The 81,202-nt window shown below is 50.9% G+C and carries 63 protein-coding genes (1 of these 63 running past the window's edge); 29 read left to right on the plus strand and 34 right to left on the minus strand.

Annotation, left to right across the window (positions count from 1 at the left end; all coding sequences use genetic code 11):
* From BUB73_RS09755 to BUB73_RS09805, 12 genes are all read left to right on the plus strand, one after another.
* A protein-coding gene (locus tag BUB73_RS09755; protein WP_073158837.1) for a class I SAM-dependent RNA methyltransferase crosses the window boundary here: on the plus strand, positions 1-903 show its 3' portion. 258 nt of this gene lie to the left of the window's left edge; 903 of the gene's 1,161 nt are visible here — the last part of the coding sequence; its start codon lies beyond the left edge, outside the window; it ends in the stop codon at positions 901-903.
* Positions 904-1,000: 97 nt separating this feature from the next.
* Positions 1,001-2,218 carry an MFS transporter gene (locus BUB73_RS09760; RefSeq protein WP_073285347.1) on the plus strand — a complete coding sequence of 406 codons (1,218 nt, stop codon included), beginning with the start codon at positions 1,001-1,003 and terminating at the stop codon, positions 2,216-2,218.
* A gap of 182 nt (positions 2,219-2,400) precedes the next feature.
* Positions 2,401-3,315, plus strand: a complete 915-nt coding sequence (locus tag BUB73_RS09765) for an MBL fold metallo-hydrolase (protein WP_073285350.1) — start codon at positions 2,401-2,403, stop codon at positions 3,313-3,315.
* 8 nt (positions 3,316-3,323) lie between these two features.
* Positions 3,324-3,878: an NUDIX hydrolase gene (locus tag BUB73_RS09770; RefSeq protein WP_073285353.1), complete on the plus strand. Its 555-nt coding sequence runs from the start codon at positions 3,324-3,326 to the stop codon at positions 3,876-3,878.
* Positions 3,875-4,978: an SDR family oxidoreductase gene (locus BUB73_RS09775; protein ID WP_249269384.1), complete on the plus strand. Its 1,104-nt coding sequence runs from the start codon at positions 3,875-3,877 to the stop codon at positions 4,976-4,978. The genes BUB73_RS09770 and BUB73_RS09775 overlap by 4 nt, the downstream gene beginning before the upstream one ends.
* A gap of 126 nt (positions 4,979-5,104) precedes the next feature.
* Positions 5,105-5,401 carry an STAS domain-containing protein gene (locus BUB73_RS09780; protein WP_073158829.1) on the plus strand — a complete coding sequence of 99 codons (297 nt, stop codon included), beginning with the start codon at positions 5,105-5,107 and terminating at the stop codon, positions 5,399-5,401.
* Positions 5,402-5,438: 37 nt separating this feature from the next.
* The gene (locus tag BUB73_RS09785) at positions 5,439-5,840 is read left to right on the plus strand and encodes an ATP-binding protein (protein WP_073158827.1); all 402 of its coding nucleotides are present in this window, start codon (positions 5,439-5,441) and stop codon (positions 5,838-5,840) included.
* 30 nt (positions 5,841-5,870) lie between these two features.
* On the plus strand, positions 5,871-6,047 hold the full coding sequence (locus BUB73_RS16930; protein WP_139259175.1) for a bacteriocin: 177 nt from the start codon (positions 5,871-5,873) through the stop codon (positions 6,045-6,047).
* Positions 6,048-6,557 carry a hypothetical protein gene (locus BUB73_RS09790; protein WP_073285356.1) on the plus strand — a complete coding sequence of 170 codons (510 nt, stop codon included), beginning with the start codon at positions 6,048-6,050 and terminating at the stop codon, positions 6,555-6,557. It abuts the gene before it with no gap.
* The gene (locus BUB73_RS09795) at positions 6,557-8,695 is read left to right on the plus strand and encodes an NHLP family bacteriocin export ABC transporter peptidase/permease/ATPase subunit (protein ID WP_073285359.1); all 2,139 of its coding nucleotides are present in this window, start codon (positions 6,557-6,559) and stop codon (positions 8,693-8,695) included. The genes BUB73_RS09790 and BUB73_RS09795 overlap by 1 nt, the downstream gene beginning before the upstream one ends.
* The gene (locus BUB73_RS09800) at positions 8,696-11,242 is read left to right on the plus strand and encodes an NHLP bacteriocin export ABC transporter permease/ATPase subunit (RefSeq protein WP_073285361.1); all 2,547 of its coding nucleotides are present in this window, start codon (positions 8,696-8,698) and stop codon (positions 11,240-11,242) included.
* Between the two features lie 116 nt (positions 11,243-11,358).
* A complete protein-coding gene (locus tag BUB73_RS09805) occupies positions 11,359-12,186 on the plus strand; it encodes a tyrosine-protein phosphatase (protein ID WP_175547649.1) in 828 nt (275 codons plus the stop codon).
* Here the strand turns inward: BUB73_RS09805 and tsaA are convergent.
* Positions 12,178-13,008 carry a tRNA (N6-threonylcarbamoyladenosine(37)-N6)-methyltransferase TrmO gene (gene tsaA, locus BUB73_RS09810; protein ID WP_249269385.1) on the minus strand — a complete coding sequence of 277 codons (831 nt, stop codon included), beginning with the start codon at positions 13,006-13,008 and terminating at the stop codon, positions 12,178-12,180. The genes BUB73_RS09805 and tsaA overlap by 9 nt on opposite strands.
* Positions 13,009-13,066: 58 nt before the next feature.
* On the opposite strand from tsaA, the gene BUB73_RS09815 reads away from it, so the two are divergent.
* The 4 genes from BUB73_RS09815 to prmC all read left to right on the plus strand — a co-directional run bounded on the left by BUB73_RS09815 (position 13,067) and on the right by prmC (position 17,378).
* The gene (locus BUB73_RS09815) at positions 13,067-14,029 is read left to right on the plus strand and encodes a TAXI family TRAP transporter solute-binding subunit (protein ID WP_073285364.1); all 963 of its coding nucleotides are present in this window, start codon (positions 13,067-13,069) and stop codon (positions 14,027-14,029) included.
* 9 nt (positions 14,030-14,038) lie between these two features.
* A complete protein-coding gene (gene gltS, locus BUB73_RS09820; RefSeq protein ID WP_073285367.1) occupies positions 14,039-15,229 on the plus strand; it encodes a sodium/glutamate symporter in 1,191 nt (396 codons plus the stop codon).
* A 136-nt stretch (positions 15,230-15,365) separates the two neighbouring features.
* A complete protein-coding gene (gene prfA, locus BUB73_RS09825) occupies positions 15,366-16,433 on the plus strand; it encodes a peptide chain release factor 1 (RefSeq protein WP_073158814.1) in 1,068 nt (355 codons plus the stop codon).
* A 27-nt stretch (positions 16,434-16,460) separates the two neighbouring features.
* Positions 16,461-17,378, plus strand: coding sequence for a peptide chain release factor N(5)-glutamine methyltransferase (prmC, locus tag BUB73_RS09830; protein WP_073285370.1), 918 nt, complete (start codon positions 16,461-16,463; stop codon positions 17,376-17,378).
* 70 nt (positions 17,379-17,448) lie between these two features.
* Here the strand turns inward: prmC and BUB73_RS09835 are convergent, their stop codons facing one another.
* The 8 genes from BUB73_RS09835 to BUB73_RS09870 all read right to left on the minus strand — a co-directional run bounded on the left by BUB73_RS09835 (position 17,449) and on the right by BUB73_RS09870 (position 25,754).
* Positions 17,449-17,697, minus strand: coding sequence for an RNA-binding protein (locus BUB73_RS09835; protein WP_073158810.1), 249 nt, complete (start codon positions 17,695-17,697; stop codon positions 17,449-17,451).
* 132 nt (positions 17,698-17,829) lie between these two features.
* On the minus strand, positions 17,830-18,276 hold the full coding sequence (locus BUB73_RS09840) for a septal ring lytic transglycosylase RlpA family protein (protein WP_073285373.1): 447 nt from the start codon (positions 18,274-18,276) through the stop codon (positions 17,830-17,832).
* A gap of 9 nt (positions 18,277-18,285) precedes the next feature.
* Positions 18,286-20,196, minus strand: a complete 1,911-nt coding sequence (locus BUB73_RS09845) for a tetratricopeptide repeat protein (protein WP_073158806.1) — start codon at positions 20,194-20,196, stop codon at positions 18,286-18,288.
* Between the two features lie 46 nt (positions 20,197-20,242).
* Positions 20,243-21,970, minus strand: a complete 1,728-nt coding sequence (locus BUB73_RS09850) for a tetratricopeptide repeat protein (protein ID WP_073285382.1) — start codon at positions 21,968-21,970, stop codon at positions 20,243-20,245.
* A 17-nt stretch (positions 21,971-21,987) separates the two neighbouring features.
* The gene (locus BUB73_RS09855; RefSeq protein ID WP_083538097.1) at positions 21,988-22,839 is read right to left on the minus strand and encodes a sigma-70 family RNA polymerase sigma factor; all 852 of its coding nucleotides are present in this window, start codon (positions 22,837-22,839) and stop codon (positions 21,988-21,990) included.
* Positions 22,840-22,908: 69 nt separating this feature from the next.
* Positions 22,909-23,220, minus strand: a complete 312-nt coding sequence (locus BUB73_RS09860; RefSeq protein WP_073158799.1) for a DUF971 domain-containing protein — start codon at positions 23,218-23,220, stop codon at positions 22,909-22,911.
* 10 nt (positions 23,221-23,230) lie between these two features.
* The gene (locus BUB73_RS09865; protein ID WP_073285385.1) at positions 23,231-24,355 is read right to left on the minus strand and encodes an Mrp/NBP35 family ATP-binding protein; all 1,125 of its coding nucleotides are present in this window, start codon (positions 24,353-24,355) and stop codon (positions 23,231-23,233) included.
* A 1-nt stretch (position 24,356) separates the two neighbouring features.
* The gene (locus BUB73_RS09870; protein WP_073158794.1) at positions 24,357-25,754 is read right to left on the minus strand and encodes an ATP-binding cassette domain-containing protein; all 1,398 of its coding nucleotides are present in this window, start codon (positions 25,752-25,754) and stop codon (positions 24,357-24,359) included.
* Between the two features lie 226 nt (positions 25,755-25,980).
* Between BUB73_RS09870 and BUB73_RS17280 the strand changes: the two genes are divergently transcribed.
* Positions 25,981-27,612: an FISUMP domain-containing protein gene (locus BUB73_RS17280; RefSeq protein ID WP_175552204.1), complete on the plus strand. Its 1,632-nt coding sequence runs from the start codon at positions 25,981-25,983 to the stop codon at positions 27,610-27,612.
* A 78-nt stretch (positions 27,613-27,690) separates the two neighbouring features.
* Here BUB73_RS17280 and BUB73_RS09885 read toward each other — a convergent pair whose 3' ends face one another.
* Entirely contained in the window at positions 27,691-29,130 is a 1,440-nt protein-coding gene (locus tag BUB73_RS09885; RefSeq protein ID WP_073285388.1) for an esterase, read from the minus strand.
* A gap of 137 nt (positions 29,131-29,267) precedes the next feature.
* Here BUB73_RS09885 and BUB73_RS09890 point away from each other — a divergent pair, with 137 nt between their 5' ends.
* The 3 genes from BUB73_RS09890 (at position 29,268) to BUB73_RS09900 (ending at position 33,048) form a co-directional block, all read left to right on the plus strand.
* Positions 29,268-30,341, plus strand: a complete 1,074-nt coding sequence (locus tag BUB73_RS09890; RefSeq protein ID WP_073234466.1) for a CofH family radical SAM protein — start codon at positions 29,268-29,270, stop codon at positions 30,339-30,341.
* Positions 30,342-30,414: 73 nt separating this feature from the next.
* Positions 30,415-32,238, plus strand: a complete 1,824-nt coding sequence (locus tag BUB73_RS09895) for a BatD family protein (protein WP_073285391.1) — start codon at positions 30,415-30,417, stop codon at positions 32,236-32,238.
* Between the two features lie 21 nt (positions 32,239-32,259).
* A complete protein-coding gene (locus BUB73_RS09900; RefSeq protein WP_073158784.1) occupies positions 32,260-33,048 on the plus strand; it encodes a tetratricopeptide repeat protein in 789 nt (262 codons plus the stop codon).
* Positions 33,049-33,108: 60 nt separating this feature from the next.
* Here BUB73_RS09900 and mnmA read toward each other — a convergent pair whose 3' ends face one another.
* The 3 genes from mnmA to BUB73_RS09915 form a co-directional block, all read right to left on the minus strand.
* On the minus strand, positions 33,109-34,185 hold the full coding sequence (gene mnmA / locus BUB73_RS09905) for a tRNA 2-thiouridine(34) synthase MnmA (protein WP_073285394.1): 1,077 nt from the start codon (positions 34,183-34,185) through the stop codon (positions 33,109-33,111).
* A 51-nt stretch (positions 34,186-34,236) separates the two neighbouring features.
* Complete coding sequence (gene sprA / locus BUB73_RS09910; RefSeq protein ID WP_254795020.1) at positions 34,237-41,127, minus strand: T9SS outer membrane translocon Sov/SprA; 6,891 nt, start codon at positions 41,125-41,127, stop codon at positions 34,237-34,239.
* A 306-nt stretch (positions 41,128-41,433) separates the two neighbouring features.
* Positions 41,434-43,056 (minus strand): acyl-CoA carboxylase subunit beta, encoded by a 1,623-nt coding sequence (locus tag BUB73_RS09915; RefSeq protein WP_073158779.1) that lies wholly within the window; start codon positions 43,054-43,056, stop codon positions 41,434-41,436.
* Positions 43,057-43,359: 303 nt separating this feature from the next.
* Between BUB73_RS09915 and BUB73_RS09920 the strand changes: the two genes are divergently transcribed.
* Positions 43,360-44,415, plus strand: coding sequence for a PD-(D/E)XK nuclease family transposase (locus tag BUB73_RS09920; RefSeq protein WP_073285397.1), 1,056 nt, complete (start codon positions 43,360-43,362; stop codon positions 44,413-44,415).
* A gap of 212 nt (positions 44,416-44,627) precedes the next feature.
* Here the strand turns inward: BUB73_RS09920 and BUB73_RS17285 are convergent, their stop codons facing one another.
* On the minus strand, positions 44,628-45,818 hold the full coding sequence (locus BUB73_RS17285; protein ID WP_073285399.1) for a fibrobacter succinogenes major paralogous domain-containing protein: 1,191 nt from the start codon (positions 45,816-45,818) through the stop codon (positions 44,628-44,630).
* A 236-nt stretch (positions 45,819-46,054) separates the two neighbouring features.
* Complete coding sequence (locus tag BUB73_RS09930) at positions 46,055-47,947, minus strand: AIPR family protein (RefSeq protein WP_073158767.1); 1,893 nt, start codon at positions 47,945-47,947, stop codon at positions 46,055-46,057.
* Positions 47,948-48,249: 302 nt separating this feature from the next.
* Here BUB73_RS09930 and BUB73_RS09935 point away from each other — a divergent pair, with 302 nt between their 5' ends.
* From BUB73_RS09935 to BUB73_RS09945, 3 genes are read left to right on the plus strand one after another with little or no spacing between them, the layout of a single operon-like run.
* On the plus strand, positions 48,250-49,002 hold the full coding sequence (locus BUB73_RS09935) for a leucine-rich repeat domain-containing protein (RefSeq protein ID WP_073158764.1): 753 nt from the start codon (positions 48,250-48,252) through the stop codon (positions 49,000-49,002).
* Positions 49,003-49,041: 39 nt separating this feature from the next.
* A complete protein-coding gene (locus BUB73_RS09940) occupies positions 49,042-50,373 on the plus strand; it encodes a S41 family peptidase (RefSeq protein WP_073285402.1) in 1,332 nt (443 codons plus the stop codon).
* 41 nt (positions 50,374-50,414) lie between these two features.
* Complete coding sequence (locus tag BUB73_RS09945) at positions 50,415-51,833, plus strand: S41 family peptidase (protein ID WP_073285405.1); 1,419 nt, start codon at positions 50,415-50,417, stop codon at positions 51,831-51,833.
* Positions 51,834-51,839: 6 nt separating this feature from the next.
* On the opposite strand, the gene BUB73_RS09950 is transcribed toward BUB73_RS09945, so the two are convergent.
* Positions 51,840-53,153 carry a M23 family metallopeptidase gene (locus BUB73_RS09950; protein ID WP_073285407.1) on the minus strand — a complete coding sequence of 438 codons (1,314 nt, stop codon included), beginning with the start codon at positions 53,151-53,153 and terminating at the stop codon, positions 51,840-51,842.
* A 155-nt stretch (positions 53,154-53,308) separates the two neighbouring features.
* Entirely contained in the window at positions 53,309-54,250 is a 942-nt protein-coding gene (locus BUB73_RS09955; RefSeq protein WP_083538093.1) for an FKBP-type peptidyl-prolyl cis-trans isomerase, read from the minus strand.
* A 127-nt stretch (positions 54,251-54,377) separates the two neighbouring features.
* On the opposite strand from BUB73_RS09955, the gene glmS reads away from it, so the two are divergent.
* On the plus strand, positions 54,378-56,204 hold the full coding sequence (gene glmS / locus BUB73_RS09960; protein WP_073158752.1) for a glutamine--fructose-6-phosphate transaminase (isomerizing): 1,827 nt from the start codon (positions 54,378-54,380) through the stop codon (positions 56,202-56,204).
* 73 nt (positions 56,205-56,277) lie between these two features.
* Here the strand turns inward: glmS and BUB73_RS09965 are convergent, their stop codons facing one another.
* On the minus strand, positions 56,278-56,850 hold the full coding sequence (locus tag BUB73_RS09965; RefSeq protein ID WP_083539732.1) for an FISUMP domain-containing protein: 573 nt from the start codon (positions 56,848-56,850) through the stop codon (positions 56,278-56,280).
* 90 nt (positions 56,851-56,940) lie between these two features.
* On the opposite strand from BUB73_RS09965, the gene BUB73_RS09970 reads away from it, so the two are divergent.
* Entirely contained in the window at positions 56,941-58,701 is a 1,761-nt protein-coding gene (locus BUB73_RS09970) for a segregation/condensation protein A (protein WP_073285413.1), read from the plus strand.
* 320 nt (positions 58,702-59,021) lie between these two features.
* On the opposite strand, the gene BUB73_RS09975 is transcribed toward BUB73_RS09970, so the two are convergent.
* The 14 genes from BUB73_RS09975 to BUB73_RS10040 all read right to left on the minus strand — a co-directional run bounded on the left by BUB73_RS09975 (position 59,022) and on the right by BUB73_RS10040 (position 75,765).
* On the minus strand, positions 59,022-59,738 hold the full coding sequence (locus BUB73_RS09975; RefSeq protein ID WP_083539733.1) for a zinc metallopeptidase: 717 nt from the start codon (positions 59,736-59,738) through the stop codon (positions 59,022-59,024).
* A gap of 77 nt (positions 59,739-59,815) precedes the next feature.
* A complete protein-coding gene (locus tag BUB73_RS09980) occupies positions 59,816-61,006 on the minus strand; it encodes an ABC transporter permease (protein WP_254793661.1) in 1,191 nt (396 codons plus the stop codon).
* Positions 61,007-62,185: an ABC transporter permease gene (locus BUB73_RS09985; RefSeq protein ID WP_139259178.1), complete on the minus strand. Its 1,179-nt coding sequence runs from the start codon at positions 62,183-62,185 to the stop codon at positions 61,007-61,009. It lies immediately after the preceding gene.
* A gap of 18 nt (positions 62,186-62,203) precedes the next feature.
* Positions 62,204-63,202, minus strand: a complete 999-nt coding sequence (locus BUB73_RS09990) for an HlyD family secretion protein (protein WP_073285418.1) — start codon at positions 63,200-63,202, stop codon at positions 62,204-62,206.
* Between the two features lie 37 nt (positions 63,203-63,239).
* On the minus strand, positions 63,240-65,063 hold the full coding sequence (locus tag BUB73_RS09995) for a TolC family protein (RefSeq protein ID WP_083539737.1): 1,824 nt from the start codon (positions 65,061-65,063) through the stop codon (positions 63,240-63,242).
* 175 nt (positions 65,064-65,238) lie between these two features.
* Complete coding sequence (locus tag BUB73_RS10000) at positions 65,239-66,888, minus strand: lamin tail domain-containing protein (RefSeq protein WP_073285439.1); 1,650 nt, start codon at positions 66,886-66,888, stop codon at positions 65,239-65,241.
* Positions 66,889-66,926: 38 nt separating this feature from the next.
* The gene (locus BUB73_RS10005; RefSeq protein ID WP_073285421.1) at positions 66,927-67,757 is read right to left on the minus strand and encodes a polyphosphate polymerase domain-containing protein; all 831 of its coding nucleotides are present in this window, start codon (positions 67,755-67,757) and stop codon (positions 66,927-66,929) included.
* A 1-nt stretch (position 67,758) separates the two neighbouring features.
* Positions 67,759-69,138: a hypothetical protein gene (locus BUB73_RS10010; protein WP_073158730.1), complete on the minus strand. Its 1,380-nt coding sequence runs from the start codon at positions 69,136-69,138 to the stop codon at positions 67,759-67,761.
* A 42-nt stretch (positions 69,139-69,180) separates the two neighbouring features.
* Entirely contained in the window at positions 69,181-70,245 is a 1,065-nt protein-coding gene (locus BUB73_RS10015; protein WP_073158728.1) for an HlyD family secretion protein, read from the minus strand.
* A 10-nt stretch (positions 70,246-70,255) separates the two neighbouring features.
* Positions 70,256-70,939, minus strand: a complete 684-nt coding sequence (locus BUB73_RS10020; RefSeq protein WP_073158725.1) for a DUF4956 domain-containing protein — start codon at positions 70,937-70,939, stop codon at positions 70,256-70,258.
* A 178-nt stretch (positions 70,940-71,117) separates the two neighbouring features.
* Positions 71,118-72,146 carry a VWA domain-containing protein gene (locus BUB73_RS10025; RefSeq protein WP_073158723.1) on the minus strand — a complete coding sequence of 343 codons (1,029 nt, stop codon included), beginning with the start codon at positions 72,144-72,146 and terminating at the stop codon, positions 71,118-71,120.
* 167 nt (positions 72,147-72,313) lie between these two features.
* A complete protein-coding gene (locus tag BUB73_RS10030; RefSeq protein WP_073285424.1) occupies positions 72,314-73,417 on the minus strand; it encodes a vWA domain-containing protein in 1,104 nt (367 codons plus the stop codon).
* 111 nt (positions 73,418-73,528) lie between these two features.
* Complete coding sequence (locus tag BUB73_RS10035) at positions 73,529-74,860, minus strand: fibronectin type III domain-containing protein (protein WP_073158717.1); 1,332 nt, start codon at positions 74,858-74,860, stop codon at positions 73,529-73,531.
* A gap of 98 nt (positions 74,861-74,958) precedes the next feature.
* Positions 74,959-75,765 (minus strand): alpha/beta fold hydrolase, encoded by an 807-nt coding sequence (locus BUB73_RS10040; RefSeq protein ID WP_073285427.1) that lies wholly within the window; start codon positions 75,763-75,765, stop codon positions 74,959-74,961.
* 66 nt (positions 75,766-75,831) lie between these two features.
* Between BUB73_RS10040 and BUB73_RS10045 the strand changes: the two genes are divergently transcribed.
* The gene (locus BUB73_RS10045) at positions 75,832-76,497 is read left to right on the plus strand and encodes an MBL fold metallo-hydrolase (RefSeq protein WP_073234425.1); all 666 of its coding nucleotides are present in this window, start codon (positions 75,832-75,834) and stop codon (positions 76,495-76,497) included.
* 197 nt (positions 76,498-76,694) lie between these two features.
* On the opposite strand, the gene BUB73_RS10050 is transcribed toward BUB73_RS10045, so the two are convergent.
* Positions 76,695-78,020: a GntR family transcriptional regulator gene (locus BUB73_RS10050; protein ID WP_073285430.1), complete on the minus strand. Its 1,326-nt coding sequence runs from the start codon at positions 78,018-78,020 to the stop codon at positions 76,695-76,697.
* Positions 78,021-78,065: 45 nt separating this feature from the next.
* On the opposite strand from BUB73_RS10050, the gene BUB73_RS10055 reads away from it, so the two are divergent.
* A complete protein-coding gene (locus BUB73_RS10055; RefSeq protein WP_073285433.1) occupies positions 78,066-79,199 on the plus strand; it encodes an acyltransferase family protein in 1,134 nt (377 codons plus the stop codon).
* Positions 79,200-79,228: 29 nt separating this feature from the next.
* Here the strand turns inward: BUB73_RS10055 and BUB73_RS10060 are convergent, their stop codons facing one another.
* Entirely contained in the window at positions 79,229-79,861 is a 633-nt protein-coding gene (locus tag BUB73_RS10060; protein WP_073158694.1) for a hypothetical protein, read from the minus strand.
* A 1,120-nt stretch (positions 79,862-80,981) separates the two neighbouring features.
* Between BUB73_RS10060 and BUB73_RS10065 the strand changes: the two genes are divergently transcribed.
* The coding region (locus tag BUB73_RS10065; RefSeq protein ID WP_305774337.1) for an FISUMP domain-containing protein at positions 80,982-81,202 on the plus strand (221 nt) is incomplete at its 3' end.

The following is an 81,202-nucleotide window of genomic DNA, read 5'->3' on the forward strand; positions in this document are numbered from 1 at the left end:
CAGGAATCCATGCTGGAACCGGAAGAACACAACAAGATTTACGACCTGCTTTTCGAAAAGCTGATCACTCCGGCTTACAAGCCCCTGGCCTATGCCTTGAACTGGATTATCATCCGTGGTACTTACCGCTACCGCGTGGTCATTTTTAACATCAAGAAAATCGACGCCACCATCGTCCGCAAACTGAAGCAGATTTCCGAAGTGCTGCAGAAGAGCGAACTGAATGTAACCGCCGCCCACGCCTATGTAGACACCACGGAATCCGACTACTATCTGGAAGCCAAGCGCCCCACGGAAGGTCTGAATTTCAAGCAGCTTTACGGACCCCGCGAGCTGGCTCTGAACCTAGGTCATTTCAGCCTGAAGTACCCTGTCACCGGATTCAGCCAGATTAACGAAAGCCAGATCCACAACTTGATCAAGGCCGCCAGCCGAATGCTGAGCCTTACCAAGGAAGACAAGTTCCTGGATTTGTACTGCGGCTACGGTCTGTTCAGTTTCGCCCTGGGCGAAGCCGCCAAGTCTGTGCTGGGCGTCGAATGGGAAGGTCCTTCCATCGAAACCGCCAAGGCCAGCGCCCGCTACCTGAAGAAGAACTACAAGTTTATCGCAGGCAAGATCGACGAAGATTTCGTGCAGTTGCGCCTGCCCCGCGTTGTGCCCGGTGAACCGGAAAAGATTCTGCTGGACCCGCCCCGCAAGGGTTGCGAACCGGGCGTCATTCACGCTCTCGCCATGCGTAAGCCCATCCGCGTGTGCCACGTTTTCTGCGGCACCGACGAAATCCCCGCCGCCCTCAAGGAATGGGAACGTTACGGCTACCGCGTCCGCGAAGTGCAGCCCCTGGACTTGTTCCCGGGAACTCCCCATCTCGAAACTATCGTGATGCTGGAGAAGAAGTAGTTAGTGGTTAGTAGGAAGTAGACAGTAGACGGTTGACGGTGGGTTGTGGGCTGTTGCTGACGGTTCAGTTGAACAATAAAAAAGTGATGCGCGAAAAATGACGGATAATGAACAGAAACCAGCTCTTTGGACGCGCCCATTTGTAACGTGTTCCGCAGCCAACTTTCTTCTATTCTTCAGCTTTTACCAGCTGTTGCCGGTTCTGCCGTTGTACATCTTTGAAAAATTCCAGACGGACAATTCTACCGCAGGAATCATCATTTCGCTGTACACTATCGGCGCCCTCTGCTGTAGGCCCTTCGCGGGCTTCCTGGTAGATAGCCTCAATCGCAAGCCGCTGTATTTCTGGACTTTCTTTGCATTCACCTTGTGCTTTGTGGGCTACTGGGCTCTGGGACTTTTGCCCCTGCTTGCAGTGGTCCGTTTCATGCACGGCGTGTTCTTCGGAATTTCTACCACGGCAAGTAACACCGTCGCCATTGACGCACTTCCTAGCAGCCGCCGCGGTGAAGGCATCGGCTACTTCGGCATTAGCGTGAACCTGGCTTTTGCCACAGGTCCCATGACCGGCATGTTCCTTTACGAAGGTCTCGGAAGCAACGTGGTTTTCGCCATTTCAGTGGCCCTTTGCGTAATAGGCCTCATCCTGGTAAAGACGCTTCCCGTAAAGCCTCGCCCCAAGGTAAAACGTCCGCCCCTTTCCCTGGACCGCTTTTTCTTGACCCGCGCCTTTCCTCAATTCCTGAATTTCATTTTCGTAGGATTCGCCTACGGTCCCGTCACCAACTACATCGCTCTTTATGCAAAGGAACAAGGCATCGGCGGAAGCGGCTGGTTCTACGCCCTGATTGCAGCCGGCCTCATTATAAACCGCGTTCTTACCGGTCGCCTGATTGACAAAGGATGGCTTACCCGCCTGGTGGGCATGGGCATGACCTTGAACGTGGCGGCCTACTTACTGCTTTCCTTCTGCGGCACCTTGGGACCAATGATTCCCGGTGGAACGACCTTGCTGTTCTTTGCATCGGCCTTGATGATTGGTACAAGCCTGGGACTTATTTTTCCGGGATATCAGACTATGTGCGTCAACCTGGCAAGACACGATCAACGAGGTACAGCCAATAGCACATACCTGAGCGCCTGGGATATTGGAATCGGGGCAGGCATTCTAACAGGTGGATCCATGGCACAGCATTTCGGGATGCACCAGCAAGTATTCCTGGCATGCAGCGCCGCGCTAATCGTCGCCGACATCATGTACCTAAGCTACACCAGCAAATACTACACAAGGGAAATGAGCAAGGAGAAAGGTTAAAGGGAGATATGAGTTGTGTGTTAAAGTAAGGCGACTCTGGCGCGATTATCTGGCTCATCGCTCAAGGCTCAAAACTCTCCGCTGAAAGGAGCCGCAGGCTCCGAGCTCACACCTCGTACCTCATACCTATTTTTTCATATCTTATATCTCATAATCTGATATCTATAGTCTAGGGTTCTTTTATGAAAAATCGTCTTTTAAAAATTTCCTTGTCGGCGCTCGCCTTGGCTTTTGCATTCACCGCTTGCAACAAGCAGGAAGTGAAGTCTGAAAACACTTCCGAAGTCAAAGCAACAGAATCCGCAGAAACTTCCGTAGCAAAAGAAAACACAACGGCCCCGGAAGCTCGTGCCGTGACCAAGACCATCACATTGGCAGACGGCTCCACAGTCACCTGGATCCAGGACAACGCAGGCGAAAAGCTGAACCCTCGCGACCTGTTCAGCGATGCCAGCGATTCTCTCTACAACAGTTTGAATCTCCCTAACGGCATTCCCGCCACGGTTAGCACTTACCTCCTGAAGTCCCAAGGGAAATACGTCCTCTTCGACGCAGGTCTGGGAGCATTCGGCGGACAGATGCTGAACCACTTGCAAGAACTGAACATCAGCCCCGATTCCATCACCAAGATTTACCTGACCCACTTGCACGTGGACCACATCAACGGTCTCGTGAACAAGACCGACACCGGTTTTGAAAAAGTCTTCAAGAACGCCGCCGTCTATGTGGGCCAAGTTGAAAAGGACGCCTGGTTCAACGACATCAAGGACAACGGTCTTGCCGTCGGCATTCTGAACACATACAGCGACAGCCTCAAGCTCTTCGCCTTTGGCGACACTCTGCCCCACAACGTCATCGCCATGGACGCCGTGGGTCACACGCCCGGCCACACCGTTTTCCAGAAATCCGACTTGCTGATTATCGGTGACCTGATGCACGGTTACGCTTTGCAGAAGGACCATCCCGAAATCAATTCCAATTACGACATGGACAAGGAAAAGTCCATCGAAGCCCGCAAGCGAATTCTCGCCTACGCCAAGCAGAACAACCTGACCATGGCCGGCATGCACCTTCCCCCGCCGGGATTTGCAAAGTAAGGTTCACGATGAAACCCTGGAAACTTCTTGATACGGAATACCTGGTAAACGCACCCTGGCTAAAAGTGGCCAAGGAAAAATGCGAACTGCCTAACGGAAAAGTCATCGACGATTTCTACACATTGTGGCAGCCCGATTGGGTTTTGATTCTGGCACGTACCGCAGACGGTAAGTGGGTCATGACAGAACAGTACCGCCACGGCACAGGAAAAATCGCATTGGAATTTCCTGCGGGAATCATCGACAAGAATGAAACTCCCGAAGAAGCCGCCCTCCGCGAGCTGCAGGAAGAATGCGGTTACGGAGTCACCAGCGCAGCTAATAAGCAAGTGCCTTTATACCTGGGTTCATATCCGGTGAACCCGGATCGTCACCGTGGAAAGTTCCATGTGGTATTCATCGACGGCGTAATCCGAGCAGGCGAAACCCACTTCGACGAAACCGAAGAAATAGAATCCTCCGAATTTTCTGACGAAGAACTGCAGGCCAAAATGCTTGACGAAACATTCAATCACCCGCTGCAGATGGCGGGTTACCTCAAGTGGAAACTGAGCCAGAAGTGATCGAACTCGCCTCACGAAAACTGCAGTTACCCATTCTCGTTCTCGGTTTGAACGGTGTTCCGGGCTACGCCCTTTTCAGGCACTTCAACAAACTTTTTGGCGGTACCGACGAAAGCGACGGCACCAGCGGAACAATCCATCCGGCCCCCCGTCACCCTGATGCAGCGGCACCACTAATCGGCATCCGGCCCATCAAGCATCCCTGCGTTTTTGGATCCGATGTAGTAGCCATCGACGCCGAAGATACCGCAAGCCTCACCCGCCTTTTCGAAAAGCATCAGTTCAAGACGGTCATTGACGCCAGTGGAAACTGCGCCCTAAAGGCCTGCGAATGCGACACCCCCCGAAGCCATCTGCTGAACTGCGAACAGGGTGTAGATGCCGCCCAGCTGGCCGCCGATTACAACTGCACCTTCGTAAGAATTTCAACGGACATGGTCTGGAGTGGCAGCGAAGAAACTGCCCAACTCCGCCCCTACAAAGACGACGCGCCCAAGGATCCTATCCACAATTACGGCAAACACCAGCTGGAAGCAGAAATCGAAATCCAGCGGATCAAGCCCGATGCCGTAATGCTTCGCGTGCCACTGCCTATGGATTACGCCCCCGGCGGTTGCGCTGGAGCCATCGACTGGATCAGCTACCGTTTTAGACCGGGTCGCCCTGCCACCCTCTATACCGACGAATACCGCAGACCCATCTACGGAAACGACATGTGTCGCGTGGTGCAGTACATTCTGGAACACGAATTCCCTGCAGGGATTTACAACTGTGGCGGCCCCCGCCGAGTCACCCTTTATAACGCAGGCCAGTTGGTCAACGCCATCGGAGGTTACCCCGAAGAACTGCTTCATGGTTGTCCCCGAATTGATGCAGGACCCATGCCCCCGCGCGTAGGCGACCTGGACATCGACAGCAGCAAACTTTACAGTCTTCTTCCAGAAGGCTTTATCCGCCCCTGGCCTTTTGACGACGCCATAGTTCCCACAGGCAGGGATTGGCACAAGACTTTTGGCAGAAACTGCCCCGACAAGCACCGAGTCGGCAGCGAAGAAGCCATTTATAGACTTTTGGTCATTGGTGAAAAATTGGACTTTTAGGGCATTTTTCGTCAAAAATCAGTTTTTTCGTGCTTTCTAAACCAGTTTGTTTGTTTTTGTTTATATTTCCCTTATAAGACTTCCTGTACCAATACAGTGAAATCAACATTAAGAAGGATGCAAACAATGGTTATTAATAAGATTCAAAAAGAAGACTCAATCGTTCTTGCACCGGAAGGATTCCTGGATACCGCAAACGCCCCCGCTTTTGAAACCGAAATGGAAGCCGCTTCCAACGAAACCAAGAATCTCATTGTGGATTTTGCCAAAGTCGAATACATTTCCTCTTCCGGTCTCCGCGTCCTGCTCAAGATTCAGAAAAAGATGAATGGTTGCGGCAGCCAGAAACTCATCAATGTCAGCGACAACGTTAAGGAAGTGTTTGAACTGACCGGTTTCGTCGACATCCTGGACATTGCCTAAAGAAAGCTATATCATATAGTCTGAAGGAAGGCTCAACATGGCTAGCGAGAAAAAAACGTTTCCTGTTCAAAAGGAAAGTCTTTCTGACGTCCAGGAATTCGTATCCCTTTGGGCAGAAAACAATGACATAGGAATGAAGATTTCTACAAAGCTCTCCATTTGTGCAGACGAAGTTGTGAGCAACGTCGTTTTCTATAGCGGCGCAACAGAGCTGGAAATCACTTGCAGCAAGGAAAATGGCATGGTAACCATGTCTCTCCGCGACAACGGCAAGGCCTTTAATCCTCTTACCGAGGTAAAGGAACCTGACACAACAGCCAGCGCCGAAGAACGGGAAATTGGAGGCCTTGGAATTTTCATGGTTAAGAAGATGATGAATTCCGTTTCTTACGAAAGGGTTCAGGAGTCAAACGTCTTGACCATGACAATCGCCATTTAATACAATAGCCAACGTATAAGGAGAAATATTATGAGCACCAACGAAAAAATCAATCAGGAAATCTCCGAAGACGAACTGGATCAGGTTTCCGGAGGCAACGCAGCAAACACCATCGGCGCAGGAACATTCGTTGATGACGCCGTAAAGGCAGCCAAGGCAGCCATTGACCAGCTAAAGAAAAGCCTTCCTGGAATTGACAGATTCTAAATGTCTCTTTTTAGAAAAACAGCTCTAGAAAAAATATCCTCCCCCGAACAGCTAGACAAGATGATCGTGGCAATTTCGCCATCATCCTGGATAGCGATCGTGGGCGGTTTTGTTATTGTATTCTGCGTGGCCCTCTGGTCATTTTTAGGAACGCTCCCCCAAAGCATTACTGCCGAGGGAGTCTTTCTTGATTCCGACGAATCTACCCTGGTCTGCTTTATTCCCGTAAACGAAAGCTACGACATCAAGGCCGGTCAAAAGGCGATCATTTCCACCCAGTTACAACTGCTGAACGGAACAGTACGTCAAGTCAAGCCCTACACCGCATCAGATGAAGAGCTTGTAGAAAATCTCCGAAAAAAAGTTGAAGGCAACTCCAGCACATCCGTCTTCGCACAAGTGGAAATCCAGACCACAGAGGCCAACAAGCTCAAGGGTACTTCCGCAAGAGCCGAAATCATCACTAAGGAAGTGGCCCCCATAGAATTTCTTATTTCCGGGGCAAAATAATGGCAGTCGCCAAAACGCCCACAGTGCTACAAATGGAGGCCACCGAATGCGGCGCGGCCTCGCTTTGCATGATTACCGCCTTTTACGGATTGCACATTCCTCTAGAGCAGATGCGCATCGAGACGGGAGTTTCCCGAGACGGCAGTAAGGCGAGCAACATTCTAAAGGCGGCCCGCAAATTCAATTTCGAGGCCAAGGGATACAAGCGTAGTTTTGAAGGTCTTCTTCAGACAGAAGGCCCCTGCATTATTCACTGGAACTTCAACCACTTTGTAGTTTATGAGGGCACCCGCGGAAAGTTCGCATACATAAACGATCCCGCCATGGGCAAGCGCAAGCTCACCTTGCAAGAGTTAGACGAAAGCTACACGGGAATCGTACTTACCTTTACCCCCACCGAAAATTTTCAGAAGGTCTCCCTCAAAAAAAGTTTCATAGACCTCCTGAAGAAACGTCTGGCAGGCGAAAAAAAATCATTGCTTTCCCTCATTGCAGTGGGCCTTCTGCTGATTTTGCCTGGCGCACTGATTCCAGCATTTTCTGCATTCTTTGTGGACCAGGTTCTTGCGGTCCAGAATAATCAATGGCTTCACTTTTTGCTGGGCGCCATGTTCTGCACTTTGATATTCAGCTCGATACTGAACTATTACAGGGAAAAAATTCTTATTCGTTTGCGGAACAAAAAGAGCCTCCTGTCCACCTACAGCTTTATAAATCATCTGTTCAGACTGCCCATGGGATTCTTCAGTCAGAGGTACTCGGCAGACATCGCCAACCGAATAGACAATAACGAATCCGTAAACAGTTTCCTGTACAACCAGTTTGCAGAAACCATCCTGAATGTTTTCGTAGCCCTGTTCTATTTTATCATCCTCGCAAAGCTTAGCGTGGTGCTGGCCCTGATCGGGCTAGTCAACGTCCTGTTCAATTCCCTGATGATGAAACTGCAGGCAAAATCCGTTTCTAACCTGGCTCAACGTTACCAGCAGGACTTTGGAAAATTGGCAGGTTCCCTGTCTGCAGGAATTTCACTGACCAGTACATTGAAGGCTTCTGGCGCCGAGGCGCGCTACATGGGTATACTGCAAGGCCATTACGCCAAAATGGCCAATGTCGGAAATCAGCTGCAAAAGAAGCAGGAATCCCTTTCTACAATTCCCGAAATTTCAGGAATCGTTTCAAGCATTCTCGTATTGATGATTGGCGCTCTATTTGTTATTGACGGATCCATGACTGCAGGCACACTCCTCGCCTCATCAACGCTTCTAGCCTCATTCATGTCTCCCATGAACGACCTGCTGACTTTCTACAATCAAGTCCAGACCCTTAAGGCCGACTTGAATCGAGTTGACGACATAGAAAGCTACCCCGAAGACGAGACCTTCAAGGAAACCGAAAAGATCCATATGGAAACAAAACTTTCAGGACGTCTGGAGTTGCGAAACATTTCCTACGGTTACAACACCTTGGAGCCAGCCCTTGTGGAGGATTTCTGTTTTAAACTGAGCAGTGGGCAGTCCATTGCATTGGTGGGTTCATCGGGCAGCGGAAAGTCAACCGTCTCAAAAATCGTCAGCGGCCTATTCGCGCCCTGGAATGGCGAAATGCTTTGCGACGACATTCCTGTCAGCAAGATTCCGCAAGACGTTCTTTCGGCAAGTATCTCTACTGTAAGCCAGCAGATTTCCCTTTTCAACGGAACCATTCGCGACAATTTGACCATGTGGAATTCTACAACGCAGGAAAGCGACATTCTGCAAGCCGCCAAGGACGCCTGCATCCACGACATGATTATCTCAAAGCCAGGCGCATACGATTTCAAACTGGCTGAAGGCGGAGCAAATATTTCGGGTGGAGAACGTCAGCGTCTTGAAATTGCACGAGCCCTGGTAAAGAATCCCACCATCCTTATTCTGGATGAGGCCACCAGCGCTCTCGACCCCATTACCGAAAAGAAGATTCTCGACAATATCAAACGACGCGGCTGTACATGTCTAATTGTCGCCCACAGACTTTCCACTATTCGTGATGCCGATGAAATCCTGGTCATGGAGCACGGGAAAATCATTCAAAGGGGCAACCACGAATCACTAGTAAATGCAGAAGGAACCTATCAAACCCTAGTAAGGAGCATGTAAATGGAAATCTCTTTACAGAGCGGCAAATTGTATTTGACTAGCGAGCCTACCATTTTTACCGTGGTAGAAGGGTCTGCCCTTATCTACATCGTCCCAATTGAAGAAAATGCCGCAGGGCGACGAATCCTCCTCTGTGAACTTTCTGCGGGCGAACAGTTCCCATCTTTCTGCATCGATTCCGAATTACTTGGCCACTGGAGTTTTGGCATTTCTACCCTTGAACACGTAAAGCTCGAAGGTAACTCCGCATCCGCCGAAGACATATCCAATGCCAACGCCACATTCGCAAAAAAAATCGGAATCAGATACTTTGATGAAGATTCCTACAACGAAATGGTTGTAGAAAAATACAGGCTGAACCTCATCAAGGAAGAAGGTGCCATTTACGCCACCAGCGAAGAACAGCGCAAGACCACTGCAAAAAGTTTCCAGATTATCTATGACTTTTTCGAAAAGCGCGAAAATCAGAAACTCCTGTCGAGCCGCACGGGCAACAACCTTTACGACGCGATTCACAGTTTGGGAATTCACCAAGGTTTTTCAATTGCTTCTATCGACCGTATTCATGAAAGCTGCGGCAAGCGTTTTGAGCTGAACGACATAACTCGAATAAGCCATGTAACCCTCCGTCCGGTCATTCTGGAAGCGGACTGGTTCAAAAAGGATTGCGGTTCTTTCCTGGGATATTCCTCTGACGGCGAGCCCTTGGCATTTCTGTGTTACGGCCATGGAGTCTACAAAGTATGCAACCCGGCAACAGGTGAAATTTCTGCCGTAACGGAATCAAACGCTCAGCAAATCTTACCTAGTGCATTTGTTTTCTATAGACCGTTCCCCAACAAGAAAATTGGTTTAAGGGACTTGATATTGTTTGGATTGAAAGACATCCAGAAAAGAGACATTTTCACATTCGCATTACTCTCGCTCATATGCACATGCATCGGCATGTTCCTGCCGGCATTAAACCAGATTATCTTCGATAAGGTCATCCCCCTGCAGAACAAGAACGAACTCATTCAAATTTGTTTCGTCGTACTTGTTTTTGCCGTAGGCAGCGCCGCCTTCGCCCTGGTCAAAAATTTTGCCATGCTTCGTAGCATCAACACGATGAAAATCAGCATACAGAGTGCCGTTTTCGATCGACTGTTTTCTTTAAGCGAAAGTTTCATTCAAAAATTCCCTAGCGGAGAATTGACCATCAAGGCACTGCAACCAGTTAGAATTTTCAGTCTTCTTTCTAACGGTTTATTTAGAACGCTCCTTGGCGGAATTTTCTCGGTTTTCTTTTTCTGCCAGATGGTTTCTATATCTTCCTCGCTGGCCCTCATAGGAGTCGGATTGACAGTCCTTATCGCTGTCGTGGCGGTTATCATTTGCCATCGGCAGATTGATGTCGAGCGCATGATCATCAGAAGCGGAAATCAAGGTTCCAGCTGGATGATCCAGGCTATCAACGGCATTTCAAACATCAGGATCGCAAACGCCGGCAACCGCTTCATTCTTGAATATCTGAAGTTCTATGCAGAACAGAAGAAAATGGAACAGAAACAGGAATGGACGCAAAATAAGTTCAACATATTTATTAACGCGCTCCAAATCTTTGAAAGCATCTGCTTTTTCTATCTGGCCAGCCACACAGAAACGTTGTCCACCGGTCAGTTCCTGGCATTCGTTTCTGCATTCGGATTGTTCTCCAACGCCATCATCCTCTGCCTTGTAGAGGCATTCTCTGCCGTAACGGCAATCCCCATGTTTGACGAATGTAAAGTCATTCTAGATGAACTTCCCGAAACTTCTGACGATACCCTACTGCCAGGCAAAATCGCAGGCGACATTGATGTAAACAACGTCAGTTTTTCTTACCCGGGTGCCGAAACCCCGACACTAAAAAATATCAACCTCAACATAAGGGAAGGGGAATACATCGGCATCGTTGGCAGTTCCGGTAGCGGAAAATCTACCCTATTAAAATTACTGCTTGGATTCGAGAAGCCTACCCTTGGAAAAATTTATTACAGCAAGAACGACATCGACAAAATTGACAAGAAGGAACTTCGAAAATATTTTGGTGTGGTCTTGCAAGATGACAAGCTGATTTCAGGATCTATTTTTGAAAACATTACTGTAGCCCATCCAAAGACAACTCTAGATCGAGTTCAAGAAGTAATTAAAAATGTCGGCCTAGAAAAAGACATCCAGGAAATGCCCATGGGCATTCATACTGTTCTTTCGGGAAGCTGTTCTACGATCTCGGGTGGACAACAGCAAAGAATTCAAATTGCCAGAGCCATTGTCGGCAAACCCAAAGTTCTATTCTTTGACGAAGCGACATCAGCCCTGGACAACCAAACTCAGGCCATCGTCGGCGAGACCCTTTCAAAAATGAAATGCACCAAGATTGTCGTAGCCCATCGCCTAAGCACGGTCATTCACTGCGACAGAATCATCGTTGTAAACAAGGGTGAAATTGTTGAATCCGGATCCTACGAAGAGCTTATGGGCAAGAAAGGTTTCTTTTACGATTTATCATCTAGACAGAATTTATGATATTGAAAAATATTGCAAAAATGGTTCTTACGACAATGATCGCGGCGAACATTCTCGCCTGCAACAGCGAAGTAGAACACAAGGAAACAGCGGTCTTAAAACACACGGAAAGAGTTATGAAACTAGAAAACGTGGCTAACGTAAGAGAGCTGGGAGGAATCAAGACTTCCAACGGAAAGCAGGTAAAGTCAAACGTTCTTTTCCGGTCGGCCAACCTGGCTAAAGCCAGCGAAAATGACGTCAAGTTTTTGCAAGGTTTGAACCTCAAACTGATTTGCGATCTCCGCACGGAACAGGAACGCGAAAATAATCTGGACGTTGAAATTTCTGGCGCGCAGAATATATGGTTTAACGTACTGGGGGCGCTTCCCCAAAAAACATCAAGCGTCAAGCAAACCGAGGAAGGCGTTAAAATCGGGAAGGCTATGAACCCCAACACATTCAACGAAGAAGCGGCAGCACATCTCGCCGACTTCGTGCAAACGGGTGTCTTTGACAGCGTCATGGAAAACCTGTACGTAGGTCTAGTCGCCAAGGAGCACGCCCAGCAGGAATACTCAAGAATGTTCGATTCCATTCTCGCCACCCAGGGCGGCACCATTTTGTGGCACTGTTCCCAAGGCAAGGACCGCGCAGGACTGGCTTCAGTTTTCATTCTTTCGGCCCTTGGCGTAGACAGCACATCTATCATGGAAGATTTCGCAAAGTCCAACGAATCCTATCAAACCATGGTTGACGTCGCTCTCAAAGTCGCCCAGGATAAGGGACTTTCCAAGGAGCATCAAGGTGTTATCCAGGCAATGCTCGGCGTGAACCCCTCTTATATGAAACGCGCCCTGGATTATATCAACGCAAACTTCGGTTCCATGGAAGACTATATGGAGCAGAAAATCGGCCTAACCGCAGAAAAGAGAGAACTCCTTCGTTCTTTCTATCTAGAATAGAGTTCGTTGAACGCAGGAAGCTTCTGCAAAGGCAACAAGAAAGTCTCGGTGCAGTTGCTTATCGCCATACTTATCAGGCGAACCTGTTTCAAGATCTTCAGCGGAATAACCGCTGGAAATTTTTTCTAGGGTGACACGCTGCGCAGATTCATCATAGGAAAATGCTATTCGGAATGTGCGGTAGGCAAGCACCCCTGTTTTTGCATTTTCATCCAAAGTCAAACGTCGACGAGTGCCGTCAAAAACACCATCGCTAAAACCGCCTCGGCCCAACTGCACCTGAGAAAAGCTGTACAGGTCAAAGGTACTGCGTTCAGCAATCCACTCGTTCTGTTTAACAAAAAAGTCAGACGCACTCACCTGCCATTTTTCCCCATCCTGTTCGTCAACCCAGCCCGCTTTCGCGTTAGGGAACGCATCGGCCATGGGGATGTAGGGTTTAATGTCCAGCACGGGAGTTTCGTTTAGCAAATCCGCTTCATCCACGTAAAGGGTCAATCCCTCCACTTTCAGCAAGCGAACACAGCTAAGGCCAATGGAATTGGGGCGATAGGGGCTTCGGCTTGCAAAGGTTCCTACGCGGTCCTTGCCCTTGGGCGGTACAGGAGGCCTTGTCGTGGGGCGCCAACCTTCATTTTCGTGAAATTGGAAGATGACCCAGATACGTTCAAAGCCATCCAGGTCCCGCAAGGCCGTTTCAAAATTCTGACCTTTACTCAGTTCAATGCGGCCCGGATGCCCAGCGAAAAGTCGACCCTGTCGGGGAGCCTCGTACTTGTATACAGCATCGCCAAAAAATGTACCAATGGGAGTCACTTCCATGAATACAAAGTTAGAATTTCTATTATTACCTTAGTCCCTATTCCACTGGAGTTATCCAATGAAACCATCGACTTTCTTATCCAAGGTTTTGGCCACTGCCGTTTTAGCAACAGCCTCAGCATTTCTCTTTAACGCCTGCGATTCCGCAAACGCAAATGTTCGTTTTGGTTCAGGCAACAAAGGCGGTCTCTACGACACCTTCGCCACCACCTTCGCCGAAAAAATCAACGGTGCCGACAAGACTTTCAAAATCCAGCCCAAGAACACTGCTGGTTCCCACGCCAACATCCGCCTCATGGAAGAAGGTTTTATTGACCTGGGAATTGTCCAGGCAGACATCCTCAAGGATCACCTGATGAGAAGCCGCAAGGTTTCTGCAATTTCTGCGGTGGCGGGTCTTTACACCGAATCCATCCAGATTGTGGTTTCGGCCGATTCCGAAATCAGGACCGTAGCCGATTTGCAAAACCGTCACGTCTCCGTTGGCGAAGAGGAATCCGGTGTGTTGCGCAATGCAGAAATCATCCTGGAAGCCTACGGCATTACCTTTGAAAAAATCCAGAAGGAAAATCTCAATTTCAAGGACGCCGCAGCAGCACTTCGCGAAGGTCGCATTGACGCCTTCTTCTGCACCGCTGGCATTCCCACGCCCTCTATCAGCGAGCTTTCTGCAAACAAGAACATCCGCATTATTTCTCTGGATTCAGCAGACATGACCCGCATCATGAACCTGCACCCAGAACTCACCGTAAGCGAGATTCCCGCCAACACTTACGCGGGCCAGGATTCTGCGGTGCAGACTCTCGGAGCCAAGGCCGTTCTCGTGGCAAGTCAGCTTTTGGACAGCGCAACCGTCGCAAAAATCACCGAAGAAATTTTCACCGTAGGCGCTCAGCAGACTGTAGGCATTCCTGTGGGATTTCACCCCGGTGCAGCGGCCGTTTACAAGACCAAGAACATGAACGTGGAAATTGCCGCACCTCTGCCCGGCCGCGGCCCCATTCCTTCTACTGGCGACTAAGGAGACCCGATGTACAAACTTTCTTTAGACATGTATCAGACATTGGCCCTTGCCGTAGTAGTTCTTGTATTCGGCGCCAACCTGAAAAAGCAAATCAAGTTGCTGGAGAAATTCTGCATTCCCTCACCCGTTGTGGGCGGTATCGTATTCGCCTTCATTTCCTGCATTCTATACAAATTAAACATCTTGGAATTTTCCTTTGACGAGACTCTTAAATCCATCTGTATGATGGTGTTCTTTACCTCGGTAGGATTTAACGCAAACCTTAAAATCTTAAAAAGTGGAGGCATCAACTTGGTATTGCTTCTGGTTTGCGTCTGCGTCTTGATCGTATTCCAGAATTCCCTGGCAGTCGCCTTGGCCAACCTCTTGAACGTCAGCCCGTTGGTAGGACTTTCTGCTGGATCCATTTCCATGGTTGGCGGCCACGGAACAGCGGGCGCATTCGGCCCCGTTCTCGAGGACTTCGGCATGGAAGGGTCAACAACCCTCTGTACCGCAGCAGCCACATTTGGCCTTGTGGCAGGTTCCCTGATGGGCGGCCCCATTGGTAGAAAGTTGATTATCAAGCACGACTTGCTCAAAACAGTCAAATCTCAAAACCAGGCGGAACTGAAAGAGGAACAGAGCAAGTATCGCCGTTCCGCACAGCGCTATTCTACCGCCGCATTCCAGTTGGCAATCGCCATGGGCCTCGGAACATTGGTTTCCACGCTCCTTTCAAAGACCGGCATGACGTTCCCCTCTTACATTGGCGCCATGATCATCGCCGCCATCATGAGAAACATCTGCGAGTACAGCAGCAAGTACGAAGTCCATATGGGTGAAATCCGCGACGTTGGTGGCATTTGCCTTTCCCTGTTCCTGGGAATCGCCATGATTACCCTGAAGCTTTGGCAGTTGGCCTCCCTGGCATTGCCCCTGGTGATTTTGCTCTGCGCCCAGACACTGCTCATGTTCCTGTTCGCCTATTACGTGGTGTTCAACGTCATGGGTCGCGATTACGATGCCGCAGTGCTTTCGGCAGGTGTGTGCGGTTTCGGCATGGGAGCCACCCCCAACGCCATGGCCAATATGCAGGCACTGACACACCGTTACGCCCCCGCCGTGAAGCCCTACCTGCTTGTGCCCATTATCGGCAGCATGTTCGCCGACTTCATCAACAGCCTCTGCATCACCTTCTTCATCAACCAGTTCTAGGGTCGGCCTTCGGCCTTTGAGGAATGAGGTCGCTTCGCTCTGAGGTATAAGAGCTTACGATTTTCCAACCTCAAAGGGGCCTTGGGCCCCGACCTCATTACCTCACACCTCATACCATTTTCTATCTTTGCTCGCGATGAAAGATAAAGCACGTAAACTCATTGAAAAGTACGAAGAACTGGAATCCGAATTGGGCAATCCCGATGTTTTGGGCGACCAGGCTCGTTACAACAAGATTCACAAGCAATACAAGGGTATTGAAAAGGCCGTAATCAAGGCTCGCGAATACCTGCAGATGCTGAATGACCAGGCAGAATGGAAGACTGCTCTTGGCGATTCTGACCCCGAAATGGTGGCCATGGCCAAATCCGAGCTCTCTACCATCGAAAAGACCATGCCCGGCCTCATTGATGAATTGCAGATTTTGATGGTTCCCAAGGATCCTTGGGACTTCCGTAACGCAACGATTGAAATTCGCGGCGGTACCGGCGGTGACGAATCCGCCCTGTTCGCAGGCGACCTTTTCCGCATGTACCGCGCCTATTGCGAAAAGATGGGCTGGAAGCTGACCATCCAGGACCTCAGCGAAGGTACTGTTGGCGGTTATAAGGAAATCCGTGCCTATATCGAAGGCGATAGCGTTTACGGAACCTTGAAGTTTGAAAGTGGCGTACACCGCGTGCAGCGCGTCCCCGAAACCGAAACTCAGGGCCGTGTGCATACTTCCGCAGCTACCGTGGCAATCCTCCCCGAAGCTGAAGAAGTGGACGTGGAAATCCGCGAAGCAGACATCCACATGGACACCTACCGTTCCAGTGGCGCTGGCGGTCAGTACATCAACAAGACCGACTCCGCCGTCCGCTTGACCCATATTCCCACCGGCGTGGTGGTGAGCTGCCAGACCGAACGTTCCCAGCTCCAGAACCGCTTGCACGCTATGGAAATGCTCCGTTCCCGCATTCTTGACGAAGTCATCGCCAAGAAGGAACGTGAAGAAGCCGCCAGCCGTAAGGCCCTCGTGGGTACCGGCGACCGCTCTGCAAAGATCCGTACCTACAACTATCCCCAGAACCGCGTGACCGACCACCGTATCGGCCTCACCCTGTACAATCTGGATCAGGTAGTGGCAGGCGACCTGCAGGAAGTGATCAACGGCCTCCAGATGGCAAACGCCCAGGAAAAGTTGGGTAAGTTCAACGCCTAATTCGGCGAATTCCAGGGCAGGCACAAGATGGCAAACGCACCCGCAAACCAGGGCCCCATGACGGTGCTCGAAATTCTGAACCGCACCAAGGTCTTCTTCGAAAAGAAGGGCGTTCCCGACGCCTTGCTGGACGCCCAGTACATCATCAGCCATGGGCTGAAGATGAAGAGCCGCATGGACATCTACCTGAACTTCGAAAAGCCGCTGACCCCTTCCGAACTGGATGTTCTCCGCGAGATGGTAGCCCGCCGTGCCAACCGCGAACCTCTGCAGCACATCATCGGCGACACCAGTTTCCGCGGTTTCATTATCAAGTGCGACCGTCGTGCCCTGATTCCCCGCCCCGAAACAGAAAGCCTGGTAGACATGGCCCGCGAACGATTGAAAGGCGTTGAAAACCCCTTCATCGTAGAAATCGGAACCGGTTCCGGCTGCATCTCGATTTCCTGCGCCAAGGAAATCGAAAACGCCAAGGTTCTTGCCTGCGACATTTCTGAAGATGCACTTTCCCTGGCCCGCGAAAACGCCGAAGCCAATGAACTAGCCGCCCCTCAGCTGACTTTCGCCAAGGGAGACCTGCTGAACGCCGCCACCGCAGAAGCTCTGACTGCAGCCGGCCAAGATGCCAATGCCAAGATAGATTGTCTCATCGCAAACCTGCCCTACATTCCCGATTCGGAAAAGGGCAAGCTTCAGCCCGAAGTAGACAAGTTCGACCCGGAACTGGCCCTCTACGGCGGACCCGACGGACTCGACCTGGTTCGCAAGCTTCTGCAGCAGACCCAAGGCCGCCTTAATTCTGGCGCCCCCATCCTGCTGGAAATCGGAAGCGAGCAGGCAGAAGTTCTCAAGGACGAAGCCCAGAACTACCCGTGGCTGGAATTTGCAGGAATCCACAAGGATTATAACGACAACATCCGCTTTGTCAGCTACAAGGCAAAATAAATAACACCTTCAGCAAAAAAAGACAATTGATGCCGCAACATTGTTGCGGCATTTTTCATAGGCCTAAATATTAAAAACAGCCTAACGCACTCAGAACAAAGTTCTCACTTTCGCCCATGCGGTAAAAGGGCAGAAGATCGTCGTCATCGATACATACATCGGCATCCATCAGCTGGAGCTGTTCATCGATGCGACGTTTAAAAGCAACAAATCCCGAATAACGATCGCGATACTCTTCAGATTCCCACATGCTGTTTTCGGGAATCTCGACAATGCGTTTACGACTAACTTTCTTACTTACCTTTTTTTCGTTTTTCATATTCATTCCTTTAAGGCACTCACAGACGTCTAATTCAAAGTGCCTTTACGAGCAGTAAATATAAAAAATAGAGATGTCATATTATGACACCTCGTACCTTTCTAAAAAAATGAGACGTTTCAATCCCGGCGATTAATTCCCTATAACCTCGGCGTTCACCTTTGCGTGTCCTACCTTGTCCAGGCCGATTTTCTTGCCCGCAGCCACGCTCAGATCCAAAATTCTATCACCCACATAGGGGCCACGATCATTCACACGGACAACAACACTTTCGCCGTTATCGATACGAGTCACCTTCAGCACGGTGCCAAAAGGAAATTTTTTGTGCGCGCAGGTTAGATCGTTCTGGTTAAAAATTTCGCCGCTGGCCGTCTTCTTACCATGAAAACCCGGCCCATAGTAACTGGCCTCTCCCGAGATCGTCGTACCAATTTCGGTCTTTTCCTTGGAGGCATAATGTTTACCGGGAAAACGGACATACCCTCTTCGGGCGGCAATACTATCGGAACCGGCACAGCCAACAATAAAGGCAGACGAACAAACAAGCGCCAAAAGCAAACTCAATCCGCCTAAACGCATCCGCCGTTCCTATTCAAAGTCATACATACTATTGTATGTATTCTCGAGGATTTCGTCTTCCTTGCTCTTGACCTCGGCCTTCTTTTCTTCGGGCTTCTGGTTGAGCTGTTCGTAATACTGAGCCGAGAGTTTGTTGATGTGGGCCTCGCTAGTCTGAACACGCTTGCGGAGACGCTTCAAGTCATCATCAGAAATCGTCAGGCGAGAATTCAACTTCCTAGCGGCTTCCTTACCCCAGGGCGTGTCACCATGCTTATCGCGAAGGACCTTGTAAATGGCAAAGACGCTGTCAACGCGTTCCGGGTTCATTCGGAAATAGACGGCCTTCATGTACAGGGCCTGAACACCGGACTGGGTTTCGGGATACTCCTGATAAAGACTGTCAAAGGAATCAAAGGCATGGGCATAAGCAGAATCCACCAGTTCCATCTGATCCAGGGGCATTTCCGATGCGACAGTCCACAAGCTTTCTGCCACCATATATCGATCCCTGGCCAGATCTTCCTGTGTCTTGAGGGTAACACGCATACCGAGGTTTGCCTGGGCCTGCTTTCCATATTCCGTATCCGGATATTTTTCTACGATTTCCTTGTAGATTTCTTCGGCGGCATCCGGGTCATGCAAAAATTCATCGTAGATGAAGGCCTTGGCGTAAGTCGCTTTCAGGACCCTCGCGCTATCCTTGGATTCGTTAATAATGACGTCCAACCTTGCAACAGCGCTATCCGTCTCAGACAGTTTGAAAAGGAACAATTCCGCAATCTGGAATTCCGTTCCGAAGAAATTATCCACATTGGGAATGGAGTCGGCCCGGTCATCGTCATTCTGCTTGCGCATGGCCAGCAAACGTTTTAAAGCATCCCTACGTTCGCGGCTCTTCTGACCCCAATCGCTAATGGTCCTAGAAGTAAAACTGCTATCGTAATAGACAACGGCCTGCTCATAATTCAAGGTTTTGTGCTGTTCGTAATCGCCCAGGTTATAGTAGCTTCTTGCCGCATGCACGGATCTCGGATATTCGGAATTCACCTTCTGGAAAACAATGAACGCATCGGGATAACGCTGAGCCATCATGGTGATTTCGCCAATACGGACCAGATAATCCGGCTGCTTGGTTTCAAATTCAGGTTCCTTGTAGAGTGCCTTATACTCGTCAGCGGCAGGAAGGAACTGTCCAACATTCACCAGACATTCAGCACCCTGTTCTCCGGCGGTCTGACGTTCACGGGAGTTCAGCAGTTTAATCTCTTCGGCCACATAATGTTCACGAGCCTTTTCCCAATTTTCTTTCTTGAAATAAAGACCTGCTAATCTAAAATGGGCCTTGCCACGCATAAAGGGAGTACCCATGGTATCGGCAAGAACTGCTTCTAGAGAGGCGATAGCCTGGTCGGGGAATTCAGCCTGTTCATCAAGAAGCGAAAGAAGGTTCAGCCCCTGGAAGTAATAGGGATGGTCCTTGGAAGCGACAACCGGTTCCAGGGCAAAACGGCTAATATTATATTCATGATTCTTGTAGAGACAGTAGGCACGCTGGTATTCTACCGCCGGCATTGAATCGTAATCAGAGAAATAACGTTCGTACTCGTCGTACTTGGTAATGGCCTTGTCCCATTCCTGCTTATGTCTAAAAGATTCGCCAATCAGGAAGACAGCCTCTGCGGTACGCTTCTTGTTGTTGGGGAAACGTTCCAGCACGCGGGATCCCTTTTCGATCACCTTGTCATACTTCTGACGTTCTTCGGGACTGGGCCTAGATTCCTCGGCATCGGCAACACTATCCTGGCGGGCAGTGCGCATCTCTCCGGCTTCATCATAAAGACGTTCCGCATTGAACATGTGGTTCAAGTAAGCACAGCAGGTACACCCTTCAAGAAAGAAGGCGAGCAGGGCAAAAGCTATAATCTTAAACTTGAACATATCAGGTCAAAAATACAAAAAAGGCAATGGTACTCAATCGCAAATTCTAGTAGCGGTTCAAATAGGAGGCATAATCACAAAGTTTAAGACCTGGCGGCAGGGCAGACTTGTCAAAACGCACCATACGAACCTCGGCAGGTTTACCAACTACACGGGCCAGCATTTCAAAATTATCCTGCGTTTCCCATACAGCGGCATCCAAGACAAGGCCATCGCCACAATCCGTTTCGCCGGTACTGTTTCCAATACCTGAAATTCGGGAATTCTGCTTCAACAGACGCGTAAACACCTCGGGAGCAACCCCCAGGTGGTTAGAGTTTGAAGAAGAATCCACAACAACCACATGAACCTGTCGGAAATGATTCAGGGAATCAAACACAACCGTATAGGTATGCATATAGGGGGCGATGTAGAAAGATTCCTGCCAAACGTTATTTGCAACCGGGCGGAAATTGGAAATCGAATACTTCTTGAAAAATTCACGGGGAGTCGCGCCATAGCGAACAAGATAATGGCCCAACATTGAAGAGAAGTCATGGGTCGTCGCAGGGCCAGATGTTCCGCGGAGGCTGTCGATAGCACGGTTCAAGTTGGCGGCCAGACCGTCGGTCTTCGAAATGGGAGCAGGACGCGTGATACTTGCTTCCTGGATACGAAGCTGGATTTCAGGATATTCGGGATCGGCTTTCTTGATTTCCTGGAACTGCATACGAGCCAGGTCAAACTGACGACCCTTCAGATAGGCACGGCCAAGAGCCTCCCGCAAAGGCAGGTTTTCGGGATACTTTTCTACCAAGGGCAGCAGAATATCGCAGGCAATCTGGGCTCGATCCTGGGGAGACAGAGCAACACCAGTTCCAGAACCCGGAGGAGATTTTTCACCTAGAGTCGCTGCGGCGGCACGAGCCTCGGCGTAATCCGGCTGGAAGGCAAGAATGCGCTGATAGATTTTTTCGGCAGCATCAAAGTGTCCCTGGTATTCCTTCAGGTATCCCTGAAGCAGAAGAAGTTTAGCATCAACCGGGAACTGGGAAAGGGCATATTCCACAACGGCGGAGCAGCTATCCAGCAAGCCACTGTCGTGGTAAACTTCAGCCAACAGTTCATAGGCTCGGGGGGAATCTCCGTTAGAAAGGCTAATGGCGGTTTTCAGTTCGCCGGCCGCCTGGATGCTGCGGGAATTCTTAAGGAGCAATTCACCAAACCAGAGTCGAGCCTGAGTCAGGGAGGGAGCCTTTTCTGTAGCGACACGAGCCAGTTCAAGGGAAGCCGATTCGTTACCGGCCATATACACCACTCGGCTTTCCAGGTAGGCAGCCAGACCCGTTCCAGGATAACGCCCCTGCAACTTACCAGTCAACAGGGCAAGACGGTCCTTCTGATTTTCAGTCAGGGCAACCCCATTGGTCGCCATATCAAAGAGGATGTTCACCCCACCCCAGATAGCATTCAGCAAATCAGGGTAGAGAACAACAACGCCATCGTAGATGTCGTAAGCCGAAGAAAGGGCTCCGGCGCGAGAAAGTTCAGCGGCACGACGCAGTTCAGTCTGAACCTGAACAGGCAGCTTTGTTACCGAGGAGTTAAAATCGGGAGCATCGCCCAACAGAACCGCCGAACCGACAGGCAATCCGTAGGGGACGGCCGGAACAGAAACCTTAGACGGGCCGTAGATCTCGTACACGCGAAAGCCCACAAAAGCAAGAAGGGCTCCACAACACAATGTCAAAAAGAGATAGGCAGCCTTGCGGGCAGCATTATTGGAATTGGACATCTGATTCCAAGCCTCGGTTAGAGTTCCAGGAAGTCAGCCAGCTTTTCCTTATGCTCCTTGCTCTTCTGAAGGCGACGGAGCGTCTTGTTCTTGATCTGGCGGACACGTTCACGAGAGAGTTTCAGGTCTTCGCCAATATCCTTCAAGGTCGTATCTTCTACGGTATCGAGACCGTAGAACATGCGAAGAATTTCTTCTTCACGCTGAGGCAGACTAGACAAGGTTTCCTGGATGAGCTTGCGGCGTTCATCCTTTTCCATGTCCTCATCCTGGTTACCATCGGTACCCAGAACATCCATCAGGGTGCTTACAGATTCGCTAGAACTGGAAACAGTGGAACTGTCACCAATGGGAGCATCCAGAGAGATGTCCACAATCTTTTCCATGACTTCGACAATGTCTTTTTCGAAGGGGGAAAATTCTTCCATGGCGATGGTGCGATCGTAGTCGCCATCGTTCTGCATAAGGGCACGCTTGAAGCGGTTTACAAGAGCGAGCTTGTTAGGCGGAATTCGGACCGCGCCCACCTGTTCAAACAAAGCCTTCTGGATTGACTGGCGAATCCACCACACGGCGTAGCTGATGAACTTGACATCCTTGTCCATATCAAAACGCTTAGCCGCCTTGAAAAGGCCCAGATTGCCTTCGTTAATAAGATCGAGCAGAGAAAGACCACGGCCCTGGTACTTACGGGCCACACTGACCACAAAGCGAAGGTTGCCGCGAATCAGGCGCTGCAGAGCGGACTTGCGAATTTCCTCTGTAGCCCCGGTCTTGATAATCGAAAGCAGAGCCGACTCCTCCTGCGGGGTAAGAGTCGGGAAACGATTCAAGTCCCGGAAATATAGTGCTTCGTTTGCATCACTCATAAGATCACCTATCAATCCATTTTTATTCATCGCGGGCAAAAGCCCTTGAAGTTGAACAAATATGTTTTTTTATACGGATTCTGTCAATTTACCCAAGGTCAAATTACGCAATTTGTCGTACGGATAAATTCCCGAATTATGTCCATCGCTAAAAGTAAGGCTAGCCGCATAGCGTCCTACGGACTGTACCTTCAAAAGAGCGATATCAGCAGGGACAGAAGCGTCATCCAGCGTCTTTACACCCGTATGTTCATCCACACACAGGGCGCAGGGGCAGGCACAACGCAAATCACGGGCAGAGCAAGCCCCACGGGTACCATCATTCCATTCCACGCCCAGTTTTCCATCTGCAGTTCTAAAGAATTTTTTCGGTTGCAACATTTAGCACTCCTTAGACCATCTCTACCGGCAGCTGGTCAAATTCGTAGTTATAGGACTTAAGAGTTCCCTCATCTTCATGGTCAAATACAGAAATCGTACGGACCATGGCATCGGCCACCTGCATAAAGACCTTTGCCGATTCCGAATTAGGGTTACTCAACACGGCAGGAGTTCCCCCATCGCCACAATCGGCAACGGCCGGTTCCAGAGGCACCTTCCCGATCAGGGGGACACCCCACTTCTTAGCGATGGATTCACCACCACCCTGGCGGAAGATGTAGTGAGGCTTATTGCACTGGTCGCAAATAAAGTAACTCATATTTTCTACAACGCCGACCACAGGAACGCCAACATTATCGAACATGGCGATACCCTTGCGGCAGTCAGCCAGGGCCACTTCCTGGGGAGTAGTCACCACGACCGCACCAGACATGGGGCAGTTCTGGGTCAAGGTCAGCTGGATATCGCCTGTTCCCGGAGGAAAGTCCACCAGCAGGTAATCCAACTTACCCCAGCGCACATGGTGAATAAAATGCTGAATCATCTGACTTACCATAGGTCCACGCCAAATGGTAGCCTTATCGGAATCAGCGAACATACACATAGACACAATGCTTACGCCGCCCTTTGCTTCAACAGGGGCGATGGTGTTGTCGTCAAAAACTTCGGGAGCCTTGTCGATACCGAACATAAGACCCATGCTAGGGCCGTAAATGTCAGCATCAAGAATACCCACACGGGCACCGGAAAGGCTCAAGGCCATGGCCAGGTTAGCAGTCACCGTAGACTTACCCACACCGCCCTTGCCACTAGCCACGGCCACCACATGGGCCACTTCGCCAATATGGGAATCCTTAGGAGCCTGGGCAGCGGAATTACCGGCAGAGCCACCTTCCTTCGCGGTAAAGGTCACATTCACTTCGCTTGCGCCAAGAGACTTCACGATGGCAATGCACTGATCCTTGAACTGATCACGGATAGGACAAGTGGGAGTTGTCAAGCGAAGATCAAAGCTAACCTTATCGCCTTCAATCTTAAGATTCTGCACGAAATCCAGTTCCACAATATTCTTGTGAAGGTCCGGATCCTGCACGGCGCTAAGCGCCTTCAAAATGGTCTTTTCGTTTAGAGTCATATTAACCTAGCGAGAATTTCGGCATGCGCAACAAGTGAGTCATGCAAGGAGGCCATTCTTCTTCGTAATGGCTAACCAAAATAAGAGTGGTTTCTGTGGACAGGAGCTGCAACAGATGGAACAGCTTTTCGCGATATTCACCCTTCAACCCCTGGGAAGGTTCATCTAACAGAAGAACCTCGGGAGGGCGAATTGCGGCACGAGCCATGAGCACCAGACGCTTGTCGATGGGCGACAGGGAACGGATATTCTGGTTCACGTCTTCAAATCCCAGATAAGTCAACCATTCACGAGCTTTCGCCTTTTCTTCCCAAGTGGGATTGGCGGCGCGACAAAGGTTAGGGGTAAAGCCGGTGCAGAGCACCTCCAGGAGCGTCAAATCTTCACGGTACTGCAAGGCCAGTTCAGGAGAGAAAAATCCCAGTTTGGCCTTGTGGTCCCAAATGTTGAGACCATGGCCCGGGCGTTCCCCCAACAGTGTAATGTCATTATTGTAAATCTGGGGATGGTCCGCAGTAAGCATGCCCAGCAACGTACTCTTGCCGGCACCATTCTCGCCCATCACGGCCCAGTGTTCACCCTTGCGAACAGTCCAGTTCAAATTCTTCAGGACATCGGTTTCACCAAAGCGGACATTGATATTTTTCAAGTCGAAGAGAATTTCAGCATCCTCGGACTTGGAGTCTGAAGCTTCGGACCTCAATTCCACGATTTCATAATCTTTCAGTTCTGCCTTGGTATACTTGGGCTTCGCCGCTTCCTTGGGCAATTCACCCTCGTACTGCACAAAAGTCTTGTCGGCATAAACAAAGGCGGGAATTTCCGGGAGCAGTTCGTCTTCTCGAGCAAGACGGACAGCGATTTTCAAGCCGGTGCCGCGACTACGGGCAAGTTCTGCCACACAGCCTGCCAGATGGGCGCGATACTCAGGATCCAGCCCGCCAAACAGATCGTTGAAGTAAATCCACTCCGGATTTTCCATCCACATGCGAGCCAGCAAGACTCGACGCAGTTCCCCGTTAGAAAGGCTCAGAAGCTTTCTATCCAGAATACCTTCTGCAAGGTCCGCAATTTTTAACGCTTCATCAAGTTTTTCGGGATCCGTTTCTGGCCAGGCCATGTCCTCGATATAGCGATCCGTCTGCAAGAAGAACTTCTTGTTCAAAAGCAGATTACGCACCAACAGAGCCTCATCATCATGGAGGCTAATAAAGCGCTGCTGAAAGAACGGGGCAAGAGCCTGTTGAATCTTTCGCTGAATAGTTTCCGACATAGTGGAAACCTTTTCTCGCTGACTCAAAAAATGAGTAATGACCCGGTCAAGATCAGCACCTTCGGTACTAAAAATCTGCACCTGCGGGAACTTCTCTATCAAGGCTTCAAAACGTTTGAATTCCATGAGGCCAAAGATAGTATTTAATGGATAAATCGGCCGAAACGGCTCTAGCAAACACGAAGTGTGACGGCCGTCGCACAAAAACAAGATTAAGCGTGATTTAAATCAGACAGCACCTGATTTTTTATTCCAAGACAAAACATCCGTTTCGCACTTTTTTCTCCTCTATTTTCAAGGCAAGCGTATTTTATTAATTGGGAAATTTTAATTCGCTTTTGCGGAGGTTTTTATGAAAAAGTCAGTAGCATTCGTTGCATGTTCGGCATTCCTGCTGGGAGGCTGTCTTGAAGCAGGTACAGAAGCCGTAACATCAGAAACTGGAGCAACTAGCGAAACTGTTTCTGCAGAAATCTCCGGATCTATTGAAGTATCTGGATCAGCCAGCGTTTCTACCACTGCACCTTCGTTGCGTGCAATGGTTCAGTCCATTTATGGACTGGGCCCCTGCAACACAAGCAACGAGGGAGACGCCACCTACGTCATTGACGAAGAAGCCTACTTCCAGTGCACAGGAGGACTGTGGTCGGAACAGAAGCAAGCAACCTCCGTCGGAAATACATGTACCATTTCCGGAAACGGCAACAACAACGTAGTGTTCTGCGGTAATGCCACCATTGGCACTCTGGTCATTGGAGGAAACAGCGCATTGGACACTTCCGTCGCAGCAATTGTCGGTAAAGACGGCAAGGACGGTGTCGATGGTAAAGACGGCGTCGACGGCAAGGACGGCGTTGACGGTAAGGATGGAACATCCTGCACTGTTGCAATTCTTGCAGACAACTCCGGCTATAAAATCCTCTGCGGTGGTGATTCCGTCGGAGTCCTGCTCCACGGTCTAAACGGCGTCGATGGAAAGGACGGCCGCGATGGTGTTGACGGCAAGGACGGTATCGATGGTAAGGACGGCCGCGATGGCGTTGACGGCAAGGATGGCATCGATGGCAAGGATGGCCGCGATGGCGTTGACGGCAAGGATGGCATCGATGGTAAGGATGGCCGCGATGGCGTTGACGGCAAGGATGGTATCGATGGTAAGGATGGCCGCGATGGCGTTGACGGCAAGGATGGCATCGATGGTAAGGATGGCCGCGATGGCGTTGACGGCAAGGATGGCATCGATGGTAAGGACGGCCGCGATGGCGTTGACGGCAAGGATGGTATCGATGGTAAGGACGGCCGCGACGGCGTCGATGGCAAGGACGGCAAAGACTGCAACTGCTGTGACACTGTCGAAATCACCAAGAAGACTTGGGCCAATCTGAACCCCGACATTGACTACTGTCAGTTCCAGGACACCCGCGATGGACAGTGGTACAAGTGCGTTGTCATCGGCAATCAGACCTGGATGGCTGAAAACCTGAACTACGCCGGTACCGCCAGCAAGAGCTGGTGCTATAAGAACCAGGAAGCCAACTGCGATATCTACGGAAGACTGTATTCATGGGCCGCAGCAGCCGACGTTTCTGAAAGCTACAACAGAAGCAGCGCAAGAATCTCCAAAAAACACCAGGGTGCATGCCCCATTGGCTGGCATCTCCCCACAAATTCCGAATGGGACTCTCTCGCTTACGTCGTCAGCAAGAAGAACAGCTATATCGGCAAGGCTCTCCTTGCAAAGACATACGGCGGCACTGATGATTTAGGCTTCTCCGCCATGCTGGCAGGAAACTGGAAAACCGACCTCATCGACCGTTCCGATTACTTCGACAACGTTGATTGGGTCGCAGACTTCTGGAGCGCTACTGAATCTTCTGACTCTGCAATTCGCAGAAACATCGGCTATTACGACAACACCAGTCTCAATACCGAATACGAAGAAAAGTATGAATGGGGCTACTCCGTTCGCTGCGTCAAGGACTAACCATTCTATCATAGAAACAAAAAACGCTCTGGCACATCACAGCCAGGGCGTTTTTTATTAGGCTTTTTTAGACCTTTTCTAGAACTGGGTGAAGAATTCCCAAGTTGTTTCGGGAACCCAGGATTTTGTCGATCCCGGATCCTTATGATCCCAGATGTGCCCGCCGTTCTGAGTACACCACTTTACCGGGAAGCGTTCATCCACAGTCTTGTAGTCATAGCAGAGATGAGGACCAGAGCCCTTGTATTCTTCGGCCTGTTCGCCACTAGCATCCGTAAAGTTAGGTCCATTGTGCTTTAAGGCTGTATTACGGGCTGCACGACCAAGGTCCGGACGGCACAGGTCGTCCTGCAGGCCAAGCACACCCATCCAGGCGATGGACTTGCCGGAATGAGGCGGAACATAGATGTTGATTTCAGCCGTTTCGTAAGCTGCTACACCACGAAGCACATGCTGGTGATTACGGGAAAGCCCATTAGTAAACATGGAACCATAGCTAAATCCTGCAGAGAATACGCGGGAAGAGTCAATGCAGAGATTTCCCTGAAGATCTGCCAGAAGTTCATCAAACAGAGTGTAGTCATCTTGTGCCCAGGGAGCCTGATTGCCGTTTCCTTCGGGAGCCACAAAGATGGTAGTCTTTTCGGTGTCCAGAGGTTTCATGCCATAGTAGCCTTCTTGCTGGACGCCACCAGCCCAACCACCCATGCAGTGCATACCGAAAACAAGGCGATAAGGTTTGGTATTATCGTAGTTGTCAGGGATATCGATTCTGATGGTACGCTTGCCCTTGCTCCACTGGAATTCATAGCTGCCCGACTTTACGCGGCTCCAGGTTTTGCCACAACCACGAGTAGGCACGGGTGCGTTCCCCTTGGCCCATCCAAAGTCATAAACTTCCTCTGCACCCACGGCCTTTTCCAGGGTCAGATCCAAGTTGGTATCGAGATTCGCGAGAGCTACTTTAAGTGTATCAAAACCGTCTGCGGTAACCTGTAGAGTTCCCCCCTCCCCTTCCTTTTTCAGGGTATTTACAGGAGCCACTCCATAAGATGAACCATAGGAACCTCGGGCCGTAAACTTCACACCTTGCAAGGCGTTCCCCATCTTCACTCGGGCATAGTACGTTCCTTCGCTCTTTACAAAGCTACGCATATCAACGGAACCCGAGCCGTTCAATTCCTGATTCACAACTCTAAAACCCATGGCATCAAAAACCTGTACCTGCACAGGAGCCGATGCAGCCTGAGAATAAGAAAGTATTCCGTTATCGACTCTTACGAAGCCAGGATTCACAACAGGCTTAATCGCCGTAGTATTAATCGGCGTATCGCGAATGGTAAAGGAGCCCACCCCGTCCGAAACAGCAGAATACTCTGTGCCGATCAAAGATAGTTCAGCCCCCTTCACCGCCTTTCCCTTGGCATCATGAACGGAACCTGTCAAAACAAAGGCATTTGCCGAAGATACAGACAGCGCTGTGGCCAAACCCAAAGCCAGAACATTCCTGTTTTTCATCTCATTTTTCCTTTTTTTGATAAAAACCACAAGGTAAATTTACCCTTATTTACGATAAACGGCTTATGAACAAAGTGGATTTCCGTGGACGATATATCCATACACAACCGGCATAGACTTTTCTATTTTAGGGGACAATGAATAAGATCCTGCAAAAAGCGATTCTAGGGGCAGAAAACCCGACAAATAATGATTTCCGCCTGACCCCTGCGGAAGGGCTGGAACTCCTGACAGAAACACCCTGGACACAGGTGGTAGAAGCCGCCAACACGGTACGTCAAAAACGCCTTCCCGGCAACCGTGTGGGCTACACCGCATTCCGCATCGTGAACTACACCAACGTATGCGAAGTGACCTGCAGTTTCTGCAGTTTTTGCAGGCCCTACAAGAGCCCCGAAGCCTATGTATTGACTCTCGACGAAATCCGTCAGAAGACCATCGAGGCCAAGGCCAAGGGCGCCGACCACATCTTTTTGCAGGGCGGAGTCAACAAGGAAATCCCCCTGTCCTATTACACCGACGTACTGAAAATGCTGACCCAGGAAATGGGAGTACGAGTCCGCGGATTTTCGCCCGTAGAACTCAAGCGCATGGCCGAGTTCAACAACATGCCTCTCGAAAGTCTGCTGGACATTCTTAAGGATGCAGGTCTTAGTTCTGTTCCGGGTGCAGGCGCAGAAATTCTCAGCGACCGCATGCGTCAAATGCTCAGCCCCAAGAAACTGCAAGCACAGGAATGGTGCGACGTTCTGGCAGCCTGCCACAAGAAGGGTCTCCCCGGCAGCGCCAATATCGTATTCGGCAGTGTCGAAACCCCCGAAGAGATTATCGAGCACCTGGAGTACGTCCGAAAGACCCAGGACCAGGCAGTCACCGCAAACGTCGCCGGATTTAACAGTTTCGTCGTATGGACTTTCCAACCCCAGACAGACAAGTTCCCCATCCGCCATGTTCGCGGAGACGAATACCTAAAGCTTCTGGCCCTCAGCCGCCTCTACCTGGATAACATCCCCCATATCGAAGTTTCTTTGCTGGGGATGGGACTTTCGCTGGGTGAATTGGGACTGCACGCCGGTGCCGACGACATCAACAGCATTGTCATCGAAGAAAACGTCCTTACCAACCACGGATTGACCAGCATCGAAGCCGCAGAAGACTTTATCCGTAAGGCAGGATTCACTCCTTACCGCCGCAGTCTGAATTTCGACTGATATCTTCGTTTTCTGTTCACGAAATCCAGCCGTTTTATACATCTCGCAACCTAAAATTTGGTATTTTTAGGCCATGAAAAAATTGACGCTAGCATGTATGGCCCTTACAGCCATGGCTTTTGCCCGCCCGTCCCTCCAATTTGACAGGGACCGTATTGAGGCTGGCAACACTTTTGGAATTCAGCTTGTGTTCCCCCTGCAGGATTTGCCCGACAACCGAAGCGACCTGCATTTTGAAGCCCAGAATGGATTCAACCTTGTAAAGTTGGACAGTGCCGACCAGGTCATGCGTCCAGAAATGGACCCCTTTGAATCCTTCTTTGGCGGTGGCGGCCGAGCCCGCAGCTACAAGGCACGCGTCTACACCTTTACCTTGAAGGCCCCAAAGAAAACCGGACGGATCAGCGCCGGTGGCATCTTCATGAACATCGATGGCCAGAAACATGGCATCACAGGCGATATTCCAGTCAACATTCAGCGGGCCTTTACCGACGATGCCCTTGCCGTTAGCCTGACCCCCAGCAAGAAATCCGTTTACGAAGGCGAACAGTTCTCTGTTACGTTGGGTTTCCACACCTACGAACATTTCCAGGGGAACCTGCAGGCCACCGACATGAGCACCGGTAACGACTTTATCGTCCACCGCAGTGATCTCGCCAACATGAAATTCGAACCGGTTGAAAACGCCCGCCGAGAACTTCAGGCCAGCGCCAAGTTTGCATGGCTCAGCCCCACCAAGAGCGGCAACTTGCAAATTCCGGCATTCAAGTTCAAATACACCAAGCTGGGTGAACCCAAGGTCGTCGAAGAAAAGAAACAGATGGGCGGCATGTCCTTCTCGAGCAGAAGCGTCAAGCAGGAATCGATCGAGGCCGAAGCCACCTCCCCCACCGTCAACATAACCGTTAAGCCCCTCCCCACCGAAGGCAAGCCCGAAAACTTTAGCGGTATGGTAGGCAACTACAGCTTTAGCGCAGACTTTGACCGCACCAACCTCAAGGTGGGCGAAGCCATGACCCTGTCCATCAACATCAAGGGTGACGGCCTTCCCGGATCCATTACCGATCCCAAGCTTCCCGACTTTAGCGATTTCCGCTCGGTGCCTCCCGAAAATGACATCTCCAAGAAAATCGTCGGAAACAAGGTGGTCACCAGCAAGAGCATAAAAGTCTTCCTTTACCCCAAGAAGAAGGGCGAATTCACCATCCCCGAAATCAAGTACAGCTGGTTCAATCCAAGCAAGAAGAAATACGAAACCGCAGTGGCTGGCCCCTGGAATATCGAAGTAGAAAAGGGCGACGCTTCTGCAGAAGCCATGTTCCAGGCACCTGTAGCCAACGTATCGAACGGTCCCGCCCCAGTTCAGAAGAAAGAGATCGAGGCACTGGGCAGCGACATCCGTTTCATTCATAAAATTAGCGGTACCGCTTCGAGTCAAGCCCCTTACAAGAACGTCCTCTACTGGATTCTCTTTGCAACGGCCCTTCCCTTCTACTTCATTGTCACCTTGGCCATCAAGCGTAAGCGCAAACTCAGCAGCAACCAGGCCCTGGTTCGCAAGGGCAAGGCTAGCAAGCAGCTGAAGGCCCGCTTTGCCAACGCCAATGCCGCACTGCAAAAGGGCGACGCCAAGGCTCTCTACGCCGCTCTAGAAAACGGTCTGGTAGATTACCTTAGCGACTTGACCAACGCAGAATTCAGGGGCATGACCCGTCCCCAGATGAAGCAGGAACTGGAAAGCCGCGGCGTCTCTGCCGAAACCATTTCCGCCATTGACAGTTGGCTTGAAAAATGCGCCTTCGCACGTTTCGCCCCGGTCAGTCCCTCCGCCGAAGAACAGAAGAAAATGCTCGCGGACGTGGAAAAACTTTGCGAAAGTCTGAACGGGCTGAAGTAAGGCCAAAAGAGGTTTTATAAAATGAAGAATATTTTTAAAGTCTGGTTTTTAGCAGCCCTCTGTATCGCAAGTCTGGGAATAGCTAGTGCAGCACCTACCGCCTGCGCCGGCATCGAGGCCGGAACAAAAGCCTACAACGAAGGCGATTTCGAACGAGCCATCGACGAATGGCGCACCTGCAACGACAGCTACGAAGAACAAGGCATCCAGGACGCCGACTTGTTGTACAATCTGGGAAACGCCTATTTCCGTAGCGCAAAGTTGGGTTATGCCATCTATTACTTTAAAAGCGCCCTACGCCTACGTCCCAACGATGCCGACGTCCAGCACAATCTGGCCTATGCCCAGGCTATGACCAAGGACAAGGTTGATGAAGACGACGAAGAGAACCCGCTGTTGGCAGGTCTCTTCAAGGCCCACCATGCCCTTTCCCTGAAAGCTCAGATGTTCGCCCTGTTAGGTATTTTCTGGCTCATTATGCTGGCAGCCATCGTCCGCAAGGTTTCCACCAGCGAAAAGACCAAGAATATCTTTATCGGGTTCATTTTCGTGCTCACCGCCATTTTCAGCATCATCGGAGCAAGCGCTGGCTACAAGATCATTGTTGCCGAAACCGAAATTACCGGAGTCGTTACCGCAGCCGATGCCGACGTCACCAGCGCACCTAACGACAAGGCCCAAACCTTGAATACCCTTTCTGAAGGAACCTCCTTCGAAGTTCTTTCGGAACAAGGCCGTTTCGTAGAAATCCGCCTCGGCGAAAAGGTCAAGGGGTTTGTAAAGCGTAGCGAAATAGGTATCGTCCGCTAGGCATTCGATTCACAAAAAATATCTAAACAGAAAACGCGGGGCATCTCCCGCGTTTTTTAGTTATACGATCCAGCCGCCACCGACGACCATGTCGCCATCATAGAATACGGCACACTGCCCCGGAGTCACGGCAAATAGCGGTTCCATAAAGCGAGCGATAGCTTTCCCGTCTTCAAGGATGCTTACCTCGCAAGACACAGGACGTTGCCTATAACGCACCATGCCCTCGCAGCGGAATACATCACCGGGCTTTACCGCCCCTCCATGCCACACGCAGTTTTCAATCTGCACCATGTCGGCACTTACGGCAGCCTTGTCGGCAGTCACCACAATGTTCCCTGTTTCCGGATTCACGTTCCGCACAAAGGCAGGCACGCCCAAAGCGACTCCAAGCCCTTTACGCTGACCGACCGTATAACGATGGAAACCGTCATGTTTGCGAAGCACCTTGCCCTCTTCCGTAACAAAGTTCCCGCCACGGGTCATTTGGCCATAACGGCCCGTCAAGAAGTTTGTATAGTCCTCGCCATAAATATCAAAGCAGATATCCTGGCTATCGCTGGCACTGGCATTTACGAAACCATGTTGGGAGGCAATTTCACGAACCTGGGACTTAACAAAACCTCCGAGAGGAGTAAGCACACGGGCACGCGACTCGTCGGGAACACCGAAAAGGAAATAGCTTTGGTCCTTACCTACGTCAAGTCCCTTAAAAAGTCTGCGGGCTCCGTCAACGTCCTTCATCTGGACATAATGACCGGTCGCCAAAAAATCAGCACCATGTTCCAGGGCGAAATCCATCATCCAGCCAAACTTGATGTAACGATTGCAATAGCAGCAGGGGTTTGGCGTACGGGCCCTAGAAAAATCATTGTGGCAACGTTTTAACACACGTTCCGTAAAGGCGTCATCACAAACAGCCACATGATGTTCAATTCCCAATCTATCAGCCACGGAGCGAGCCTTCAAAACGCTCTCATCTTTTTCGGGATCATAGGCGCGAGAAGCCTCGGCCAAGGGAGGCAACACTCGCAAGGTCACACCAAAAACTTCGTACCCCTGTTCCTGCAACAAAAGCGCCGCCACCGAGGAATCCACACCTCCGCTCATTCCAACAGCTACTCTTTGCTTTGCCATAATTACATCCTTTAAAACAATGTGCGCCCCCGAAGAGGCGCCTCATATTTTTTAATTGAATCGCAGCATCAGCGCAATTTCAAACTGCAGAATCTGACGCAGGTGAGGAGTTTCGTCATCCAGCTTTTCATGAATCTGGCGGTACTCGACGTAAGAACTCATAGAGGCCATCTTATTGAACTGATAGCTGGCTGCAGGACGCAGGAACCATTCGTGTGTTCTTGAGGGAACCCTACGTTCTTCCAGATGAAGCTTCGGATTATACACCGTCAGAGTCTCTTCAGTTCCTGTCGTGGGAGCCACATAAGACCACTGTCTAAAGACACCATCAGAAGTACCGCTTTCGGGAGCCCACATGTCATAACCTTCGTTGGGAACGTATTCCTTACGAATAGTCTTCTTGTAGTCGTAACCTGCGGTGAACTTCAAGTCGATAGAATTCTTGAACTTGTAGAACCACTTCCAGATCTTAAGAACCTTGTCTAGCTTAAGAGGATAGGTAACGGTAAAGTCATCACCAATATTGAAGGCGAAGTCGTTATACAGGGCCGTATGAATCCAGGGCGTTTCCCAGAAATAGTCCGTCGTATCGCGAGAGCTCCCACCACTGCAATCCTGATTTTCAGGAGCCCAGCTGGTACAGCTGACCACTTCTTCCTTGGGGCGACGATCCGTGCTCTCAATCTTCATGCGGACCGCATTTTCGATACGCATATTGTTCTGGAGCAAGAAGGTAATCTTGACCAGCGGATTGAAGTTAAGCGTCTGACTCCAGGAATCTTCTGCACTCTGGAACGGATGAACCGTCGTTGTGTAGGAGTAGTCGAAACGATGAGATGTAGAAACACTCTTGAAATCATTCAGGAACGAAACTCTCTGGGCGAAGTTGGGAACAGTCACACCGACACCAATCTTCGGCCACAACGTGGTGGTATCGATATACAGCGGGTATTCACGAGACTGGGAGAAATCTTCCTTCCACTGCAAATCGCCCGTCACACCGATATCCCAAATCGGCAAGGTAATTCCCGTACCCACCTGGAACTGGCGGGAAACGGCATGTCTAAAGTTCCCCTGATAAACCAGAGTATCCACTTCATGGTTACGATACTGGGCAAACCTGCGGAAATCATCGCGATGGTCAAGTCCCATGTCGCCAGTTACGATATTGTAGAGTCCGCGGTTCCTATAGCCATTGCCAAGACCGAGACCGTACAGATAATACTGCAGCGGAGTCACACCCTGATCTTCATAAAGCTGAGACAAGGTGAAGTTTTCACCCACGGTGTTTGTGCTTGCAGTCCAGTTGAAACGAATTTCACGCCACTTGATCTTTTCCAGGGCGCTGGCCACGGCATTTTCCTTGCCAAAGCTCTGAGCCAAATCCAAAATCCTGAAGGTGGGAGAAAATTCGAATCGGTTGGTCTGAGAAATAGTCCAGTAGTTCTTTTCGATCATGGTTTCATCCCTAAAGGAGAAATCATCGGGAATCGTTTTCTGCTGGCTAAAGTCAGAGGTGAAATTCGTGGTAAACGGAATGAAGGGAATCAGCCTGGGGTTAAAGCCGATTCTAAACTGCTGACTACGAGCACGTTCGTTACGAAGAATACCATAGGAACGGCCATATTCCCTGTGGCCCACACTATCCACCTTGTAGAAGCGGGTGCTATCATACAGGATTTCATAGGAGTCGGGATTCTGCATATCGACCACCCAGTCCTCACCCAAGGTATCGCCATCGGCAGAAAGCTTCGGTCTAGGAATGGTGTCGTAAGGAATGACAAGCACACTATCAGAAGAAATGTAGACCTTGCGATCAGTATGATCGAAATCAAAGACATAATCGCTGGCAAAGAGGCCGCCGTCTCTTGAAGTAAAGAAGTTCTTCTTTACAAAGGCTTCACGGTCGCCACCACCATACATATCACGCTTGATGTTCAAGGAATAGCTGGTAGTCAAGAACGAGAAAATATTCCAGCGCATGTTCAGCTTGTGGTTCAATTCCGTGGTATAGGTAACCACCTTGTCTACCTGGGGATCCACATAATCCGGATCACGAGCCTGGTTCACATAACGCACATAGTTCAAGTCGAACAGGGTCAAGTCGAAAGTCTGCGGCCAAGGTTCAAATTCAGTCTTGGAAAGTTCCTTGAGCCAGGAGATGTCAGACAGGCCTTCCATCGGCTTAAACTTAAAGAGGCTAAACGTACCCAACTTATATTCAAGAATCGTATGGTACGAATAAGTGGAGTCGGCACTGGTTGTGGAACGGCCTTCAGATTCAGTATAGGAATAACTGAACGCAGGGCGGTCCAGGAAAATCTGGGACATCACTTCACCGAACTTGGATTCGTGAGCCTTGTAGTCCTTGCGGTAGCTGATACCGATGGTCTTTTCGCGAACGTAAGACTGGTAGCCCTTTGATTCACCTTCGTCACGAAGCTGCTGTTCATCACTGGGATCCACTTCGAGCTGCTGCTGGAACATATCGCCTGTCATTTCGACAAAGCTGCTGTGGTTCAGCATCATGTCATCAGTAGGCTTCATGTAGGGGCGCTTCGTAGTGCTATGGTATCCCAAAGAAAGCGGAATATGGAAGCCGGCGCTATCATCCAGGAACTTGTTCAAATTCATGGTAAAGTCACTGGCCACATCCAGCTGAGAAGCGGCTTCAGAAACCTTGGGCTTAGGAGAGCCATTAGAAGTAGAAAGGGTAGCAAAGTTTCCATCCTGATAACGGACCGTTCCAGAAAGGGAGATGAAGTCAGAGAAGTTCACCTGACCGCCAACACGGCCTGCATAACCCCAATCCGTATCCATATCGGAAAGGCGCAAGTCGTCTACCCAGAAGGTACCTTCAAAACTAGAGGCGTCGCTGCTGGAATCCGCAATAATCACAAAGCGCATCCAGTCAATGCTGGTAATAGACGGATTACCCACCAGGCGGATTTTTTCTTCGCGGTCTCTTTCGCCACTCTTCGGCTTCAGCTTCTTTTCGACAGCGGTTACAAACGGCGGAGTACGGCCACGCTTCAAGTCAGAGAAATCAGCCACATTCATAGAGAAGGCGTTGTCGAGCCAGTTGTCATCGTGGCATACGGTAGAGCTACATTCCAGCTTAACCGGCTTGAAGCTCCATTCGTAGTAATCGCTTGAACCTTCCAGCGAGCCTTCACCGAACTGAATGGCAAATCGGACGTCACCCGTATTGTCCTTCGCGGCATAATGGATTTCCATCTTCACCGACTTATAGCTGGAGAAGTCCTTCTTGTCCGTCTCGAAGATGCGGGTCACGCCCACTTCCTGACCCGGCTGCATATTATGGTAATCCAGGACAAGTGCCGTTTCCTTCAAGGGAGCGTTTGTATCGGAATCACGTTCCGTCGCCGTATTGGGAGACTTGGAATACTTGTCGGAGTTTTCGCGGTTATTGATTGTAGAAACCTTGATGTAGGTGGTATCCCTTGCAGAGGTCACTTCGCTCACCTGAGTTTCAACGCCATTGATTTCTACAATCTGGGAATTTTCGTTAGTCGAAGTGCGATACAGGTCGGCAACGGTTGTTTCTTCCCAGGCATTACCCACAACGGCAAGATGAACAATCTGGACCTTGGCTTCGGCCACACCCTTGTTCAAGGAACCCATCCAGAGTCGAGAATACTGAGCGCCCGACAAGATCGACAGATAATCGCTACCTGTAGAAGACACGATGGTATCATACTGGTTCAGCGGGATGCGCCACTTGCGCCAGCCGTTCTTCAATTCCTCGAAATGAGCCTTCAGCGTATCAGAAAGGTCGATACGATAACGAACAAAGCTAATGTCCGTATCCAGGGCGCCGTTCTTGTTAATGTCTTCGGTATCGTAGCTGCGTTCACCGGAGTTGTTTTCGGTACCGTTAATGTTTACCGGAGGATCGCTAAGATCTTCCAGGTCATCATCGTAATCATCGCGAGCGATATCCGTAGAACCGGCATCCGCCTTCACTTCCCTGGATTCACAGCCGGCATTACTGCACTTCCACACATAGCGGACTTCATCGGCGCCAGTAGCGTTGTCCAGACCCTTGTCGTGCAGGGCCGTAGTCGTACCCAGGTCATTTTCACCATCATACTTTTCGTTAGGACGATCACCGTTAATAGACAAGTCTTCGCTAACAAGACCAAGGTCCAGGTAAATAGATCCCACGTTACCACGAGCCACCACTTCGACATACTTCAGGTCACTCATATCCTGATAGTAGGCGCTGTTGGGGCGCATGACACCACCCCAGGAATTTCCCATCAGGTTGTCATTGGGGCGAAGCGTCATCTTCAGCACGGTCAAGTGCTGATTGTCCACATCGGAATTACCCACAGCCGGGTAGATGTTCTTGTACAGTTCCGTATTGTTGCTATGCCAGATGAATTCACCCTGATGTCTGTAATCCAGCTCCGGGATGTATGTAAAGATGGAGCGGTCCGTACCACCAGGAGGAGAAGCCTGATACCAGGAAAGCCTAGACAGCGGGTAAGTCAAGCCAGAGGTGGTGGCTTCAAAGTCTTCCACCAAGGCAGACTGGTTCTCGCTAGTATTTGCATTATGATGGCTTGCGGCAATTTCAGCTTCAAAGCGCCAGGAAGACGGAGCAGTAGCATTGATTCCCGGAATGGCGTCCACCAGTTCAGTCAAGGCGTTTACGGTATCCTGCAAGCGCAGGTTCATACCCAGCAATACGCTGGAGTAAGGTTCGTTACCCAAGGTCGGCACTTCAGCCGTGGTGCTCTGACTCTTGTACAGGGCGGTAATACCCAAAACAGATCCTGCACCCAGGCCATACAAGTCCAAAGGCAGTTCAGCACGGGCACCCAGCAACAGCTTGTTGTCGATTTCAAAGAGCGGTTCGCATTCGTAGCTGACCTTGATTTCCTTATTCGGGTCAAGAGCGCGTTCACTCAAAAGTTCAATCTGCCCCAGTTCGTAGTTTACCTCGTAGTCGGTACCACGGATAAGAGTCGTAGAACCTGCGGTCACCTTTTCGGAGCCCGGAGAAATATCCATACAGGAACTACCATTCACAGAATAGCTGGAGCTGGGATCACGAACGCTAAGCGTTGAACTGCGGCGCTTGCCCACAGTTTCGAAATAGAACTTGCTGGTGTAGCGGGAAAGGTTGTAGACCGGCAAGGAATACATCTGGGCCATAGCCGCCGAGGAGTCCACCCAGCGGAGAGGTTCAAGACAGTTATCCATCAATCTGGATTCAGACTTTACCGTCGTATCAGAAGTGGTCTTACAGGGAAGCCACATTTCACCGGTGTAGGTACCGGATTCATTCTTCTTGAAGATGGTTGCGTCGTTAACCAGAGGGCTTCCGGTCTTATCATCCACAAGGCCCAGGGTCTTAAGATAGTTGCCGGCAATGCCAGACTTATTCTTCATGCGCAGCACATAGCTGGAGGCACTGGCGTCAGAAATACCCACAGAGTACACGTTACGGAGCATCAACTTGTCGATGTCCGTCAGTTCCGGCAGAGCCGCATCCCACTGCACCAAGATTACCTTGGATCCGTTCTTGACGTCAGACGTATTTCCACGGCCAGAACTATCGTCGCTCCAGCTTGCGGCAATCAAGGTATTGCGGCTGACACCGTTAACCTTCAAGATACCGGTCTTGCTATCGTAGGTAAAGTCCGTCTTGGGGTCCAGGGCGATCAGGCGGTCCACCTTCTTCTCGATAACCTTGCCATCGGGAGTCCTATAGACCGCCGTTACATTATCGATTACATCCTTTGTAGAATTGCTGAAAGTGGTGATGTTTCCGCGCTTATAGAGCTGCAAGTTCTTTGCGGCAGGATAGTCAGACGTAGTCTTACCATGAATGGCGTTCTTAACGTAAGCCTTCCTGGCACCATGGTTCAAGAAATAATAACGGTAGGCAATGAACTGCTTATCCAGAATCTGGAATTCAGACGTAGACTCGCTAGCCTTCAAGGTATATTCTTCCTGTTCACCACCATCCTGGGATGCAATGGTAGTCAGGCGCCAGTCGCCCAGCTTCCAGTCCGCCTTGATACCAAAGAGGCCCTGATGGTTTTCCGAATAACCCGTCAGTTCCGTACCGGTCAGGGCCAGGTTCGTGGTACCCGCTTCCACACGCTGCAAGATGTAGTCCTCGAATTCATCCTTATAGGATTCTTCGTACACCACGCGCACCTGGTTCTTGGTACCAAGGCCTTCTTCAACGTTATTGATTTCGACGGTAATGTAAGGGCCGATCTTGCCCTTCACCATAAAGTTGGGAGTATAGTTCAGCGTGGGGCTGGGCCAGAGGCTGGTATAAGTACTACCTTCGGCATCATCCTTTTCACCGTATCCCTTCAGTCGGATATCCATGGTACCCTGAAGCATCAGCTTAGGCTTATCCAGACCAAAATCGCGCATCCAGGCCGGCATAGTCACCGGGACCGTAATGTCGAAAACGGAACCCGTCTCCGGAGTCTCGTACCCTTCGTTAGCTTGCCCCACCAGACCGTTCAACCATAAATTCTTACGGCCTGCCAAATACATGTCGTTCACGTAATCCGTCAATTCCGGATAATGTGCCGACCAGAGCACGGTGGTATCTCGGGAAGCGGCATTCACATGCTTCTCGGAAATGTCCATTTCACGGGTTGCCACATCCACATCGTGGGTGAACACCTGCCCCTTCATGGTATTCATCAAACGGGGAGAAGAACCGATTCCGCCAAAAGGCGTCATACCGCTCAAAGGTGTCACGGACGGGGGCAACTCCATATACTGCATGGTAGGCTGCCACTCGGTTTCTGCAGGATCAACCTCGCCAACCTCGGCATCCGCCGCAGAAACAACAGACATGGAATCACTCTGAGACCAGGCAAAACCCGCCGTCAGAGCAACACCTAAAGCATAAAACCAGTATTTCAAATCAGAAATAGACACAAACAATAAGCCGCGAAAAAATCCTTGTAAGCAACCCCTCGGCCACCCTACCAAAAAAATACTGAATTCCGCCCTGCGGAGACCATTACTTTTATGGACAAAGCACCGAAATTTTTTGGGAAATTAGCATTTTTTTTCGCAGTAGAAGCCGCAAACTTTACAACAAGAGCCCCTAAACCGCATAATCCGCCGAAACAGCCTCAAAACAGCAGATTAGTTTATACAAAAAAAAGTTCCCGGTCATTAACCAGGAACCTTTTAAAAACAGTGAGCATCAAGGACCGATCTTTATCGGCCTTATTTCACTTACAGCGGAATATTAGCGTGCTTCTTCCACAAACGCTTCTGATCCTTAGTCTTCAGAGCGTCGAAGGCACCCACAAGGCGCTTACGTACGTCTTCCGGCTTGATGACTTCGTCAACCACGCCCATGGCAGCGGCAACGTAGGGGTTCATCAATTCGTCTTCGTACTTGGCGATGCAAGCGGCACGTGCGGCAACCGGATCCGGAGCAGCAGTGATTTCCTTCTTGTTGATGATTTCAACAGCACCTTCTGCACCCATCACAGCCACCTGAGCAATAGGCAGAGCGAAGACATAGTCTGCACCCACGTCCTTGGAGTTCATGGCGATGTAAGCACCACCGAAGGCCTTACGGAGAATGAGGGTAACCTTAGGAACGGTTGCTTCGGCAAAGGCGTACAGGAGCTTTGCACCGTGGCGGATAATGCCAGAGTATTCCTGCTTGCTACCAGGCATGTAACCCGGAACGTCTACGAGAGCCAGCAGAGGAATGTTGAAAGCGTCGCAGAAGCGAACGAAGCGGCCAGCCTTGGAGGAGCCGTCAACATCAAGAGAACCAGCGAGAACCTTGGGCTGGTTAGCCACGATACCGATAACTTCACCGTTCAGGCGAGCGAAACCGATCACAACGTTCTTGCCCCAGTCCTTCTGGACTTCGAAGAAGCTGTCAGCGTCAGCGAAAGCGGCAATCACGGCGCTAACGTCGTAAGCCTGCTTGTAGTTATCCGGAACGATGTCCTGGATAGTTGCGCTCTTATCTTCTGCAGTTTCGCAGGTAGCTTCCTGCTTGTTCAGGAACTTCTTGAAGAGCTTCTTGATGCCCTTTTCGTCAGCCTTTTCTTCCAGCTGTTCTGCAGCAGGAACAGGCTTGCACTTGTTGCCCTGAGGCAGGTAAGAAAGGAGCTTGCGAACGCCTTCCAAAGTCTTTACGTCATCTTCGAACATGAAGTGAGCCACACCGGACTTTGCGGTATGCACCGGAGCGCCACCCAGTTCGGCAGCGGTGATGTTTTCGCCCATGACCTGCTTAACCACAGCGGGGCCAGTGAGGAACATCTGGGAAGTGGACTGAGTCATGAAGATGAAGTCAGACAGAGCCGGAGAATAGCAGGCACCACCAGCACAGGGGCCCATAATCACGGCGATCTGGGGAATAACACCAGAAGCCCAAACGTTACGAGCCATGATAGCGCTATAGCCAGCCAGGGAGAACACGCCTTCGTCAATACGAGCTCCACCAGAGTCGTTCATAGCAACGAACGGGCAACCGGCTTCAACAGCCATGTCCATGACGCGGCAAATCTTTTCGGCATGGCACTGACCGAGAGCGCCACCACCAACGGTAAAGTCCTGAGAAGAAGCGAACACCAGACGGCCATTCACCTTGCCGTAACCGGTAACGACGCCATCACCCAGGATGACCTTGCTTTCCTTGAGAACGCGGTTGCTGGACTTGCGGAGAGCGCCAACTTCCACGAAAGTGCCTGCATCGAACAGCATTTCCATGCGTTCGCGAGCAGTATACTTGCCGGACTGGTGCTGCTTATCGATACGGGCAGCGCCACCAGCAGCCTGAGCCTGGCTCAGGTACTCATTCAGTCTGTTAAGATGTTTTTCGTTCCACATATTGTAAGAACTCCTCGTGTAAAATTTTCGCAAACAAAGATAAAAAACGCTGTAAAAGCGGTCAACAAAAAACGCCATCTTTAGAGTATTTTACTATATTCAGCCTATTCTCATCCGGCATTCGTGCGCGGCCATTAACTCTCTGCTTGCTGCTCGCGGCACTTCGCCTTCAACTTGACCGAAGGAAGGACGCCGCAGGGTACCTGGGAAAGCGCTTCCTGAGTGTGTAACGTAGGGCCCCCGATTTCAACGAAAAATTGAGGTCGGCACCATATTGTTAAACTTTTTCTCAAGAGGTATCCCATGATAGCATTGGGATCACGCGCCGACTTCGGCGTCATTTTGAACCAGGACCTTCCGGAACAGGAAATTCCGGAGCTGCTGCGTCAATCCACTTTCCTTTCCGCGAAGGAGAACACCGCCTTCGTCAGGCTTTTCGAGGACAAGGAAATCCTGATGGACTTCCTGAACGCAGTCCTCCGCCGCAACGACGAGGATGCCATTACAGAGGTTGAGCACATGAACCGCGACCTGGCGGTCATCTACCCCAGCGACGACATCGTCGGTGTCGATGTTCACGCCAAGACCAAGAAGGGCGAATACATCGACGTAGAGATGCAGAGATACGGTCACACTCACTTTAAGGATCGCGTCGTTCTGTACGGAGCCGTCATGGCCGCCGAGGCCCACCGCGAAGAACTTCTTTCCCTTCAGAAGCGCCGCCGCGAACTCTCCCTCGCAGAACGTTATCGCATGCCCAAGATATACAGCATCTGGATCTGCGAGAACGCCACCGACGGCAACAAGGACTACCGCGACACCTGGGCAATCTACCGCAAGAGCGACCTGGGAAACAAGGACGCCTTGCCCGTAAGCGATGTTTTGAACTATATTTTCATTAAGTTGCCGAAGCTGGAAGCCGCCAAGGACGTTCCCGAAAGGGAGCGGGAATGGATGGACTTCATCAACAACTGTGGCAGCCGCGACGAAATTCCCAGCACCGCCCAGGGCGCCATCCGCGACGCCTACGAGCGGTTGCGCATCCGTAGAACCCCCAAGGAAGTTCTAGAAAGGCAGGCTTTTTCCATGACTACTCAGTACGACATCGACTGTTGCATCGACGACGCCATCAACGAAGGGCATGCAAAAGGCTTTGAAAAGGGACTTGCCGAAGGACACGCAGAAGGTCGTGCTGAAGGTCGTGCTGAAGGCCGTGCTGAAGGTAAGGACGAAGCTCGGACCGAGGCGGTCATCAAGGCTTTAAAGCGAGGCAAGCTCACCCTGGATGAAATCGCAGAAGACAACGATGTTTCGATTGATCGGGTGCTGGAGATTCAGAAAAACTTATTCCAACAGTAAAATCACAGATAAAGTAACAATCAAAACACCATTCAAAAAAATGCAATGGTGTTTTTTTTGTAAAAAGGGCAATCCTTTGTCGCTTTGATTGTCCTACATTAGCCAACCGCTAGTCCGACTTACGTCGGTCTAGTTAGAGGGCGCTGAAGCGCCTACGCTCAGGTTCGACAAAAAAAGTAAGCAAGCTTACTTTTGCTGTACTCACCATCGCTTTAGTCCCGAAGACAGCGAACAGAGAACGCGCTGCCCTTGTTGCTCCAATAGCTGTTCACGCCGTCGTAGTTGTAGCGGAAGCTCCAACGGCTCGCGTCGTCGCTATCGTCCTCAGTAGAACTCCAGAAGCGCGCGCCGTAGCCCTCGTCGTAGAAATAGCCATTGTCGCCGCGGTAGCCCGCCGGCAGAACAGCGAAGCCAAAGGAATCGTCATTAGTCACACCACTATAGGTGGTCCAAAGGCTGGTGTTGGCCTTCAGCTTCTGACCGGCGATGCCAGTCCCACCCACATAGGTGAACAGAGTGTTCCATTCATCGTAGCTAGGCAAATGCCAGCCGCTTGGGCAAACGCCTTGAACTATGCCACTAGGATTGCAACTATTACCATAAGCGCAGCTTGCGTCACTCATGGCGACCTCCCAAGTGTACAGGCGACCGTACTTGGTGCAGTTTACACTTTTATTATCATAGCAGCCGCTCCATGCGTAACTACCCATACTGGAAACATCGCCCGGGTCGTAGTTCAGGTTCTCAGCCATCCAGGTCTGAGTGCCGATGGTGACGGTCTTGTACACCTGGCCGTCGCGAGTGTCGGTCATGGTGCCGTAGTCAATGTTCGGATTCAAGTAGGCACAGTTTGCCTTGTCAGCAACAGAGCTGCTACTCTTTGCGGAGGAACTACTTGCAACTGACGACGAGGACTTCGCGGAACTTGACGATGCAACGGAGCTGCCAGATTCCGGGGCGGTGCCCGGGATGACACTTGAAGAAGAACTCGGGAAGACAGAAGAAGACGAGCCAGCCGCTTCGCCAACAGCCCCCCAGACACCTTCTACACATTTCAGTTCGCGGTTTTCTTCATAAAGGTAGGCAGTCAGGCCTTCTCTTGACCCCGTGCAGCCAGGCAAGTTTTCATCAACGTCAACAATCATATCGTAATGAAGCCACTTACGGTCCTTACAAACAAAGCCTTCCTTAGTCCCGTCAACAAAGCTAACAGAACCATCCCTACTTTCTGTACAGTTAGGCAAATCATCTTCAGACTCAACGAACGAAGCACTCGAGTCATTATGGCCATTAGACGGTCCATTTGTAGAACCATCATCGCCACAGGCCACAAGACCCATGGCCAGAGCAAAGGCAACAAAGCCGGCCTTAACCGCAACCATTTCAAAAAAATTTATGTTCATCGAATCTACCCCCGAGAACAAGTTTGCATACTCGCTCCATGCGTTAAGTATAACTTAATTTACAGGCCCTTGCCAGAGCCCCTCTCCCCAAACAAGTATTAACGGACTGTACGTCCAAAACCAATCCCACAAACACAAAAAGCCCCCGGCAATCGCCAGGAGCCTTTTACCTAAAAGCACCGAAGGTGCGACCTCATCCCTCAAAGGGACCCTGCAAGGGGACCGGCCTCATTTTCCTAAATAAATGCTTCAATACCTTCGCGGCACTTTTCCCACTGGGGGTTCTTCTTGCACAACAGATCCATCATCTTTTCGTAGGTGGCCGTGTTGGAGAAGCCCTTCCACAGGCGACGTTCCACAGATTCACCGCTATCCTTGTCGATGGTGGTGATGGTGTCGTAGTAGTTGGAGTTATCCTTGAATTCGCTGATGAGGATGCCCTTCAGATCGTCGGTGTAGATCTTGGCGGCATACTTCAGGATAGAATCGTTGAAGTTCAGTTCGTTTTCGACCAGCCATTCGAAGTCCTGGATCGGATCACCGTAGATGAGCCAGTGCTTGAGGGCCAGAGCCACGACCAGGTCCTTGACGGCGCTACGGAAGATGAACTTGTCTTCAAGACGGCCGTTCCAGGTAATGCGGGTCAGCGGATTATCGTCGTTAGCTTCGATAGACACGCCCTTACCCGGGGTCACCTTACGGATCTTGATGGGCAGACGGCTCAGGAGCTGCCATGCCTTGGTGAAGGCGATAGTCTTGCGAACGAAATCGCGTTCCTTTTCGGGAGCCACGCGGACGAAGGCGCCGAAGCAACGCTGGTAAAGAGTTTCCTTGTCGAAGATGCAATCAGAAGAACGGCATTCAGAAAGCTTGCCATCCATCATGAACAGGGTCTTTGCAAGTTCCGGACGCATACGGACTTCCAGCTTACGGGTACGAGCCTTCAGGCGGACGCCATCCTTATAGACATAGGTAAAGCCTTCTTCCTGGTAACGCTGCCAGATGAAGAACTGCAGATCGTCTGCAGCGCGCAGGTGGTAGCTGAATACCGGGTTCTGACGGTTGTTAGCCATGGTCACCTGGTTCAGGAAGCTATCGGCACCGGGATACGGAACCACAACCTTCACGAGAACGTAGGGGTTCACCGGCTTCTTGCTCTTCTTGGCGTACTGTTCGTAGGTGAACAGGGACTGAGCACCGTTAATAATCTTGGGGCGTTCAATGAACAGCACCTTCTTGCCGTCACGATCCTTCAGGCGCAGGTCATCGCCGGTAAGGGTCATACCGTTGTGCAGGAACGGGAAGTCGTCCACGTTCACATTCTGGTCGTCGGCGCGTTCCATGGTCTGGAAGGCATCGATAAGGGCTGCGTTGGTATGAGTGAGGTTACCAAGATAGGTACGGATATTGGAGCTGACGATAGCCATGTTGTGCTTTGTCTTGAGGCGCTTGCCCAATGCAACATGGTAGTCGAAAATGGTACGGATGGGGCAGAAACCGAGGAAGAGTTCACCGTGATCGCTGGTGAGGTGCAGCGGTTCGGATTCCATGACGATTTCGAGCTTGTCGTCGGCGGAGCGGAAGTCGCGGGTCAGGTCATCGTGTTCGGCAACGATTTCCAGCTTGGCCTTGATTTCGTCCTTCCAGAGGGTAAGCTTACGGCGCATGTCCTTAAGGGTACGTTCCAGTTCGGAGTCGGTAATATCGCGGCTGGCGCGGGTGCGGAGCACGGTGATTTCCAGAGTTTCCATGTAGGGGCGGCTTGCCGGTGCATCGGAATCTTCTTCTTCGGCATCATCGGAAATCTTGTTGACAGCCCAGGGGTCGGCTTCTTCACGGAGAGACATGAAGAACGGATTGGAAGGATCGCTGGTACGGAACACGGCGATCTGCAACTGCTTCAGGTCGGCATTCAGGTGAGCCACAACCTTTTCGAGGGGAGTATCTTCATCCAGGAAGATGAAGAATTCCATAAAGCCCTGGGAGTATTGGAATCCATGGAAGCAACCATTTTCATCCAGGTTTAGGTGCCGAAGTGCCTTGATTCGATCAGTAGGATCGTTAGGGTTAAGACTCAAAAGGCTAGCTACAAATGCTAGACGGCGTTCCTGTGATTTGGTCAATTCCATTTTTTTCCTCAGTATGATACACTAAAAAGTCCGGTACTAATGATGTACCTTCCAATTTGTCATATTTATATATAAAAAATAGCTTCAAATCCCCCCCTTTGAGCACAATTTTCAAAAAACTTTTAATTTTTTTTGAAAAAAATTGACGTTTTCATAAACATTTGAGCACTAATTATAGAAAAACACTCAAATCATTACCTCTAACCGTACGAAAAATGTAAGATGGATTTTAGCATTTTTTCGGCCGATGTCGCTCCAACGCAACTTAAAAATACTATGATTAAAGCTATAGGAGATACGTTATGAATTTGCTCGATGTTATTGCCAAGGCCAAAGCCGACAAGTCCAAATCACTGGATCTGTCGCAGCAGAATATTCGTCTGCTCCCTCCGGAACTGTTCGAACTGGATTCCCTCGAGGAACTGGTTCTAGACCGTAATATGCTGGTAGAACTGCCCGATGACATCGGCAAGCTCAAGAACCTTAAAAAGCTTTCCGTCAGCGAAAACGACCTGATGGAACTTCCCGAAACCATTGGCGAATTGACCCAGCTGGAACACCTGTACCTGGGTTACAACAGCCTGTCTGAACTGCCGGATTCCGTAGGTAACCTCAAGAACCTGCAGCAGGTGAACATCGCCAAGAACCAGCTGCTGGACCTGACCGACAAAATCGGCTCCTGGACCAAGGTGACCAAGCTGAGTCTCCACGACAACATGCTGGCCGAAATTCCCGCATCTCTGGGCAAGCTCTCCAAGCTGAAAAAACTCTATCTTGACAATAACGATCTCACCAGCATCCCCGCCACCCTGGGCAAGCTGGAATCCCTGGAAATTCTCATGATCTCCGGCAACAGCCTGGGAGCAATTCCTTCTGAATTCGGCAACCTCAAGAACCTGAAGGAACTGGTCCTGGACGCAAACCAGCTGGAATCCCTGCCCGAAAGCCTGGCCGAATGCGAAAAGCTGGAAACCATCTCCGTCATGGAAAACCCCATGGAAGGCGGCGTTCCTCGCATCCTGTTGGACAAGAAGAACCTGAAAATCGACCAGTAATCATTAGCTTAGCGATTAAAGGTTAAAGACTAAAGGGTTATGCAGAAGCTTTCTACAGAAACCGGTGTGAAGAACATTCCATCGGTTTTTTCTTTTTTTATCGGTATGCTTATTATCGCCAACCTCTGGGGTTGCGGTGATTTTATGCACCCCGTAGAAAGCACCCCCGCCCCCACAGAGTACACCTACAATTACTGGCTCCTGGAACGGACCTACCTCTTCGAAGAGGAACTGGAAAAACTGGAACCGGAAGGGGATTCCGTTCAAACCCTGTATGAAGTCCTGGACGACCCATTCACCCGATACGTGGCCCCGTCCAAGAGCGAGCAGACTTCCATCTCCATCAACACCAGCATCGTCCCCGGTTCTCTAGGCATGGAATACGTGCTCTACGCTAACCAGCCATACCCCTTGCGCATTAAGCGGGTCTACCCCAATGGTCCTGCAGGGCGCGCAGGAATTCGCCGCTGGGGTTACATCATGGAAGTCAACGGCAAGAGCCTTCTGCAAACCGAGACATTTTCTTATAGCGCCGCCTACAACACCTACGATTCCGTCCTGAATTACAACAAGTCCATTGAATTGAAGGTCGCCTACGAAGACGACACCCTTTCTTACAAGATGGAAAAGGAAGACGTTTACGCCCCCACCGTTTTCGTAGATACCACAATCGACGGAACCATCGTGGTTACCATCACCGAGTTCAAACAAACTACCGCCGACAAGGAAAAGGGATCGTATGGCGAACTGAAAGCCTATCTTGATTCCACGCGGAATTACAGCAAGCCCAGAATACTGGACCTGAGAAACAACCCGGGCGGACATGTAACCCAGTGCGTCAACATGGCGGATCTATTCATAAAGTCCGGACCCATTTCTACCCGAAGCTGGAGAACTTTTAACGGCGACGGGACTCCTGTCAAAAAGTCAAATACATCTAACGCCATTTCCGGAGACGCAGGCGAAGAAGGAAAGTTCCTGGCCCTGGTCAACGGAGGAAGCGCCAGCTGCGCGGAAATCTTTACTGCAGCCATCGCCGAGGGCGCTGGCATCCCTGTTGCCGGCGACACTACCTACGGCAAGGGCATCGGGCAGACCACCTGGAACACCATGGCAGGCGGCCTCGCCATTATCACCAACCTGGAATTTTTGACACCCAAGGGGAACTCCTACCACAGAATCGGAATCATTCCCGACTACCCCTGTCAAAGCGTCGACTTGAATTGCGGCATGAAAGCCCTAGAAAAATATTACGGGAAAAAGTTCTCCGATTCCGAAGACGATAAAGTTTCGAAGAAGGCCATTAGCCCCAGCAAACCATCTATCGGTGGTGCTTTCATAGAAAGTGAAGAACCTTTTCTTATATTTTGAACGTTGGGTTAGAAAGTCTGGGTTAGTTTTTTGAGGATGAAATGAAGAACAAAAGTTTATCTATAGCAAGCATTGCTGCGTTGACCATGGGTTTCCTGATGTGGGGCTGTACCGAAAACAGCAGCAGCGCCACAAAGGAAATCACGGACCAGGACAGGGAATCCATCTATTACCAGGAACTCCTGCACAATCATTTTCTGTTAAGCGCCTATTATTACGACGCCCACCTCAAAAATGAACTGAACAGCGATCCCGACGTCTACTTCAAGGTACTCTTTACCGCCGACTTCTCCAAGGGTGCCTGCACATCTCGTTATGCAGACGTCTGCGGCATGTACAACCAGATGAGCGACAGGTACACCCGCTATTACGACCCCGAGTTCTCTGACGGCATCATGAAGGCCCTGACCGAATCTCCAGAAAGCGTGGGTATCGGCGCCGAGGTTGACGTTATCGACAACGCACTGGTATTTACCGAAATCTTCCGCAATTCCCCCGCCTATTTCGCAGGGCTGCAGGAAGGCGACATCATCACCGCGGTAAACTACCGAACCATCACAAGCCAGGCCGATTACGAAGAGGCAATTCAGGGGCAAAAGCTGGACATCATCAAGATTGCATACATCCGCGACGGAGAATCCCACACCGCCGTGATCCAGCTGGACTCATTTAACGCCCCTACAGTCCATCTGGCATACAAAAGCGGCATCCCTGTCATTACCATCGATGAATTTACCGACATTACCGCAAACGAATACGGAACCTATGGAGAATTCCATGAACGCCTCCAGAAGATTGTAGACAACGGCGACAAATCCCTCATCATCGACTTGCGCGACAATGGTGGCGGCACAATCGAACACTGTGAAAATGCATCGGCAGACCTGCTTTCCAAGGGAGAAAAACTGGCCACATTCGTTGAAGCCACCTGGGATTCCGTTCAAAGCGGAATTCAGAACAAGATTGTTCAAAAATTCGACACCACCACGGATTACGCAGAAGTCGACGGCATCGGCAAGGACCTGTATGTGGTATTCCTGGCCAACGAGAATACCGCCAGCTGCTCTGAAATCATGTTGATGAACATTACCAGCAACAAGGCCTCCCCCATTGTAGGAACCACCACCTACGGCAAGGGCATCGGCCAGGGTTATAGCGAAACCTTCGCAGGAGGAATCTTCGGTATTACCGACGCCCACATCTTTGACAAGAACGGGGAAACATACCACTCCTTCGGAATCGAGCCCGACCACCTCATCTACGACCCCGACAAGCAAATGGCCAAGGCTGTAGAAATTGCCACCCTACGCACAGAAAAAAGAACAGCCGGTTACGGCAAGGTCTCTACAGGAAACTTCGACAAGGAAGCAGCCGGAGAAAGCAGCGAGGCAAAGGTTCTTGACCGCGACTATATCCGCCGCGGCGCAGGAAGCTTCAGATTCAAGAAAGTAGCGAATTAGCACCTGTTACAGGTTTCGCATACGGACCATGACATCCGTCGTATCATTGGCCTTGACCGCAGGAGCGGCCAGGGTCTTTTCAATTTCTCCACGGATTTCGGCAACCTGTTTTTGCAGGCGGCCCAGGCGTTCCCCTTCCAGTTTGGGAGTCGCAATCATGGTCTTGCTGGTGGGATTGATCCAGGCGCCCTTCTCGTTCTTGAAACCGAAGTGCAGATGGGGGCCGGTGCTACGACCGGTGTTACCCACGCGGCCGATAACCTGACGGGGAGCCACCTTGGCACCGACACCTACACCGCGAACAGACAGGTGCATGTACCAGCTCTGGGAATTGTCGCGATGGCGGATTGCAATCTTGTTACCGCTTAAATCATCATAACCCGAAACCACGACCACACCTTCGGCCACGGCATAAACCGGAGTGCCCGTGGGGTTACCATAGTCAATACCGTGATGGCTCTTGCGCTGGCCTGTAATGGGGTGAATTCGGGAGCCATAGGGGCTTGTTACGTGGAGACGGTCCAAGGGGTAACGCAGACCGTCATAGACCAGGGCTTCGCCCTTTTCGGTATAGTGGGCGTTAAAGGAACTCTTGGGATCCGGATCCTCGTAGCGGAAGGCTTCGTGATGGCCCACAATGCGACCGTCGAATTCGGCATAGACCACCTTGCCGCTAATCCAGATAGAATCCTGATAGAACGTCTCTTCCAGAAGGATACGGAACTTGTCGCCGGCACGGGCCAGAGGGAAGGCCACCTTGCACTGGAGCACGCCACTGACGATACCCACCATGCGGCCAGGAATGCCCACCTTGAACAGGGTGCCGTTCAGGGTGCTGCCTTCGGTAAGAGCACCCTCGAAAATAGACATGCGGCGGGTCACCGGCTTTTCGATACGGCTATAGACGTAGCCCGTATCCGTCTTGCTCATCATGTGGATGGTGGCGGGAGAAGTGGCATAGCGGAATCGCTGAACGCTGCCTGTAGAATCCAGGGCGGCAAAGAAGACCTGCCCCACACGCATCTTGGAAAGTTCCACGCTATCCTGCATGCCAAGCACCAGCTTGCCGCGTTCCTTTTCGTTAATATGCATGCGGGAAAGCACCTGGAACAAGCCATCGCCAGCACGGACCGTATCATTTTCTACAATCCAGTTTCCGGGAAGCATCTGGGACTGTTCTATAGCCTGATTCAGGGAATCGATTTTGGCCTGAAGGGCGACACCCTCTGCCTGCAACTGCAGGATCTTTTCCTGTTCGTTACAACCCCAAAGGGTGATGACGCAAATGACTACCGCAAATTTTATAAAGAAACGGAACACAAACACCTCGACTATACAAGCTGCATTGTCAAATCTGCGAACCCTCAAAAAGCATCACATAAAATGCAGCTATTTCAGTTAACAAGCGCAAGATAAAAAAAGACCTCTCCCTTTGTTTGGAGAGGTCCTCAAATCATAAAAGATTTCAGCGCAAATTACTGTGCAGCGGCCGGAGCTTCTGCAGCAGCGGCGGGAGCAGCAGCCGGTGCAGCGGCAGCGGGTGCTTCTGCAGCGGGCTTAGCTTCAGCCTTGGGAGCTGCGGGCTTTGCAGCCTTAGCGGCGGGAGCCTTCTTTTCAGCCTTAGCGGGCTTCACTTCAGCCTTTGCTTCTTCCTTTGCGGGTTCAGCCTTGGGTTCGTCAGCAGAGTGGGTGTCGATCAATTCCATTTCGAACACGAGAGTGCTGTTACCCGGAATCTGCGGGCCACGACCACGGGGACCGTAAGCGATATCGCTGGGGATCCATGCGGTAACCTTTTCGCCAACCTTCATGAGCTTCAGCATTTCGGTCCAACCCGGAATCACTGCGCCAATGGGGAATTCCAGAGGTTCGCCACGATCGACGGAGCTATCGAACTTGGTGCCATCCAGGAGAGTACCGGTATAGTGAACCTTGACGATGTGGCCATCGGCAGGAGTTGCACCAGTACCTTCGGTAATTACCTTGTACTGAAGGCCGCTTTCGGTGGTAACGACACCTTCAGCAGTCTTGTTCTGAGCGAGGAAAGCTTCACCAGCAGCCTTGTTGTTGGCGGCAGCGATGCTATCCTTCATTTCCTTTTCCTTCTGACGGGACTGAGAAAGGTCGGTCAGGGTCTGGAAAATAACGGAATCGTTCATCAGGAAGCTTGCGGAATCTTCATTATAGCGTTCCTTGAAAGCCTGGATAAACACGTCGATGTCCAGATCGATGGAGTCGCGAGTCACCAGCTGGAAGTGAGCCTGGTTACCAAAGTGAGCACCGAGAGCGTAGCTATACTTATCCTTTTCAGTAACGAGAGCAGTCTTTTTTGCGGGAGCGGAACCCTGGCACAGCTGATCACAACCAGTCATAGCAAGAGCAATTGCACCTGCAGCAAGAAGCATTTTTTTGTTCATTTCATTCCTCTTTTTTTGTTAGACGAGTGGAAAAATAACAAAATGCGGCTTCAAAAGACAATCTGTAACGCATTTTTACCAAAAGATTTTCATATATTGCACTTTATTAAAAAAGTAAGGAATTTATATGTGTGGAATTGTCGCGTATATTGGGCAAAGTGAGGCTTTACCGATTCTAGTTGGCGGTCTAAAGAAGCTAGAATACCGTGGTTACGACAGTTCGGGCGTCGCCCTCATCGACAATGATGAAATCAGCACTGTCCGCGCATCGGGCAAAATTTCGGCATTGGAAGCTAAGCTCAAGGCCACCCCTGTAAGCGGAAGCATCGGTATCGCCCACACACGCTGGGCCACCCACGGCGCCCCCACCGAACAGAACGCCCACCCCCACCAGAGCTTTGACGGCAAGATTTCCATTGTCCATAACGGCATTATCGAAAACTATGCCTCCCTGAAGAAGCGTCTCCAGGCAGACGGCATCCTGTTCAAGTCCGAAACAGACACCGAAGTGGTGACTCACCTGATTGCAAAGTTCTACAAGGGCAACCTGAAGGAAGCGGTTCTCAAGGCCCTCTCCCTCATCGAAGGAACTTTCGGCCTGGCCGTCATCTGCAAGGATGAGCCCAATACTCTGATTGGCGCACGTCGCGGTAGCCCCCTGATTCTCGGTATCGGTCAGAACGAATTCTTCCTGGCCAGTGACGTTTCCGCCATCATCAGCCACACCCAGAAGGTGGTCTATCTGGACGACAACGACGTGGTGGAAATCCATCGTGAAAAGTACAACCTGCTGAACACCCAGAGCCAGCCGGTTCAGCACGAAGTCCAGGATGTGGAATTCGATGCGGACTCCATCGCCAAGGGCGGCTTCGCCCACTTCATGCTGAAGGAAATTTTTGAACAGCCCGAAGTGCTCCGCAACACCATGCGCGGACGCCTCCTGTGCGCCGAAGGCAACGCAAAGCTTGCAGGCCTCGACACCAACATCCGCGAGCTCCGCAACATCAACCGCATTATCATTACCGCCTGCGGTACCAGCTATTATGCCGGCATGGTTGGCGAATACATGATCGAAGATCTGGCAGGCGTTCCTGTTGAAGTGGAATACGCTTCCGAGTTCCGCTACCGCAACCCCATCATTAAGCCGGGCACCCTGGTGCTGGCCATTTCACAGTCCGGTGAAACCGCCGATACCTTGGCCGCATTGAAGGAAGCCCAGCAGAAGGGAGCCACCGCTCTTGCCATCTGTAACGGCGTTGGTTCTACCATCGCCCGTACAAGCGACGGTGGCGTTTATCTGCACGCCGGTCCCGAAATCGGTGTGGCAAGTACCAAGGCATTTACTTCCCAGGTGACCGTTCTTGCCATGATTGCATTGCTGTTGGGCCGTCAGCGTCGCCTCAGCTTTGAAAGCGGTGCAGACATCGTCAAGGCCATGCAGGAATTGCCGGAACAGGTGGAACAGACCCTCAAGCTTTCGGACCAGATTGCAGGCATCGCCCAGAAGTATGTAAAGGCCAACAACTTCCTTTATCTGGGACGCCACTACAACTACCCTGTTGCTATGGAAGGCGCTCTGAAGTTGAAGGAAATCAGCTACATCCATGCCGAAGGCTACCCCGCTGCAGAAATGAAGCACGGCCCCATCGCCCTGATCGACGAAAACATGCCCGTGGTGGTCATCGCCCCCAAGGACGCCCTCTTTGACAAGGTTATCAGTAACGTCCGTGAAATCAAGGCCCGAGGCGGTAAGGTTATCGCCATCACGACCGACGATTGTCACCCGCTGGATGAAATCGCCGACCATCTGATCAAGGTTCCCAAGACCATCAGCATGCTGATGCCGATCCTCACCTGCATTCCCCTGCAGCTCATGGCTTACCACATTGCCGTGCTCCGCGGAAACGACGTGGACCAGCCCCGCAACCTGGCCAAGAGCGTGACTGTGGAATAATCCGCAGGGTCTCAAAAGTTTGCAAAGAAGCCTCCAGGATTTTTCCTGGAGGCTTTTTCATTTGACGTCCAAACTAATCCTTGACACACCGTACCGAATAGAGCACATCCGCATCAAAGAATTCTTCCACGATGGAAATTCCGAAATGGGAATTCCTGAGGACGTAGGTGTAGGAACAGTCGATGATGCCTTCGTCACCTTCACCGCACTCGTCTACAAAGGTATCACTCCAGATAAAGGAATTATCGGCATTGTAGACGACATCGTCCTGTCCCCCAAAGCTACCCGTGACTTCCAGGTTGAATCCATTTGCGGACTGGAGGTTCTTGGGACCAAGCTTCAGAAGGGCATCCAGTTCCCCCTTTACCGGAAGGTGCCAGCCGTCGGGGCAAATTTCACGAGCTTCTTTCCAGCGGTAGAAGCGTCCATAGGTGGCGCAGTCGTCGCCATTAAAGCACTTGCTTCCCGGAGTCTTGAAGTTCAGATTCTCCGCCATCCAAACTTGTTTCCCCAGTTTGACGGTCTTGTATGACGTCCCGTCCCTTTCATCTACAAGGGCGCCCGCAAAGCACAGGGCCGTCAGCAACGAAACCCCGGCCATGACGCGGGGCAGAGACTTCAAAATCCGAGATGGTTTCCAGGTCATGGAGCAGCTCCTTTTCTTTGAATAAATCTAGATTCCATCCACCCCATAAAGCAAGACGTTCCATTCTGATTTTTCTACATTTTTCGCTCCATGGAACAGGAATTTTTGGAACAGGAAGATTACGAAGTCCGCATTGGAGCCTTCAACGGCCCCATGGACCTTCTGGTGTACCTTGTCCAGAAGAAGGAAGTTCCCCTGGAACAGATTTCCATTGCGGAAATTGCCGACCAGTTCTTGAAATGGGTGAACGTCTATAGCGAATCCACCAGCATGGACCTTTCCAAGGCAGGCGACTTTTTGTCGATGGCCAGCCGACTGATGGCGCTGAAGGTGCAGGAACTTTTGCCTGCCGAAGAACGCGACCCCGAAATGGAAGCGGAATACAACGAAGACCGCGAAGCCCTCATGAAGGAAATGCTGGAATACCAGCGATTCAAGCAGGTGGCCAGCGGCCTCCAGGAAATGGAAGGCAACAACTTCGGTACTTATTCCCGCGGCCGTCTCGAAAAGACCCAGTCCGACGAAGACACCCTGGCCGACGCCAACATCTGGCAGCTTTTCCGCGCCTATCAGAAGAGTCTGAAGACCAAGATTTCCGAGACTATCCACCACATCGAACTGGATTACGTCACCATTCAGGACCGTCAGCAGGCAATCAACAATTACCTGAGCGTCAATGGTCGCGCCCTGTTCGAAGACCTGCTGGACAACGACTCCCACCCCATCGTGGCAGCCGTTACCTTCATGGCTATGCTGGAGATGATCAAGACCGACGAAATCGTCTTTAGACAGAGCGAACTTTTTGGACCGATCTGGATTTACCGCAAGAAGAACAATGCTGATTATGCCGACGAAATGGCTCGCGAGACCGTGTTCTTCAGCAAGGATCCCGACGTCAAGCCCGGCCTTGTGGAAGCCATCCGTAACCAGGCATTGGCCCGCTCCCAGGAACAGTCTGTGGGAGACTTGGCCGCTGTCATGCGCGAAGCGGTGCAGTGGACCAACAACGGCCGCAGCGTTTCTGACGAAGACTTGACCGCCATGCTGGAAGGCAAGGTGGATATGTCCGACGTGCAGGAAAATCCCTTCGCCGAAATGATGAAGGCAGACGAAGCCGCCGAACAGGCCATGAACGGCACGCCGCAGGAAGGTACAGCACAGGCTGCAGAAGCCGCAGAAAATGCACAGGCTGCGGAAATGGTTAGCGAGCCCGCAGAACCGGCACAAGCCGCCAACGAGTCCATCGAAGAACCGGTCGTTGAACGTCTCGCAGAATTCGCAGACGACGAGTCCACCGAAACTGCCGCAAGCGAAGACCTTGGCGACGAGTTTGAAGATGGCGAGCTTGAAGATGATTTTGAAGACGGCGATGAATTCGAAACCGCAGAAGATGAAGAGGATGACGCCCCCGTCGTCGTAGTCACTTCCGCCGACGATGACGAAGAAGAGCCTGCAGAAGAGCCTGTTGTCGCCAGTGCAGCGGAACAACCCGACGCAACCATCGCAATGACAGAACAGCCTGCCGCAAGCAGCGATCCGTCCCAGATGTCCGACGAGGAATTCGCCGAGTTCATGCGCAAGGCCCAGGAATTCTACAACAACGGCGGTCAGGGCGAAGCCCCGGCAATGCCCATGCCAAAGCCTACCCAGGCCCCCGCCGAACCCGCCGTCAAGCCTGTCGAGGAGCGCCCGGTTTCTGAGACGCCCGCAGCACCTGTCGCACCGGCCCCGGCACCCGCAGACGAAAAAGAAGATGAGGACGAGGGCCCCATCTTCGCTGGCAACGAAATGACCGATGCTGAATATATCGCCTACCTTACCCGCAGTGCCAAGAACTTCGGCAAGAAATAATCCTCAAATTCACGAAATTTGAAAAACTACTAACCAAGCGAACAAATTCTCCGGCATCGGTAAGTAGTTATTTAGTTTATACACAATAAAATTCCGTATTTTGGGACAAAATTTCATTTTAAATTTGAGAATTAGAGAATTTCACAATCCTTTTTCATTCCCAAATGCGATTTTTCGACATTCTTCCGCCCAATTTCAATTACTTTATACAAAACAATACGAACCAAACAGCGATATATATGCCATTTGGTTCGTAAGAATCGCATTTTTCAGCATTTTTGACTGAATGCAGCCAACAATCGTCGCGGCAGTATGCCGAGCTAATCGTCGCTACGGCCGCCCAGCAGCCCGGCGCGGTAAGCCCAGTACAGCAACTGCATAATGGAACCGATAGCGGCCGCCACATAGGTAAGGCCTGCGGCAAAGAGCACTCCGCTTACCGTATTGTATTCGCGACCCTGGGCCACGATGTCCATGCGGGCAAGAGCCTTCTTGGCGCGGGCAGAGGCGTCAAATTCAACCGGAACAGTCACCAGCGTAAAGAGGGTGGCGATGGCAAACAGCAGAACGCCAACGATAGCCAGGGAGTACCCTAGGGCGCGACCGGCACCCATCAGGATGATACCGATAATCACAAGCCACGGTCCCAGATTGGAACCGATGTTGGCGGCGGGCACGATGAAGCTGCGGAGCCACAGGGGGAAATACCCCTGTGCATGCTGAATAGCATGGCCCACTTCGTGGGCGGCTACGCCAGCAGCGCTTGCATTCCTGCCGTAAAAAACTTCCTTTGAAAGGTTGAGGGTCTTGTTCAGCGGATTATAGTGATCCGAAAGAAAACCTTGATGCACATGTACAGTCACATCGGTAATGCCAGCATCCATAAGGATCGCCTTGGCCACATCGGCACCGGTCAGGCCGCTGGAAATATTCACTTTCTGCCCTGCGTTAAAGCGGGACTTCACCATCCACGAAACAATGCCGGAAAGGGCAAGGGTTACCACCAGGATGGACATATATAGGGGATCAAACATCATATTTTATACCTCTACCCTAAATGTACAAAACGGGGACTCCATAAACACGGCCCGCGTCATTATTTTTTCGTAAGTGGCTACATGTCACCAGTCTTCAGCGGAGTCTTGTCGCGAATGCGGGTAAGCACCAGCCCCAGCAGCATATAGAACACTGCCTGCAGCGCCAGGGGGTACAGCAAGGCCGAAGCCTCGTAAATGTCGGCACCACGCTGTTGAATGCTAAGCCAGGCCGGTACCGCAAAAGTGGAAGGCAGCAAGGCCGACAGTCCCACCATCCAACTGGGAACAAGGTAACTGGGCCAGCTGAAATTCGCCAGGAACAGAATGGGAATACTCATGTAGAGGAAAATCTGCATACTGGTTTCACGACGGAGGAACACCTGGGAAAGCACCATGCCGAAATTGATGGTGCTAAACAGAAACACCACGGCAAAGGCAATCATAGGTAGGAGTTGACCGCGACGGGGGAAGTCAAACAGATTATAGACCACGAAATGGTAGAACAGGATAAAGCTACAATAGTGCAAGAAGTACGCCAGGGAACGACCAAAATAGCGGTAGGGCAACTTCTCATTTTCTACGGCGGCTACGCGATATTTCTTGCGGAACTTGCGGTGGGCGCGGGCACCACCCAGAACACAGATACCGATCACCAGAGTCTGCTGCAAGATCAACACCAATACACTGGGAACCACATAATTGGAATAGCTACCCGTGTTGTTATACAACGTCTGGATGCTCAGGGGCGTAGGGTCGCGCATGGCCATGGCCTTGGCGGCAGGCACCTTCTTTCCCAAGGCAATACGTTTCACCTTGGTGGTAGCGCCAACAGTCAAGGCACAAGTGGTAAAGGCGGTTCCGATATTTCCGTGGAGCATCACGTAGGCGCCATGGGTGAACACATTCACGTTCACACTGCCGCCGTTGCGCAAGGTCTTTTCCATATCCTTGGGAATAACCATGAAGCCATAAATCTTCTCGTTGGCCAAGGCCTCTTCCGCCTCACGCATATCAGAGAAGATATAGCGCACGTCGATCTGCTGGGCCGATGCCGACATCTGTGTCAGCTGGCGAGACATAACCGTATGGTCCATATCCACCACGGCCACAGGCACCTTGGACACCGTCTGGTTCATGTAAGGCGTGGGATAATAAAAAGCATACAGGATACCGGCCACCACCAACAGCAAGACAGCGGCAGCATCCGTGTAGAAAAGTTTCCATTCAGCAAAGGCTACCTTGATGAGTCGGGCAAACAATTCAAACATTTATTTAGCCTCCTCCATCTCGTCGCCCATAATGCTTACGGAGCGCAGGTTAAGTTCCCGTTCACGTTCAGCCCTCTTTTTCCAGCGAGTAGACAGCATGAAAACTGCAAGCAGATGCCAGAAGAGAGCCATCCCCAAAAGAATCTCGATGGAATTCCAGGCGTGAGCCTTACCTACGGAACCCAGCAGCATGCAAGACTGGACCTTAAGTACATGGGTCAGCGGTAAAAGAAAAGCGAAGCAACGAACCGCAAAAGGCATGGCCATAATGGGGAACGTCTGACCGGCAAAGGCAAAGGCAGGGCCCGCAATCACGCCAGCCGCACTGGTAGACATGCGCATGTTTCCGGTAAGGCCAACAAACGCCGCACCGACACCATTACAGGCAAACACCATGGCCACCTGGCCACCGGCAGTCATAATGAACTCGTCCAAGGTCATAGGCGCCATAAAGCGGTGGGTATAGGCATAGACACCGATCATGGCCAAAGACTGGACAACACCCAGCGGAAGCATTGTTGCAAGCCACAAGATGGTGCGGGAATTACCGGCAGCAGCCAAATATTCACGTACGCGATGGTCACGGAAAGTCAAGCTGAACAAGTACACGGCTGCAAGAATACCTGCCAAATGGAAAATGGCCGTCACAAGCCCCATTCCCAGAAAGCCCTGATAGTTTCCGCTGGTATTTCCTACGGACTGTAACTGCACCTTAACCGGGTCGTCCATGGACTTGGTAAAGACGCCAGCCCCCACAGAAGAAACCACCGTACGGATTTCCTTGGTGGCAAAGGAATTGGTCAGGTAATTCTGGCCGCTGGAATAAACGGGAACCACCGGTGTTTCCAGGCGCAGCGCACGACGTTCCATGTCATAGGGCAGCACCACGAAAGCCTGAAGGTCACCCTTTACAACGGCATGTTCACATTCGCTAAAGTCATGGCATTCCAAGGCCACATCCAACACCGGGTTGGCCTTGAATCCGGCCTCGATCTTATCGGCCAGCTGACTACGGTCCTGCTTGATAATTCCAATGGGAATGTGCTGCAGGATTTCCGCCGAGAACACATCCACCATAAAGACAGAGGTTCCTACAGGCAAAATCAGAAGCACCAGCCACAACACCAGATTGTGGCCGAAGTAAACTTTGCGAACCGCTCTAAAGAAATTCCGAAACACTAGAACCGTCCAGCCGAATTACTGAATCTGATCCACGGGGAAAAGGACACTCATGCCCGGGCGGAGATTTTCAATCTTCTTGGTGGGGCGCATGCGGACTTCGAAAGACTTCAAGTCGAAACCGCCACTTTCCTTGGAGCTGCGCCAGGTGGCATAGTCACCCACAGAAGCGATATAGCTGACTTCCATATCGATATGAGCCGCCAGTGCAGGAATATACATCATGAAGACCTTTCCCTTGGAGACATTCTTCAACATGTCTTCGCGAAGGTGGAATACTGCCCAGGAATCTTCCAGGTCGGTTACGGCCACCACCGGCATACCGGAGCCAACCACTTCGCCTTCTTCCACCAGCTTCACAGAAACTTCACCTGCAATGGGAGCGCGGATCTTGGTTTCTTCCAGGTAGGCATCCACTTCGGCATTGGCGCCCTTAGCCTGAAGCACCAGGGCGTTGGCGGCAGCCTTATCTTCGGAGCGGGCACCGGCAAGAGCCTGGTCATACTGAGCCTTGGCGGCATCGGCGGCAGACTGGGAAGCCTTCATCTGAGTTTCGGCCTCGTCACGTTTCTGCAGCGGGAGAACGCCTTCGTTATAAAGTTTCTGAACGCGGTCGTAAGTGCTCTTTGCCAAGTTGGCGGCATCCTGAGCGCGATCGGCCATGGCCTTCAAGGCGGTAATATCTTCGGAGCGGGCACCATTCTTGGCCTTGGAAGCCTGGGCGCGGGCAGCACCGAGAGCACCCTGGGCCTGCATCTTCTTGGCCTCGATTTCAGGGCTGCTGATAATGGCCACAATGGCATTCTTTTCGACCATATCCCCTTCGCGGAAGAACAGACGTTCCACACGGCCAGGAACCTTACCGGCCACCAGAACGCGACGGGCTTCCATCTGGCCCTGCAAATAGGCATCGCGAGGTTCGGTAGCGAACTTCTGCAAAGTCGTTACGCCCAGGACAATCAGAGCGATGAGGGCGGCAACAACAAAAAACTTTCCTAAGAACTTGATAGCCTTCATTTGTCATTCTCCATTTCTAAAATCTTCGTGGTAAAACTTACTGTGCAGAGGATTCTGCAGCAGGTTCAGCAGACGGGGGTACAGGTGCAGCGGTTTCTGCAGCAGGTTCTGCAGCCGGGGCTACAGGTGCAGCGGTTTCTGCAGCAGGTTCTGCAGCCGGAACAGAGGGTTCAGCAACCGGAGCCGCAGTCTGAGCGGCGGGCTGAACTACAGGCAATACAGGCTGAGCCGGGGCTGCCACAGGTTCAGAAACCTTGGCCGGTTCAACAGGAGCCTGAACGTTAGCCATCATCTCTCCGGCGTTACCCACTTCACCACTGGCTTCCAGCAAGCCAAGCCATGCAATCACGGCATCGTAATGAGCCTTCAAATCGGCCACCTGCAAACGGGAAAGTGAAAGTTCTGCATCCACCACATCGAGGCCCGTAGCAAGGCCAGCCTCGTAAGCCAAGGTCTGGCTACGATGAGCTTCTTCTGCAAGTTCGCGGGTCTTCTTCAAGCTTTCCAGGCGGCTCTTGGCATGTTCCATTTCACGCCAGCGCTTTTCTACCAGCAGCTTGATATTATCCATGGTCTGTTCTTCCATGCTGGCCAGGGAGCGATCCAGAGCCTTGGCGTTTGCCACCTTGGAACGGGTTTCGCCACCCTTGAACAAATCCCACTGGAGCTTGGCGCCTACAGCCCATTCCGGCTCCAGAATGGTCAAATCCTTGGTATAAAGTTCCTTGTAGGCGAACAAGGCGATCATAGGGTAATAATCACCCTGGGCAGCGCTAACCGCATCCTGTGAGCGCTTACGTTCGGTACGCAGCTGACGGAGACCGGGATGCTTATCCAAAGCCAAAGCCTTGAACTCTTCCATGGAATGGATATTCTCGGGAGCAAGAACCGGAGTTGTTGCAGTCAGGCTGGTATCGGTATGCAAAAGGCTTGCAAGAGCCATGCGGGCCAGAGTCTGATCGCGGTAGGAATCTTCAACAGCATTCTGGGCTTCGGCCAAAGCCACTTCGGCACGGAGGCGTTCCGCCTTGCTAATCTGGCCGCCCTCTTCCAATTTTTTTGACCGCTCCAGATGTTCTTCCAGATTCTTCTTTGTATCCTCTCGCATGATGGTCAATTCTTCGGCCAGACGCAAGGTGAAATACTTCGTAGCCACGTCCATCAGGACCGTATTCTGAGCCATGTCGAAGGCAGCCTTCTTGGCGGTCACATTTTCCTTGGCGGCGTCGTAGGCGGCGGTGCGCTTGAAACCGGTAAACAAGGGCCAAATGGCAGTCAGACGAGCGTTAAAGAAAACGTCGTCCTGAACCTTCATCTCGAAATCCCTGGATTCCTTGATCTGGTCGGAAGTGGCCTTCTGGTAAGTTTCGGCCTGCTGAACGGCGGCGTTGTGAGCATCCCTGCTAGAAACCACGCCACTCCAAATATCTCCAGCCTTTTCATCAATAATGGTCTTAGCTTGAGCCTTGGCCTGAGTCTCCGTCAAACCGGCAGCCATCATCTGTTTGACAGCCCCATCATACAGTTCCCCATATTTCTTTTCGTAGGCGGCACTGTATGTAGAAATATAAGCCTTGGAATAAGCGGCAGTCCCTGCGATATCGGCCAAGGGTCCCTGCAAGGAACTCAAGTCAATGGTAATGGGATCGTTAATCTTGGTAACGCTGGCGGTCAAAGTCAACTGGGGCAAGAAGCGGGAACGAGCCTCGGTCTGACCACTTTCGGCCATTTCCACCTTGGCCTTTTCGGCCTTGATCTGGGAGTTACAGGATTTTGCCATGGCAATGGCATCAGCAAGAGAAATAGGCGTTGCAAAGGCAACGGCGCAAGACGACAATGCAATAAACAAGCTCTTATTCATACCACGTAAAAAATAATAAACTGGACTATGGTAAACCACATAGGTAAGCAAAACTTACGATATTTACGTTTTTACTACACAAAACTTACAACCTATGTAATAAATAAAAAAAGAAACCCAGCGTTTACCGCACTAGGTTTCCGCAAACTTTTAATGAAAAGTTAGATGGAGAACGCTACTTACCCAGGGTCGGTTCCGCTGCAGTCCAAGCAGAGGGGCCATAACCCATGGTGGTCAAATCCTTACGCTGCAAGCTATAACCCATGCCGTCAGCACTGGTAAGACCAGCCCATGCATCGGAATAGAGGGTTGCGTCATGCCAAGTGTAGAAGAACTTCGCATCGACACCAACACCTTCCTTGGAGAAGGGTTCCTTGACAGCGATAGTTTCACCGCGGTTAGAAAGCTTACCGGTATAGGTGAAAATCTGAACGTCTGCAGGGACTCCATAGCTGGTACGAACAAGTTCCGGACCCCAGTTATCGATAGAGATATCTTCCAAATTTTCAGGAATCAACAGGATCCTGCCATGGGCAGGAATGACACTACTGGAAGTGAATTCGAAACCGATACCTTCAATCTTCCAGCCCTTATTCACCGTAGTGCTGAAAAGAGAAATGTCAGCGTCAGTAGCATTTACCAGTTCCATATATTCAAAGGGCAAAGCACCCTTATCATCGGGATGGTAATGGATTTCATCAATATAGACGGAACCCAGCTTCAGAGCGGCATTCTTTTCACCCGGAGTGGCGCTAGCCAGGGGACCCTGGGCAATGGAACCGTCAGCAACATCGATCGTACCGCTGACACCTTCACTTGCGGGAATCCAGATGCTGGATTCCTGACCGGTAACAGTACCGTCTAAATAAATTTCACCACCAGTCTTTGCAACCACAAGTTCCTTATCAAAATCGTCAACACCATCCAGAACAAGATAACCGCCAGCAGGCACCACGCCAGATTTAATGGTCAAGGTATCGTTGCGACGTTTTACACGAACCCTCCATCCAGTCACATCTACAGCTTCAGAGCCAGAATTGTAAAGTTCCATCCAGGAATGATCAGCATCGCTGTCATAAGGCTTGACTTCGTTAATGCGAACCGTATTCACGGCATCGACACAGGCATCGTTGCCTACACCAGGAACGCCATAGTCAACAGCGCTGGCGCACCAGGAAACAGACTGGGCGGCAATGCCACCGGTATAGACCAGGGAACGGCCCTTACCATCGGCCAGGCTGGGCCAAGGAGGTTCGCTGCTGAAGGCGCAGGTAACGTCACCTTCACCACGGACCTTCACATTCACCACGCCACCTTCGTTAACCATCTTGCCGGTCATGTTACCAAAGACACGACCCGTAAAGGTGGGGTAAGTTTCCTTGAACTTGTCAATATCGTTGGTCACCACCACATACTCACCCTTCTTCAAGGGTTCAGCAGGGAAGTCGAAAGACACGTCGCCGCTCAGGTGCAGCAAGAAGTCCTGCATGTTGTCCATGTCCATACCGCCAGCGATATAGACTTCCACCCATTCCAGGGAAGAGCTATCCGGAGCGTTGTACATGATTTCGGAGCAGGCCATTTGAGGTTCATCCTTGTCGCTCAATGCGGAGCTAGACACCAGGACATCGGAACCAGCTGAAGTAGGAGCACTTGCGGAAGATGCAGGCACCAGGACTTCGTTTCCGTTATCGTCTACGGAAGTGATCATCTGAACGCTGGAACTGGATTCCGGTTCAGCGGAAGCACTATCATCGGAACAGGCGCTGAACATGCCCATGGCAGCCACGCAGGAACCGGTCAAAATAAGTTTCTTGATATCCATAGGAGACATCCTCTTTTTATAAAGCCTTAAGGTTTATATTACAAATTTTCTTCTAGGGTCTGACCCAGCTTGGTCCAATAAGGGGTCTTGAAACGGCGGGGATTTTCATAAAGTCTCTGCCATTCAGCCGCAGCATTTCCAAACTTGGAGAATCCACCCTGTTTAAGGTTCAGGAACCGAATCAAATCGATCATCCAGTAAGGCACCTGGGAACAGGGGCACTTCAACTCCAGAACCGCATCACAGCCCGGCAAGAAGAACCTGGGAATTCCCGTGGTCTGCATATAATGGGGGTCCACCGTATAGTCAAAACCATTCTCTTCGCGGAAACGCATGCCGGTATCGATGGTCACGCGGGAATATTCCTCGCGAAGGCCGAACCAGGCGCGACGCTTGTACTGGGTCAACAGACGGGGGTGAGCGCCATGCAGTTCTGTCTTATACAGAAAGTCCTTCAGATACTTACGATCCTTGTCGGTCTTGCAGGGCCATTCTTCCGGCTTCAGATGCCAAACTTCGCCTGGATTGATTCCCTTGATGGTGGCGCGACTCTTATAGCAGATACTCTTGATCTTGCGCTTTACCTCAAAGTGGAACGTCCCATCCTGAGCAGGGTGTTCACCATAAGTGCGAATACGCATGTTGAAGCGGTCCAGCAACTGTTTCTTCTTCCAACCCAGGAAAGTCCACGTGGGAGAATCCAGGTACAGGTTGGTAATCCAGTAAAATCCACCGGGCGTAATCTTGGAGTAATAGTCTTCTTCGCAATAGGGAGCAATGAAGGCGCCGATCTTGTCGGCCCATTCCACAGGAATGTGGTACTTCAGTTCGAAGCGTTCGAGAAGGCTAAAACCGCGGGCTTCTGCCATATTACTTCAGGCCCTTCTGCAGATGGTTCATGGTTCCTTCCTGGGAAAGCACACCGGCATACATCAGCAATTCAAGATAACGGTTCAGCACTTCGGTTTCAAGCTTGATGGCGCGCATATCGCTTTCGATACCGCTTTCACGGGCACGCAGCAACAGCAGCGGGTCGGAACCGGCATTCTTTGCAAACTGTTCAAAGATAGAGCCGGCATTCACCTGTTCCACAAATTCCTTCTGGACCTTCCACTGGGCAATGAGAGCGTTAATTTCTTCTACAATCTTGGTCACCTTCTGGTTCACGGAACGGACCACATCCATGTAGTCCCCTTCGGCATCCAGTTCAGCCACCTGGTAGCGAAGCTCGCTATCCTTGTTGCTGTCGAAGAACGGCAGACGGACACCCACATTCAAGAAGAACTTGTCTGCAGTCTTGCGGTTGTCATAATCGGGAACAAGAACGCTAGCCGTAGAAGTACAGTTCAACTGAGAGGTACAGCCTGTCTGGCTTGTAAATTCGTCCCTGTAATCTGCATAGGAACCTGTCGAGAATACATCATAGGCATCAAGATCCTTATACTTCTCCATCAGGGATTCCACCTTCATGGAGTAGCCGATACCTACATGGGAAATATAGTCGCGGCCCGAAGCCACATCCTGCCTGGCCTTGGAAGTTTCAGAATTCTTCTTGCCCAGAGCCTTGGCAATCTGCGGGAAGCTTTCGTCTACGGTAATGCCTTCCTGAATTTCCTTTTCCACTTCTTCCATGGTGGGGAGCCAGGAGGAATCCAGTTCCACGCCATCAAAGTCGGGCACCCACAGGCGGAGCTTTGCCTCGGCGTTAATCAGGGAAGTACTGTCGCTAATGAGTTCAGCCCTGAGGGAAGCTTCCTTTTCGAGGGCGGTCATCAGGTCCTGGGGATTAAAGCTTGCAGAACCGGACTTCAGGTGCATCACCTCGATACGGTCGGCATTCACCTGGTACTGTTCCTTGGTCAGCTTGTTCAGGCGGAGGCGCATCAGGTAATGGATGGCGCGTTCATAACGGTCATACATCAGCACGCCACGGTCTTCGGCCAGACGGGCATTCTGATATTGGACCTGGGCGTCCCAGTGGGCACGGTCAGCGGCACCTTCGCCAAAAGCCTTGGGGGTAATGCGAAGTTCAAAGTCGTGCTGGGCAAAGCTGAAACCATCAAGCTTGTAGCGCAGTTCCAGCTTGTCCCAAAGCTTGGTATTCCTTTCACCACCGGTCATCTGGGCGCGCTTCTGGGCAGCCTGGTAACGAGGGTCATTGTCAGCGGACTTGATCAGCTGTTCCCAAGTAAGAGGACCTGCAAAAACGGATGCGGCAAGAGCCAGAGAAATTAACCCAAACTTTTTCATATCAAAAACCTGTTATCCAAAACGTTCTATTTCAAAAACGTACTATTCAGAAATCGTTACCATTTCACCAAGGAGGAAGTGATTGTCTGCCGGAATGGAGATGGTCACTTCGCGACCGTAAATCGGCATTTCGGGCAGTTTCCACATACGGGTGGGGAACGGAACGATACGGCTGGAAAGACCCACAACCTTACCTTCGATAGCCTTGCCGGAACCGCCCAAGGTACGGATCTTTACCTTTTCGCCCAGGTCCATACGCTGGTACATCTTTTCGTGGATGTAGCCGCGGACCAGGGTGGGAGACTTATGAGTCAAGGTCACGATGGGAGTAAAGCTGGAAACCTTTTCGCCGTCGCGAACATTCACGGAACCTACAACCCAGCTTTCCTTGGCGACCTGGATCAGTTCTTCCTGTTCCTTCTGGAGTTCAGCCAGTTCCTTGCGGAGGTTTTCGGCTTCATTCTTACCGGTAGTCTTCTGGAGGCGGCCGCTGCTCTTGAGCAACTTGATCTGTTCGTTGGCGTTGGCCTGGGCCACTGCCAGTTCGTTCTTCAGGCTCTTGATCTGCATGGCCATGGCGTCGTTGCCATCGCTGTCGCCGTTAGAATTCTTGAGGCTCTTCAGCTTAGAGGCGATTTCCTTGTTCTTCTTGTATTCAGTTTCAAGGTTACGGATTTCGGCCTTCAGGGTCAAGCTGCGGGTAGCGAGAGTTGCCTTGACTTCGGCCACCTTCTGGTCGATTTCTGCAGTAGAAAGATTGCTGCGGCCTTCCAGGGCGTCAAGTTCGCGGGTCACTTCGTTAATGCGCAAAGTCAAGTCGGGGCGGTTCAGCTGGACGATGGTGTCGCCGGCATTGATGGCCTGGCCAGGAACCACATGGACCTTCACAATTTCGGTAGCGCTAGGAACACTGATGGTAGTTTCGTCAGCTTCGGCAATACCCTGGAACATGGTAGCCTTGCCCTGGTAAACCATACCCAGGACAATCACCACCAGAATGCTCAGGCACCAGGCATAGAGCAGCTTGTACTTGTAGACGTGGGCCACACCGGGATTGGTCTTGTGGGTGTTCCAGAAGTTATCGAGAATTTCTTCAATCTTAGACATCTTTTACCCCTTACATTTCCGTGGTGGCGTCTTGCATCATGAAACTAATGTCAGAAATGCCTTCTACAGCAGAAAGTTCCTTCAGGATCTCTGCAGCAGGACGGTTGGCACGGAGACGGACCTGGTAGGCGCAATCCACACGGGCACCGCCATCAACCTCGCGCATGGTAATGAGCACGTAGGTCTTGATGTTCTTGCGCATGATATCTTCGATAGCCTGACGGGGAGCGGATTCATTGGGCATGGCAAAGCGGAGCATGCCGTCAAAGAAGTGCTTGGTACCCAGACCGGTACGGGAAAGGAGGAAAGCTACAGCGCAGAAGGCCAAGGTACCGCCGGCTGCAGCACCCCAGGCGTACACACCGCAACCGATACCGGCGCCCAGGGAAGCGAAAATGAACATGATGTCGCGGGGGTCCTTAAAGCTGGTACGGAAGCGAACCACGGAAAGGGCACCCATCATACCAAGACCACGTCCTACGTTATCACCGATGGCAGACATCACCATGGCGGCCACCACAGAACTCAGGACTATACCCTGAACAAAATTACGGGAATAGGACAGGCCAAGGAAGGTCTTTTCGTAAGTCCAGGCAATAACGGAAGAAAGAATAAAGGCCAGAATAAGAGTGTAGGCCAGAGTAATCAGAGAAGCGTTGGCTGTGCCGGACTGGACAGCTAAAAGGTCTAACATAAAGACTCCGTTGGTTTACTGTATTTTTGCCCCCATAATTTACCTTTTTAAGCCCTAAATTTAAGGGTTTTTGTGTAAATTCGGCTGAACAAAGCAAACCAAACAGCACCTTTGAGGCCATTTTCGGGAATAAATCACCTCAATTTTTCAAACACCAACCGTAATATAATCTAAAAAATCAGTTAAAACGCCCTATTTGCATTTTTTTACGTCCGCCTCGTTCGGATACGAGAGCCTCTATCAAGAAGAGGAGGGCGGCAAGACCCAGGAAAATCTGGTAACGGTCCTGGTAGTTTTCCATACGGTCGCTGGCCTGTTCCTTCTTTTCGAGGGATGCGATTTCGGTCAGCACCTTCTGGAGCTGGAACTCACCGGGACTGGCATAGAAATACAGGCCGCCGGTGACGCTGGCGATTTCCTGGAGGGTTCCGTCTTCAAGGCGGGTAGTCACAATGTTACCCTGGACGTCCTTCTTGTAGGCCACTTCCCCATTGCGGCTGGGCACGGGAATAGGCACGCCTTCGCGGGAACCGATACCGATGGTATAGATGCGGATCCCCATTTCTGCGGCTTCCTTGGCGGCATTCACGGCGGCAGCTTCCAGTTCTTCACCATCGCTCATAAGGATCATGACGGAATACTGGCCACCAGTGCCGGCATTCCTGTACAGCGACATACCCTTGCGGATAGCGTTTTCCAGATTGGTGCCGGGCATGAGCCAGCCGGGATTCAGTTCACGGAGCATCATCTGCACGGTACCGTAATCCAGAGTCAGGGGAACCATGACCTGGGCTTCGCCGGAGAAGGCCACCAGACCGACGCGGTCGCCGGAAAGGCTTTCCAGGAAGGCGGAAATCTCGTGACGGCTGCGGGTCAGACGGTTCGGCTTGATGTCTTCTGCCAACATGGAAAGGGAAATATCCTGAAGCAGCACCAGATCCAGACCGCGACGTTCAATATGTTCCATCTTACGGCCCCACTGGGGTCGAGCCAGAGCCACAAACAAGAAGGCGATGGCCAACAGCAGCAACAGCACCTTGGCAAGTCTACGCCAGGGGGACACCGAGGTGGAAAGCTTCGGCAGCATGGAAAGAGAGACAAAGCGGGCAGCCAGCTTCTTGCGACGGTGATAGGCGTACACAAAGAGCAAGGCAAACAGCGGGAGGGTCAGCAAGCCCCACAAAAACATCGGTTCAGCAAAACGCATGGCAAATAGTTAAGAGTGAATAGTGAACAGTGAATAGTGAAGAGGTCTTTTGACGTGTCATTCTGAACTTGTTTCAGAATCCCATGAATGCACGAGACCCTGAGCGCCCTCAGGGTGACGCCAGGCGCCTCCGGCGCGATTATAGGATCTTGTATCTGAATCCTGCCTCACGGGATCCTCACGAATCTTGTGTTGGCGAGGAGCAGTTCCAGCAAGATCAACAGGGCGCCAACTAACAACCAGGGGTAAAACTTTTCTGCATAGCGGGCATAGGCCACCGTCTCGATTTCTGTCTTTTCCAGTTCATCGATTTCGGAATAGATCTTTTCAAGTTCGTCCTTGTTCTCGGCGCGGTAGAAACGGCCGCCGGTCTTCTGGGCAACAGCCTTCAGAACATCCTCATCGATACCTTCTTCGGGGGTAATATCACGTTCGCCCCAGCTAATATCCCCTGTCCAGGGGTTCTGCTGGAAGGCCAGAATCTTGCCATTGCGCTTACCCACGCCAATGGTATAAACCTTTACACCCAGGGACTTGGCCACTTCGGCGGCACGAACCGGCGGAATCACGCTGGCGTTATCCTTACCGTCGGTCAAGAGGACCACCACCTTGGACTTGGCCTCGGACTTTTCGAGTCGTGCCAGGGCGTTCATCAATCCATCACCGATAGCGGTACGGCCGGCAATAACGGAATCCTTGGCCAGTTCATCGCTGGCGCCCAGGATTTCAAGAAGGCTCCCGTAATCCAGAGTCAGGGGGCACTGGGTCATGGCGCGGGAACCAAAGGCCGACAGGCCGATACGGTCGCTATGGCGCTTCTTTATAAAGTCTGCGATGACCTCCTGAGCGTACCCCATACGGCTATACTTCCAGTAGGCTCCGGTCTTCAAAATTCGTTCGGCATTCATGACCCCAAGTTTTGCCTGTTCGGCGCGGGTCAACATATCCAAGGTACCCATGGAGCCCGAAACGTCCAAGGTCAGCATGATATCGACGCCATCGGTAGAGGTGTATTCCACTTCCATGGCATTCTGGGGGCGGGCCAGGGCAAAAACAAAACAGCAGAGGGCAGCCAGTCGCAGGACCGGCACAATGTGGCGGAACTTGACACGACGGCTGGGGACCGCCTTCTTGGCGATGGACAGGGCAGGGAACTTGATGGTACTCTTGCGGCGTCTATTGCGGTAGATATAAGAGGCAATAAGAATAGGAACCAGAAGCAGAAGCCAGAAGGCCTCGGGATTCTGAAAATGCAAGGTACCGATATCCATAAAAAACTCCAAATGACATCAAATATTCGTTTAGCGGTTCATAATATACAAAAAAAGGCCCCCCTACTTACGTAGAGAGACCTTATCTTAAAAATCAGCTCTTAAAAAAGCTTAGAATTTAACCACAGTCCAGCTTACGGGCTTTGCTTCTTCGGGGTTTGCCATGCCAGTCTTGTTCTTGGGCAGCACGTAGAAGGAAACCTTTTCAGCAGAAGTGATAGAAGAAGGCAGGTTAGTCAGAGTTTCAGAGTAGCTGGTGGAAGACGTGTAGGTGAACTGGACGAAATCGTTGGATTCGTCGGTCTTGTAGTAGATTTCGTAGGTATCTACATCACCAGTGGGAGCCTTCCAGGTCAGGTTCAAGTTCATCATGGCCAGGAGTTCAGAATCGCTATAGCCATAGTCTTCTTCGTATTCAGGATCATAGCCGGTGGTATCCACAAAGACCTTCAAGTTGGAGACCTGACCAGGCAGGGCAACGGAACCGATGGTGAATACGTCAGAGTAGACAACCTTGCCACCTTCCTTGCTGTAGGCAACACCGTTAACGGTGTAGGAAGCGTCATCGCTCCAGCTACCGGAAACCGGTTCGATAACCACAGTCTTCTTGTCCTTAGACAGAGACTGGGTGGTAAGAACAGCATAACCGTTACGCTTGACAGTCCAGTTGTTCAGCAGGGAGTCTGCATCCAGAGCGGTAGAGAAGGTCAGTTCGATGTTCTTGTCGGTATCCATCTTGCTGAGATTGCTGCTCAGGAAGTGAGGAGCCTTGGAGTCACGCTTCAGGACCAGCATGTCCATATCCTTGGAAGAACCGGTACGGACACCCACAGCGGAAACGGAATTTTCGGGAATGTAGATCTTTTCGTCGATGGTAGACTGAACAGTTTCGATGCTAAACTCAACCTTTTCGGCCACGTCTTCGAACTTGTAGGAGCCATCCTTGCCAGTCTTCATTTCGATTTCAGACGGGAAGATGGAAGCTTCGGGGTAAGAAAGGATCACGGTCACGTTCTTGGCCGGATTCAGGTTGCCAGTTTCGGCATCGCGGTAGTAGACGTTACCGGAAACGGTGACGCCAGCCTTGTACATGGGAATGGTCTGCACCACGTCAGGAACGCGGGACACGTCGTTTGCACCGGTTTCTTCGACGCTGACATAGGAACGGACAGTTGCGTAACCGCTCTTGGAAACTTCGAAGATGTAGCCACCGATATCGTTATTGTCAAAAACGACATAACCGCTGGAATCAGTCTTTTCGGTTGCGGCACTGTACTGAGAGCGGACAGAAGCACCAGCGACCGGAGTGTTGGCATCGCCATCCATCACGGACAGGGTAATCTTGCCCTTGCACTTGGCTTCTTCAAAAGAATTGACGACAGTGTTGTCGGAGCAGGCTGCGAGCATAGCAATAGCAGCTGCGGGAACGAGAATCTTTTTCATATTTTCCTCTTTAGGTTAAATCCCCTATTGGACTCGCATACAATATAGCATATTGCGTAAGATTTTTATTGCCTTTTCGTCAATTCCACAAACCTGATTTAAGCCTTATTGAAAAAATCCAGAATTTTTTGCTTATACTCGTGATTTTCGTCATAGGCGGCATGGCCCAGCCCCTCATACATGAAGAATTCGCTGGGGACGTTTTCGGCCTGGAGCTTGGCAAAAATCTTTTCGGAAGCAACAGTCGTGACTACGGAGTCATTACCGGCAGCGATCACATAGACCGGACACCTGATCTTGCCCAAGTCATCGTAAGTATCCACTCCGGCACAGGCGGCAGACATAATGGAAAAACGATGCATTTCTTCGGGAGTCACACCGGAATTCATTTTCAGCAGCACCTTGCGCCAGCGATCCACGAATTCCTTGCTGAAGCAGTTGTCGATGAAGGAATTCACCAGTTCCTCGGCACGGCCTTCAATAGCCATGTCGGTCCAGCCACCGATACATTCCAGCTGGCGGGGTTCCGCACGGGAAGAGGAAGAACCAAGTACCAGCTTACGGATCAGTTCCGGATGGTTGATGGCCATGTACTGGGCCACCATGCCGCCCTGTGACGAACCAAAAACGTCAGCGTCCTTGATTCCGAGAACCTTGAGGGTTTCGGCCAGGTCTTCGGCCATTTGCGAAATGGGGTACACTTCCGGAGGGTTCTTGATTCGATCAAAAAGGTAGCAGGTATAGTCCTGCTTAAAAATCTTATAGCCAACTTCAACCGACGAAGCCGAGTTCAACACATTCTTGAGGCTAAGACCAGGAATAATGATGAACGTCTTGGGGCCATCACCAAACTTAGCGTATTCCATTTCAAATTTTTCGGTTTTTACCGATAGGATTTCTGCCATAACGACCTCCGTAAGGAGCACAAATATAGTAAATTCAGAACGTCAAATTTTTATTTTCGGTCCATCATGAAATTTCAGCATTTTACATTCAATCCGTTCGGCGTGAACTGCTTCGTATTGAGCAACGAACAGGGCGATGCCATCCTTATCGATCCCAGCGTTTCAAACACAATGGAACAGCAGACATTGGACAAGTACATCAAGGAGAATAACCTGACGGTGCGAAGGATGCTGAATACCCACCTGCACCTGGACCATGTGCTAGGCAACGCCTTCGTGGAACGCACCTACGGCGTAAAGGCAGAAGCCCACCAGGAAGATGAATTTCTTTTGGATCTGCAGGAAGAACAAAGCGAACTTTATGGGTTACCGTTTGAGGATCCCGCCCCCGCCCTGGGGGACTATATCGCCGAGGGCGATACAGTGGAAGTCCCCGGAGTAAAACTCCATGTCCTTCACGTGGCAGGCCACTCCCCCGGCGGCGTCGCATTCTACTGCGAAAAGGCTTCACTGCAGTTAGCTCCATCAAAAAGCATCGAGGTTCCGCTACTGTTCTCGGGAGACATCCTCTTCGCCGGAAGCCGCGGACGCTCCGACCTTTTCGGAGGCGACGATCACGCCCTGGTAACGGGAATCAAGAACAAGCTGTTGACACTGCCCCCAGAAACCATCGTACTCCCCGGCCATGGTCCAAGCACAACCATCGAAGAAGAAAGAAAATCGCAATTCTGAGCGAAGAGCGGGGAACGATGAGCCGTGAGCGACGAGCTAGATAATCGCGCCAACGGTGCCTAAGTTGTTAACTCATATCTCGTAAATGATAATTTTCTCTAGGCGATAGGCTTCAGGCGTTCAGGGTCTCGTGCATTCATGGGATTCTGAAACAAGTTCAGAATGACACGTCAAAAGATCTCTTCACTATTCACTGCTTACTTCTTCTCAACCACTTTCCCCAGGGGGGTCTGCATTTGTCGGCGGAAGTTGGCGTAGATGCTGGGAGAGGTGATGTGGTACAGCGATTCCTTCACCATGGTCTCTACGTTAAAGGCCAGGGAATCGAAAACGTACTTGTAGCTTTCGATGGTATCGTCGAAGCCGATGACATAAGGACGGGGGTAGCCCTTGTCGCTATAGATGTCCAACAAGGTCAAGGCCACCCAATCGTTAGAACACACAAACGAATTGAGGGTCGCCCCATCCAATAGCCGTTCCACCATGGCACGCAAATACGCCTGGGGAGTGACGCCCTCTTCGGCGGCCACATCGGGAATATCAAAGGGACTGGCAAAGCGGTCATCCACCAAAGGCAAAACTTCCAATCCAGAAATTTCCAAACCTTCCATTCGGGCCTTAGACCAGAAGCTGTTATGGAAGGGCGAAATAAAATGCACCCTCTGCAAGCCCTTGGACTTCAGGTGTTGCGCCACGATAACGCCCGCTTCCTTACCAAAGGCCACATTGTAGAACGCCCACTTCTTTCGGTTCTGTGTCGTCTTGGGAACATCATTGGGGGAATACTCCCACCACACCGAAATGGGGCCCGTGAACTTTGCAAAATGATTGAACAGGTTCGAGGGATTGAACACCAGCCAGGTCGACAGGAATGCACCCAGACAGTGAACGTCATCCCTGGGAACAAAGGGGCGTCCATCCGAAGCAAACAGGGTATCGCTGGATTCGTGATAGCCTACGAAATGCACCGCGATTTTCTGTTCCGCTGCAAACTGGGACATCATGCGGAATACTTCGGTTTCACGTTCCGCATCGATCCTAAAATGGCCATGTTCATCGGAACGGTGGACGAAAATAATGTAGTTGGAAAATCCGACCGGACGTTCTTCGTTAAAATAATACTTGGCCCCCACCTGGCGCAGCACGCCGCGGGCCACCTGGGCGCTTAAAAAATTCTTGACGCTGTAGGGCGAAACCTTGTAGCGGATCGACAGTTCCTTAATAGAAGGCAAACGTTCGAAGGCATTCAGGAATCCCGCTTCCAGGTCTCTGGCGAACTGGGCTTCCACTACGGAATTGGTATCGCTCTTGGGAACCGACATGGCCACGGGCAGATCGCCCCAGAAACAGCCCTTGCCCTGATAAGACTTGATAAAGCCCTCGTCCGAAAGTTCCCTATAGGCCTTGTGGACGGTAGCGGTAGAAAGCCCCAACTGGGCGGCCATCTTACGAACCGACGGCATCTTGTCGCCATCGTTAAAACCGGCTGCGGCAATGGACTTCTTTACGTCTTCAATTAGCATGTCTATTCCCTCTTTCACCCTAAACTATAATAAATTTATACGAGCATGCAGCAGAGCAAGGGAAGAATTTTGTGGATTGACGAGTTCAAGGGATTCGTCCTGTTACTGGTGTGCCTATTCCATGTGGAACAGTCCTTCAAGAATATCGACTTCGGGATGTTGCACCTGAGCGCCATGCGCATGTCCGCCTTCTTCTTTATTTCCGGGGTGCTGTTCAGTACCCGCCGATTCAAGGATTTCAAGAGCTACGCCCTCCACAAGACCGAAGTGCTGCTCCTCCCCTACATCTGGCTTTCGCTGCTGTTCCTGGCCCTAGATCCTGTGGTATGGAACTTTGACTGGTTCCCCCGAGCCCCCAAGATGCAAGTATTGACAATCCGGCCCGAAATCCACACCCTCAAGGATTATGTAGGATGGAACCTGGCCAAGATATTCGTGGCGGGGAAATCCAGCATCGGGTCGGGACCTATCTGGTTTGTATTTACGTTGTATTCCATCAGCCTGATGTTCTTTGGAGTGCAAAAAACCAGCGTCATTCTGAGCAACGCGAAGAATCCAGTCCTTCAGAAAATAATTGTAGCCGCCGTTGCCGCAAGCAGTTTAATCGCTGGTTGGTTGCTTTTCAAAAACCACATCCGCCTGCCCCTGGGAATCGAACGTGACCTGACCTGCCTTGCCTTCTTCGCCCTGGGCAACCTCTGTAAGGAACCCATCCAGAAGTTAAGCAAGCATTCCCTATTGACTTTCTTTTTAACGATTGCGGCACTAGCCCTCTACATCTATTTTGAAAAGCCAGATCCCTGGTTCAGCATCATGAACAACGACCTGGGAAAAGATTTGCCCCAGTTCATATTGAGTTCCATTTTTGGTATTTTGGCGCTGATCGGGGCCTTCCAACTTTTTTCAAAACTGCCGGATGTAAACGTCCTGCGCATCGTCAAGGGAATCCTGCGGAACATCTCCCGGAACGCCCTGATCATCCTGGCGGTTCACTGGTGGGCGCTGCTGGTGTTGCGAACCGTATTCAAGCCTCAGCTGGACAAACCTATTATCGCCAACCTCTCGATCCTGATCGTAACCGCATTCTCAATCGGAGCCATTCCCCTGTTCCGCTGCAAACTCTACAAAGTCATCGGCAAGGAAAAGACAACCGTCAAGGAAAGCCTGAGCATTAAGTGAGAATTCATATCTCGTAACTCATATCTAATCTACAGTGCTCTTAGCCAGGCCATGAATTTTTTGCTGTCGGGGTCACCGATTTTACTTAGGTTTTCTACTTGTTCAAATAAGCATCTGTAAGCGACAAGGCAGTTCTTGCGAGATACGGCGTACTCGGTGCTATTCTTTTTTGAGGTGTTGTTATCCAGGGCCTTACGGCACTGAACATATTGATTATATTCCCGCAGCAAGGTAGCCACCCGTTCATCCATGGCCACTTCCTTCAGCTTTTCCATGGGAATGGCAGACGCGATCCGCACCGCATTTACAATGGTCGCTTTCACTTCTACGACACGATACCCCCACACGGCATCATCAAAGGCTTCTACAAGAGTAGACACCAGTTCCTTGTGTTTGGAGCTATTATAGCGGGCAAGCGATTTTACGCCCAGTCGACATATTTTATATGCATTTACAATATTCCAACGGCATTGAGCAAGATTCAAATTCTTGGGAACCAGGATAACTTTGGACAACGCAGAAACTTGCGCTACATAGTTTTGAACAGCATGGGTAAGCAAGGGATTGGTAATCATCTTTGCGCCCTCACTGATTTCAAGATGTTGCTTCAAAAAAGAAATCATCCCCATGTCACTAAAGTAATTAATCTTTTTATGATTCATGCTCCATAACCTTCATTTACTCAAAATATAGAAAAAGCTTATGCTCAACATTTGCATAAATTAATCATACTTTATATTTACTAAAAGCCACCATTTGTATACAAGCGCACAAAAAGTTCCGCTAATTTACTATTACACCGGCACATTTCCATGTAAAAGTTCTACGGATTCACATTTCGTATTATGCATTCCCATGTGTTCATGACTCAAGACTACTATTGCACACATACATTCCCATGTAAAAGTTCTACGGACTCACATTTCGTATTATGCATTCCCATGTGTTCATGGGTCAGGGCAACTACTGCACACATGCATTCCCATGTGTTCATGGCTCAAGGCCACTACTGCACACATGCCTCCCCATGTAAAAGTTCTGCGGACTCACATTTCGTATTATGCATCCCCATGTGTTCATGGCTCAAGGCCACTATTGCACACATACATTCCCATGTGTTCATGGGTCAGGGCAACTACTGCACACATGCATTCCCATGTGTTCATGGGCCAGGGCAACTACTGCACACATGCATTCCCATGTGTTCATGGGCCAGGGCAACTACTGCACACATGCATTCCCATGTAAAAGTTCTACGGACTCACATTTCGTATTATACATTCCCATGTGTTCATGGCTCAAGGCTACTACTGCACACATGCCTTCCCATGTAAAAGTTCTGCGGACTCACATTTCGTATTATGCATCCCCATGTGTTCATGGCTCAAGGCCACTATTGCACACATACATTCCCATGTAAAAGTTCTACGGACTCACATTTCGTATTATGCATCCCCATGTGTTCATGGCTCAAGGCTACTACTGCACACATGCATTCCCATGTGTTCATGGGTCAGGGCAACTACTCCATCGCCCCACACCCATGTATTCATGGCTCGGAGCCCTATACTATTCAGAGTGTATAATAAACAAATATTTTTTAGTTAGACTTTTAATAAAAACGCTTATTTTTCTTTATACCACCTGCATTCTGGGCCATTCCAAGAACAGCTTCCTTTAAAAGCGACATCATCAATTTTTCTAGAGCATCACTGCCGCCAACCAGATACACAGCCAACGCAAGCGGAATAACATCACTATAATCGGATACAGACTTTGTGGATGGCGGAGAACCTTAATTTTGACAATGGTTCTCCCTGCGCCAAGGAATCCTGTTCAGAAAAAGGTCGAGAATACACCCCGATGGCCGCGCAAAACGCATGCCCGAATGGCTGGCATTTGCCTACTGAAATAGAGTGGAACATACTTTTTGATAATGTTGGTGGAATAGATATCGCAGCAGCCCGCCTAAAGGCAACCGAGGGGTGGACACCCTTGAACCC

It is taken from the genome of Fibrobacter sp. UWH6 (assembly GCF_900142465.1).
Lineage (GTDB): Bacteria > Fibrobacterota > Fibrobacteria > Fibrobacterales > Fibrobacteraceae > Fibrobacter.

Excerpts from the sequence above, each read along its gene's own strand:
- BUB73_RS09855 (WP_083538097.1), bottom strand. The coding sequence starts at position 22,839 with ATGAGTGATGCAAACGAAGCACTATATTTCCGGGACTTGAATCGTTTC.
- BUB73_RS09970 (WP_073285413.1), top strand. The coding sequence starts at position 56,941 with ATGGAACAGGAATTTTTGGAACAGGAAGATTACGAAGTCCGCATTGGA.
- BUB73_RS10060 (WP_073158694.1), bottom strand. The coding sequence starts at position 79,861 with ATGAATCATAAAAAGATTAATTACTTTAGTGACATGGGGATGATTTCT.
- BUB73_RS09990 (WP_073285418.1), bottom strand. The coding sequence starts at position 63,202 with ATGAAGGCTATCAAGTTCTTAGGAAAGTTTTTTGTTGTTGCCGCCCTC.
- BUB73_RS09965 (WP_083539732.1), bottom strand. The coding sequence starts at position 56,850 with ATGACCTGGAAACCATCTCGGATTTTGAAGTCTCTGCCCCGCGTCATG.
- BUB73_RS09900 (WP_073158784.1), top strand. The coding sequence starts at position 32,260 with ATGAAGAATATTTTTAAAGTCTGGTTTTTAGCAGCCCTCTGTATCGCA.
- BUB73_RS09765 (WP_073285350.1), top strand. The coding sequence starts at position 2,401 with ATGAAAAATCGTCTTTTAAAAATTTCCTTGTCGGCGCTCGCCTTGGCT.
- BUB73_RS10020 (WP_073158725.1), bottom strand. The coding sequence starts at position 70,939 with ATGTTAGACCTTTTAGCTGTCCAGTCCGGCACAGCCAACGCTTCTCTG.
- BUB73_RS09915 (WP_073158779.1), bottom strand. The coding sequence starts at position 43,056 with ATGTGGAACGAAAAACATCTTAACAGACTGAATGAGTACCTGAGCCAG.
- BUB73_RS09935 (WP_073158764.1), top strand. The coding sequence starts at position 48,250 with ATGAATTTGCTCGATGTTATTGCCAAGGCCAAAGCCGACAAGTCCAAA.
- BUB73_RS09770 (WP_073285353.1), top strand. The coding sequence starts at position 3,324 with ATGAAACCCTGGAAACTTCTTGATACGGAATACCTGGTAAACGCACCC.
- BUB73_RS10005 (WP_073285421.1), bottom strand. The coding sequence starts at position 67,757 with ATGGCAGAAGCCCGCGGTTTTAGCCTTCTCGAACGCTTCGAACTGAAG.
- BUB73_RS10055 (WP_073285433.1), top strand. The coding sequence starts at position 78,066 with ATGCAGCAGAGCAAGGGAAGAATTTTGTGGATTGACGAGTTCAAGGGA.
- BUB73_RS17280 (WP_175552204.1), top strand. The coding sequence starts at position 25,981 with ATGAAAAAGTCAGTAGCATTCGTTGCATGTTCGGCATTCCTGCTGGGA.
- BUB73_RS09860 (WP_073158799.1), bottom strand. The coding sequence starts at position 23,220 with ATGTTGCAACCGAAAAAATTCTTTAGAACTGCAGATGGAAAACTGGGC.
- tsaA (WP_249269385.1), bottom strand. The coding sequence starts at position 13,008 with ATGGAAGTGACTCCCATTGGTACATTTTTTGGCGATGCTGTATACAAG.
- glmS (WP_073158752.1), top strand. The coding sequence starts at position 54,378 with ATGTGTGGAATTGTCGCGTATATTGGGCAAAGTGAGGCTTTACCGATT.
- BUB73_RS09760 (WP_073285347.1), top strand. The coding sequence starts at position 1,001 with ATGACGGATAATGAACAGAAACCAGCTCTTTGGACGCGCCCATTTGTA.
- BUB73_RS09795 (WP_073285359.1), top strand. The coding sequence starts at position 6,557 with ATGGCAGTCGCCAAAACGCCCACAGTGCTACAAATGGAGGCCACCGAA.
- BUB73_RS10010 (WP_073158730.1), bottom strand. The coding sequence starts at position 69,138 with ATGAAAAAGTTTGGGTTAATTTCTCTGGCTCTTGCCGCATCCGTTTTT.
- BUB73_RS10000 (WP_073285439.1), bottom strand. The coding sequence starts at position 66,888 with ATGGATATCAAGAAACTTATTTTGACCGGTTCCTGCGTGGCTGCCATG.
- BUB73_RS10050 (WP_073285430.1), bottom strand. The coding sequence starts at position 78,020 with ATGCTAATTGAAGACGTAAAGAAGTCCATTGCCGCAGCCGGTTTTAAC.
- BUB73_RS09940 (WP_073285402.1), top strand. The coding sequence starts at position 49,042 with ATGCAGAAGCTTTCTACAGAAACCGGTGTGAAGAACATTCCATCGGTT.
- BUB73_RS09835 (WP_073158810.1), bottom strand. The coding sequence starts at position 17,697 with ATGAAAAACGAAAAAAAGGTAAGTAAGAAAGTTAGTCGTAAACGCATT.
- BUB73_RS09780 (WP_073158829.1), top strand. The coding sequence starts at position 5,105 with ATGGTTATTAATAAGATTCAAAAAGAAGACTCAATCGTTCTTGCACCG.
- BUB73_RS09920 (WP_073285397.1), top strand. The coding sequence starts at position 43,360 with ATGATAGCATTGGGATCACGCGCCGACTTCGGCGTCATTTTGAACCAG.
- BUB73_RS09850 (WP_073285382.1), bottom strand. The coding sequence starts at position 21,970 with ATGTCCAATTCCAATAATGCTGCCCGCAAGGCTGCCTATCTCTTTTTG.
- BUB73_RS16930 (WP_139259175.1), top strand. The coding sequence starts at position 5,871 with ATGAGCACCAACGAAAAAATCAATCAGGAAATCTCCGAAGACGAACTG.
- BUB73_RS10030 (WP_073285424.1), bottom strand. The coding sequence starts at position 73,417 with ATGGATATCGGTACCTTGCATTTTCAGAATCCCGAGGCCTTCTGGCTT.
- BUB73_RS09870 (WP_073158794.1), bottom strand. The coding sequence starts at position 25,754 with ATGGAATTCAAACGTTTTGAAGCCTTGATAGAGAAGTTCCCGCAGGTG.
- prmC (WP_073285370.1), top strand. The coding sequence starts at position 16,461 with ATGGCAAACGCACCCGCAAACCAGGGCCCCATGACGGTGCTCGAAATT.
- prfA (WP_073158814.1), top strand. The coding sequence starts at position 15,366 with ATGAAAGATAAAGCACGTAAACTCATTGAAAAGTACGAAGAACTGGAA.
- BUB73_RS10045 (WP_073234425.1), top strand. The coding sequence starts at position 75,832 with ATGAAATTTCAGCATTTTACATTCAATCCGTTCGGCGTGAACTGCTTC.
- BUB73_RS09815 (WP_073285364.1), top strand. The coding sequence starts at position 13,067 with ATGAAACCATCGACTTTCTTATCCAAGGTTTTGGCCACTGCCGTTTTA.
- BUB73_RS09980 (WP_254793661.1), bottom strand. The coding sequence starts at position 61,006 with ATGTTTGAATTGTTTGCCCGACTCATCAAGGTAGCCTTTGCTGAATGG.
- BUB73_RS09975 (WP_083539733.1), bottom strand. The coding sequence starts at position 59,738 with ATGATGTTTGATCCCCTATATATGTCCATCCTGGTGGTAACCCTTGCC.
- BUB73_RS10040 (WP_073285427.1), bottom strand. The coding sequence starts at position 75,765 with ATGGCAGAAATCCTATCGGTAAAAACCGAAAAATTTGAAATGGAATAC.
- BUB73_RS09800 (WP_073285361.1), top strand. The coding sequence starts at position 8,696 with ATGGAAATCTCTTTACAGAGCGGCAAATTGTATTTGACTAGCGAGCCT.
- BUB73_RS10025 (WP_073158723.1), bottom strand. The coding sequence starts at position 72,146 with ATGCGTTTTGCTGAACCGATGTTTTTGTGGGGCTTGCTGACCCTCCCG.
- BUB73_RS09865 (WP_073285385.1), bottom strand. The coding sequence starts at position 24,355 with ATGACTCTAAACGAAAAGACCATTTTGAAGGCGCTTAGCGCCGTGCAG.
- BUB73_RS09805 (WP_175547649.1), top strand. The coding sequence starts at position 11,359 with ATGAAACTAGAAAACGTGGCTAACGTAAGAGAGCTGGGAGGAATCAAG.
- BUB73_RS09930 (WP_073158767.1), bottom strand. The coding sequence starts at position 47,947 with ATGGAATTGACCAAATCACAGGAACGCCGTCTAGCATTTGTAGCTAGC.
- BUB73_RS09790 (WP_073285356.1), top strand. The coding sequence starts at position 6,048 with ATGTCTCTTTTTAGAAAAACAGCTCTAGAAAAAATATCCTCCCCCGAA.
- BUB73_RS09890 (WP_073234466.1), top strand. The coding sequence starts at position 29,268 with ATGAATAAGATCCTGCAAAAAGCGATTCTAGGGGCAGAAAACCCGACA.
- BUB73_RS10035 (WP_073158717.1), bottom strand. The coding sequence starts at position 74,860 with ATGAAAAAGATTCTCGTTCCCGCAGCTGCTATTGCTATGCTCGCAGCC.
- BUB73_RS10015 (WP_073158728.1), bottom strand. The coding sequence starts at position 70,245 with ATGTCTAAGATTGAAGAAATTCTCGATAACTTCTGGAACACCCACAAG.
- BUB73_RS09845 (WP_073158806.1), bottom strand. The coding sequence starts at position 20,196 with ATGTTCAAGTTTAAGATTATAGCTTTTGCCCTGCTCGCCTTCTTTCTT.
- gltS (WP_073285367.1), top strand. The coding sequence starts at position 14,039 with ATGTACAAACTTTCTTTAGACATGTATCAGACATTGGCCCTTGCCGTA.
- BUB73_RS09785 (WP_073158827.1), top strand. The coding sequence starts at position 5,439 with ATGGCTAGCGAGAAAAAAACGTTTCCTGTTCAAAAGGAAAGTCTTTCT.
- BUB73_RS09885 (WP_073285388.1), bottom strand. The coding sequence starts at position 29,130 with ATGAAAAACAGGAATGTTCTGGCTTTGGGTTTGGCCACAGCGCTGTCT.
- BUB73_RS09895 (WP_073285391.1), top strand. The coding sequence starts at position 30,415 with ATGAAAAAATTGACGCTAGCATGTATGGCCCTTACAGCCATGGCTTTT.
- BUB73_RS09840 (WP_073285373.1), bottom strand. The coding sequence starts at position 18,276 with ATGCGTTTAGGCGGATTGAGTTTGCTTTTGGCGCTTGTTTGTTCGTCT.
- BUB73_RS17285 (WP_073285399.1), bottom strand. The coding sequence starts at position 45,818 with ATGAACATAAATTTTTTTGAAATGGTTGCGGTTAAGGCCGGCTTTGTT.
- BUB73_RS09945 (WP_073285405.1), top strand. The coding sequence starts at position 50,415 with ATGAAGAACAAAAGTTTATCTATAGCAAGCATTGCTGCGTTGACCATG.
- BUB73_RS09955 (WP_083538093.1), bottom strand. The coding sequence starts at position 54,250 with ATGAACAAAAAAATGCTTCTTGCTGCAGGTGCAATTGCTCTTGCTATG.
- mnmA (WP_073285394.1), bottom strand. The coding sequence starts at position 34,185 with ATGGCAAAGCAAAGAGTAGCTGTTGGAATGAGCGGAGGTGTGGATTCC.
- BUB73_RS09995 (WP_083539737.1), bottom strand. The coding sequence starts at position 65,063 with ATGAATAAGAGCTTGTTTATTGCATTGTCGTCTTGCGCCGTTGCCTTT.